The sequence below is a fragment of the Microtetraspora sp. AC03309 genome (genome assembly GCF_020826795.1).
Lineage (GTDB): Bacteria > Actinomycetota > Actinomycetes > Streptosporangiales > Streptosporangiaceae > Microtetraspora > Microtetraspora glauca.
In genome coordinates this window covers 56,674-167,756 of record NZ_JADDIL010000004.1, presented here as the reverse complement: position 1 = coordinate 167,756, position 111,083 = coordinate 56,674, and the positions used below count along the sequence as shown (strand labels likewise).

The following is a 111,083-nucleotide window of genomic DNA, read 5'->3' as shown; positions in this document are numbered from 1 at the left end:
CCCACGAAGCGGGCGCCGGTGACGGGGGTCGCCGCGATGACATACGCCAGAGCCGCGATCAGCCAGAGTGTCCCGGTCGATGACGTGATGGCGTGGGCGAAGCGGCGCGGCCACCCGTCCTCCAGGCGCGCCCACACGGCGATCACCGCGAGCATCATGCCGGGGACGAAGAACGTCCAGGAGCGCGGCAGCCAGAGATTCATCCAGGGCCGATACTCCGGATAGAACTCGAAGATCGTGTAGATGTACGAAACCGCCCCGAGGGCGGCGAGTCCGATCAGGAGTCGCTTCGCGCGACGGCCGACATCCGCGACGCCACCCCTTGTCGCGTACGCCCGGAGCAACGCGGCCATGATCGGCAGGGTGAGGTAGAACGCGACCTCGACCGACAGGCTCCACATCTGGCCGAGCCCTCGTGGCCCGAGACCGAACCACCAGTGGTCGATGTCGTAGTTGTGGAGGAGCAGCAGCATCTCGGTCCAGGTCCACGCGTCCGTGCGATGGGCGTCCGCCCACAGCAGCAGGGCGACCGTGACGACCAGCCAGTACGCGGGCATGATGCGGAAGAACCGCTTCCACAGATAGGTCTGCGTGTCGGGCTCACGCCGTTCGTCGAGCACGGACTGGACCCACGGCCGGTACAGCAGCAGCCCGGACAGCGTGAAGAAGATCGGGACGCCCACCTCGCCCCGGGCGAGCAGCCCACCGAAGAATCCGCTGCGCAGGGCGACGCCGGTTTCGATCGAGACGTGGAACAGCAGGACGCCGAAGGCCGCGACGGCGCGGATGCCGTCGAGTGACGTCTGATGCCCCGCGATGGAGGGCAAGCCCACGTCCGCCGGCCCTTCCGACCCCGCCGACGCGGCTCCCGGTCCTCCCGACGCGGCTCCCGACCCCGCCAGGGAAGGGCGGCCGAGGACCGAACGAGGGAAGGAGCGCGGCCCGTCGCTAGAACCTGTTTCGGTCACTTTTCCGCATCCCTCGTGACGTGGATCACTCTGCGCACTAACATATCGCGAAATAGAACCGGTTTTCAGAACAAAACGGCAGACGATACCCCCGCCCCCCAGGAGGAGCGATGCGCCGCTTAGTTGGTGTGGTTCTGTTGGCAGTCGGCGCGTTTTTCATCGTTCTCGCACCACTGATCAAGTTCCAGGCGGCGGGCAAGCTGATCCAGGCCCCGGCCGACCAATGGGGGATCACCACCCTCACGGCGGAGAACGCGCAGTACTTCAGCAAGCAGGACCTGAAGGTGCTCACCGGGACGCTCGACATCACCGTCACCACACGCGGCGACGTCAAGGAGGCGAAGGACGACCACGTCGTCTGGGACCAGGTCACCGCGGTCAACGACGTCACCAACCAGAGACCGCTCATCTCCTTGACGCAGTTCCGCAGCGCGTTCAACAAGTACGACGGCGTCGGCGTGAACTGCTGCGGCGCGAACGTCGACACGGAGCCCGTGCAGCTCGAAGGACAGATCTACCTCTTCCCCTTCGGCGTCGAGAAGAAGACGTACAAGGTCTTCAACTCCACGACCCACGCGGCGTACGACGCGACGTTCGCGGGCGAGGACACGATCAACGGCCTGCCGGTCTACAAGTTCGTGCAGAAGGTGCCGCCGACGGTCATCGAGACGCTCAGCGCCCCCGCGGCGGTGCTCGGCATGACCGAGACCGGTGACGTCCAGGTCGACCGCGTGTACGACGGCGTGAACACGTACTGGGTGGAACCCGCGACCGGGGCTCCGGTCAAGCAGGAGCAGCAGCGCCACGAGGTGCTCAAGACCAAGGACGGCGTCGAGCGGAAGCCCGCGTTCATCGCCACCGCGGTCATGACCCCGAAGTCCGTCAGCGATCTGGTCGGCACGGTCAGGGACAACCTGAGCCAGATCACCCTCATCAGAACCACGATTCCGCTGGTCTCGCTGATCGTGGGCATCGCCCTCGTCCTCGGCGGGGTCCTGCTACTGCGCGTCCCCTCGTCCCGCGACGCCTGATGAGCCGCAAGAGCGCTCCAGTTCGCCCGCCGGTGGTTCCGCCACCGGCGGGCGTTCGCGTGGGGAGGTCTCTCGCCGTCGGCCTGGTACGGGCCTGCCGTCCCCGGCAGTGGCTGAAGAACGTGCTGACGTTCGCGGCTCCGGCCGCGGCCGGGGTGCTCACGACCTGGCCGGGTGTCCGCGACTCGCTCATCGCGTTCGCCGCGTTCTGCCTGGCGGCCAGCGCCACGTACCTCTTCAACGACGCCGCCGACGCGGAGGCGGACCGCAACCATCCCCGCAAGCGGTTCCGGCCGATCGCGGCCGGCATCGTCCCGGTCCCGGTGGCCCGGATCACCGGCGTGCTGCTGCTGGTCGCCGGTCTCGCCGTCGGCCTGGCCGGGGGATGGCGGCTCGGCCTGGTCGTCGCGGGGTATCTCGCGCTGACCTTCTCCTACACGATCTGGCTCAAGCACCAGCCGGTGGTCGACCTCGTCGCGGTGGCGGGCTGCCACGTCGTCAGGGCGTACGCGGGCGCGGTGGCCGTGGCCGTGCCGGTCACGAGCTGGTTCCTGGTCGTGATCACGCTCGGGTCGCTCCTGCTGGTCGCGGGCAAGCGGGAGGCCGAGCTGCGGGCCCAGGAGCGGAAGGGGGTGAAACTTACAAACGCCGCGAACAGCCGGAACGCCGGGAAGTCCCGCGGCACCCGCTCGACGCTCAGCGTGTACACGACGTCCTATCTGTCCGGTGTCCGCTCGATGACCTCGGGCGCGATGATCGTGACGTACTGCCTGTGGGCGTTGCAGGAGCACAAGGGAACGGCGCTCGGCTTCTACGCGCTGAGCATCGTCCCGTTCGTCCTCGTCGTCCTGAGGCATGCCCTACTTGTGGATCGCGGCATAGGGGAGGAACCTGAGGAACTGGCCCTCCGGGATCGGCCGTTGCAGCTGTTCCTCGTCCTGCTGCTCCTCCTGCTCGCCATCGGGATCTACCTGACATGACGCTTCTGACCGGTTGGGGACGCACCGCCCCGACCTCCGCCGCGCTCGCGCGCCCCGGCTCGGCCGACGAGGTCGCGGCGCTGCTGAAGGAGACCGCGGCACCCGGGACCGGGCGTGGCCTCATCGCACGCGGCCTCGGCAGGGCGTACGGCGACGCGGCGCAGAACGCGGGCGGAACGGTGCTGGACTGCACCGCCCTCCCGGCGTCCTGGACCCTGGATCCGGAGGCGGGCGAGGTCACCGCCTCGGCGGGGACGAGCCTGCACGACCTGATGACCGCCCTGGTGCCGCGCGGCTGGTTCGTGCCGGTCACGCCGGGGACCAGGTACGTCACGGTGGGCGGGGCCATCGCGGCCGACGTCCACGGCAAGAACCATCACGTCGACTCGTCGTTCGGCGCGCACCTGCGCTCCTTGACACTGGTCACGGCCGACGGCGGAGCCCGGGTGCTCGGGCCGGACGACGACCTGTTCTGGGCGACCGTGGGCGGCATGGGCCTGACCGGCGTGATCGTCGAGGCGACCTTCTCGTGCGTCCCCATCGAGACGTCCCGGATGCGGGTGGACGTCGAGCGGACCCGCGACCTGGACGAGACGCTCGACGTGATGACCACGACCGACGACCGCTACCGCTACACCGTGGCCTGGATCGACCTGATGGCGCGCGGGAGCCGTACCGGCCGGAGCGTGCTCACGCGCGGCGACCACGCGACGCGCGGCGAGGTCAGGGGCGACCCGCTCGCCTTCGCCCCGCGTCCGCGCCTGGTCGCGCCGCCCTGGGTGCCGGACGGCCTGCTCAACCGGGCCACGGTCGGCGCCTTCAACGCCGTCTGGTACGGCAAGGCGCCCAACGCCAGGCGGGGCCTCATCCAGGGGATCACCCCCTTCTTCCACCCGTTGGACGGCGTCGGCGAGTGGAACCGGATGTACGGCTCACGCGGCCTGGTCCAGTACCAGTTCGTGGTGCCGTTCGGTGCCGAGGACACCCTGCGGCGGGTGGTCTCCACGTTGTCCGAGCGGCGGGTCGTGTCGTTCCTGACCGTGCTCAAGCGCTTCGGCGCGGGCACCCCCGGGATGTTGTCGTTCCCGATGCCGGGGTGGACGCTGGCACTCGACATCCCGACGGGCCAGCGCGGGCTGGCCGGGCTGCTGCGCGGGTTCGACGAGTGGGTCGTCGCGGCGGGCGGGCGGCTCTACCTGGCGAAGGACTCACGGATGCCGGCCTCCGTGATGGCCGCGAGCTATCCGAGGCTGGACGAGTGGCGCGCGATCAGGGACGCCGCCGACCCCGACGGCCTGTTCCGCTCCGACCTGGCCAGGAGGCTGTGCCTGTGAGCCGGGACGAGCCGTGACGACCAGGACGACCAGGACGTACGAGGAGTGGTGGGCGTGAGGAACGCTCTGGGTTCGGTGGACACGGTGCTGCTGCTGGGCGGCCGGAGCGAGATCGGCCTGGCGATCGTGACGCGCCTGGTTCGCGACGGCGCGAGCCGGGTGATGCTGGCGGCGCGCGGCGGCACGGTCCCCGAGGAGGAACTGGAGCGGTTGCGCGCGCTCGGCGCCGAGGTGCACGTGACCGACTTCGACGCGGCGCGCCCCGAGACTCACGGGGATCTGGTCGAGGAGGCCGCGGCCACGCTGGGGGACCTCGACGTGGTGATCCCGGCGTTCGGCGTACTGGGCAGCCAGGCGGCCTACGACAAGGATCCGGAGGCCGCCGCGCGGGACGTGGCGGTCAACTTCGGCGGCCACGTCTCGGTCGGCCTGGCGGCGGCGCGCCGGCTGCGCGAGCAGGGTCACGGCACGCTGGTGGTCCTGTCGTCGGTCGCCGGGGTGCGGGTCCGCCGGGCCAACTTCGTGTACGGCTCGGCCAAGGCGGGGCTGGACGGGTTCGCCCAGGGGCTGGGAGACGCCCTGCACGGCTCGGGGGCGCGGGTCCTGGTCGTCCGGCCGGGGTTCGTGATCGGCCGGATGACCGAGGGCATGACCCCCGCTCCGATGTCGGTGACCGTCGACGTCGTCGCCGACGCCGTGATGGAGGCGCTCAGGTCGCGGGCCCAGGTGGTGTGGGTGCCGGCGAAGCTGCGGCCGGCCTTCACGGTCATGCGGCTGCTCCCGCGCGCGATCTGGCGGCGCATGCCCCGGTGACGTCGGAGTAGAACGTGTTCTATTATGCTCCGCGCGCCTGGTTACCGATCAGTAGCAGGGCGCTTCCCGTCACTCTCCGAAGCTTCTTACTAGAACACGTTGCAGTCTCGGTGGGGCGGACATACAGTCGAGGCCATGCGGACACGTGTCACCGACATGTTCGGGATCGAGTTCCCGATCTTCGCCTTCAGCCATTGCCGTGATGTCGTCGCCGCGGTCAGCCGCGCCGGTGGCATGGGCGTCCTCGGCGCCCTGAACTTCACCCCGGAAGAGCTCGAACTGGAGCTCAAGTGGATCGATGAGCACGTCGGCGGCCGGCCGTACGGCGTGGACGTGGTCATGCCCGCCTCCTACGAGGGGTCGGACCTCGGCGTCGACTCTCCGACCGAGCTGGTGGCCAGGCTCCAGGGGATGATCCCGGCCGCGCACCGCCAGTTCGTCGAGGATCTGCTGGCCGGCCACGGTGTGCCGCCGCTCGAAGGCGGCGAACCCACCAAGGTGCTGCTCGGCTGGACCGACGCGACCGCGCGGCCGCAGGTCGAGGTGGCGCTGCGGCATCCGATCGCGCTGCTCGCCAACGCCCTCGGCCCGCCCCCGGCCGACGTGGTGGAGCTGGCGCACTCCCACGGGGTCAAGGTGGCGGCGCTCGCCTCCACCCCGCGCCACGCCGTGAAGCAGGTCGAGGTGGGCGTGGACGTGGTCGTCGCCCAGGGCACCGAGGCGGGCGGGCACACCGGGGACATCTCCACGATGGTGCTCATCCCGCAGGTGGTCGACGCGGTCGACGTGCCGGTTCTCGCCGCGGGCGGCATCGGGGACGGCCGCCAGATGGCGGCGGGGATGGCCCTCGGCGCCGACGGCGTGTGGACCGGGTCCATCTGGCTCACCGTCGAGGAGGCCGACACCCCGGAGATGGCCCGCCGCCGGATCCTGACCGCCACCTCACGCGACACGGTCAGGTCGCGGAGCTGGACGGGCAAGCCCGCCCGGCTGCTCAAGAACGAGTGGACCGACGCGTGGGAGTCGGAGGAGTCGCCCGGCACCCTGCCGATGCCGCTCCAGTTCATGCTGGTCTCCGAGGCGTTGCGCCGGATCGGCAGATCGGACGCGGGTGAGCTCGCCACGTTCCCCGCCGGCCAGATCATCGGCACGATGAACCAGGTCAAGCCCGCCAAGCAGGTCGTGTTCGACATGGTCGAGGGATACGTCGAGGCCATGGAACGCCTCGGCCGCATCACCGACGACGGCCACGACTGAACCCGGAGAAAACGGGCCACCGGCTTCCGATCAAACGTTATCGCCGTGTGCTCATCCCATCGTGGTGATCTGCGGTAGAACGTGACTTCCAGCATGATTTCGGCCCGCCGCGGCCCAGTATCGCTGCGGCGGTGTGCCGACCTCACAGGGGAGCGGAGCCGGTGGAACCGAGACCTCGAACCGCCGGGGGCGGGGATACCGAGGCGAAGAGCTTCGAGATCGAGCTGCCCTCCTGGGTGAGCGTGGCCTTCCTCCGGCGGTGGACGTTGCCGCTCGCCGCGCTCGTGCTCGTCGCGCTGCAGGTGTTCTGGAAGGGGTCGTTGTTCGCGCGCGGCTACTTCTGGGGGGACGACTTCGCCTTCGTCGCCAGGGCCGCCGAGCGGGACTTCGGGTGGGACTACCTCACCGCGCCGTGGGGGCCGAAGCTTCTGCCCGTCGGGTTCGCGCTCGCGTGGGTCGTCACCAGGATCGACGCCTTCGGATGGGATCTGGCGAGCGGCGCGCTGCTGGCGATGCAGGCCGCGGCCTCGCTCGCGATGTACCGGCTGCTCCGGGTGTTGTTCGGGGCCCGGCCGCTGATCCTGGTGCCGCTCGGGCTCTACCTCTTCACGCCGCTGACCCTGCCCGGCCTGCTGTGGTGGGCCGCGGGCTTGGAGGCCGTGCCGTTGCAGCTCGCGATCTGCCTGGCCCTCACCGCGCACGTGCACTACCTGCGCACCCGGCGGATCCGCCACGTCGTGGCCGTGGCCGGCTGGTTCCTCTTCGGGCTGGCGTCGTTCTTCCTCAAGGCCGCGATCGGCGTCCCGCTGCTGCTGTTCCTGCTCACCAGTGCGTATTCCGCGACCGGTTCGTGGTGGCGGGGCGGGTGGGCCGCGCTGCGCGGCGCCCTTCCCGTGTGGGGCGCGCTCGTCGTGGTCGCGGTGCCGTCCGCGGCGCTCTACCTGGCCAGGGCCGACACCAGCGACCAGCCGGTGACCCTGCCCGCGTTCGGCGCCGGCACCCGGTTCGCCGGGAGACTCCTGGGCGAGACCTTCCCCACGACGGCGCTCGGCGGCCCCGGCACCTGGTTCGGCGGTCTCGTCGCGCCCTCCTGGACGGTCATCGCGCTCGCCTGGGCCGTGCTCGTGCTGTACGCGCTGGCGACGGCGGCCCTGCGGGCGCGGGCGCTTCGCGCGTGGACGATCCTCGTCGTCTACCTGGTGCTCGCCGACCTCGTCCCGGTGCTGCTCGGGCGCGGACTCTTCGAGACGCAGGCGCTGGAACCCCGCTATCTGGCCGACGCCGCCGTCGTGCTCGCCCTCTGCGTCGGCCTGACCCTCCTGCCGGTGGAGGAGGAGGCCCGGCCCTACCGGGCGCGGCCGCCGCGCGGCCTGGCCGTACCGCTGATCTCGGCCGTGCTGGTCTGCGCGTTCCTCGCCGCGTCGTACGTCTCGGCGGACGGGTACGTCACGCAGTTCGAGGCCCAGCGGGCGCGGGCGCGGGCCTACATGGAGGCGGTACGGACGACGCTCGCGAAGGCTCCGGCGACGGCCGACGTGTATCCGCAGCCGCTCCCGGGAGACGTGCTGATCTACGGGTTCGGCGAGGGCAACCTCAGTTCGCATGTACTCAGCCCGCTCGCCCCGGAGCCGCTGCGTAGCCGGATGCGTGATCCGCGTCCCGCCGCCGCCCCCGTGGTCCTCGCCGAGGACGGCCGGAGCCTGGTGCCACTGCGGATCCTCGGCGGCTACGCCGTACCGGAACCGGGGAAGGGGAAGGGGATGGCGTGCTTCCCGCAGGTGGGTGACACCGTGACGCTCCCCGTACGGTCAGACGGGGAGTACGCCGTGGGCGGGTTCACCTACGTCGCCGACGGGGCCGGCGCGGCCACCGTACGGCTGGGCGAGGCGCGGGTGGCGGTCGACCTGAGGAAAGGGGAGGGGGCGGCGGCCTACTTCCCCATCAAGGGAACCGGCGCCGCGATGAGCCTCACCCTGGCGGACGCGGACGTGAAGCTGTGCGTGACCGGGGTGGTGCTCGGGACGCCCGTCCCCAGCACCACCCCGTGACGTCCCGCGAGCTCTGTCAGCGGGCCACCGCGTAGAAGGTCTCGGCGATGTTCCCGTAGCCGTGGCCCTTCGGCAGCCAGTCGCCGGGCACGTTGGCGATCCAGCTGCGCGCGACCAGCTCCCACACGTTGCGCGGCCAGCCGAACGGGGTGTCCTCGGTCCAGTTCTTGGCCTGCCAGTCGGCGTTGACCTTGGCCATCGTGAAGCCCCAGGCGCCGTAGTTGACCTTCATGGTGCCGTTGAGCGTGTCGTTGAGCAGTACGGACTGCTTGGCCTGGCTCTTGCCGTCGTCGCCGAGCAGCCAGGCGGCCACGCCCGGGTTGTACCAGTCCATGCCCATCAGCCGGGTGGAGCGGTGCGCCGCCAGCTTCAGGCCGCCGGTGACCTGCGGCATGTAGAGGGCGGCGGAGGCGGTGCCCTTGAGCATGCATCCGGTGTCCGCGCCGCCGTCGGCCGTGATGCAGCCGTACACGTCCTGCGCGCCGATGCTGACGGTGACGTACCTGACCTTGGACCCGTTCTTGCGCAGGAAGTTCTTCGCCGCGGCGAGCTGCGACTTCGCGCCGTCGTACGAGCAGACGCCGCCCTGGACGAAGGACTTCGTGGTCTCGCCGAGGCAGCCGAGCTTGACGAGCTGGAGCGTGGGTTCGTCGGCCTTGAGCTTCGCGTACAGCTGGTCGGCGTAGCCCTCGTCGGTCGGGATGTTCGCGTTCCCCTGCCCGAACGGCTGCGCTCCCACCGCGAGGGAGTCGCCGAGGGCGAGGTAGTAGGTCACGTCGTCGGCTCGGGCCGCCTGGGCCGCCTGGGCCGAGGTCGCCGGGACGAGGGCCAGTAAGGCGGCGCCGGCGGCGGTCATGATCGCGCTACGCGGGGGCATCGGAGGTCCTCCAGGGGGGTTAACCAAGTTACTGCTTGGTATAGGTGGGAGGGATCGTAACGCGCCTCCGATTTCGCGAACAGTCCCAATTCACAGCAGTGCCGGGATTTCTGTCAGCTTTTGTCATTTACCCCGGTAAATCGGCGGGCGCTTCTCCCGGAAGGCGCGCGAGCCCTCCTTGGCGTCGTCGGAACCGATCACCGGCCAGCCGATGGCGTCCGACACCTCCAGCGCCTCGGCCTCGCCCATCCCCAGCGTCTCGCGGTAGGCGCGCAGGATGGCCTGTACGGCGAGCGGCCCGCAGGCGGCGACCTCGGCGGCCAGCTCGCGCGCGCTCGAAAGGGCCTGACCGTCCGGGACGACCCGGTTGACCAGGCCCATCGCCAGCGCCTCGGCCGCCGTGACCGCCCGGCCGGTGAGCAGGACGTCCATCGCGAAGGCGTACGGGATCTGGCGCGGGAGCCGTATGGCGCTGCCGCCCATGGGGAACAACGCGCGCCTGGCCTCGAAGAGGCCGAGGGTGGCGCTCTCGCCGACGACGCGCAGGTCGGTCCCGACGAGGAGTTCGGTGCCGCCCGCCACCGCGTATCCCTCGACAGCGCTGATGATCGGCTTGGTCGGCAGGGACGCGGTGTCCCGGAGCAGGCCCTTCCAGTGGTAGTTCTCGATCTCCGCGGCCCGCCGCCGGACCTGTTCGTCGCCGGAGGGGGAGCCCATCGCCTTGAGGTCGGCTCCGGCGCAGAAGGTGCCGCTCGCCCCGGTCAGGATGCCGACCCGGACCTCCGGCTCGGCGGAGATGTACGTCCACGCGTCGGCCAGGCCGACCAGCATGTCCGTGGAGAGCGCGTTCTTGGCCTCGGGGCGGTCCATCGTGACGATCACGACGGCGCCGTCCCTCTCGACCCGGCAGTGCGGTGTGCTGATCGGCAGAAGATCCACGGACACCTCGCTTGAGTCAAGCGCTTGGTTACGAGAACCGATCCTAGATCGGCCACTCCCGCTCTCGCCAGATGGGCAAATCAAGCGCTTGATCGGCGTCGGTGGCCGGGTTAGTCTGCCCGCAACGTACTAGAACCGATTCTCGTTTGTGAATCACCGGCCGACGGGTGGCCGCGCCACGACGGGCGGCCTCGGGGTACGAATCGGGCGCACGGAACGCACCGGACAGGGAGCATGGACATGGGCTCGCTTGGTTTCTGGAGGATCGCGCAGGCCGACCCGGACTGGATCGCCGCGGTGGACCCCGACGGCACGGAACACCGGGCGGGAGACCTGCTCGCACGGGCGAACCGCCTGGTCCACGGGCTCCGCGAGCTGGGTCTCCAGCCGGGTGACGGCATCTGCGGCCTGGTGCCCAACGGCGCGGACGGCCTGGTGCTCTATCTCGCCGCGTTGCAGGCCGGGTGGTACTACACCCCGGTCAACTGGCACCTGACCGGCCTCGAGATCGGCTACATCGTCGCCGACAGCGAGGCCAAGGCGTTCTTCGTGCACGAGCGGTACGCGGCCGAGGGCGCCAGGGGAGCCGAGGAGTCGGGCATCGCGCCGGAGCGGTGCTTCGCGTTCGGCCGGGTCGAGGGGTTCCGCCCCGCCTCCGACCTGACCGACGGCCACCCGGACACCCTCCCCGAGAACCGCACGGCCGGCGCGACCATGCACTACACCTCCGGCACGACGGGCCGGCCCAAGGGAGTGCGACGGCCGCTCAACGGCCTGGACCCGGACGACTCCGGCGAGTTGATGACGTTCCTCCTCGGGTTCTTCGGGATCACGCCGGGGCGGCCCAACGCGCACCTGGTCACCTCGCCGAGCTACCACACCGCGGTCACCCAGTTCGGCGGCACGGCCCTGCACATGGGCCACACCCTCGTCTACATGGACAGGTGGGACCCCGAGGAGACCCTGCGGCTGTGCGAGAAGCACCGGGTGACCAACTCCCACATGGTCCCGACGCACTTCAAGCGGCTGCTGTCACTGCCCGAGGAGACGCGCCGGAAGTACGACCTGTCCTCGCTGCGCTGGATGATCCACGCCGCCGCGCCCTGCCCGGTGCCGGTCAAGCTCCAGATGCTCGAGTGGTGGGGCGACGTGATCTACGAGTACTACGCGGCCACCGAGGGCGGCGGCACGATCGCGACCCCCGAGGACTGGAAGAAGCACCCAGGCACGGTGGGCAACGCCTGGCCGATCAGCGAGATCCTCGTCGTCGACGACAACCTCGACGAGGTCCCGACCGGCACCCCCGGAACGATCTACATCAAGATGGCCGGCGTCCGCTTCGAGTACAAGGGCGACCCCGGCAAGACCGAGGAGGGCCGGCTGCGTGACTACTTCACCGTCGGCGACATCGGTTATCTCGACGCGGACGGCTTCCTGTTCCTCTGCGACCGCAAGGCCGACCTGATCATCTCAGGCGGTGCCAACATCTACCCCGCCGAGATCGAGAACGAGCTTCTCGTCCACCCCAAGGTCGCCGACGCGGCCGTCTTCGGCATCCCGGACGACGAATGGGGCGAGCAGATCAAGGCCGTCGTCGAGCCCGCGCCCGGCGAGATCCCCGGACCCGAGCTGGCCGCCGAGATCCTCGACTCGCTCAAGGGCCGCCTGGCGAAGATGAAGTGGCCGAAGAGCATCGACTTCATCGCCGAGATGCCGCGCGAGCCGAACGGCAAGCTGCTCAAACGCAAACTCCGCGACCCCTACTGGAAGGGCAGGGACCGTGCCATCTGACGCGCCGACCGACGTACCGACCGACGCGCGGGCCGTACCGGAGCCGCTTGAGGCGCGGCACGTCCTGGAGTTCCCCGGCGGCTACACCCGGAGCACCGGACCGGTCATCGGCCGCTTCCTCACCGAACTGCGCGACCGGCGCATCGTCGGAGTCCGTACGGCGGCGGAGCGGGTGCTGGTGCCTCCCCTGGAGTACGACCCGGCCACCGGCGAGTCCGTGACCGGCGAGTACGTCGAGGTCGGCCCGGCTGGAACCGTCGAGACGTGGGCCTGGGTGAGCGCGCCGCGTCCGGGCCACCCGCTCGACCGCCCGTTCGCCTGGGCGACGATCAGGCTGGACGGCGCGGACACCTCACTCGTCCACGTGGTCGACGCGGGCGGTTCCAGGGCGATGCGGCCCGGACTGCGGGTCCGGCCCCGGTGGCGGACCGAGACCTCCGGCCACATCACCGACATCGAGTGCTTCGTCCCCGAGGCCACCATGATCACCGCTCCGGTGCGCGCGGAGTACCGCGTACGGCCGGGCCGGGCGCTCACCCGCTTCCTTGAGGGCATCCGCGACGGGGTGTTCGTCGGCGGGTACTGCGCCGGGTGTGACCAGGTCTACGTGCCCTATCGGATCTCCTGCCCGGCGTGCGGCTCGGTCATCGAGGAGGAGCGCGAGGTCGCCGACACCGGGACCGTCGAGACCTTCGCGATCAACAATCTGCCCGATCCGCGCGCTCCCGAGGTGCCGTTCGTCTCCGCGTACATCCTGCTCGACGGCGCCGACATCCCGATGATCGCCCTGGTCGGCGGCATCCCCGCGCACGAGGTGCGGCAGGGCATGCGGGTGAGGGCCGTCTGGGTGCCGCCCGAGGAACGGACGATGTCCATGACGAACATCAGGTGGTTCGCCCCCACCGGCGAGCCCGACGCCGATCTCTCCGCGGGCCGGCCGGGAGGTGGGGACTGATGCGCGAGGTCGCGATCGTGGCGTTCGCCCAGACCGTGCACACCGGCCACGACACCGGCCTGACCGAGGCCGAGATGCTGCACCCGGTGATCGAGGAGGTCCGGCGGACGACCGGGCTCACGACGTTCGGTTTCACCTGCTCCGGCTCGTGCGACTACCTGGCCGGGGCGCCGTTCTCGTTCGTCTCCGCGCTCGACGCGCTCGGCGCCTGGCCGCCGATCAGCGAGAGCCACGTCGAGATGGACGGCGCGTTCGCGTTGTACGAGGCGTGGGTGCGGTTGCAGCACGGCGACATCGACTCGGCCCTCGTCTACGGCTTCGGTAAGTCGTCGACGGGCGACCTGCGGCAGATCATGACGCTCCAGCTCGACCCGTACTATCTCGCGCCGCTCGGCCTCGACCAGGTCTCGTACGCCGCGCTGCAGGCCGCCGCGCTCGGGGGTGACCGGGGCGCGCTGGACGAGATCGTACGGCGCAGCCGCGCCGACGGCCGGGCCAATCCCCACGCCCTCGACCTGCCCGACCCGTCAGGGGACGGGTACGAGGACGATCCGCTCCGGCCGTACGACATCGCGCCGATCACGGACGGCGCGGCGGCGGTCGTACTGGCGGCGGGCGACCTGGCCAGGGAACTGGCCGAGAACCCGGCGTACATCGGCGGCATCGCGCACCGGATCGAACCGCACTATCTCGGCATGCGGGACCTGGCCAGGTCGCCGTCGGCGGCCGACGCCGCGCGCGCGGCGGGCGTCGGCAAGGGGCCGGTCGACGTGGCCGAGCTGCACGTCCAGTTCAGCCATGAGGAGCTCATCCTGCGCGAGGCACTCGAACTTCCGGAGGGCACGGTGATCAACCCGTCGGGCGGGCCGCTCGCCGCCAACCCGGTCATGGCGACCGGGCTCATCCGCGTCGGCGAGGCCGCGCGGCGGATCCTCGACGGCCGGGCGCGCCGCGCCGTGGCCCACGCCAGCTCGGGGCCCTGCCTCCAACACAACCTCGTCACGGTGCTGGAGTCGGCTGCCGAGTCCCCGGAAGGAGCGGACCGTGGGTAACCGCTGCGCCGTCATCGGCGTCGGCCAGACGCGCTACACCACCAAGCGCAGGGACGTCTCGATCGCGGGCCTGGTCCGCGAGGCGGCGATCCGCGCGCTCGACGACGCCGGGCTGACCTTCGCGGACATCGACGCGGTCGTCATCGGCAAGGCCCCGGACCTGTTCGAGGGCGTCATGATGCCGGAGGCGTACCTCGCGGACGCCCTCGGCGCGGCGGGCAAGCCGATGATGCGGGTGCACACGGCGGGCTCCGTCGGCGGCTCGACCGCCCTCGTGGGCGCGTCCCTGGTTCAGGGCGGCGTGCACGACCGCGTGCTGGTGGTCGCGTTCGAGAAGCAGTCGGAGTCCAACGCCACCTGGGCGCTCTCCACGCACCTGCCGTTCGGAGCCTCGCTCGTCGTCGGCGCGGGCGGCTACTTCGCCCCGCACATCCGCGAGTACATGCGCAGGTCGGGGGCGCCCGACCACATCGGGGCGCTCGTCGCGGTCAAGGACCGGCGGAACGCGCTGAAGAACCCCTACGCCCACCTGCGGATCCCCGGGATCGACCGGGCGATGGTGGAGTCGACGCCGATGCTCTGGGAGCCGATCCGCTATCTGGAGACCTGCCCCTCGTCCGACGGCGCCTGCGCGATCGTGTTGTCGTCCGAGAAGGCGGTCACCGGGACGCCCGCGTGGATCCACGGCACGGCCATGCGGTCCGAGCCGCTCATGCGCGCCGGGCGGGACACCGTCAGCCCCCGGGCGGGCAAGGACTGCGCCGCCGACGTCTACCGGCAGGCCGGGATCTCCGACCCGCGCAGGGACATCGACGTCGCCGAGGTCTACGTCCCGTTCTCCTGGTATGAGCCGATGTGGCTGGAGAACCTCGGCTTCGCGCCCGAGAACGAGGGCTGGAAGCTCACCGAGGCGGGATGCACGGCACTTGACGGCGACATCCCGTGGAACGCCTCCGGCGGCGTGCTCAGCTCCAACCCCATCGGCGCGTCCGGCCTGATCAGGTTCGCGGAGGCCGCGCTGCAGGTGCGCGGTATGGCGGGGGAGCACCAGGTCGACGGCGCCGCCACCGCCCTCGGCCACGCGTACGGCGGAGGCGCCCAGTTCTTCGCCATGTGGATCGTCGGAAGCGAGAAGCCCTAAACAGCAGGGAGAGGTCCCAGGATGGAGTTCAACCACGCCGATCTGTTCGAGGGGCTCGCCGACGCGATAGGGGACCGCGTGGCCGTCGTCTGCGGCGACGAGCGGGTGACCTACGCGGAACTGGACGAACGGGCCAACCGGCTGGCCCACCACCTCGCCGCCCATGGCGTCGGGCCCGGCCACCACGTCGGGCTCCATCTCTACAACGGGGTGGAGTACGTCGCCGGGCTGCTGGCGGCACTGAAGATCCGCGCGGTGCCGGTGAACGTCAACTACCGGTACGTCGAGGCGGAACTGCTCTATCTCTACCGCGACTCCGACATCGTCGCGCTCCTCTTCGACGTCGAGTTCGACGACCGGGTCGCGGCCGTCGCGCCGAAGGCTCCCGACCTGCGCCACCTCGTCGCGGTCGGCGGCGCGTCCCGCGTGCCCGGCGCGGTGCCGTACGGCACGGCCCTTGCCGGCAGCCCGGCCACCCGGGGCTTCTCCGCGCGCTCCGGCGACGATCTCTACATCATCTACACCGGCGGCACGACCGGCATGCCCAAGGGCGTCATGTGGCGGGTCGAGGACCTCTTCATGGCGTTCGGCGCCGGCAACCCGTACGGCGACCCGGTGGAGAATCCCGAGGCGGTGATCGAGCAGGCCAGGAACTCCGGCCCGCTGGTCATGATGGCGGCGGCGCCGCTGATGCACGGCGCGGCCCAGATGGCGACGTTCATCGCCTGGTGGTTCGGCGGGACGATCGTCTACACCCCGAAGTTCGACGCGGCCGACGTCCTGCGGGCGATCGAGCGGAACGGGGTCTTCACGATCAACATCACCGGCGACGCGATGGCCCGGCCGCTCGCCGAGGAGATCGCGGCGGGCTCCTACGATCTGTCCTCGCTCGGTGTGGTCAGCTCCACCGGCGCGATCCTGACCGGAGCGGTCCGCGACCGGCTCCAGGAGACGCTCCCGAACACGATGATCCTGGACAACTTCGGCTCGACCGAGTCGGGGTACACCGCGTCGGGGGTGTCCGGCTCCTCACCCGAGTCCGGCATGAAATACCAGCCCAACACGAACTCGACGATGGCCGTGCTCGACCACACGCTCAGACCGGTCAAGCCGGGCTCCGGAGAGATGGGCACGGTGGCCAAGAGCGGGCGGATCGCCACCGCGTACTACAAGGATCCGGAGAAATCCGCCCAGACGTTCGTCACCGACGAGGACGGCACCCGCTGGCTGCTGACCGGCGACCTCGCCCTGGTGGAGGAGGACGGGACCATCCGCGTCTTCGGCCGGGGCTCGCAGTGCATCAACACCGGAGGGGAGAAGGTCTTCCCCGAGGAGGTCGAGGCGGTGCTCAAGGGTCACCCCGCCGTGTTCGACGCCGTGGTCACCGGGATCCCCGACGACCGGTGGGGGTTCCGGGTGGCCGCCGTCGTCCAGCCGTACGAGGGGACCTCGCCCACGTTCGAGGAGCTCGACGCCCACTGCAGGGAGCGGCTGTCCGGGTTCAAGGTGCCCCGGACATACGCCTTCGTGGACGAGATGGTCCGCTCCCCGGCGGGCAAGGCCGACTATCGGTGGGCGAGGGAGACGGCCCGGGCCGCCGGGGCCTGAACCACGGGTCGGAGCTATTTGGCGCTTTCGCCGGTCAGGGCGGCGACGGCGCCGAGTCCCAGGTAGACGACGCCGCTGCCGATGTCCAGCCGACGCGCGGCCCGGGCGGAACGCCGCAGCCGCCCGGCGAGCGCCGACGCGAGCAGCGCGTACGTGCCGTCGCTGGCCATCCCGAGCACGATCCAGACCACGCCGAACAGCACGATCTGCGGCGCGATCGGGCCGCGCGAAGGGTCGGCGAACTGCGGCAGGAACGCCAGGAAGAAGATCGCCGTCTTGGGGTTGAGCACGTTGACCACGAACCCCTCGGTGAAGAGCCGGGTCCGGGACGCCTGCAGCGGCTCCGGGGCATCGCCCTCCGGCGCCCGGCTCATCAGCTTTCGCACGCCGAGCCACACCAGGTAGGCCGCGCCGACGTACTTCACGATCGTGAACGCGGTCGCCGAGGCCGCGAGCAGCGCGCTGATGCCAAGCGTGGCAGCGACCATGTGGATCGCCGAGCCCGCGTGCACGCCGAGCACCGAGACCAGCCCGGCGGACCTGCCCTGGGCGACGCTGCGCGTCACGATGTAGACCACGGCGGGGCCGGGCACGATGAGAATCGCCATCGTGGCCGCCGCGAAGAGTGCGAGTGTGCTGATCTCTGGCATGGAGCGGAGCATAGACGACGCCCCGATCTTGGCGATATCGGGTTTTCGGCCCTGTCCACCGCCCTGTCCACCGCCCTGTGGCCGTGGCCGCGGCGATGGCGACGATCTGCAGGTCATACGCCATCGGCATCGCCGATCACATCATCCAGGCGGCCGATGCCGCGGGGGCTCGCCTCGCGTCAAAGCGGCCAGGAGGGCGGCGGTGGCGGGCGGGTCGGGCGGCTCGCCGTACGTCGCGGCGAACACCCGCCGGACGGACCCGGGCAGTTCGACGGCCCGGATCTCGGGGGAGCGATGCGCGGACAGCGCCAGCGTGGGGAGGACGGCGACGCCGAGCCCCGCGGCCACCATCGCCTGCACCGCGACGTAGTCGTCGGTCGTGAACGAGACGCGCGGCTCGAATCCCGCGCGCGAGCAGAGGTCGAGCAGGTGGGACCGGCAGCGGTCGCACCCGGCGATCCACCGCGACGCCGCGTGCGCGCCGACGCTGCCCGCGTCGTCCGCGCCGCCGATGCCCGCCGGGGTGACGAGGCAGGTCGGGTCGTCGAAGAGATGCGTGAGCCGGATGTCGTCGTCCTCGGGGCCGGTCTCCTCGTAGCGGAAGATCACGGCGACGTCCACGTCGCCCGCGCGGAGCATGCGCAGCGCCTCCGGCGGCTCCGCCTCGGCCAGCCGCAGGTCCAGCCCCGGATGGTCGTCCGCGAGACGTACGGCCGCCGCAGGGACGAAGGTGCCGAGAGCGGAGGGGAAGGCGGCCAGCCGCACTCGGCCGGCGCGCAGCCCGACATGGGCGGTGAGCTCCGCAGCAGCCGACTCCATCCGGCCGAGGATCTCCGCCGCGCGTTCGGCCAGCAGGCGACCGGCCTCGGTCAGCCGGATGCCGCGCCCCACCCGCTGGACCAGTTTCGCCCCGGTCTCGGCCTCCAGTCGGGCGAGGTGGTGGCTCACCGAGGGCTGCGAATAGTGCAGCTCGCGCGCCGCCGCGGTGACGGAGCCCCGCGCCGCGACCGCGACCAGCACCCGGAGCCGTACGGGATCGAGCATCGTCACCCCCTCGCGGACCCAATGGAAATATCAAGCGTATCTATATAAAAACGCGAAAATCTCTGTTGGACTGATGAATGCCGGTCCCGCGACCCTGGAGCACATGACAGATCTTCGCGACGTCCTGCACGCCCGGACGCTCCTGGCCCCGCACCTGCCCGAGACGCCGATGTGGTCCTACCCCGTGCTGAACGCGGTCGCCGGCGTCGAGGTGCACGTCAAGCACGAGAACGTCCAGCCGACGGGCGCGTTCAAGGTCCGCGGTGGCATCACGCTGCTGGCCCGGATGGAAGATCGATCGACGGGTGTGCTCACGTACTCCACCGGGAACCACGCCCAGTCCGTGGCGTACGCCGCGCGGCTGTTCGGTGTCCCCTGTTCCATCGTGATGCCGGAGAACCCCAACCCGGCCAAGGTCGCGGCGGTGGAGGCCCTCGGCGCGACCGTCGAGATCGCCGGAGCGACCATGGTGGAGGCGGCGGGGCACGCGCGGGAGAGTGCCGCGCGGCAGGGAGCGCGGCTGATCAGCCCGGCGGACGAGCTGGACATCATCGCCGGGGTCGGCACGCTCTACCTGGAGATCCTCGCCGGACGGCCCGACCTCGACGCGATCTTCGTCCCGGTCGGATCGGGCACCGGCGCGGCGGCGGCCTGCGTGGTCGCGCGGGCCGTCGCGCCCGGCTGCCGGGTGATCGCGGTCCAGTCGGCGCAGGCGCCCGCGGCGCACGACTCGTGGCGTCTCGGCGAGCCGGTCCAGCGGCCGGTGAAGACGACGGTCGACGGGCTGGCCACGGGGTCGGCCTTCGCCCTGACCCAGGACATCATGCGCGCGGACCTCTCGGACTTCACGCTGGTCGGCGACGACGAGATCCACGCGGCGCAGCGCCTGCTGCTCACGCACGCCCACACCCTGTCCGAAGGGGCGGGCGCCGCCGCGCTGGCCGGTCTGCTCGCCCGCCGCGACGAGTTCGCCGGGCGGAAGGTCGCCGTCGTCTGCACCGGGGCCAACGCGGGCCCCGCCGAGCTCGCCCGCCTGCTGCCGAGCTAACCGAGGTCGTCGCGGGTGGCCTCCTCGACCTCGCGGAGGCTCTGCCGGGTGAACTCCAGCTCGGAGGTCAGCTCGTCGAGCGCCGCCGTGCCGCCGTCCGCCGCCGAGGTCGCGGTCATCGCCGACACCTCGACCACCCGGGCGACCAAGCCCTCCAGGCTGATCGTCCCGGACTCCAGGCGGGCGATCACCCGGCCCCGGGCCGCCGTCAGCCGGTCGAACACCTCCTGCTGGGCGTTCAGCGCGGCGATCGACCGGTCGAGCTCACCCGCGACGTCCGGCCCGGCCGACCGGCGGGACGCGGTGAGCCGTGCCCGCTCCTTGTGCAGGAAGCCCGGGTCGAACCGGGTCAGCGCCGAGCCGGTGATCGACGCCTGACCGGCCAGCCGCCGGAGCGTCGCGACGGTGTCGTTCACCTGCGGGGTCATCGCGGCGATCCGGTCGAGCAGGATCTGGCCGCGCATCGAGGCGGTCAGGTCCGCGAAGGAGCGGGCCGCCCGCTCGGCCCGCTGCAGCCACCCGGCCTCCACGCTGCCCTTGGTGACCGGCGGCGGCTCCGGTTCGCTACGGCGCGTTCCGCCCGGGGTGGCCACCCAGGCGGAGGCGAACGACTTGGCCAGCCAGACTGCGACGCCGACCGCCCCGGCGGCGACGGGATTCACGTTCACGGCCCAGGCCACGCCGCCCGCGGTGGCGCCGAGAAGGAGCCCCCAGGGGTCGCGGAGCTCGTCGGTGAATCGGGACACGGAGGGCTCCTGGCTCAGAAGTTGGAGATCACAGCGGTGAAGACCTCGTCGATGCTCCCGGCCTTGCGGGAGTCGTAGGCCGCCGCGTCGGTGGTCTGGGAGATCGTCTTGAGCGTGTCGAGGTCGGCGTCCGCGCCGTAGGCGATCGTGAACACCCGGACCGTCTCCTGCCCCGACTCCTTGCGCAGGTCGGAGAGCAGCGTGTCCAGGGAGATCGAGTTGTTGTCCTCGTTCTTGCCGTCCGTCAGGAAGACCACGGCGTTGATCGCGTCACGGCTCTTGTGCGCCAGCACGTGCCGGTACGACGCGAGCGTGGTGTCGTACAGCCCGGTCCCGCCGTTCGGGATGAGGCCGTTCAACTTGCTCACCAGGGCCTTGCGGTTGTTCTTGCCCATGGGGACGAGTTCGAGGTGGTCCTTGTTGCCGTCCTGCTTGAGGGAGAACATCCACAGGCCGACCCGGTCGTTCGGGCCGAACTGGGGCAGCGCGTTGATCGCGGCCTCACGGGCGAGGTCGAGCTTGGACTTGCCGGTGCCGGCGACGTCCGCGCCCATCGAGCCCGAGGTGTCCATGACGACGAGCACGTTGGCCGGCTTGCGCAGCTCGGCCCAGCTCTTGAGGGTCCTGTCGAGCACGTTCGGGATGGGAACGCTGAGCGTGGTGCCCGGCTCCTTCGGGTTCAGCCCGTTCGCCGTAGTGATCAGCTCGCCCGCCTTGCCGTCGGCGGAGCGGAACGCGTACGAGGCGAACTCCTTCTGCTGCTCCTCGTTGTGGAGATATTTCAGGAAATCGAGCGCGGCGGCGCGCTTGGCGTCATCCGCCCAGGACAGCACGGCGTACGGGTTGTCCGAGAAGAGCGTGCCCTCCTTCGGATAGATCGCGACCAGCGGCACCTTGGGCTTGGCGTGCTTGCCGAGCGTCTTCGGGTCGCCGCTCGGGTTGCCCTGGTTGTAGTCCCAGACCGACTTCTCCTCGACGGTCACGGCCGAGATGTACGACATCGCCGCGCCCTGGTCGTCGGCGTGCTGCAGGTTGGCGAGGAAGGTCAGCGTGGTGTCGCCGTAGTGCACGATCGACCGTTCGACGCCCTGGACGAACGCCAGCGTCTTGGGGTCGGTGATGTTCTGCTCCGACAGGTCGCCGGAGAGGCCGGTGGCCGCGAAGTACGCGCCGACCGTGGCGTTCAGCCCCGCCGTCGAGAAGTTGGGGTTGGTCTTGCCGAGCCGGAACTGCCCCCACTCGGGGTGGCCGTACTTCGCCCAGCCCTTGGGGTCGTTGGCGAGTTCGAGGACGTCCGACCAGCCGAGTTTCTTGGACGGCCAGCCGAGCGCCTGCGCCATCGGCTTCGGCATGGCGATGACGAGGGGGGTCGTGGCGATCGACGGGGTGTCGGCGCCGACGACCTGGCCCTTGTCCGTCCCCTCGGTGCGCTGCCGCAGGAGGGTGATCCATCCGGTGCCCGCCGGGGACCAGACGTCCGGCTTCGGGCCGTCCAGCTTGGTGTTCCACCCGCGTGCCAGGGCCTGCATCGCGCCGCCCGACGGCTTGGAGGTGACCACCACGTCGACGCAGCGGCCGTCGACCTCGCGGCCGTTGTAGCCGTTCGCCATCTTCCTGAGCAGCTCGGCCTTCTCGCTGGACGCCGCGATCGTCAGCGTCGTGCCGCCGTCGTCGCAGGCCAGCTTCTGGGCCGTGCCGTCCCCGCCGGACGTGCCGCCTCCGCCACCCGGGGCGGTGCCCCCGCCGAAGAACAGCTTCAACCCGACGATCAGCGCGCCGGCGAGGATGATCGCGACGATGAACGGAGCGAAGCTGCGACGGCTCCTCTGTTGCTGGGGCTGGTACACGCGTCCTCCGTGGGGGAAGGCGGGGCACGACCTCGAATCAGGTTGTTGAGATCGTATTTATCCTGACGAACGGCGAACCACGTTAGTTGCAGATCGTCTCGGAGGGCTAACCCGCTTCGACCGATTTGGTCACTCGGCCGTGGATCAGCTCGACGAGCGTGGCGTGGACCTCCTCCAGCGGACGGTCGGGACGCAGCACCCGCCGCTCGATCGAGACCGTCAACGCCATGCCGAACAGCGCGGTGGCGGCGGTCCCGGTGTCGAAGTCCTCGCGCAGTTCCCCGGCCTCCACCGCGTCCGCGAGGATCCGCTCGTACACGCCGAGCGCGTCCTCCCGGAGCCGGGTGACGGCGTCCTGCCAGGCCGTGCGCCACATCTCCCCGAACAGCACCCGGGCGAACGGGCCGTACTCGTCGAAGAAGCGCAGCTGGGCCAGCACGACCGCGTCGAGCCGGGCCAGCGGGGCGGCGTCGGAGGGAACCTCGGCCGCCTCGGCCAGCGACATGGTGAGCCGCTGGATGCCGTGGTCGAGCAGGGCGGAGAACAGCGCGTCCTTGCTGCCGAAGTTGTAGAACACCGTGCCCTTGGCGACGCCCGCCCGCTCGGCGATCGCGTCGACCGTCGTCCCGGCGAACCCCTGCTCGGCGATCAGCTCGACAGCGGCGCGGAAGAGCCGGTTCCTGGTGTCCTCGCGGGTCACGGCTTTTCCCGCCGGGTCACAGCGCCAGCTCCGGCTTGAGCCTGCGCACGGTCCAGATACGGCCCCTGCGCACGGCGACCATGGTCAGCGCGAGGCCGGCGACGACGAAGATGGACAGCACGCCGCAAGCCTGCCACACGACGGCGGGATCGCCGCCGCTGATCAGCCGCCGCATCCCCGCGACCACCCAGCTCATCGGCAACCACGGAGAGATGGTCTGGAAGAACCCGGGAGACGTCTCGATCGGATAGGTGCCGGCGGCCGAGGTCAGCTGCAACATCAGCAGCGCGAGCACCAGCACGCGGGCCGGCGGCCCGGCGAGCGCGTTGACCGCCTGCACGATCGCGAGGAACGCCGCCACCGTGAGCAGCAGGAACGCGGCGACACCGGCCCAGTTCCGCGCCTCCAGGCCCAGGCCGAACCGCAGCACGCCGAGCAGCACCGCGACCTGCAGCGTGCCCATCGCCACGCCGGGCAGCCATCCCGCCAGCGCCGTACGCCAGGCCGGGGCGGAGCCCGCGAGCAGGCGCGGGTTGAGCGGCCGCAGCACCATGTACGTCACCATCGCGCCCACCCACAGCGCGAGCGGCACGAAGAACGGCGCGAAACCGGTGCCGTAGTTGGGCACCTCGTTGTCCACCTCGGTGTCGAGCCGGACCGGCTCGCTCATCATGTCCGTACGGCTGTCGCGCCCCGCGGCGTCGTAGGAGGGGATCCGCGCCGCCCCGTCGCCCAGCTTGGCGGCGAGTTCGCCCGAGCCGTCGGCGAGCTCACCCAGCCCCGAATCGAGCTTCCCCGCGCCGCCGCGCAGCTCGCCGATGCCGTCGCCGAGCCTTCCCGCGCCGGACGCGAGCGTGCCGAGGCCCGCGGTGAGCCGGTCGGCGCCGCTGTCGAGCGTGCGCAGACCGGCGGACAGGGTCGTCGCGCCGTTCCCGAGCTCGCCGATCCCGCTCGCGAGCGAGGTGGCGCCCTTCAGCGCCTTTCCGGTGCCGTCGTGCAGGTCGGAGGCGCCCTTGGTGAGCCGCTTCAGCCCGCCGTCCAGCGTGTTGAAGTCGTCACGCGCCTTGTCCAGCCTGCTTCCCAGCGCGGGGGCGGCCTCGGCGAGCGCGCGGGCGTCGTCGGCGAGGGCGCGCGCCTTGCGGGCGAGGTCGTCCACCGCGCCGGACTGGGCCGCGACCCGGTCCTGCAGGCGGCCGGCCGTACCGGCCAGTTCGCCCGCGGAGCCGGACGCCCGGCTGACGAGGGAGCGCAGCTCGGGGTCGGCGTCGGGGTGGCCGTCCAGCCACCGCTCGACCGCACGCAGGTCGCGCTGTGCCTCCCCGGCCTGGCTCCGTACCGAGTCGGGCAGGTCGCCGAGAGCTTTCGCGATCGTGTCGGCGCCCTCGGCCACGGCCAGCGCCGCCGACCGGATGGCCGGGCCGTTCTCGGTCAGGATCGGCACGTACGTGTCCGCCGCGCGGTTGATCGTGGGGGACAGCGCGTGCACGCTCTCGTACGCTTGCCGGTTGCCCTCGGCGAGCTTCGCGGCGCCCTTGTCGAGGCTGGACAGGCCCGCGCGCAGATCGGCCGCGCCCTTACCCGCCGTGGCCAGGCCGCTCGTCAGCCGGGTCGAGCCCTTGTACGCGTCGCCGAGCCCGCGGGCGAGCGTCCCCGACCCGTCCTGGAGCGTGGTCGCGCCGGTGGAGAGCTTGCGCACGGCGCTCTGCGCGCTGCCGAGGCCCTTGTTGAGCGTGGCCGCGCCTTCCCGCGCGGTCGCGGATCCGTCGTGGAGCCGGCCCGCGCCGTCGGCCGCCTTGGCGGTGGCGTCGTGCAGATCGGCGAAGGACAGGAAGACCTGGTCGAGGTAGCCCTTCACCGCGCTGCGGTCGGCGGCCGCCTTGACCTCGTCGAACACCGCGTCGGAGATCGTCCGCATGATGTAGCTGCGGCCGGTGTCCACCCGTACGCCGAGCCAGGCGGGACGGGGCTCGGCGTCGCCGGAGGGCGAGGTGAGGTTGGCGCTGAAGTCGCGCGGGATCGTCAGCGACAGGTAGTAGGTGCCGTCCCGCATGCCCTGGTCGGCCTCGGCGGCGTCGGTCCTGTGCCAGGAGAAGACCTCGCGGTCCTGGAGTTCCTCGGCCAGGTCCCGGCCCGCGCTGACGGTCGTGCCGTCCACCGTCGCCGGCCGGTCCTCGACCACCAGGGCGACGGGGATGTTCTTCAGGTTGCCCTGCGGGTCCCAGAACGACCACAGGTAGAGACCGGCGTACAGCAGGGGCAGCATGACGACGCCCACCAGGGCGGCCCGGGTCAGCCGGGACCGGGTGAACCGCCGGAGCTCCAGGCGGCCGAGGTGCAGGGGAAGCGGCTTCACGGGAGGTCCTTCACGGGAGTTCTGTGACGGCGTCGGCGTAGCGCCCGGCGAGGGCCGGGCCGGTGCAGGAGGCGACGACGGTGAGGCCGTCGTCGGAAAGGTCGCGCAGGGTGCGCCAGAGTTCGTGCCCGCGCGCCTCGGGCAGACCGAGGTCGACGTCGTCGACCAGGAGCAGTCCCGGCCGGTCGAGGAGCGCGAGTGCGATCCCGAGGCGGACCGCCTGATCGCGGGTGAGGCGCCGGGCGAGGGTGCGCTCGCCTTCGGGCAGGCCGGTGACGTCGAGCCCCGCCCGCGCGAGCGCGGCACCGGCGGTGCGCGCGTACCGCCTGCGCCACGGCAGCCCCCAGGGGCCCAGCCGTTCGTGCAGGTGATCCCGTACGGACAGTGCGCCGTCGAGCTCGTTCACGCCGGAGGTGAGGCCGAGCGCGGTGGCCCGCTGGACGCGGCGGATCCCGCTCTGGCCGCCGACGACGAGCGTGCCGGACGTGGGTCGCATCCGGCCGGCGAGGGTCAGCAGGAGGCTGGTCCGCCCGCTGCCCGCCGCCCCGGCGACGGCGGTGAGGCCGCCCGGCCCGGCGGTGAGGGAGACGCTCGAGTAGACGGGGCCGTGCTCGCCCTTCAGCGAGAGGTCCTTCGCCACGACCCGGACCCCTGTGAACGCCACGCCACGCCTCCTCCTTGAACTGACCAGTCAGTACAAATCTAGACTCATGCGAGGGCGAGGCGAAATGTGATTTCGGTGACTCCTGAGGTCAGGCGGGGTCACGCCCGGAAACGCGAATGCCGGACGCGCGACCTCTCGGAAGAGGCCGCACGTCCGGCGCGCGGATCAGGCGCCGTAGTTCGCGAGGAACAGGGCCTCGGCGGTGATGACCTTGCGCAACTCGTCGAGGTTCACCCGCTCGTTGGGGGCGTGGATCGACGAGTCGCCGTCCTCGGCGCCGTAGAGCAGGATCTCGGCCTCGGGGAACAACCCGGAGAGCTTCGCGACCAGCGGGATCGAGCCGCCCTGACCGACGTCGCGCGGCGCCCGGCCGAAGGCCCGCTCCATGGCCTGGTCGATCGCCGCCCGTGCCCGGCCGCCCGAACCGGCCATGAAGCCCGACCCGGTGACGAAGTCACCGAACGTCACCTGGGCGCCCCACGGCGCGACCTTCTGCAGGAAGCCCGTCACGTCGTCGAGCGCGGTCTTCGCGTCGCCCGCCGGAGGGATCCTGATCGTGACGCGGGCGCGGGCCACCGCCTGCACGGCGTTGATGGCGCCCGACACGGTCGGCACGTCGAGCCCGGTCACGGTGATCGCGTACGACGACCAGAGGCGGTCGGCCACTGACCCGGAGCCGACGAGCGAGACGCCGTCGAGCACACCCGCGGTGGCCCGGAAGTCGTCATCCGTCTCCTCGGAGCCGCCCTCGAAGGTGCCCTGCGGCAGGCCCGGCACCCGTACGTCGCCGCGATCGTCGTGCAGGGCGGACAGCATCCGCATGAGGGCGCCGAGCGCGTCCGGGGCGGCGCCGCCGAACGCGCCGCTGTGCAGGGACTCGCGGAGCGTCCGCACCTCTACGGTGAAGGCGGCCATCCCGCGCAGCGTGGTCGTCAGGGCCGGCTCGCCCATGCGCGGGTTGCCGCAGTCGGCGACCACGATCGCGTCCGCGCGCACGAGGTCGGGGTTGGCCTCGACGAAGTCCTCCAGGCGTTCCCCGGCGTACTCCTCCTGGCCCTCGACGATGACCTTGACGCCGACGGGGAACTCGCCGCCGAAGGCGCGCAGCGCCGCCACGTGCGCGATCACGCCGCTCTTGTCGTCGGCCGCGCCCCTGCCGTACATCGCGCCGTCGATCATCGTCGGCTCGAACGGCGATGTACGCCACTGGGCGGCGTCGCCGGGCGGCTGCACGTCATAGTGGGCGTACAGCAGCACGGTGGGAGCCCCCTCGGGGGCGGGCGCCTCCGCGAACACGGCCGGGAAGCTGCCCTCGACCGGGATCTGGCGCACGTTCGGCAGCCCGGCGCCGCGCAGCAACTCCTCGGTCATCGCCGCGGCGGCGAGCACCGGCTCGTCGGGGTGGCCGGGGAAAGCCACCGACGGGATGGCGACGAGGCGCTTGAGATCCTCCACCGCCTGTGGCATGCCGGCCTCGACGGCGCTCTCGATCTCTTCGGGTGTCATGCGTTTCCCCTCTCCGACCCCTTTGTCTGATGCGCCTCATTGGATCACACCGCTGACGTGCGCCAGCGGCCGGCGAAGCCGGGCTTGTCCAAGAATCGCCTAACGGATTTCGTTGTGGTTACATGTCGATATCACGGATTCCGAGGTTCATGCACATTGAAGCCACGCAATCGCTTGGCTTTTGCGACTTCGACGTGCAGACTGAAGCAAGCACCAGATCACCCTAGGAAGGTTGCGATGACGGACCCCGACGTTCTCAAGGCCGCACAGGACAACCTGTGGATGCATTTCACCCGGCACAGCGCCTACCAGGGCGCCGAAGTGCCGATGATCGTCAAGGGCGAGGGTGCGTACGTCTACGACATCCACGGCAAGCGCTATCTCGACGGTCTGGCCGGACTGTTCGTCGTCCAGGTCGGGCACGGCAGGGAGGAGCTCGCCGAGGCCGCCGCGAAGCAGGCGCGTGACCTGGCGTTCTTCCCGCTCTGGTCGTACGCCCACCCGAAGGCGGCGGAGCTGGCGCAGCGGCTCGCCGGGATGACCCCCGGAGACCTCAACCGCGTCTTCTTCACCACCGGCGGCGGCGAGGCCGTGGAGTCGGCGTGGAAGCTCGCCAAGCAGTACTTCAAGATCCAGGGCAAGCCGCTGAAGACCAAGGTCGTCAGCCGTGCCATCGCCTACCACGGCACGCCGCAGGGCGCGCTGTCCATCACCGGCATCCCGGCGCTGAAGCAGGTCTTCGAGCCGCTGGTGCCCGGCGCCATCAAGGTGCCCAACACCAACATCTACCGCGCCGACGAGATCACCGGTTTCGCCGGGTCGGACAAGGACCCCGAGGCGTTCGGCCGGTGGGCCGCCGAGGAGGTCGGCCGGGCCATCGAGATGGAGGGCCCGGACACCGTCGCCGCCGTCTTCGTCGAGCCGGTCCAGAACGCCGGCGGCTGCTTCCCGCCGCCGCCCGGATACTTCCGGCGCCTGCGCGAGATCTGCGACCAGTACGACGTGCTCCTCGTCTCCGACGAGGTCATCTGCGCCTTCGGGCGCCTCGGCACGATGTTCGGCGGCCAGAAGTTCGACTACGTGCCGGACATCATCACCTGCGCCAAGGGACTGACCAGCGGTTACGCCCCCATCGGCGCGATGATCGCCTCCGAGCGGCTGTTCGAGCCGTTCAAGAACGGCACCGAGACGTTCGCCCACGGCTACACCTTCGGCGGCCACCCGGTCGCCTCGGCGGTCGCCCTGGCCAACCTCGACATCTTCGAGCGCGAGGACCTTCTCGGTCACGTCACCGCCAACGAGCCGGTGTTCCGCGGCACGCTGGAGAAGTTGCTCGACCTGCCGATCGTCGGCGACGTCCGCGGCTCCGGCTACTTCTACGGGATCGAGCTCGTCAAGGACAAGTCGACCAAGGAGACCTTCAACGAGGACGAGTCGGAGCGGCTGCTTCGCGGCTTCCTCTCCAAGGCTCTCTACGACGCGGGCCTCTACTGCCGCGCCGACGACCGCGGCGACCCGGTGGTCCAGCTCGCGCCGCCACTGATCTGTGGCCCCAAGGAGTTCGACGAGATCGAGGGGATCCTCCGCTCGGTGCTCACCGAGGCTTGGGCCCGGCTATGAAACCGTGACCCCATGAAGGGAACCCAGAGCATGAAAATCGGAGTGCCGGCCGAGGTCAAGAACCACGAGTACCGCGTCGCCGCGACCCCGGCGGGAGTTCACGAACTCGTCCGCCACGGTCACGACGTCCACGTACAGCGTGGTGCCGGCCTCGGCTCGCACATCACCGACGAGGAGTACCTCGCCGCCGGAGCCAAGATCGTGGACACCGCCGACGCCGTCTGGGGCGAGTCGGAGATGATCCTCAAGGTCAAGGAGCCGATCGCGGAGGAGTATCACCGCCTGCGCGAGGACCAGGTGCTCTTCACCTATCTCCACCTGGCCGCCTCCCGGCCCTGCACCGACGCGCTGCTCTCGTCGAAGACGACGGCCATCGCGTACGAGACGGTGCAGGTCGGGAACGGCCTCCCGCTGCTCGCTCCGATGTCGGAGGTGGCGGGCCGGCTCGCCCCGCAGGTCGGCGCGTACAACCTGATGCGGTTCAACGGCGGGAGGGGCATCCTTCCCGGCGGCGTCCCCGGCGTCTCCCCGGCGAAGGTGGTCGTCATCGGCGGCGGCGTCTCCGGCCTCAACGCCGCGCAGATCGCCGTCGGCATGGGGGCCGACGTCACCATCCTCGACATCAGCATCGACCGGCTGCGTTTCATCGACGCGATCTACCAGGGCCGGCTGAAGACCGTCGTGTCCAGCGCGTACGCGATCGAGCGGGCCGTGCTCGACGCCGACCTGGTCATCGGCGCGGTCCTCATCCCGGGTGCCAAGGCGCCGACGCTGGTGTCCAACGAGCTGGTCTCCCGGATGAAGCCGGGATCCGTGCTCGTCGACATCGCGATCGACCAGGGAGGCTGCTTCGAGGACTCCCGCCCGACCACCCACGCCGAGCCGACGTTCCAGGTACACGATTCGATCTTCTACTGCGTGGCCAACATGCCGGGTTCGGTGGCGAACACCTCGACGTACGCCCTGACCAACGCCACGCTTCCGTACGCGGTGAAGCTGGCCGACCTGGGCTGGCGCGAGGCGCTCCGCGGTGACGCCGCGCTCCGGCTGGGGCTCAACACCCACGCGGGCCGGATCACCAGCGAGCCGGTGGCGGTGGCGCACGACCTGCCGTTCACCCCGGTCGAGGAGTTCGTCGCCGCCTGATCCCGTTCACGACACAGTTCATGACACGGTCATGGCGCGGTGCCACGGGGGTGGCGCCGCGCCGCGGTTGACGCTGACGGCTCACGGAACCGTGAAGCGGATGAACCCGGCGTACATCCCCATGCCGCACGCGTAGCGGAGGTCGCCCGGCGGCCGGGACGCCAGCCGTACGACGCCCTGGCCGGTCACGGGCAGCACGACGTCGTCGCCGTCCACCGAGACGGTACGGGTGCACCCGTGGTTGTCCCGGGTACGGAAGACGATCTCCAGCGGTCGACCGGCCCGGGCCGTGGCGATTCCGGGCCGGAACCCGCGTTCTGTCGCCCAGACCGTGATCTGCTGGACGCCGCCGGGCCCGGCCGACGCGGCGGTGTTGGCCCGGGTGCCGGCCCCCGCGGCGAGGCCGAACGCGGTACCCCCGAGTTCGGGCAGCCAACCACCGAGGCGGAGTCCCGACGACACCGTGACGAGCCCGGCGATGAGCGCGACCACTCCGGTGAGGGCCGCCAGCCGGGTCGAGGAGAGACGGCGCAGCAGCAGCCCGAGCACCGCGAAGGCCGGAGCGGTCCCGAGGACGAATCCGGCCATCGCCGCCGCGCCCGCGAGCGCCGACCCGGTGGAGACGGCCGCGACCTCCATGCTGATCGTCACGCCGCAGGGGACGAGAACCGTGGCCGCGCCCAGCGACAGGCCGCGCCGTACCGGTGACCGGACGACAGGACGCGGGTCCGGACGCCCCGGCGAGCAGCCCGGCGCCTCGCGGTGCCGGATGAGCCCGATGGCGAAGACCATCACCATGAGCCCGGCCCCGACGAGCAGTGCCGCCCGCACGGGCGCTCCGAGTCGTACGGCCGAGCCCGCCATGCCGAGCAGCGCACCGGCGAGCGTGTGGGAGGCCAGCCGCCCGGAGAGGAACGCCCCCACCGCGATGGCGTCCGTCGCCGTCGGCCTCCCGCTCCCGTGACCGGCCGCCGGGGAAGGGGAATGCGAGGGATCGGGTCCCACCGGCTCCGGTTCCGGGCGCGTGGCCGATCGTGAGGGTCTGGTCAGGCCGACGAGCAGGCCCCCCTGAACCGCCGTGCACGAGGCGGTGCCCGCCGCGAGGCCCGCGGCGAACCCGCCGACGAAGAGGGCGGCCGGACCCACGTTCAGGTGACGAGAGCCAGATCGTCCAGCGTGCCGTTCTTCGCGGCCTCGACGATGGAGCCGAACTGGTCGAGGCTCATTTCCACCCGTTGCCCGAAATCATCGGTGATGACCACTTGACGGTCCGGCGGAGCGGACGAGTCGACGAAGAGCTCAGGGCAGCCGCAGCTGCAGTTGCCGCAGAAACGCGCGATGGATCTCACAGCGTCCTCCTTGAGGCGTGTCTACTCGCGCAACCTAACGTGGTGATCCGAGGACGACCAGTAACAGTTCGGTGGCTCCGTCAGGACATCACCCGGCCTCCCGCGACGTCGATGGTCAACCCGGTGAGCCAGGACGAGGCGTCCGACGCGAGGAACAACGTCGCGTCGGCGACGTCCTCCGGCGTGCCGAGGCGGCGCAGCGGGTGCAGCGCGGCGACCTGCTCCTGCGCCTCGGGCGACATGTGCCGGGCCGTCCTCTCCGTCCGTACGGCCGAGGGCGACACGCAGTTGACGCGGACGCCGTACGGTCCGGTCTCGGCGGCGACGTGCCTGGTCAGCATGACGATCCCGGCCTTCGCGGCGGCGTACGGCGCGGGAGCCTGGCTGGCCTGGCGGCCCGCCGTCGAGGCCATCGTGATGATCGAGCCGGACCGGCGCTCCTTCATCCCGGGCAGGAAGCTCTTGAGCACCAGGAAGGTGGCCGTCAGGTTGCCGTCGACGCTGGAGTGCCATTCCTCCTCGGTCAGCCGCTCGATCGGCCCCGGTGGAGCGATGCCGCCACCCGCGAAGACCGCAAGGATCTCCACGGGTCCCAGCGTGCTCTCCGTGTGGCCGCGCATGGCCTCGACGGCGGCGAAATCGGTGGAGTCCGCGGCGAACCCGTCGGCCGTGCCGCCCGCCGCCGCGATCCCCTTCACCGTCGCGTCGATGGCCGCGCTGTCCCGCCCGTTGACGAGTACCTTCGCTCCGCTCATCGCCAGCGCGTACGCGGTCGCCGCGCCGATGCCGCGCGATCCTCCGGTGACGACGGCCACCTTGCCCTGCAGGTCGGGATAGATCCGGTTCATGACGGCCCCCTTGGCCTTCGATCGGTACGAGTGGACGGCTCCCAGCCTGTCTTCTCCGATCGGTTCGGACGTCCCCGGAGCGGATCATCCCCGTCTACCGTTCCGGTGGTGTTCCGCCCGCCCGCCCGTACTCCGCCCGTTGTACGCCTTGTCGCACAGGGTTACCGATGCCGAAGGAGCACGATGAGTCGCCTGGCGGCCTTCCTCGACGAGGCTGACATGGAACCCGCAAAAGGCCGGCCCGGCGTGTTCGTCATCGCCGCGGCGGTTGTCGAGATCGAGCAGTCCATACTGCTGCGATCCTTCCTGCGGTCGCCGGTCAGGCCGGAGGACGCCGAGCCGAGGCACGATTTCGCCCGATTGCACGTGGCACGTATCAAGGACAAGCGTCGCACGAGGGAGATCATTTCCACCCTCGCGGTGTTGCGGGGCGTGACCTTCGTCGTTGGTTACGCCGTCGGCTACCGCGATGGCCGAGGGAAAGACGAACTGGTCGCAGTGGTACGAGCCGCACACCGCCTTGATCGATGTTCCGTTCCTGGGGCGGAAGGGCGAATAAACGCGCCGAGCCGGGGTCCCGGCTGCGCGGGGGTTCCCGGCTCCACGACTTCCGGCTTCCTATGGAAGCCGGCTTCGACACAAACGTTACGGATCGCGGTGGGGATGTCAACCGAAAGTGAGGGACTGAGGTGGGCGTAGCCGTGTGGAAGCGGCGCTCATCGCCTATGAAGCGGGACTGACCTATCCGTCCTGGTGTCGCTGAGCAGGACGCGCAGGGCGGTCAGCCCCCGCGCCCACCCGGCCAGCGAGGTCACGGGCGCGGACACGGCCAGCATGAACAGGGGTGCCGCGATCACGCCCAGCAGGATTCCGGCGAGGACGTCGTGCGGGAAGTGCACGCCGACGAAGACGCGGGAGAACGCCCCGAGTACGGCGAGTACCGTCACGTACGGCAGGGTGCGGCGCCAGGCGACGACCAGGGCGGCGGCGGCCGCGGCGACGAGCGTCGAGTGGTTGCTCGGCAGGGACCAGTCCCCGAGCGGCGGGCACTGGGCGATCGTGACGACGTCGTGCACGATCCGGCAGGGCCGATCCTCCCGGATGAAGGTCTTGATCACCTCGCTGGCGACGTAGGCCACCACCATCGCGACGGGCGCGAGCAGCGCCAGGGCCATCGTGCGGTCGTCCCGCCTCCTGGCCCGCCACCACGCGCCCAGGAAAAGCACGGCGAAGACGAAGAGCACTCCGTCCGTCCCGACCTCGGCCAGTTTCTGGAACCAGTGCGGGGTGCTCCCGGCGAACTCGACGATGTCCCGGTACCACTCCGCGCTGATGTCGGGAATGTCATCGAACTGGTTGTCCATCTGCCGTTCTCCGTACTGTCACTGATCGTTAACCGATTAGAGGACAGTACGGCCATTCGGCAGTAAATGCGGTCATCCGAAGTCGTGGATCCGGGTTGACCTTGTCAATGTCCGCCGATGTCCGCCGATGTCCGCCGATGTCGGACGCGGCCGGACGCCGCCGGATGTCAGAGCCAGCCCGGCCGGACCAGCCCGGACTCGTATGCGATCACGACGAGCTGGGCGCGGTCGCGGGCGCGGAGCTTCATCATCGCGCGGCTGACATGGGTCTTGGCGGTCGCCGGCGACATGAACAGCGTGCCCGCGATCTCGTCGTTGGTCATGCCCGTGCCGACCAGGCCGAGGACCTCGCGTTCCCGGTCGGTCAGCACGTCCAGCTCCCGCGCCGCCCCGGGGGACTTCGCCCTGGCGGCGTACTCGCCGATGAGGCGGCGGGTCACGCTCGGCGACAGCAGCGCGTCTCCGGACGCGACCACCCGGACCGCCTGGATGAGCTCCGCGGGTTCGGTGTCCTTGACCAGGAAGCCGCTCGCGCCGTTCCGCAGGGCCTCGAAGACGTACTCGTCCAGCTCGAACGTCGTCAGCATGATGATCCTCGTGGCGTCGAGCGAGGCGTCGGCGCCGATCGTCTTCGTGGCGGTCAGGCCGTCCGTGCCGGGCATGCGGATGTCCATCAGCACCACGTCGGGGTGGAGTTCCCGCGCCAGCCGTACGGCCTCCGCGCCGTCGCCGGCCTCGCCCACCACGGTCATGCCGTCCTGGGCGTCGAGCAGGGCGCGGAACCCCGCCCGGACCAGCGCCTGGTCGTCGGCCAGCACGATTGTGATCACTTGGGCTCCTCGTCGGACGGTGCGGGCAGGGGAAGCGTCGCGGCGACGCGGAAACCGCCCTCGGCCCGCGGTCCGGCCGACAACGACCCGCCCAGCGCGGCGGCCCGCTCGCGCATGCCGGGGATGCCGTTGCCGCCGCCGAGACCGGGTACGGCCCTCGCCGCGCCCGCGCCGTCGTCCTCGACGAGGACGGCCAGTTCGCGGCGGTCGTACGAGATGCGGAGGGCCACCCGGGAGCCGGGGGCGTGGCGGGTGATGTTGGTGAGGGACTCCTGGACGATCCGGTATCCGGCCCGGTTGACGCCGGGCGGCACGGCCCTGACGTCGCCGTCGATCGTGACGTTCACTCGCAGGCCGCTGCGCTCGACCAACTCGTCCAGCCGGTCCATCCCGGCGGTGGGGGAGCGCGGCGCGTCGTCCCGCAGGACGCTGAGCACGCCGCGCATCTCCGTCAGCACGTCCTTGGACGCCTGTTTGATCGTGGCGAGGGCCGTGCGCGCCTGCTCGGGATGGTCGTCGATCAGGTGCAGGGCGGTGGACGCCTGGACGTGGATCAGCGAGATGTTGTGCGCGAGGACGTCGTGCAGTTCCTGGGCCATGCTGAGCCGCTCCTCGCTGGCCTGGCGCCTGGACTCCTCGGCGGCCACCCGTTCCCGCTCGATCAATCGCCCGCGCCTGGCCCGGTAGAACTCCGCGACGGTGAGGGTGAGCAGCAGGAACGCCGCGACGGCCGTGTGGTGGAACCAGCCCTGCGGCTCGGGGATGAGCCAGGTGGCGTACGCGACGAAGAACAGGAACGTGGCGCCCCCGGCGAGCCACGCGGCCAGGCGGTGTCCGGAGACGATCGCAGAGAAGAGCACGACCGCCGGGCTGATGAACACCGGGCCGTAGGCGAAGTCCAGCAGCAGGTACACCCAGGTGGCGGCCAGCGTGGCCAGTAGGGCGTCGACCGGGAACCGGCGGCGCACGGCGAGGGCGAGCGGCCCCACGAGCAGCAGCGCGTAGCCGCGCCAGTCCAGCGGCACCCGGCCGAGTCTCTCGACCGAGACCTGGCCGTATTCCGCGCCGCGCGATCCGAGCGTCTGGGCGACCGCCACGGTCAGCGGCAGGACGCACTGAGCCAGGTGGTGCCATCGGGAGCGGTTGCGCACATCAGCACGCTAGCCAGTACGGCCGACCACTTCATCCGCCCGGCGCCGGAGCGTGGACTACACCGCCGGGAGTAGTCGCGGCCTCCAGGTATGTTGAGGATTCAACCATTTTGTGCATGCGGTAAGGAGCATTATGTCCAGGCCGATTCTCCAGATCATCGTGGCGAGCACCCGTCCCGGCCGGGTCGGCCTGCCGGTGGCCGAGTGGTTCCGTGACCGCGCCGTCGCCCAGGGTGTCTTCGACGTCGAGGTCGTGGACCTCGCCGAGGTCGACCTGCCGTTCATGAACGAGCCGCACCACCCGCGGCTCCGGCAGTACGTCCACCAGCACACCAAGGAGTGGAGCGCGACGGTCGAGCGGGCCGACGCGTTCGTGCTCGTCACCCCCGAGTACAACCACAGCTTCAACGCGGTGCTGAAGAACGCGCTGGACTACCTGCACGGCGAGTGGCAGTACAAGCCGGTCGGCTTCGTCAGCTACGGCGGCGTGTCCGCGGGCACCCGGGCCGTGCAGATGCTCAAGCAGATCGTCTCCGGGCTGAAGATGCTGCCCGTCGTCGAGGCGGTCGCCATCCCGTTCGTTCGGGAGTTCGTCGACGAGGAGGGGCGCGTGCGGCCCAACGACGTCATGAACCAGTCGGCCGACGCGATGCTCGCCGAGATCGCCCGGCTCGCCCCGGCGTTCCACAGCCTGCGGGCGCCCTCGGCTCCCTGAGTCGAGCCCGCCGTCCGCGGTCGGCCGTTGGCCGGATGCGGACAACGCCATGGCCGTTCCTGACTCGCTCAGTCATGCTGGAGTGATCTGTGGAGGTCGCTCATGCGCATCAAGGGACACCAGGGCGCACTCGCGCCGCTCGCGCTCATCCTCGTCACCGGTCTCGTCTCCCCGCCCGCACACGCTCTGCCGGAGCTGGGCCCCACGGTCGGCCGGCAGGTCGGCCGGCAGGTCGGCCGCGAGCCGGGCAAGGTCCCTGTCGCGGAAGGGTACGGCGGCGCGGTGGCGACCGTCGACCTGGACGCGAGCAGGGCGGCACTGAAGATCCTCAGGCAGGGCGGCAACGCGATGGACGCGGCCGTGGCGGCGGCCGCCACTCTCGGCGTGACCGAGCCGTACTCCGCGGGGCTCGCGGGCGGCGGCTTCATCGTCTACTACGACGCCCGGCGCAAGGGCGTGTTCACGATCGACGGCAGGGAGACCGCGCCGCGGGCGATGACCGCGACCTCCTTCGAGGGCATCCCGTTCGCGGAGGCGGTGACGAGCGGGCTCTCCGCGGGCGTGCCCGGCAGCGTCGCGCAGTGGGACCTCGCGCTGCGCCGGTTCGGCACGCTCCCGCTCAGCCAGGCCCTGCGGCCCGCGATCGAGGTCGCGGAGCGGGGCTTCGTCGTCGACCAGACGTTCCGCGACCAGACGGCGGACAACGCGGACCGGTTCAAGGACTTCACCTCCACCTCCCGGCTGTACCTGCCCGGAGGGCAGCCGCCCGCCGTCGGCTCCACGTTCCGCAATCCCGACCTCGCCGCCACCTACCGCGAGTTGGGCAGGCGCGGCCCGTCCTGGTTGTACGGCGGGGCGCTCGGCGCGGAGGTCGTCGCCACGGTGAAGCGCCCGCCGGTCACGACCGGCTCGTCCCGCGTGGTCAGGCCCGGGTTGATGGAGCTCTCCGACCTGCGCGCCTACCGGGCACTCGAACGCCCGCCGACGCACGTCAGCGTCAAGGGCCTCGACGTGTACGGCATGGCGCCCCCGTCCTCGGGCGGGTCGACCGTCGGCGAGGCGCTCGGCATCCTCGCGGCGCTCGGTGAGGACGGCGAGACCACCGGACTGCACAGGTATCTGGAGGCGTCACGGCTGGCCTTCGCCGACAGGAACAGGTTCGTGGGCGATCCCGCGTACGTGGACGTGCCGCTGGAGGGGCTGCTGTCGGAGGGGTTCGCCAAGGAGCGGGCGTGCCTCGTCGGCCCGGTCGCCATGCCGAACCCGGCGGCGCCCGGCTCACCCGACGGGACGTACGAGCCCTGCTCGGCGGCGTCCCCCGCCGCCGGCTCCGGCGCCTCCGGTGACCTGCGGGACAAGGGCGTCACGGAGCAGGCGGTTCAGGAGGAGAAACCCGAGGGGCCGGAGACGACGCACCTCGTGGTGACCGACAGGTGGGGCGACGTCGTCGCGTACAACATCACGATCGAGCAGACCGGAGGCAACGGCATCGTCGTGCCCGGTCGCGGGTTCCTGCTGAACAACCAACTGACCGACTTCACGTTCGGCCCGGCTCCCGGGGATCCGAACCTGCCCGCGCCCGGCAAGCGGCCGCGCTCGTCGATGGCTCCCACGATCGTGCTGAAGGACGGCAGGCCGTTGCTCGCGGTCGGCTCCCCTGGAGGCGCGACGATCATCACGACCGTGCTGCAGATCCTGGTCAACCGGTTCGACCGCGGGATGGCCCTGCCGGAGGCGCTCGCCGCGCCCCGGGCCTCACAGCGGAACGCGGCCGCCACGCAGGCGGAGCCCGCCTTCATCGACCGGTACGGCACGGCGCTCGCCGCGCTCGGGCACGCGTTCACGTCCACGCCCGAGATCGGCGCCGCCACCGGGCTGGAGTTCCTCGGCCGCGGCAGGGTCCAGGCCGTCGCTGAACCGGTCCGCAGAGGCGGCGGCAGCGCCCTGGTCGTGTCCCCCTGATCGCCGGTACTCGCCGGCCGAGCGCAGCCGACGCAGTGTCCAGCCGTGTCCGTCCGGGTCGAGCGGGCCGGTCGCGACCGTGAACAGCTCGGCCGCGCGCCGGTAGGACAGGCGGCCCCGTCCGGTCACCGGGCAGCGGTCGCGGACCGGCGTGCCGGGAGAGGCCCGCCTGCGGGCAAGGAACACCGGGCCCTCGCTCCTGCCGACCAGGAGCAGGGCGAGCAACCGGGCCGCGCCCGCCCCCCAGCGGACGCCGCGGTCCGCGCGTACCCGCCTCCGGAGGAGGTCGAGGTCGTCGACGTTGAGCGCGAGCAGGCGCTCGATGGGTGCGGTGGTCTCGTAGATCATGCGCCAGCACGCCTGCTCGCGCAGGCCGGCAGGGAGGCCGAAGACCGCGGCGACCTGTTCGGGGGACAGGCCGAGAGGAGCCGCCCGAGGGGTCGCGGGCGGGCGCAGCCGGGCGAGCGGGTCGCGGCTGATCCAGCCGCGCGTCCGCCACCAGGTGACCGCGCCGCGCAGGATCGACAGCTCGCGGCTCACCGTACGCGGATCGGCGACGGTGGCGCGCCAGGCGAGGGCGTCGGCGAGCCGGTCCGCGGCGTCCGGGGCGTCGAACAGCGCGAGCGGCACGATCGGAGCGGTGGCGCCGCGCCGCGCCCGGCCCGGCGGAGCGGCCCGCCGTACGAGCGGCCACGTCCAGCTCGCCAGGGCGATGCGGTAGACGCGGCGGGACGCCTCGGTGAGCCGCAGGGTCGCCAGATAGTGGTCGACCGCTACGGCGTACTCGACCGGCGCCAGGGGTGTCGTCATGTCGTGTTCACACCTACCGCAGTAAAAAACAGGGCCGCGCGATGCCGTTCTCTCGGAAAATACCAGGTCGGAACGGGTCTGCCGGCACGGGCAGAACATGCAGTAAAGAGACTCAGCCTTCTTGCGTCAGGCGATTGCAGGAGTGGCCGGCGGCGGCGCAGCCTTGGTGGCCATGGTGATGACATGGAAACGGCGGCGGCTTGCCGCTCTGGCCGATCGTGACCTCCGGCTGTTCTTCGCCGGAGCCGCGGTGTCGATGCTGGGCTCGGCGACGGCGTCGGTGGCGACGCCCTTCGCCCTGCTCGACAGCGGCGGAGACGAGGCGGAGCTCGGCTACGTGATGGCCGCCCGGATCATCCCCATGGTGGTGTTCCTGCTGGTCGGCGGAGTTGTCGCGGACCGCATCGGGCCGCGGCGCGTGATGGTGGCCTCCGAGATCCTGCGCTGCGCCACGCAGGCCGCTCTCGCGGGTGCGCTGCTCCTCGGCCGCCCCGGCGTCTGGACGTTCGTCGTACTGGTCGCGCTGTGGGGCGTGGGCGAGGCGTTCTCCAACCCGGCCCAGGCGTCCCTCATCCCGCGGATCGCCCGGGGTGACATGCTGCGCGACGCCAACGCGCTGGCTGGTCTCGCCCAGTCGACGTCGACGGTCGCCGGGCCCGCCCTCGCCGGTGTCGCCGTCGCGACGCTGGGCTCGGGCGTGGTCATCGCGTTCGACGCGGTCACGTACGCGGTGGGAGCCGTCTGCCTCGCGTTGTTGCGGGTCGAGGACCGGTCCGCCGCGCCGGTCGCCGGGGCGGAGGCCACGCCCATGTGGGCGGCGCTGCGCCAGGGCTGGGCGCGGTTCCGCTCCCACACCTGGCTGTGGGTGACGACCGCGCAGTTCACGTTGTTCAACCTGCTCGTGTGGGCGCCGTTCCTCGTGCTCGGCCCGGTGGTCGCGCACCAGCGCCCCGGGGGCGCGCGGGAGTGGGGGCTGGTGATGACCCTGTACGGCGCGGGCGCCGTGGTGGGAGGACTGGCCTCCATGGGAGGCCGGACGCCCCGCCGCCCGCTGGTGGTCGCGACGGTCGCCTCGGTCGGCTGGGCGTTGCCCTCTGCCGCCCTGGCGGCCGGCCTGCCCACGACGCCGGTCGCGGGCGCGGCGCTCGTGGCGGGTGTCGGATCCGCCGTCTGCGCGGTGCTCTACGCGACCACCAACCAGCGGCATCTGCCGCCCGAGGTCCTCGCCCGCGTCACCTCCATCACCACGCTGGGCGCGTTCGCCCTCGGCCCGCTCGGCCTGGCCGCCGCGGGGCCGGTCGCGTCGGCCGTCGGGGTCGCCGCCGTCCTGGGCTTCGGCGCCGTGTGGCAGGTCGCCACCTCGGCGTTCGTGCTCGCCGTGCCCGCCGTACGACGGCTGGAGTCGCACGGCTCCCGCGAGGAGGACCTGACCGCGGCGCGGACCTGATCGTTAGGACGCGCCGGGCGTGCCGGGCGAGGCGGGCGCGTCGGGCGTGTACGGCGGGAGGCCGAGGTGGACGGAGATCACGCGGAGCAGGGCGTCGTGCATGCGCGTCCTGGTCAGGCCGGCCACCTGGGTCGCCACCGCGATCTCCAGGCCGTCGATCTGGGTGAGGATCAGGTCCACGGTCTCGTCGATGTCGGACGACAGCCGGAACGCGCCGCTGGCGAGGCCCTCCTCGATCGCGGCCTTCATCGGGGCCCGCCAGCCGTCGTACTGGATGCCGAAGAGGCGCCGGAGCTCCTTGTCCCTGGCCGACGCGGCGGCGATCTCCATGAAGGTCAGGCAGCGGTTCCGGAAGCCGCGCGGCTGGGTGATGTACTCCACCAGCCCGCGGATGCGGTCCCACGGCTCGGCGTGGCGGGAGGCGATCTCCTCCAGCCCCTGGACGATCTTTCCGGTGTGGTGGGAGAAGGCGGCCAGCATCAGGCCGTCACGGGTCTCGTAGTAGTGCTGCAGGGTCCCGATGGACACCCCGGCGTGCTTGGCGACGTCGCGGAGCCGTACGCGTTCGTAGCCCATCTCGGAGACCAGCTCGATGACGGAGGCGAGGATCCGGCCCCGTTGACCGTCGGTCCGTAACTGCCGTGCGGCGTCCACCCGTTGCCCCTTCTTCGCCGGCCGTGGGCGGCGGGCGACCGTGGCGCGTCTGTCGCGCTGGACGGAACTATAACTGCGGATCTCGGCTGAAAGGAACTTCAGAATGCCTATTGACAAGCAGGTGAGAGCCCTCTTCTAATAATGCGGTACTAACGGACAGGCCGTTTGAGCAGCAGTTGAGCGGTCCGGTGAGCGACAGATCTGGAGGGGGTCGATGGGCAAGACGATCATCTGTCCCTGTCATGACGTGACCGTCGAGGACGTCCGCGCGATGCACGCGGCCGGCTACACCCATCCCGAGACCCTCAAGCGGGCGACGGCCGCCTTCATGGGCCCCTGCCAGGGCAAGCACTGCGCCGGCGTGGTGATGGCGCTGCTGCGCGAGCTGACCGGCGAGGGCGGCGAGAACGGCGAGCACGGCGCGCCCGTGACCCGCCGTCCCACCGCCCGCCCGCCGCTGCGGCCCGTCGCGCTCGGCCTGCTCGCCGCCGCGGCCGAGACCGCGGGACCGGCGGCCGAGACGCGGGCGGGGGGTGCCTGAGCGATGGCGATCCCCGGAGCCGCCCGGACCCCGCTGCGCCGCTCGTACGACGCCGTCATCATCGGAGCGGGCGTGCAGGGCCTGGCCCTCGCCTACGAGTTGGCCAAGCTCGGTGTCCGCGACGTCGCCGTGCTCGACCGGAGCTACCCCGGCGGGGGCGGCAGCGGGCGCAACGGCGAGATGATCCGCTCGGCGTTCGGCTCCCGCGAATGGAGCGGGCTGTTCGACGAGTCGCTGCGCCGCTGGCGCACGCTGTCCGCCGAACTCGACTTCAACGTGCTGTTCTCCGGCAGCGGCTACCTCGTGCTGGCCTCCACACCCGAGCAGGTCGAGCGCTGCCGGGCCGACGTCGTACGGCAGGCCGAGCTGGGCCTGCGCTCGGAGTTCGTCACCGCTGAGGAGGCGCGGAAGATCGCCCCCGAGGTCAACCCCGACCTGGCGCTCGGCGGCGTCTACCAGGACCACGCCGGGTTCGCCCACCACGACGCCGTCGTCTGGGGCTACGCCAGGGCCGCCGCGCGGCTCGGCGTGGAGCTGCACACCGGGGTGACCGTCACCGGCGTCGACGTCGCCGGAGGAGCGGTCCGCGGCGTACGCACCGACAAGGGGACCGTCTCCGCGCCGATCGTGGTGAACGCCGCGGGCGGGGCCGCCCGGCGGATCGCCGACATGGCGGGGGTCGACCTCCCCACGCGCACCTGCCGCCTGGAGATGATCGTCACCGAGTCCGTCGCGCCGTTCCTGCGGCCCGCGCTCGCCACCCTGGACCTGCTCGGCTACTGCCACCAGACCGCGAGGGGCGAGTTCGTCGGCGGCACCGAGCTGCCCGTGCCCGACGTCAGCGACAGCCTCAACGGCACCTACGACCTGCTCCTGGACATGGCCGCCAAGTTCGTACGGCTGCTGCCCCGGCTGGCCGGCGTCCGGCTGCTCCGGCACTGGGCCGGGCTGGTCGACCAGAGCGAGGACCTGTCCCCGGTGATCGGGCCGGTCCCCGAGGTCAGCGGCTTCTACCTCACCTGCGGGTGGGTCTACGGCTTCATGGGCGCCCCGGCCACCGGCGCGCTGCTCGCCCGGGGCATCCACGACGGCGTCATGCCCGAACTGATCCGTCCCTTCTCTGTCACCAGGCTGCACGAGGGCCGGTTCATCGAGGAAGGCGCCCTCGTGGTCGCCGCGGAGGAAGGGAACGCCGCGTGAACCTGCGGATCACCGGCCACCCGGCCGCGCCGTACGCGCGGGCCCGCCGTGTCGGCTTCACCTTCGAGGGTCGCACGCTCCACGGATACGAGGGCGAGCCCGTGGCGACCGCCCTGCACGCCGCCGGGGTGCGGGTGCTGTCGCGCAGCTTCAAGTACCACCGCCCCAGGGGCATCGGGCTGACCTGCGGCGCGCCGTCGTGCCCCAACTGCCAGCTCACCATCGACGGGCAGTACGGCGTGCCGGGGTGCGCGACGCCGCTGCGCGGCGGCGAGACCGTGCGGCGCGAACGTTCCTGGCCCAGCGCGGACCGTGACCTGTTCGGCCTGATCGACCGGTTCTCCGCGTTCGTCCCCGCGGGCTTCCAGTTCCGCCTGTTCCGCCGCTCGCCCCGCCTCGCCCACCTGGCCGAGCGCGTCATGGGCCTGGTCGCGGGCGGCGCGCGCGAGGTCACGCCCGACGCGATCGCGCGTGCCGCGCGGCCCGGCCTGGGCCACCGGCGGACCGCGCTGGCCGTCGTCGGCGGAGGGGCGGCCGGGCTGGCCGCCGCGCTCGCGGCCGCGGACGCCGGGATGGAGGTCGTCCTGGTGGACCAGGGCGAGGAGCCGGGCGGGACGCTGCGCGCGGAGACGGGCCCGGTCAGGACGCCGGACGGCGGCCAGACGCCGGGGTTCGCGCTCGTCGCCGGGCTGGCGGCCAGAGCGGCGGCCCACCCGTCGATCGAGGTGCTCGCCGGATCCACCGCACTCGGCTGGTACGAGGGCGGCGTGCTGCCGGTGCACACCCCGGCCGGGGTACTGACGCTGCGGCCGGAACGGCTCCTGGTCGCGACCGGCGACTACGACCAGCCACTGCTCTTCCCCGGCAACGACCGTCCCGGCGTCATGCTGGCCGGCGCGGTCCAGCGCCTGATCAACGTCGATCACGTACGGCCCGGCCACCGTGCCGTCGTGGTGACCGCCGACCCCCACGGCTACGCGGTGGCCGCACAGCTCCGCGCGGTCGGCGTCGAGATCGTCGCCCTGGTCGACGCCCGAGGCGAGGCGGAGGCGGGGGCGGACGCCGCGGCGTCCTTCCCGTCGGGAGTCGCGGCCTCGGGGGTGCCGCACCTGACGGGACACACCGTGCGGGAGGCCCTCGGCCGCCGCAGGGTGACCGGCCTGGTGGTCCAGCACCGTCACGGGGCGCGTATCGTGCGGCTGAGCTGCGACGTCGTCGTGGTCTCCGCGGGACGGCGCCCCGCCGAGGAGTTGCTCCTCCAGCGGCTCTACCACGGGGACATCACACTCGACGCCGGGTTCGGCGGTGCCTCCGGGGACGGCGGGCTGCCCGGCGGCGTGGCCGTGGCCGGCGGCGCCGCCGGGGTCACCGACCCCGCCGCCGCGCTGGACATGGGCGCCGAGGAAGGCGCCCGCCTGGCCCGGTGGTCGCCGTGACCCGGCACTCCAGGGTGGTCCGAGTCCTCTCCTCGGATCGGCCCGAAATTTCGAAATACCCCCTCTCGCCCGGCCAGGCTGGGCGGCCATCTCCTTCAGGAGGAACCAGTGAGTGACACCGGCGCGCACGGGAAGCTCTCCCGCCGGACCCTGCTCGTCCGTGGCGGCCAGGGGCTCGGCCTGCTCGCGGCTTCCGGCGTTCTCAGCGCCTGCGGCGGCGGCTTCTCCTCGTCCTCGGGCGGCGGCGGTGGCGGCACCACCCTCACCATCGCCAGCTACGGCGGCGACTACCAGAAGTTCCAGGCCAAGGCGCTGTGGGGGCCGTACGCCACGAAGAACGGCATCACCATCAAGGAGGACGGCCCCTCGGACAACGCCAAGATCAAGGCGCAGGCCGAGTCGGGCAACCCGTCCTGGGACATCGTGGTCGTCGGCAACGACTTCGGCGGCGACGCCGACGCCAAGTGGCTGGAGCCCATCGACTACTCCGTCATCGACAAGGCGTCGATCATCGAGGGGTACGCGCAGACCTACCGCATCTGCGCCGACGTCGAGGGCACCGTCCTCGCCTACCGCTCGGACAAGACCGGTGCCACCGCGCCCAAGCCGTGGGTGGACTTCTTCGACGTCAAGAAGTACCCGGGCAAGCGCACCGCGTGGAAGTCGGTCGGCGGCGGCATCTTCGAGATGGCCCTGCTGGCCGACGGTGTCGCCCCCGCCGACCTCTACCCGATCGACGTGGACCGGGCTCTGAAGAAGCTCGCCACGATCAAGGACCAGCTCATCTGGTGGGAGACCGGCGCGCAGGCCCAGCAGTACCTGGAGAGCGGTGAGGCGGTCATGGGCATGGTCTGGATCGCCCGCGCCCTGCAGTCCGCGGCCAACGCCCCCATCACGATCGCCTGGGACTCGTGGTTGTCGCAGGAGGCCTACTGGGTCGTCCCCAAGGGCACCAAGAACAAGGCCGAGGCGATGAAGCTCATCGCGCACATGACCTCCGCCGAGCCCACCGCCGAGCTGACCAAGTACCTGCCGTACGGCCCGGTCAACGTCGGCGCGCAGGACAAGATCGACCCCTCGGCCAAGGACAACCTGCCCACGACCCACCTCGACACCCAGATCAAGGTGAACGACGTGTGGTGGGGCGAGAACCGGGACGCCGTCAACGACAGGTTCCAGCAGTGGCTGCTCTCCTGAGCCCCGTCGCCCCAGGCGGGCAGGCCCGGACGGCGCCCGCGCCGTCCGGGCGGTCGGGGTGGCCGGCCAGGCACTGGCCGTTCCTGCTCATCGTCCCCGCGCTGCTGGTCCTCCTCGCGGTGTTCGTCTATCCGGTGGCGCAGACGTTCGTCAGCGCGTTCACCACGCCGAACCCGGGGATGGAGAACTTCAGCTGGTTCTTCGGCTCGTCGGCCAACGTCGCCGTGCTGACCCGGACGTTCTCGACCGCGCTGTGGTCGACGCTCATCTGCCTCGCCCTGGCCTACCCCTACGCGTACCTGATGACCGTGGCGTCGCCGCGGGCGCGCGCGGCGCTGCTGCTGATCGTCATGCTGCCGTTCTGGACCAGCCTGATGGTGCGCACCTTCGCCTGGCTCGTGCTGCTGCAGGACACCGGGGTGATCAACAGTTTCCTCGGGCTGTTCGGGGTGGGGCCGTTCGGCCTCGTCCGCAGCCAGGTGGGCGTGCTCGTCGGCATGGTGCAGATCCTCATGCCGTTCATGGTGCTGCCGCTGTACTCGGTGATGAGCGGCATCGACCGGCGGCTCCTCACCGCGGCCCAGAGCCTCGGCGCCCGCCCGATCGTGGCGCTGGCGCGGATCTTCGTGCCGCTGTCCCTGCCCGGGGTCGCGGCCGGATCGACGATAGTGTTCATCACCTCGCTCGGCTTCTACGTCACCCCGGCGCTGCTCGGGTCGCCCAGCGAGGCGCTGATCTCGCAGTTCATGTACACGCAGGTCAGCGGCATGTTGATGTGGGGCAGGGGCGGCGCCATGGCGGTCGTGCTCTTCGCGACCACGCTGTTGCTGATGGGGCTGCTCGGCCTGGCCACGCGGGTCGGCCGCCGGACTCGGGCGGGTGCCCGATGAGCGCCCGCCTCGCCCGCGTCGCGCTGTGGGCCACCGGTGTGCTGGTCGCCGCCTGGCTGGTGGCGCCCACGCTCGTGGTGATCCCGCTCAGCTTCACCGACAAGGTGTCGCTGACCTTCCCGCCGACCGGCTGGTCCACCCGGTGGTACGCCAACTTCTTCAGCGACGCCGCATGGATGATGGCGCTGGCGAACTCGCTGCTGGTCGGTGTGCTGGTGGCGGTCGTGGCGACCGTCCTCGGCACCGCCGCCGCCTTCGGACTCAGCCGCTGGGCGAGCAGGCGCGGCGCCGCGGTCGCGAACGTGCTCCTGCTGGCCCCGATGATCATCCCCGGGATCATCGTCGCGATCGGCGTCTACGCGGTCTTCCTGAAGTTCCAGCTCGCCGGGTCCCTCGCCGGGTTCGTCGCCGCGCACACCGTGCTCGCGCTGCCGTTCGTGGTCACCTCGGTGTCGGCCGCCCTCGGGACGTTCGACGTACGCCTGGAGACCGCGGCGGCCAGCCTCGGCGCCGGCCGCCTGGCGACGTTCCGCCAGGTCACGCTGCCGCTGATCATGCCCGGCGTCGTCTCGGGCGCGCTGTTCGCCTTCGTGACGTCGTTCGACGAGGTCGTGGTGTCGCTGTTCATCCAGAGCCCGACCCTCGTCACCCTGCCCGTGCAGATGTATTCGAGCGTGACCCGCGAGACCGACCCGACGCTCGCCGCCGCGGCGACCATGATCCTGGTGCTCACCACGGTCCTGGTCACCGGTGGACTCGCCCTGTCCGCAAGGAGGAACCGTGCCCGTTGACCGGCCCGAAGGCGGAACCGCGCCGACAGCCAAGGGAGCCCGCATCGACCTGCGCGGGATGACCAAGCGCTTCGGAGCCTCGGTCGCCGTCGACGACTGCACCCTGACCGTCGAACCGGGAGAGTTCATGACCTTCCTCGGCCCGTCGGGCTCGGGGAAGACCACGACGCTGAACATGATCGCCGGATTCACCGACATCTCGGCCGGTGACCTGGCGATCGACGACCTTCCGGTGGGCGGCACCCCCGCGCACAAGCGGGACATCGGCGTCGTCTTCCAGCACTACGCGCTGTTCCCGCACATGACGGTCGCGCAGAACATCGCCTTCCCGCTGCGCCAGCGCAAGATCCCCAAGGCCGAGCGGCAGCGCATGGTCGCCGCCGCCCTGGAGACCGTGCAGCTTCCCGACCACGCCGCCCGCTACCCGGGCGAGCTCTCCGGCGGGCAGCAGCAGCGGGTCGCCCTGGCTCGGGCGATCGTGTTCAGCCCGCGCGTCCTGCTCATGGACGAGCCGCTCGGCGCGCTCGACCGCAAGCTCCGCGAGTTCCTCCAGCTGGAGATCAAGCGCATCCACCGCGAGGTCGGGTCCACGTTCGTCTTCGTGACGCACGACCAGGAGGAGGCGCTCATCCTCTCCGACCGGATCGCGGTGTTCAACAACGCCAAGATCGAGCAGGTCGGCACCGCCCACGAGCTCTACGAGCGGCCCGCCACGCTGTTCGTGGCCCGCTTCCTCGGCGAGTCCACCATCCTTCGCGGTACGGCACGCCCCGACGGCGCCGGATCGACCCTCGCCGGCGACGGCTTCGCCGTACGGACGGCCGGGCGGGTCGAAGGCGGCGCAGGCGGCGCGGCCGCCCTGGTCGTACGGCCGGAGCGGTTGCGCCTCACCACTGACGACCCGGCAGGAATCCCGTCCGGGACCAACGCCGTCCCCGTCACGGTCGTGGAGGAGATCTACCTGGGGGCGGCCCGCAAGCTGGAGGTCATCCTGCCCGGCGGCGCTCGCGGCCTCGTACGCGAGCAGGCCGGCGCGCTCAGCGACCTGCGGGTGGGCGACCGGGCCACCCTGTGCTGGCATCCGGACGACGGCGTCCTGCTGCCCGACGACCCGACCATTGAAAGGATCTTCACGTGACCGTCAACGGCGGAGTGTCGTTCTGGTACCGAGAGATCGGGCTCCCCACCCGGCGCCCACCGCTGGAGCGTTCCATCACCGCCGACGTCTGCATCGTGGGCGCCGGATACACAGGGCTGTGGGCCGCTTACTACCTGAAGAAGGCCGACCCCGGACTCGACATCGTCGTGCTGGAGCGGAAGTTCGCCGGGTTCGGCGGGTCCGGGCGCAACGGCGGCTGGCTGACCGCGGCGCTGGCCGGATCCCCGCGCAGGTTCGCCAAGACCCACGGCCGTGACGGCGTGTACGCCCTCCAGCAGGCCATGAACGACACCGTGGACGAGGTCGTCCAGGTCGCCAGGACCGAGGGCATCGACGCCGACATCGTCAAGGGCGGCATCCTGCGGGTGGCCCACGCCCCGTCGCACCTCCCGAGGCTGGTCTCGGGTGTGCGGACCGCCCGCTCGTGGGGCGACGACGACCTGGAACTGCTCGACGCCGCGCGGACCACGGCCAGGATCCGGGTCGACGGCGCGCTCGGCGCCTCGTTCAGCCCCCACTGCGCCCGGGTCCAGCCGGCCAAGCTCGTGCAGGGCCTGGCACAGGTCGTCGAGGACCTCGGGGTGCGCATCTACGAGTCCACCCCGGTCACCGACATCGTGCCGCACGAGGCGCGCACGCCGTACGGCACCGTCCGGGCGAAGTTCGTGCTGCGGGCGACGGAGGGGTTCACCGCCGGGCTCAGCGGTGAGCGCCGCACCTGGCTGCCGATGAACTCCTCGCTGATCGTCACCGAGCGGCTGCCCGAGCGGGTCTGGGACGAGATCGGCTGGGAGGGTCGCGAGCTGCTCGGCGACATGTCGCACGCCTACATCTACGCCCAGCGGACCGCGGACGACCGCATCGCGATCGGCGGGCGCGGCGTGCCGTACCGGTTCGGCTCCAGGACGGACGACGACGGGCGCACGCACGCCGCCACGGTGCGCGCGCTCCGCGACGCCCTGGTCAGGCTGTTCCCGGCGGTGCGCGACGCGGCGGTCGACCACGCCTGGTGCGGCGTGCTCGGCGTGCCCCGCGACTGGTGTTCCACCGCCGTGCTCGACCAGCGGACCGGTCTCGGCTGGGCCGGCGGGTACGTGGGACACGGCGTGGCGACCACGAACCTCGCCGGCCGTACCCTGCGCGACCTGGTGCTCGGCGCCGACACCGAACTCACCCGGCTGCCCTGGGTCGGCAGGAAGGTGCGCAAGTGGGAGCCGGAGCCGCTGCGCTGGATCGGCGTGCGGGGCATGTACGCGGCCTACCGCGCCGCCGACCGGGCCGAGATCGTGGAGGGGCGCCCCACCACGTCGCCCATCGCCAAGGTCGCCGACATGGTCGCCCGCCGTCACTGACCCGTGGTCATCCGACCGGGCGGCTTCATCGACAAGGAGAAGAGCATTGCAGAGCATCGTCGTGCCGGACGCGATCACGGCCGACCTGGGACCGTACGCGCCGAAGCCGACCTCGATCGCCGGGGAGCAGCGGGAGGCGTCGCTCAAGGCGTGGACCTCCGCCGACGGTAAGACCAGCGCCGGGGTGTGGGAGTGCACCCCCGGCACCTTCACCGCCGTGCGCGACGGCTACCACGAGGTGTGCCAGATCCTTTCCGGGCGGGCGACCATCGTCGGCGCGGACGGCACGACCCAGGAGGTCGGCCCCGGCAGCACCCTGGTCATGCCCGAGGGATGGCGGGGGGAGTGGCACGTCCACGAGACCGTGCGCAAGACCTACGTGACCACACGCCTCTGATCCGGCACCGCTCCGTGTGCGCGGTCGTGGTTCAGCGGAGCAGTTCGTAGGCGCTCGGCCGCATCCTGCGGGTGCGGGTCCAGTACTCGAAGGTGAAACCAGGCCAGATGGCGCGGTTCCTGCCGTGCTCGTCGAGGTACCAGCTCGTGCACCCGCCGTCGGTCCACACCAGGCGGTCCAGCCGCCGCTGGAGGCGGTCGTTGTAGGCACGCTGGACCTCGGGCCGTACGTCCAACGCCTTCGCACCGGTTCTGGACAGCAGCCGCAGGCAGTCCATGACGTACCGGACCTGGGACTCGATCATGAATACGACCGAGTTGTGGCCCAGGCCGGTGTTGGGGCCGAGCAGGAAGAACAGGTTCGGGAAGCCGGAGGCGGTGATGCCGAGATAGGCCTCGACGCCGTCCTGCCAGGCGTCCTGGATCTTCCGGCCGCTCCTGCCGATGATCCGCTGCTCGCTCAGCGCGTCGGTGACCTTGAAGCCGGTGCCGTAGACGATCACATCGACCTCGTGCTCGCGGCCCGTGGCGTCGATGATCGAACGGTCCCGGATCTCCGTGATCGCGTCCGTGACGAGTTCGACGTTGTCCCTGGTGAGAGCGGGATAGTAGTCGTCGGACAGCAGGATGCGCTTGCAGCCGATCGTGTAGTCGGGGGTCAGCCTGGCACGGAGCCCGGGATCGGCGACCTGCCGGGCGAGATGCCGTTCGGCCATCCGCCGATGGACCTTCATCAGCCGGGGGTCGATCGTGAAGCCCAGCGCGCGCGACTCCAGCAGCCAGTAGATCGAGTTGCGGGCCATCCTGGCCGCGCCCGGCAGTCGCAGCACCTTCTTCGCGCGGTCGGAGACGGCGAAGTCGGGTTTCGGCTGGATCCACGGTGGGGTGCGCTGGAACAGGCGCAGTTCGGCGGCCTGCTCCGCCACCTGGGGGACGAACTGGATCGCGGACGCGCCCGTCCCGATCACCGCCACCCGTTTGCCGGTCAGGTCGACGGAGTGGTCCCACTGGGCCGAGTGGAAGGCCGGGCCCCCGAATTTTCCGGGAATGTTGGGAAATGACGGCACATGCAGCGCTCCGATTCCGGAGACGACGGCGTTGGCCGTGATCGGCTCTCCCGTACTCGTGGACACCCGCCACAGGTTCCGGTCGTCGTCGTACTCCAGTCCGGTGACCTCCACGCCGAACCGGAAATGCGGCGTCACGCCGTACTTGTCGGCGCACGCCCGCATATACGCCCAGATCTCCTCCTGCGGGGAGAACATCCGCGACCATCCGGGGTTGAGCTCGAACGAGAACGAGTACATGGGCGAGGGGACGTCGCAGGCGCATCCGGGATAGGTGTTGTCGCGCCAGGTTCCGCCGAGGTCGGCCGCCTTCTCCAGGATCACGAAGTCGTGGTAGCCCGCTTCCTTGAGCTTGATCGCCATGCACAGCCCCGCGAAGCCCGCCCCGATGATCGCGATCCCCATGCGGCCTCCTCACCCTGCCGGAAACCTGCCGGCACATAGCCGACGCATTATTGGAACAATTGTCTAATTTAATGGTGGGATGCCACCTGGTCCAGAGGGTCGCGGGCAGCCCGGTTCAGGCGGTCGTGGCCACATCGCACCTATGTCGCACCTATGTCGCACCGATAGGGACATCTCCGGTCTGACGGATATCTTTACGGGCCTGGGGATCGAAATTAATCTTTCGCTGGAGTTGTCGCGTTCCGCCGACCGTGCTGGAGTCCATCGCCCTCATGGCCCACCCCTGATCCGCCGGCCGATCCTCGGCCGTCCTCCGAGCACAAGGCGGGCGATGCCGCGGGTGCGTCCGGTGGTAAGCCGATCTGGACCGCCCCGCCGGGGGCTACGGGGGCGGGCGAGGGATATTCGGGCATCGATCCGGCGCGGATGGACGCTTTCGAGCGGGCTCTGGGGCGGGCGGAGAACACGCTGGGGCGCAACGAGCCGGTGATCCGCCGGGTACTGCAGCAACTCGACCTGGACACGTCGGGGTTGGGCGTGCTGCGCGAGGCACGGAGCTGCATCGAGACGAGCCGTCCCGACCTGCGGCGGCGCAGCGAGGCCATCACGTCGGAACGCTCCGATTGGGGCGTGTCCACCGGCCCTTTCGCGCTCGCCGCCTTCGACGAGGCCAGGGCGATCACGAGCAGGTACGGCCTGCCGTGACGGGCCGAACCTCGCGTCCCTGTATGTAGCGCGTTCATTCGGAGGCGTGCACCAGCAGGTACCCGGGCACTGCGGGCCAGGGCATGGGGAAACCGCCGACGGGCGTGGTCGTCGGCGGCGGGTATTGGCGATGTCCGCCGGGCAGAACGTTCAGCCGGCGCGCGGGATCAGATCAGAGATCAGGCGATCAGGAGATACGTGACGACGGCGACCGCGACCAGTGCCACGACCCCCACGACGATCCAGATCGGCAGTCGGGACGGCTGCTCGTTGGCGGCTTCGACTTCCTGCTCGCGGGCGAACGCACGGAACGCCTGCGTGTTCCCGGCCGGGTCAATCTGCGGTTCGGACATGAGGGGCACTCTATCGAGAGGCTTTGCAGTCGCGGCGCCGTTTTGTCGGATTTCGCGATGAGCGTGGACGGGCCGGAGGGAGCGGCGGCGCACCGGCTGACCGCACGTGCCGGACCGGTACGGGTGCCGGATAGCGTGTTAGCCATGCTCCGTACCCTGTTCTCTCCTCGGCTGGTGGCCCTTCACCTGCTGGCAGTCGGAGTGCTGGTCTCCTTCTTCTTCCTCGGGCGCTGGCAGCTCGGTGAGTTCGAGGAGTCCGGCATGCCCAAGGCGGTCGCCGACCCGGCGCCGGTCGCCGTCACCGAGCTCGCCGCGCTCGGCGGGCACACGGAATCGGACGTGGCGGGGCGCCAGGTCACGGCGCAGGGCACCTTCGACGCGCAGGGCCAGCTCCTTGTCGCCGACCGCGAGGCCGACGTCTCGGCGCCGGGCGGGCGGGTCGCGAGCGGGCGGGGCTTCTGGATCCTCACGCCGATGCGGCTGACGGACGGGACGATCATCCCCATCGTGAGGGGCTGGGTTCCCTCGGCGAGCGATCCCGCGCTGGCCGTACCCACGGGGACGGTGACGGTGACCGGGCGGCTGCGGCCGGCCGAGCAGACGGACGCCGTGCAACGGACGGGAGCGTTGCCCGCCGGCCAGGTCGCGACCGTGTCCACCAGTGAGCTGATCAACCTGTGGACGGACGGCAAGCTGCGCAGCGGGTTCGTCGTGGCCACCGCCCAGGACACGCCGTCGGGCGCCACGTCGGTCGCGGTGCCCGCCCCGACCGTCGGAAGCGGGCTCACCTGGCGCAACCTGGCCTACGCCGCCCAGTGGTGGATCTTCGCGATCTTCGCGGTGTTCATGTGGTTCCACTTCGTCCGTGACGCCGTACGCGAATCGCGCGGGGAGCGGCCCGCCAGTGGATCAGCGGGATCAGCGGGTGGTACGAGGGGTGGACCGGCGGAAGGACCGGCCCCCATCGCGGATATCGTGTGACAACAGGTTTCCCAGCAGAGGTAATGATCGTCGTGGAATCAGCGCTCAAGCCGTACCGTGTCATGGCCTACATCGTCGGCGTGATGCTGCTCCTGCTCTGTGTCGCCATGGTGGTGAAGTACGGATTCGACAACGGCTCCCTCGTCGCCGTCGTGGGGCCGGTCCACGGCTTCCTGTACATGATCTACCTGCTGGCCGCGCTCAACCTGGGACTCAAGACGCGCTGGCCGGTGAAGTACCTGCTGCTGGTGCTGATCGCGGGCACCATCCCGTTCCTGTCGTTCGTCGTCGAGAAGAACGTCACCGAGCGGGTGAACCGCCAGATCAAGGCGGCTGCCGCCACGGCCTGACCGAGAACGACGGCGCCCGTGACCTCGACGGTCACGGGCGCCACTGCGTCGATGCCAGTCGGTCGCTACCAGGTGGTGTGCGGCCTCAGCGGAGTTCAGCGCCCGATCTGGCGGCCTCTGATCCGGCGCAGCCGCTTCCGCTGGGACTCGTCGAGCATGAAGTAGGCGACGACCGGTGCGCCGAGGACTCCGAGCACGACGAGCCAGGCGATCAGGCCCGGCAGCAGCCAGAGCGAGAGCACGGAAACCGCAGCCGCGCCGATGTAGTACTTCCCGAGTGGAGACATTGTCCGGGCCTTTCCGTCCAGAGTGTCGCCAGTGACAACGTCCACGGGCGCGGCCGAGTTCCTGGCGGTGCCCGCCGGGCTACTCGCCGCCGGTCTTCTTGCCCATCGCCTTGCGGATCACGTCCCGCGCCCGATCCATGATCGCCACGGGCGGTCCGAGCAGCAGGTTCGCCGCACCCGACTCGACCCCGGCGTGCGGGTGGGTGGGCGCCAGCGCCTCCGCCGCCTTGACCCCGACGGCCAGTGCGCGCCGCTCGGCCTGGCTCGTCGACGCCCTCAGCTCGGCGAACTCGTAGCGTTCCTCGGCCGCGGCGTGCGCGAACACCGAGGCCCGCAGGATCTCCAACCGGCGGGAGAACTCGGTGGTGGAGGTGTCCATGCCGTCCATCTGGGACAGCAACTCCTTGGCCTCGCGCTCCTCGTGCAGCCGGCTGTCGATGATCGTGTCGCCGTTGACGAGCTTGTGCCGGGCGAAGGGGTGCACGATCTCCTCTTCGGCCGTCTCATGTACGGCCAGCAGGCGCAGCAGCCGGCTGAAGGCTTCCGTGCGGGCGTCGCCCTGGCTCCTGTCGACCTCGTCGAACAGATCCCTGATGAGGCTGTGCTGCCGCAATAGCAGGTCGATGACGTCGTTCTCACGCATCGTCTCCGGCGTTGTCTGGCGGTCCATAGCTCCTCCTTCCGGGTTCTGTCTGGCCTACCCTTACCTACCAGCCGAAACCCATTCAGGAGAGATCATTGCGGCCCATCCACCGCTCGTGCGCGCCGTACAGGCGCTGCCACAGCTTCTCCCTCTCCGGAGCGGTCACGTCGTCGAGCGTGAGACCGAAAACGTCGGCCAGCGCCCCGAAGTAGTCCTCCGGCCGGTCGAGCGTCGTCGAGGACTCGGGCCCCGCGCCGATCCGCTTCAGGACCAGCCCGGTCAGCTTGTCGAGGCCGGTGACGTCGCGCCGCTGGATCGCCGCCACCTGGACGAAGCCGGACTCCGGGGACGTGGACAGGTATTCGTGCTTCGCGGCGAACGCGTCCATCCCGGTCGGTTCCGGCCGGAAGTCCATACCGGCGAAGCCGCCGCGGGGGTCGTGATCGAACCGCCAGCCGCCCGGCTCCGCCTCCGACCGGCGCAGGCCGTACCGGAACGGGCCCTGCGCGTAGGCGCCCTCCATCAGTGGGAGCGGCTCGTGGATCGCGTCGCCGAGCCCGGCGTCCACGAACCACCGCCCGTCCGGATTGCCGTCGGACGGCAGCCCGGAGACCATGAGCACGAGGTGGTTGCCGTCGGCGCCCGGCGGGTTGTCCGGCGAGTTCTGCACGCCGCCGAAGTGCCGCGTGACCTGGTATCCCAGCTCCTTGAGCAGCACGGAGAAGGCGCCGTTGAGGTGGAAGCAGTAACCGCCCCGGCCTGAGGCGATCCGCCGGACCGACTCGGCAGGATCCACCGTCGTCGGGCGGTCCAGCCAGATCTCCAGGTTCTCGTACGCCACCCGCTCGACGTGGGCGCTCTGCAGCCGGAAGAGGGCCTCGACGCTGGGTGGCCCCTCGCTCAACCCCAGCCGCCGGAGATATCGGTCAATCACCAGCTCAAGGTACTACGGGGGTACTGCACCGGATCTGCACATGTGAACACGATCTCTCTGCACACGGCGGTTCTAGGCTGCCGACATGGCTTCTCCACAACATCGGCGGGTCCTCGTGGTCGAGGACGACGAGACGATCGCGACAGCCGTACGGAACCGGCTGGTCGCCGAGGGTTTCGACGTGCGCGTCGTCCACGACGGTGAGGCCGCCCTGATCGCGTACGCCAAGGCCGAGCCGGACGTGGTGGTCCTCGACCGCCTGCTCCCCGGCGTGGACGGCCTCGAGGTGTGCCGTCGCATCCAGGCGGCGCGGCCGGTCCCCGTCCTCATGCTGACCGCGCTCGGCGAGGAGACCGACGTCCTGGTCGGCCTCGGCGTCGGCGCGGACGACTACATCGCCAAGCCGTTCAGCATGCGGGAGCTGGTCGCGCGGATCCACGCGCTGCTCCGCCGGGTGGAGCGGGCCGCGGCTCTCGCGCACGAGGACGCGGTGATCCGGGTGGGCGAGGTGGAGATCAACACGGCAGAGCGGCGGGTGTTCGTGCGCGGGACCGAGGCGCAGCTCACCAGGACCGAGTTCGACCTGCTCAGAAGGCTCGCGGAACGCCCCGGCCAGGTATTCGAGCGGGAGCGGCTTCTGTCGGACATCTGGGGCTTCTCGGAGGCCGCCGCCACGCGGACCGTGGACAGCCATGTCCGGGCCCTGCGCCGCAAACTCGGCTCCCAGGTGGTCCGCACGGTCCACGGCGTCGGGTACGCGCTGGTCCGATCATGAGGCCCCTCGACTTCCTCGGCCGGATCAAGGTCAAGCTCGGCATCGTGATCGTGCTCGCCGTGGTCGCGGCCTTCGTGGTGAACGAGGTCGGCATCAACTCCGGGTTGACGCGGAACATCCGGATCGCCATCGCGGTCGTGCTCGCGCTGATCATGGTCCAGTTGCTCGCCCGGGGGATGACCAAGCCGCTCCGCGAGATGGCCGCCGCCGCGCAGACGATCGCCAAGGGCCGGTACGGCATGCGCGTCTCGGCCACGTCCAGGGACGAGGTGGGCGAGCTCGCCCGGGCGTTCAACGCGATGGCCGCGGACCTGGGCGAGGTGGACCGGCAACGGCGTGAGCTCGTCGCCAACGTGAGCCACGAACTGCGCACCCCGATCACCGGACTGCAGGCCGTACTGGAGAACGTCGTGGACGGCGTGTCGACGCCCGACGTCGACACGCTGGGCACCGCTCTGGCCCAGACGCAGCGGCTGGGCCGCCTGGTCGCCCAGCTTCTCGACCTGTCGCGGCTCGACTCCGGCGCCCGGTTGATCGAGGCCGAGACGCTCGACATGGTGTCGATGTGCCGCCAGGCCGCGGGCGAGGCCGCGCTGGCTCGTGACGACGTCACGGTCGAGAGCAGGGTGCGGCCGGGTACGGCGCTGGTCGCCGACCCCGGCCTCCTGGCCCAGGTGCTGGCCAACCTGCTCGACAACGCCGTACGGCACAGCCCGCCCGGCGGGACGGTACGGCTGTCGGCGCGGGTGTCGGGGGCCGACGTCGAGATCGCGGTCGTCGACGGCGGCCCCGGCATCCCGCCGTCCGAGCGCGCGCGGGTCTTCGAGCGCTTCTCCCGGCTGGACGCGGGCCGGGCCGCCGACGCGGGCGGCGCGGGGCTCGGGCTGGCCATCGCCAAGGAGATCGTCGAACTGCACGGCGGCCTGATCCGCATCGCCGACCGCCCCGGCTGCCACATGGTCATCCACCTGCCCGGCCGCGCGGTCGTACGGAAAGCGGCCGGAGCGTCCGCGCCGGAGCCGTCCGGGGCGGTGCGTTCGGACCTTCCGCCGCGGACGCCGTCGGTGGTTCCTCCCGTCAGGGCGGCGGCGGATTCGACGCCGGAACCCGAAGGAGCGTCGGAAGCGACGCCGGCTGCGCCTTCTGCGCCCACGCCCGTGCCCGTGCCCGCCGAAACCGCGCCCGCCGCATCGTCTGAGCGAGTCTCACCCTCGGCAGAGGCGGGGGAGCCGGTAGTGCCGTCACCGGGGATGGCCGCCGCTTCAGCGGCTTCGGAGCCGGAGCCGCCGATTCCGTCGCCGGCGCCCTCGCCTTCGGACTCCTCGGAGCCGGTTCCTTCCGATCCGGTTCCTTCGGTAGCCGCATCGTCAGGGCCGGTTTCGCCGGTACCGGATCCCGCGGCGCCACCGCCCGTGCCCTCGGCCCCCCAGGGGCCGCCCGCTCCGCCCGCGTACGTGCCTCCGTCGTTGTTCCCCCGGCCCGACCTGCCGGAGGCCCCGCGATGGATGTTGCCGGCGGCGGCGATGGGCGGTCTGGTCGCCGCGATCGCCATGCCGTACGCGTCGGTGGGGTTGGGGGTCGCGCTGACGGCGGCGGCCATGGGCGTCGCCGCGCTGATCGTGCTGCTGTCGGTCGGGTGGCGGCGGATCACCCCCTGGACGGTGGGGCTGGCCCTCCTCGCCTACGCTCTCGTGTCGGTGGCGATCTTCCGGGACGCCGACTGGCTGGTGACGCCGTTGCTGCTGGCGGCGTTCGGAATCGCCGCTCTCGGAGTGTCCGGCGCCGGTACGGGCTGGCTCGGAGTGATCAGGGGCGGCTTGTCCGTCGTCCTCGCCCTGCCGCCTCTGCCCTGGTTCATCTCCGCGCCGACGAAACGGTTGTTCAAAGGCAGGTGGCTGCTCCCCGCCCTGGGGAGCGCCGGCATCACGGTGGTGCTTCTCGGGGTGTTCGGGCTGCTGTTCAGCTCGGCCGACGCGGTCTTCTCGGCCTTCGCGCGGGACCTGCTCCAGGCACCCGGATGGACGGCGGAGCTGCCGTACCGGACGTTCCTCTTCGGGGTGTTCGGCCTGCTCGTGGTCGCGTCCGTCCTGGTCGGCCTGCGGCCCGTCGTCGAGCCCGAGCCGCCCAACCTGCGGGCCCCGGTCAGCCGCATGGTGTGGGTGGTCCCGCTGGCCGGGCTCGACCTGCTGTTCGCGTCGTTCGTCACGGTGCAGATCACCGTGCTGTTCGGAGGGAGCCGCCGGGTTCTCTCGACGGCCGGGCTGACCTATGCCGAGTACGCGCGGTCGGGCTTCTTCGAGCTGGTCACGGTGAGCGTCTTCGTGCTGGGCGTCGTCGGTGCCGCCGTCGTCCTCCTCCAGCTCAGGGGGGCGGCCGACCGCTGGCTCCTCGCGGGGCTGCTCGGACCTCTGTGCGCGTTCACGCTGGTCATCCTCGCCTCGGCACTGCACCGCCTGGACCTGTACACCGGGGCGTACGGCCTGTCCCGGCTGCGTGGCATCGTCGAGGCCACGCTCTGGTGGCTGGCCGCGGTGTTCGTTCTCGTTCTCGTGGCGGGCGCGGTACGGCTGGCGCGCCGCGGGACGACGTGGTTCTCCCGGACGCTGGTGCTGGTCACGGGTCTTTCGCTGCTGGCCTTCGCCGTGTGGAACCCGGAGGCGCGGGTGGCCGAGACCCAGCTTTCCGTACGCGGGGTGAACCGGCTGGACCACGACTATCTGGCCGGGCTCAGCGCCGAGGCCGTACCCGCCCTGGACCGGCTGCCCGAGCCGGTCAGAAGTTGCGTGCTGCGAGACGTGGTCGTCGCGAACGGCCTGGAACGGCCCGACCCCTGGAACGGCTGGAACCTGGCCAGGGAACGCGCCCGTGACGTGCTCCGTCGCCACCCGGTCCAGAAGGACGCCGAGTGTCCGGGTCCCCCGTCCCGATTCCGGGGATAGCTGCTTCCCGTCGCAGGTGCCGATATCGGCGATAACGGCTGGTTTCTTGGGAAAGTGATTGAATCGGGCGTGTGAATCTTGACGTGGTGGTCCGGGGCGGCTGGGTGGTCGACGGCACAGGGGCGCCCCCGTTCCGGGCCGACGTCGGCATCGTGGACGGGCGCGTCGCGATCCTGGGAGATCTCGGGCCGGCCGCGCGGGACGAGGTGCCGGGGACGCCCGGCGAGATCGGTGCCGCCACGGTCATCGACGCGTCGGGCAGGTACGTGCTTCCCGGCCTGATCGACTGCCATGCCCACGGCGACGCGGCCGTGTTCGAGCCGGAGATCCAGCTCGCGGCGCTACGCCAGGGAGTGACCACGTTCGTGCTCGGCCAGGACGGTCTGTCGTTCGCGCCGACCACGACCCGGGCCGGATTCGACTACGCCAGCCGCTACTTCGCGGCGGTCAACGGCGAGCTTCCCGGCATCGACGGGCCGACGGGCGTCTCCGAGCTGCTCGCGGCCTACGACCGCGCCACCGCGTTGAACACCGCCTACCTCCTGCCGCACGGCACCATCCGGTTCGACGTCATGGGAGCGGCGGAACGGCGTGCCGACGCGGGCGAGCTGCGCGTCATGAGGGAACGCGTCGAGCGGGGACTGTCCGAGGGCGCCGTGGGCCTGTCGTCGGGCCTGGAGTACGCCCCGGGACGGTACGCCGACGCGGCCGAGCTGGCGTGTCTCTGCGAACCGCTGGGCGGACTGCCGTACGTGACCCACATGAGGGGGTACGGCGCGGCGGCGGTGACGGGCATGGCCGAGGCGACTGAGATCGGCGTCCGCTCGGGTGCCCCCGTGCACATCTCGCACTATCACGGACCTGCGCGGACGCTGCTCCCGCTGCTCGACGACGCCCGGCGGCGGGACGTCGACCTGAGCTTCGACACCTACCCCTACCTTCGGGGCAGCACGATCCTCGCGATGGTGTTGCTTCCGCCGTGGGTGCCCGCGGCCGACCCGGACCGGGCGATCTCCGTACTCCGTGCCGAGCCCGAGCGGCTGGCGCGGGAGTGGGAGGGATTCGCCGGGCTGTGGGAGCGGATCACGCTGTCCCACGCGCCGGGGTTCGAGTGGGCGGAGGGCCTGACCCTGCCCGACGCCGCCACGCGGCACGGCACGGATCCCGCCGAGTTCTGCCGTACGCTCCTGATCGAGACGCGGCTGGAAGCGGGATGCGTGGCGGCCCGGCCCGACGAGGGACCGGAAGGCGAGGAGTCGGTCCGCGCGATCCTGCGCGATCCCGGCCACACCGGGGGCTCCGACGGCATCTACGTGGGCGGTCATCCGCATCCCCGGGGGTTCGGCGCGTTCGCCCGCTATCTGGGCAGGCACGTCAGGGAACTGGGCGATCTCACCTGGGAGCAGGCCGCCGTCCATCTCGCGTCGCACCCCGCCCGCCGCTTCCGCCTGCCGGAGCGCGGCCTCCTGCGCCGCGGCCAGGTCGCGGACCTGATCGTCGTCGACCCGCTGCGGGTGGCCGACACCGCCACGTACGAGAACCCGCGTTCCCTCGCGGTCGGGATCGACGACGTGCTGGTCTCCGGTGTCCCGGTGCTCGCGGGAGGCGAGCCGACCGGGGCCACCCCGGGCCGGGCACTGCGACCCTCCTGACGGGGGTCTCGGTCCAGTACGATCCACCCAGGTGGTCTATACCGGGGCAAGGGGGGCGGCGGCGTGCACATCGCGGATGGCCTCGGTGTTCCCGGCGCCGCGCCCGAAGCCGCTCAGGACGTGCTGATCGACTGGAGCACGCGCGGGTTCCTGCACACCGGGGAACCGGTCAGCGGGCGCGATTTCGTCGCGGCGCGGCACTCCCTTTTCGACGGGAGCTTCACCTGGCCGCTGCTGGTCGTGAAGCGGTCCGCGCTCGACCACAACATCGCCACGCTCGCCGCGTTCACCCGGAGTCACGGGCTCGCGTTCGCCCCGCACGGCAAGACCACCATGGCGCCCGCGATCTTCAAGGCCCAGCTCGACGCCGGCGCGTGGGGGCTGAGCGCGGCGACGCCAGGGCAGGCGCTGGTCTACCGCGGCCTCGGCGTGCCCCGAGTGCTCCTGGCGAACGAGATCGTCGACTCCGCCGCGCTGCGCCGGCTGGCGTACGAGGTGGAGCGGGGGCTGGAGTTCCTCTGCTACGCCGACTCCGTGGAGGGGGTGCGGATCCTCTCCGACGCGGCCGGCGCCGTGCCGTTCCGGGTCCTCGTCGAGCTGGGACACATGGACGGGCGCACCGGTTGCCGGAGCCTCACCGAGCTGCTGGAGGTCGCCGAGGCCGTACGGAGATCTCCGGGTGTGGAGCTGGCGGGCGTGGCGTGCTACGAGGGCACCCGGTCGGGGCCGGCCGAGGTGCGGGACACGCTCCGCGAACTCCGTGCGGCGGCCGAGGCCGTCTCCCCGTACGTCGACGGGCGGCTCGTCGTCTCGGCGGGCGGGAGCGCCTGGTTCGACCTGGTCGCCGAGGAGCTGGCGCCCCTGGCCCATCCGCGTGCGGAGCCGGGCCGGCCGCGGTCCGCGGGCGCGCTCGTGCTCCTGCGGAGCGGCGCCTACGTGGCCCACGACGACGGCTTCTACCGCGAGGTCACGCCGTACAACCGGATCGAGGGCGAGTTGCTCCCCGCACTCGAGGCGTGGGCGCAGGTGCTGTCGGTGCCCGAGCCCGGTCTCGCGCTGGTCGGGATGGGCAAGCGCGACGTCCCGTACGACATCGACCTGCCGATGGTGCGGACGGTCGGCGGCCGGACACCCGGGTGGCTGGACCGGGCCAGGGTCGTCAAGGTCCAGGACCAGCACACCTACCTGCGCTTCCCGCCGGGGGAGGAGGGGGTGCGGCCGGGCGACCTGGTGTCGTTCGGCGTGTCCCATCCCTGCACCGCGTTCGACAAGTGGCGGGTGATTCCGGTGGTTGATGATGACTATGTCGTGATTGATTTGATCAAAACATATTTCTAGGGACTTCCAGGAGTTGTGAGACATGAAGCGGGAGATCCGTACATCTGAGGGCGCACCGCCGGTCGGGGCGTACTCGCAGGGGCTCGTCGTCGGTGATTTCCTCTACACCTCCGGTATGGGCCCCCTCGACCCGGAGACCGGAGAGGTCGTGGGCGCGGACGTGGCCGCCCAGACGCACCGGACCATGCGCAACCTCGGAGCCGTGCTCGCGGCGGAGGGGCTGACCTTCGACGACGTCGTCAAGGCCACCGTCCATCTGCAGAACCTCAAGGAGGATTTCGCCGCGTACAACGAGGTCTACAAGTCGTATTTCAACCCGCCCTATCCGGTGCGTACGACGGTCGGCTCCGACCTGAAGGACATCCTGGTCGAGATCGACTTCGTGGCGTACAAGGGCCGCTGACGTGGACAGCTCGCTTTACGTCTTCGTCGAGGACCTGCGCGGCGAGGGGATGGACAAGGTCCTCGACCGGGTCTCCGGATACGGCGCGAAAGGGGTGACGATCGCCGCCGCCTACCACCGGGCCCGGGACGTCACCCCGCACGGCGCCTCCCGGGTGACGCTCAGACGCGACGGTGTGCACTTCCCGCCGCCCGAGGACATCTTCGCCGGGCTGCGGCTGGTCCCCCCGGTGCAGGAGGGCGCGGACGAACGGCCGCTCGCCGAGTTGCGCCGCGCCTGCACCGAGCGCGGGTTGAAGATGCACGCCTGGACGGTCTTCCTGCACAACACGACGCTCGGGCTGGCCTTCCCCGACGTCACCGTGCAGAACTGCTTCGGCGATCGAGGATCCCCCGCCGATCTCTGTCCGGCGCACCCCGACGTCCGCGCGTACGCGGTGGCGCTCGGCCGCGCCGCCGCCCGGCAGGGAGTGGACAGCGTGGTCGCGGAGGCGCTGCACTTCGGCACGTTCGGCCACGGTTATCACCATGAGCGGTGCTTCGTGGCGCTCGGGCCGATGGACGCGTTCCTGTTCGGTCTGTGCTTCTGCGACCAGTGCATGCGCCGCGCCACGGACCTCGGAGTGAACGCCGAGGTCGCCCGTGAGGAGTGCGCCCGCATCGTCGGAGGTGTCCTGGACGGCGACCCGCCCGCCCAGGGCGAGGTGACGCGCGCCGCGCTGACCGCCTACGCCGGTCCGGAGGTCGTCGCGTACGCACGGGCGCGCTCGGAGACCGTGACGTCCCTCGTCGCCGAGGTGTCGGAGGCGGTGAGCGCGGAAGGAGCGCGGCTGACCTTCATGGACGCGACCGGCGCCTGCAAGGGGTATGCCGACGGCCTCCCGCCCGCGGGTCTCGCCGCCCACGACGCCTGGCAGCTCGGGGTGGACCTGGTCGCGCTCGGGGACATCGTGCCGTCGTTCGCGGTTCTCGCGTACGCCAGGGACGCCGCCCGGGTGGCCGACGACGTCGCCGCCTACCAGCGGTCGGTGGGCAAGGACCGGGAACTGCGCGCCGTACTGCGGCCGGGTTCGCCCGACACCGACTCCGAGGATCGGCTCGCGGCCAAGGTCCGCGCCGCCAGGGCCGCGGGTGCCGAGGCGGTCGACTTCTACGCGTACGGCCTGGCGCCCTTCGACGTCCTCGGACGCATCCCGGGGGCGCTCGCGTAGCCCGGCCCCGGTCGCCTCAGGGAGAGCGCGCCCAGATCCAGCCGGAGCCGTCCTCGTCGTAGCCGGGGTTACCACCCACGGCGAACACACGATCGCCGCCGGGCACCCGGGCGAGGGCCGTCGCGATGGGGTCGGCCCCCGGTTTGGGTGAAATCCCCTCGTCCGTCCAGCCGCCGTCGCGCGCGTAGTGCAGGATCGACACCGGATGGACGGCGGCGGCCCAGAAACCGCCCCGCCCGTCGGCGGTGACGGCGCTGAACGCGGCCGGGATGGTCCTGCCGGCGTGGTCCGGGTGGGCGGGGACGTCCAGGGCGGTCCAGCGGTCGCCGTCGAAGCGCAGCGCCACGGGTTCCGCCGCCCCCGTCCCGGTCGTGACCGTCCCGACCGCCCAGACCTCGTTCGGGGACACCGCGTCCACGTCCCGCAGCGAAAGGGGCGGCGTGCCGTCGCCCGGCCAGGGCGGGCCCGGCACGCCCAGCGCCGGGAACCCGGGGTCGCCCATGGTCAACGCGGTCCAGGCGCGGCCGTCCCAGTGCAGGACGGCGGCCTGGGTGATCGCCCACACGTCGTCGGGCGAGGTCGCGCTGATCCCGTAGATCGTCGAGACGCCCGCGGGCAGCTCGGACTCGGACCAGCGGCCGCCGGACCACCTGCCCACGAAGGCGCGCCGCGGCTCGGACGTGGTCGAGCCGGCCACCCACACGTCGTCGGGTCCTGACGCGGTGGCCGAACTCACCCAGCGCCCGTCCTGCCCGCCCATGCTCGTCCAGCCGGTGCCGTTCCACCGCCACGCGTGCGCGGTGTGGTCGAACACCCACACCTCGCCCGGGGACGTGGCGACCACCGCGGCGGCGGGCTTCGCGCCCTCCGGCGCTCGCACGTCGCGCCACCGGCCGCCGCTCCAGCGCATGATGGACGGGTCCACCTCGATGTGGTAGCCGACCGCCCAGGCGTCGTGCGCGGTGGTCGCCACGACGTCGACCAGGGAACCGCCCGAGCCGCTGTTGCCGACCACACTCCAGCGGGGGCTCACGGCGGTGGCCGTCGGCCGCGCCCGGGTGGCGGTCGCGGTCGGCCGCGACCAGGCGTCGGCCGTACCGTGCGGCGTGTTCCGGTGTCCCGTCGGCTCCGCCGGTTGGAGCGAGGCGCATCCCGCCAGCGCGACCATGATCACTGCCAGCGGAAGCCGTTTCAGCATCCGGCGAGTATAGAGGCGCGGCCCCCCGGTTCGGGGGCATTCGCCCTAGTACGGGGGGCCTGGTGCGGGCGGACCGCGACCTAAGCCGACTCGCGGACGACCAGTTCGGTGGGGAGGATCACCGGGTCGGCCGGGCCGCCCTCGAACAGGCCGAGCAGGAGTTTGACCATCGCCGCCGCCTGTTCGGTGAACGGGTGCCTGATCGTGGTGAGCGGGGGCTCGGTGAACTTGGCCGCCTCGATGTCGTCGAAGCCGACCACGGCCACGTCGTCGGGAACCCGTCTGCCCGCCTGCCGCAGCGACTGCAGCGCGCCGACGGCCATCAGGTCGTTGGCCACGAAGACGGCGTCGAGGTCCGGGTCGTCCCGCAGGAGCTGGCGCATGGCCACCGCGCCTGACTCGCGGGTGAAGTCGCCGACGGCGACGATCGAGCGGCGGTCGGATTCGCGCAGCATGTTGCGGTATCCGGCCAGCCGGTCCTGGCCGCCGATCATGTCCTGCGGCCCGGCGATCGTCGCGATGCGGCGCCGTCCCCTGTCCAGCAGGTGCCGTACGGCCTTCTCGGCGCCGCCCACGTTGTCGTTGTCCACGTACGGCAGGGGCACGGGAACGGCGGGCCTGCCGTACGAGACGATCGGCACGGACATGCGGGTGATCGCGGCGGGGAGCGGGTCGGCGCCGTGCATCGAGATCAGCATGACGCCGTCCACGTGGCCGCCGGCGATGTAGCGTTCGATCCTCGCGTGGCTCTTGGGCGAGCCCGCCAGCATCAGCACCACCTGCCGGTCGGCGGCCTCCAGCTCCAGGCTGGCCGACCTGATGACCGTGGAGAACATCGGGTCCTCCGAGAAGACCCTGGTCGGCGGCTCGGACACGACGAGGGCGATCGAGTCGGTCCGCTGCGTGACCAGGCTGCGCGCGGCCGAGTTGGGCACGTATCCCAGCTCGTCGACCGCGCGCATCACGGCCTCTCTGATCTGCGGCGTCACCGTCGCCTGGCCGTTCACGACCCGGGAGACGGTCGCGCGCGACACCCCCGCACGCGCGGCGACCGCCTCCAGCGTGGGTCGTTTCATTCGTCCCCCTGAGAACCGTAGGAGAGCCCGTTGCGGCTGATGACCTCGCGATACCAGAGCGCGCTCTCCTTGGGAATGCGCCGCTGGGTCGCGAAGTCGACGTACACGATGCCGAACCTCTTGTGGTAGCCGTAGGCCCACTCGAAGTTGTCCAGCAGTGACCATACGAGATAACCCCGCAGGTCCGCACCGGCGGATATCGCCGCGTGCGCGGCACGCAGGTGCGCGTCCAGATAGCCGACCCGCTCGGCGTCGGCGACCCGCCCGTCCCGGACGACGTCGTCGAAGGCGGCGCCGTTCTCGGTGACCAGCAGGCCCACCTCGGGATAGTCGCGCGACAGCCGCAGCAGGAGCGACTCCAGACCGGCCGGGTCGATGGGCCAGTCCATCGCGGTCGTCGGCCCGGCCGGCGGATCGAACCGGATGCCCTCGCTGCCGGGGAACGCCGGGTTCGCCGGCTCTCCGGGGGCGGAGGAGACGAAGGACGGGTTGTAGTAGTTGATCCCGAGAAGTTCCACCGGCTGGTGGATGATCTCCAGGTCGCCGTCGCGGATGTGGCCGAGTCCGCCGTGCCTCTCGGCGATGTCCAGCACGTCGCGCGGGTAGTGCCCGCGCAGCGCGGGGTCGAGGAACTGCCGGTTGAGCAGCCCGTCCACCCTGGTCACGGCCGCCACGGCATCGTCCGGGCCGATCACCGGCGCCAGGTTGAGGGTCAGCGCGATCTCGGCCGCGCCGGCCGTACGGAGTGCCGAGGCGGCCAGCCCGTGCCCGAGCAGCAGGTGGTGCGCGGCACGGAACGCGGCGGCCGGATCCTCCCGTCCCGGCGCGTGCACGCCCGAGCAGTAGCCGAGGAAGGCCGCCACCCACGGCTCGTTCAGCGTCGTCCAGGTCCGGATCCGGTCACCGAGCCGATCGTGTACGGCTGCCGCGTAGTCGGCGAACCGGTACGCGACGTCCCTGGACGTCCAGCCGCCGGCGTCCTCGAGCGCCTGGGGCAGGTCCCAGTGGTAGAGCGTCGGGTAGGGCACGATGCCGTGCGCGAGGAGCTCGTCCGTGAGCCGGTCGTAGAAGTCCAGCCCCCGCGCGTTGACCGGGCCGGAACCGGTGGGGCACACCCGCGGCCAGGCGACGGAGAACCGGTAGGCCGCCAGGCCGAGCCCGGCCATGAGCCGGACGTCCTCCTCGTAGCGGTGGTAGTGGTCGCAGGCGACGTCCCCGGTGTGGCCGTCGGCCACCTTGCCCGGCACGCGGGAGAAGCAGTCCCAGATGGAGGGCCCCCTGCCGTCCTCGGCGGCGGCCCCTTCGATCTGGTACGCGGCGGTCGCGGCACCCCAGACGAAGCCGTCGGGGAAGGCCAGCCGTCGCCCGTGGCGTCCGTCCGGCTCGACGTCCCCGTCCTGCCCCCGGGACGCGGTGGTCGTGGCGCTCATCCTTTGACAGCTCCCTGCATGATTCCTCCGATGATCTGCTTGCCGAGAAGGACGAAGACGAGTACGAGCGGCAGCGTCGCCACCGCCGTCCCGGTCAGCCCGAGCGTGAAGTCGCGGACGTACCCGCTGGCGAGTTGGGACAGCGCGACCTGAACCGTCGGGTCGTCCGGGGTGAGGACGACCAGCGGCCAGAAGTAGTCGTTCCAGGCCGTCATGAAGGTCAGCATCCCGAGCACGGCCGCGGCGGGCCGCGCCGCCGGGACGACGACGTGCCGGAACAGCCGCCACGTGCCGCAGCCGTCGATCCGCCCGGCTTCGAGCAACTCGGTGGGGAGCGCCCGGCTGAGGTACTGCGTCATGAAGAACACGCCGAACGCGTTGACCAGCGCGGGCACGATCACGGCGTACAGCTTCCCGGTCCACTCCAGCTTGATCATCAGCATGTAGAGCGGGATGATGCCAAGCTGCGTCGGGACCATCATGGTCACCACGGTCAGCAGCAGCAGCGCGTTCCGCCCCCGGAAGCGCAGCTTGGCGAACGCGAAGCCGGCCAGCGTGGAGAAGAACGTCACCGAGACGGTGATCGTGCCCGCCACCACGAACGAGTTGACCAGCGCCAGCGCGAACGGCGTGGTGTCGAAGACCCGCGACACGTTCGCGAGGAAGTTGCCGCCCGGCAGCAGCGGAGGCGGCATCTCGGCCATCGCCGCGTTGTCGTGCGAGGCGACGATCACGCTCCAGTAGACGGGGAAGGCGGAGAAGAACGCCACCGCCAGCAGGGTGAGATAGGTGAGCGGGTTCCTGCGAAACCAGCCGCTAGACATCGAGTCCTCCGCGCATCCTGCGTACCACCAGGTAGTTGAATCCGACGACGACCACGACGAGCAGGAACATCACCCACGCGGCGGCCGAGGCGTAGCCGAACTCGAAGCTCCGGAAGCCCTTCTCGTACAGGTAGAGCGCGAGGGTCTGGAACTGCCTGTCGGTGCCGCCCGTGGTGGACGCGCCGTTGCTCACCTGGGCGCCGAACAGCAGCGGCTCGGCGATGATCTGCATGGAGCCGATCGTGGTGACGATGACCGTGAAGATGATGGTCGGGCGGATCATCGGGATCGTGATGCCCCAGAGCTGCCTGGCCGCCGAGGCGCCGTCGATGGTCGCCGCCTCGTATATCTCCCGTGGTACGGCCTGCATCGCGGCCAGGTAGATGAGCGCGTTGTACCCGGTCCACCGCCACATGATCATGGTGGCGATGGCGACGTGGGAGGACGCCACGTGCGCCTGCCAGTACACCCGGTCGATGCCGACGAGGTCCAGGAACGCGTTGACCAGGCCGAAGTCACGGCCGAAGAGCTGGCTGAAGATCACCACGACCGCGACGACGCTGGTGACGTTCGGCAGCAGCAGCGTGATGCGGAACAGCGTCTGCGCCCGGAGCGGCCGGTTCAGCAGGTGGGCCAGCACCAGCGCCAGCACCAGCTGGGGCGCCGCCGACAGGACGCCGATCGACAGCGTGTTGAACGCCGCGTTCCAGAAGTAGCCGTCGGCGAACAGCTCCCGGTAGTTGTCCAGGCCGATGAACGGGTTGGCGCTGCTCAGCAGGTTCCAGTCGTGCAGCGAGACCCACGCCGTGTAGATCAGCGGGAAGAGGCCGAACGCGGCGAAGAGCAGGAAGAACGGCGCGACGTAGGCGTAGGGGGAGACCTTCCGGTCCAGCCGATGGCGCCACGGCGAGGTCGCCGCTCCCGCACGGCTCCTGTCCGGCCGCGGTCGCGGCGGTGTCTCGGGGGTCGGCGCCCGATGGGCGACGGGCATCGGGACTCCTTTCGTTCCGGTTGTTCCGGACGTTCCGGTCGTTCGGTGGGCCCCAAGGGCCGGGGCCCACCCGGGCGCCTGGCTACTTGATGTTCTCGACGTCCTTGAGGACCTGGGCCCACGCCTGCTCGGGGGTCTGCTGCCCCTGCTCGACCCGGCCGAGGCCGTTGCCGATCGCCGTGCGCACGTCGCCCTCCTTGGGGCCGAGGTGCTGCGGCTTGAGGTTCTTGGCGGCGTCGGAGTAGATCTTGCCGACGGGGGCGCCGTTGAAGAAGTCCTTGGTGAAGTTCTGGATGTCCGGCTGGTCGTACAGCGCCGGGATCGAGGGGAAGTTGCCGATCGCCTTGAAGACCGCGGCCTGGCTGTCGGCCGAGGTCAGGAAGTCGACCAGCTCCGCCGCCTCCTTGGGGTGCTTGCTCTGCTTGGGCACCGTGAGGTGCGTGCCGCCGGCGTTGCCCGCGCCGCCGGGGACGGTGGCGATGTCCCACTTGCCGGCCGCGTTCTTGGCCTGGTCCTGGATGTACGCCGTCATCCAGGCCGGGCAGATGATCGTGGCGAAGGAGCCCTTGGCGAACCCGGTGTTCCACTCGGGCGTCCACGCGCCGATCTTGGCGGACAGGTCGTCCTGGATCATCCGGACCGACAGGTCCCAGGCCTTCTTCACGTCCGGGTTGCTGGCGACGACGACGTTGTCCTGCGCGTCGTACACGCCGACCGGGGCCTGCGCGATCATCGCGCGCATGATCTCGCCGGGGCTGTCGAAGAACTTCGTGCCCTTGCCGGCGGCGGCGCCGAACTTCTTGCCGATCTCGATGTACTGGTCCCAGGTGGGCCACAGCGCCGACACCTCGTCGCGCTTGGTCGGCAGGCCGGCCTTCTTGAACAGGTCGGTGCGGTAGCACATGGCCAGGCCGCCGACGTCGGTGCCGAGGCCCACCACGGCGCCGTTCGCTCCGACGCCCTGCTGCCACTTCCATTCGAGGTAGTCGCCCTGGCGCTTGTCGAGCCCGTACTGCTTGAGGTCCTGGAACCGGTCGGGCTGCGCGGTGAACTGGCTGATGAACCCGACCTCGATGCCCTCGACGTCGGCGGCGCCCGCGCCGGTGGCGAGGTGCGCGGCGAGGTTGGTGTGGTGGTCGGCGTAGGCCGCCTGGCGCTCCTCGATCTCGATGTTCGGGTGCGTCTTCCTGAACTCCTCGTACAGCGGCTTGAAACCGAAGTCGCCGAACAGGCCGACGGTCAGCTTGATCTTCTCGGCCGGCGCGGCCGAGTCTCCGCTCGCGGGGGAGGAGCCGCCGCCTCCACCGCACGCGGTGAGGGTCAGCAGCGTGGCGGCGACCATGGGGGCGAGCAGCCGGGTGATCCGGCGGCCCGTGCGGGGGATGCCCATGAACCCTCCTCGGGTCCTGAATCAATGATCATGAAGAGAGCGCTCTCCGACAAGATTCAGTCTCACGTTTCGCAGCGTCAAGGGTTGGATCAGTAACGATCCCCGTTATCTGTTCACGTCCCCGAAATGCGTGAGAGCGCTCCCACGGCACGAATCGCCAGGTGGGAGAAGGTATGGAGTGTCGCGCCGCGCTCCCTCCGCGCCCCAGGCCTTTCGTCCCGTGCGCGCCCGGTGCCGTACGCGCCCGCTGGACAGGCGGGGCGCCCTACGGTCCCCGTACTCTCGACCACCCCATGGAAGAGAGCGCTCTCATGATCTTCGAGAAACATTCTCTTTTCGTTGACATGCGGTTGACACGGATCTAGCGTCAGCGGCGCTGAGAGCGCTTCCAGCCCGATTCCGCCTGAACCCCCCACTTCGCGGAGGTCGCTCCATGAGATCGATGATGTCGGCGAGAGCCTGCCTGGTCCTCCTGACCGCACTCGCGCTGACCGCCCCGGCCCTCCCCGCCCACGCGGCGACGGTGACCGTCGGAGCGGGCAGCTACACCACCGACCTGCCCGCCGGGGCGAGCGGTCCGGCCAACTCGGACGGCGCTCCCGTCACACCCAAGGTGACCGGGAACGTCACCGGCAAGGTCCCCACGAACGACTGGTGGTCGTCCCTCGCCTTCCAGCGGTACGCCGGAAACCCCTACTCCGAGAACATGTACGGCCATCCGCTCGCCTTCCACGCGGTCGCCGGAGGGCTGGAGGTGAGCTACCCGACCACACCGCTGATCAGCGGGGACGGACGGATGTACGAGTACCCGCACGCTCGTGATCTCACGATCGGCGTCACCGGGCTGAACTCGCCCGACACCAAGGTGGACGGGTGGTCCGACTGGACCGTCACGCCGTACTGGTCGGACGGCACGCGCACGCTCAGGGCCACGATCGGGCACGGCATGCCGTACGTCTACGCCACCCCGAGCGGCGGGAACGCGCAGGTCACCTTCGTCGCCACGCCGAACGTCTGGTCCGACCGGGGCAACATCCTCGGCGTCACCGTCAACGGCCACCACTACGGCGTTTTCGCCCCGTCGGGGACGGACTGGACGATCAGTGGCACGGTCGCGACCGACGCGCTCGGCGGCAAGAACTACTTCTCCGTCGCCGCGCTGCCGGACACCTCCGCCTCGACGCTCGACCTGTTCGCGAAGTACGCCTTCAGCTTCGTCACCGGGACCAGGGTGTCCTGGGCGTACGACGAGGCGAGCGCCCGGCTCACCACCACCTACACCGCGACCACGACGGCCAAGGAGGGCGCCCAGACCGGCACGCTCCTCGCTCTCTACCGGCACCAGTGGCTGGCCACGAGCGACACGCTGACCCCGTACACGTACGTCTCGCCGCGCGGCACGATGAAGCTGCGCGAGGGCACGTCGTTCACCACGAAGCAGACCTTCCACGGCGTGCTGCCCTCGCTGCCCGACCTCGGCGCGTATGACCGGACGACGCTCGGCGGCTACGTCAGGCAGGAGGCGAACGCCTCCGATCCGTGGAAGGCGGCGACCGACACCTACTGGACCGGCAAGGCTCTCGGCCGCCTGGCCCAGCTCGTGCCGATCGCGGAGCAACTCGGCGACACCGCGTCCAGGGACAAGCTGCTCGGCCTCCTCAAGGCGAAGCTGGAGAGCTGGTTCACCGCGGGCGGTGAGCAGTTCCGCTACGACGCGACCTGGGGCCTGCTCACCGGGTACCCCGCGTCGTACGGCAGCGACACCGAGGTGAACGACCACCACTTCCACTACGGCTACTACCTGATGGCCGCCGCCACGGTGGCGCGGTACGACTCCGCGTGGGCGGCGAGCTGGGGGCCGATGGCCAAGCTGCTCGCCTCCGACGCCAACAACGGGGACAGGTCGGACACCCGGTTCCCGTTCCTGCGCAACTTCGACGCGTACGCAGGGAACGGCTGGGCCTCCGGGCACCAGGGGTTCGCGGCCGGCAACAACGAGGAGTCCTCCTCGGAAGGGATGAACTTCGCGAACGGCGTCATCCTGCTGGGCGCGGCCACCGGTGACACCGCCCTGCGCGACCTCGGCATCTACCTGTACACGACCCAGACGTCGGCCATCGCGCAGTACTGGTTCGACAAGGACAACGTGGTCTTCCCCACCGGGTTCGGCCACGACACGGTCGGCATGATCTGGGGCAGCGGCGCCGCGTACTCCACCTGGTGGACGGCCAACCCCGAGGAGATCCACGGCATCAACATGCTGCCGATCACGGGTGGCTCGCTCTATCACGGCCTCTACCAGGCCGACGTGCGGCAGAACCTCGCCGAGATGGAGGCGAACAACCCGGGACCGGCGGTCGAGTGGAAGGACGTCGTCTGGGAGTTCCGCGCCCTCGCCGACCCGGCCGCGGCCAAGGCCAACTGGGACGGCGGCTACACGACGCTGACGCCGGAGTCGGGCGAGTCCCTGGCGCACACCTATCACTGGATCTACAACCTGGCCAGGCTGGGAACGGTCGACACCGCCGTGACCGCGAACATCCCGACCGCCGCCGTCTTCGTGAACGGCTCGACGCGGACGTACGTGGCGCACAACTTCGGCACGGCCGGCCGTACGGTCACCTTCTCGGACGGCGCGACGCTCAATGTCCCGGCCCGTTCGACGGCGACCAGCGCGGGCGGGACCTCACCGTCGCCCTCACCCTCCCCGTCCCCGTCGCCCTCCCCGTCCCCGTCGGCTTCCCCCACGGGCGGCGGCGTCGACGCGCGGGGCAGGATCGAGGCCGAGGCGTACCAGGAGCAGTCCGGCACGTCGCTGGAGACCACGACCGACACCGACGGCGGCCAGAACGTGGCCTACATCGGCAACGGGGACTGGCTGAGGTACGACAACGTCCAGTTCGGCGGCACGGCGGCCACCCAGTTCAAGGCGAGGGTCGCCTCCGGCGCGGCGGGCGGCGTCAGCGGGCTCGTCGAGGTCCGGCTGGACAGCCGGACCGGCACGCCCGTCGGCAGCTTCGCGGTCGGATCGACGGGCGGCTGGCAGAGCTGGCAGACGGTCCCCGCGAACATCTCCGGTGTGACCGGAACGCACACCGTCTACCTCACGTTCAGCAGCGGGCAGCCCGCCGACTTCGTCAACCTCAACTGGTTCACGTTCTCGACGACCTGACCGCGGCCGGGCGGTCGCCGGAGGACGCCTCCGGCGACCGCCCGTACCTCCGATCACGACGGTGAGGGCGTCGGCGCCGGGGATCCGCCGCCGCCGTGCCCGGCCGGCCACTGCGGACGGGTGAGGTCGACCAGCAGGGCGGCGGTCGAGTTGTTCTCCTTGCCGGGGCTGATCACCCACACCGTGTCACCGGCCTTGACCTCGTCGAGGCCCCTGCGGCCCGCGCAGACCCGGGTGGAGGCGTCGATCCTGTAGGTGCGGGCGAAGCCGTCGGTGCTCTTGAGCGCGACGGAGTCCCTGTTGATCGAGGTCACCTTCCCGGTCTGCGTGGTGACGGTCTGGTAGCCGCCGCCGCGCTTCGGGATGACCAGCTCACCGTGGACGGCGCCGAGCGGCCCCTCCATCATGTGGCCGCCCGGCCCCCGGCCCTCGGTCGGGGACTCGGCGGGTGCTCCGGTCGGCGACGGGCTCGGCTGGGTGAGGTTGCCCGGGACGCTCGCCTGGGCGCCCGGGGCAGCCAGGCCCGTACCCGTGACGAACAGCAGCGCGGTGGCTCCGAAGAGGAGCCCGCGGCGGATCCCGCGCCGCGACGGCGCCTCGCGCGGGAGCTGGGATGGGCTGAACTCGCGATCGATCATCGGGATTCCGGGGCGAACACCCCTCCCGCGTGAGGTGGGGAAGGTCGCCCCTCCCTCCTTTCGGGTTTCCGCTGCGTTCAGGCTCGGTGGGATGGACGACATGGAGTGGGATGGACGACGTGGCATGGATGGGCCCTCGCCCGCGATCAGTCGCCGCGGCGGGAGCCTGGCTCCGCTGCTACCCCGCCGAGCACGACACTGACCGCGTCGCCGGTAAAGCTCTCGTCGAGCGGCAACCCGCGGAACACCACGCGCAGCCAGACGGCTCCGGCCAGCAGATCCATGATCATCATCGGATCCGGCTCGTCGCCGATCTCCCCACGGGCCCGGGCGCGCTCGAAGATGGGCAGCTCCCGGGCGTACCTGTCGGCGAAGAAGCCCTGAATCGCGGCGGCCAACTCGGGGTTGCCCGCGGCGGCTCCGAGCGCGGCGACGGCGATGTCGGACGCGGGGGGAGTGGTGAGCAGCCGCGCGGTCGCCTCGACCACGGCGTGGAGGTCGCCGCGCAGTGAGCCGGTGTCGGGCGCCTCGAAGTCGAGCGCCCGCGCCTCGACCAGTGCCGCGCCGAGCAGGGCGGCCTTCGACGGCCACCACCGGTAGATGGTCGTCTTGTTGACCCCGGACCGCTCGGCCACGCCCTCGACCGTCAGGCCCTCATAGCCCTTCTCCGCGAGCAGGTCCAGGGTCGCGTTGAGGATGTCGTGTTTCCTGCGCGGTGCCATGGGGTCACCTTATCGCCATTCGCAACGCACCGTTGCGTTGTGATTTGATGCGTATGCAACGCAACGTCGCGTTGCGTTTCTGGTGTTCTGACACAGGAGGATGGTCATGGCGGATCTTCCCGTCGTCCTCGTCCACGGGATCCGGGTCACCGGTTCGATGTGGTCGCCCGTGAGATCGCTGCTGCGCAGCCCGTCGGCCGCGCCCGACCTGCCGGGACACGGCTCCCTGAGCGGCGTGCCGTACGACATGGACGCGGCGTGCGACGTCGTGGCGGAGTGCATCGCCGGGCTCGGCGGGCGGGCGCTCGTGGCCGGGCTGTCCCTCGGCGGCTATGTCGGCATCGCCACCGCCGCCCGCCATCCGTCGATGGTGGCCGGCCTGGTCGCCATCGGCTGTACGGCCCGTCCGGGCGGCTCCTTCGCCCGCGTCTACCGGCTCGCCGGGCGGCTCGCCGCCAGGTATCCCGCGCCGGCGAACCGGATCAGCGCGTCCGGCTTCCGGCGCGCCCTGCCGGGGCCCGCCGGGGAGGCCGTCGTGGCGGGCGGCCTGTTCTGCGAGGTCGTCCCCTCGGTGGTCGAGGCGGTGACGTCCGAGGACCCCGTCGTGTCCCTGGCGCGCTATCCGGGCCGGGTGTGGCTGGTCAACGGGGCCCGCGATCCCTTCCGGGTGAACGAGATCGACTTCCTGCGGGCCTGCCGGAACGGCAGCCTCACCCGGATCTCCGGGCGGGGCCACCTGACCGTGCTCGCCGCCCCCGACCGGATGGCCGGGTTCCTCGACCAGGCCGCGGACGCCGTACGGGATCGGGTGGCGTGAACCGGCGAAGAAGGCCCGCCTACACGGGCTTCCACTCGTGGCGCTGGAGGAACGCCCGGTCGCCCGTGGCGTACTCAAGGAAGGCGCGGCGCACCTCGGCGAGATCGGTGGTCACGGTCCCGCGGATCTTCCCGCCCTCCTTGAACTCCAGCTCGTATCCGGGAGAGACCTGGATGAAATGCTGGCCGAAACAGACGAGCGCGACGAACGGATTCTCCGGCGAGAGCGTGCCCAGCACGTCGGCGATCAGTCTCAGGTCGGGGTCCGTCACGACCATCCCGTCACCCGTGTGCATCTCCAACTGGGGATGGACGCCGCGCGGTTCGAGGTTGTGGACGAGGCCGCGCTGCGGGTCGTAGCAGACCAGGCCGTGCTCCCGGGCGAGCCGGAAGACCGCGTTCGAGATCTCGTCTATCCGCTCCGGGGCGATGTCGTCGATCCGTACGCCGGGGAAGAGTTCGGCGAAAGCCTCGGCGAAGTCCTCATCCGGCTCCGGTGGACCGTCGAGAAACAGGTCCCGAGCCCGGTCGCGTGGGATAGGTCCGGATTCGCGCCATACCGCCAGCTTCATACTTACGACGATAGGGCGCTTCCGTCGGCGAGGTCGCGGACGACGTCGATCAGCTCGGCCGGGTCGAACGGCTTGGTGAGATAGGCGTCGACCCCGATGCCCAGCCCCCGCCGCCTGTCGTCCTCCTGCGCCCGCGCCGTGATGAGCACGACCTTGATGTGGCTGGTGCTCCTGTCGGTGCGCAACCGGGTCGCGGTCTCCCAGCCGTCCAGGCGCGGCATCATCACGTCCAGCGTGATGATGTCGGGATCGACCTCGTGGACGCGGTCGAGGCAGTCCTGCCCGTCGTGCGCGGTCTCCACCTCGAACCCCTCCAGGGTCAGGTTGACCGCGATGAGCTGCCTGATGACCTCGTCGTCGTCCACGACGAGTACTCGGCCCAGAACGTCGTTCACGGGCGCCAAGCTAACTCCTCCCCGGGGGTTCACGCGCGACTTTCGCCGGATCGTCGCAAAGACGGCGCATATCGTTGTGCGCGAGGAGTCCCCCGGAACTGGTAGCCTTAACTCTCGTTGAGCCCCCTTAGCTCAGGGGATAGAGCACCGGCCTCCGGAGCCGGGAGCGCAAGTTCGAATCTTGCAGGGGGCACTCAACTTGACCAGCGGATCTATCCGCTGACCAGGGCGAATGGCGTAGGAACGGGCGGGTCTCCAGTCTCATGGAGGCCCGCCCGTTCTCGTTGTCGCTCGCTGGTTGTGGACCAGCTCTCATGGGTCAACGCACCTCTATCTGGCGGTTGTTCTCCGGCTGAACCGATATGAGGGGATTTGCGTTTCTGGGGCATGAGATTACGAATGATCCTGCTCGTGGCGGTGCTGTCCATGGCCGCGGCCTGTGGAAGAACGGAATCGGACACAACGGCGACCCCGGCTGACGACGGGCCGGCGAAGCCGGTCGCCTTGTGGGGCGCCGAAGACGGATTCGTGACCCCGACCACGAACGTGCTGCGTCCGCCGAGGGTGGTGCTGTACAGCGACGGCCTGGTGATCGCCGACGCGAGCAAGCAGCTGAGGCTCACCGATGCCGAGGCGAGCGAGACGGTCGCGTCGTTGGAGAACTACCTGACCGGGCAACCGCCGACCGCGGAGCCGAAGCCGGGCGCGCCCGCGGTGACAGACGTGCCGACCACCGTCCTCGGAGTACGGGGGAAGGACGGAAAGTTGCTGGAGGTCCGGGCCCCGGCCCTGGACCAGGTCGCGGACTTCTACCCGAAGGAGCTCTCGGACGCGAAGAAGCTGATGGAAGGCCTGGCGGCCAGGGCCGCTGCGGAGGGCACCGACTACGTCGCCACCCGCGTCCGAGTAGTCGCCGAAGGGGCCGCGTCGGCGGAGGGCAAGCCGGCGCCGTGGCCCGCAGGGGTCCCGGAGCCTTCGGGCTCGGTGGACCCGGTTTGGCAGAAGGACCTCGAGGGGGCGGCGGTGAGTGCGATCACCGAGGCGGTTCCCGCTGGGCAGGAGTACGGCCGGTCGCTTTTCACGACCAGTTCGGGGGTGCTCTTCGTGCTCTCCTGGCGGTACCTGCTGCCTGACGAATAGCACGGCCTGAGGCACGGGGGCGTACGGCTTGACAAATCGCCGGGCGTGAGGCGCAGTGTGCCATCCTCGAATGGAGCTGTGGGAGCGTTCTGGGGCGCTGGACCCCCTCGGCGATCTTCTGCGTGAGAGTGCCCACAGCGGTTGCGTGGCGGTGGTGGCCGACGAGGCCAGGTCGGCAAGTCGGTGTTCGTGGCCGAGTTCGCCCGGCGACGCGGGTCGGCGGAATGTGTGCTCTGGGATGGATACGACGGGTTGATCACCCCACGGCGCTCGGTCCGGTGGGTGCCGAGCACCTGCTCGTGGCGCTCTTGCGGCCCTGCCCAGCGCCGTCACGCGACGCGGGTCGTTGTCGCCGTTGTCGCCGTTGTCGCCGCTGTCGCCGGACTTGTGGCGAGGAGTGGCATGCGACTCGAGATCACCCTCCGGCTGCCGCCCGGTGGACCGGGTTCGGGTTTCGAGACGTAGTGTTCGAGACCGCTGTTGTCCGCGTCCTGACTGGGGGATGTTGGTCGGCGACTTCGACTTCGCGGTGAACGAGCAGTGTGCCCAGTACCACGAGTGCTCCTCGCTGACTCTGTTCATCAAGGCGGGCAAGCCCCTTTTGCACGCCGAGTACTCCCTGGCGCCCAGCACGTTCTGCCCGGAATCGAAGCGACTCGGCCTGAGCTCCGTCAGAAAGACCCGCGACCTCATCGCCAAACGCGAAACCTGCCCCGTCTGACCCTGAGCGGGCGTCAGCGGTGACCGAGGACGAACGTGTCCCGCCCGCCGTTTCCGTCGCCGCATCGCCCGTATCGCTCGACCGCCGGACGGGGATCCGGCGGTCGAGCGAAGGAGCGATCGGCGATGTCGGTGCCAACGGCCTGGCCGACCCACCCATCCGGGCGACTTCAACGGGATGGCCGACGGTTGCGGTCGCCGCCGTCAGGCGCCGCTGATCGCCTTGTCGGAGCGGAGGGTCTCGGTGCGGGTCTGGAGCATCGTACGCAGGGACGCGGCCTCCGACTCGATCTTGGCGGTGTCGGCCCCGGCGTTGAGCTTGTAGGAGTTGACGATGCCGTCGAGGAGCGTGGTGGCGGTTCCGCCGGCGAGGAGCTTCTGGTAGAGGGCACGGTACTGCTCCTCGTAGACCGCCTTGAACGCGGCGGTCTTCAGGAACCGCTCCTTCAGCGTGTGTCCCATGCGGGGACCACCCCCGCCGCCATCCGGACCGCCTCCACCGGGACCACCCGGACCGGCTTGGTCGGCGTTCGCCGGCGGTTGGAAGCCCTCGGGCGGTTGGAAGCCCTGCGGCGGTTGTCCCTGCTGCCCGCCCTGTCCACCTGGTTGCTGCCCGCCGGGGCGCATGCCGCCACCGCCGAAGCCCATCCCCAACGTGTCGTTCACACCCGCGGTGGCGTCGCCGCTGAAGGCCAGGTTGAGGTCCCAGGAGATCACGCGGAACTTCTTCGTGTCCAGGTCGTACCACATGTAGTAGTTGCGGCCCGGGCCGCTCATGTCGTCGAAGTTCAGCATGATGTTCTGCAGCGCCAGGTAGCGGCCGAACGACTCGACGTCCAGCCGCTCGGCCAGCCCGGAGGCGAACTCCTCGTCGGAGGACCCCTCCACCCACTTGATCAGGTCGATGAGCGGCTGGAGGTCACGCTCGCCGCGCTTGTTGACCTGCTTGAAGTCGGTGGTGTACTCCGTCTGGTCCTCGCCCTTGTAGGCGAAGGTGCTGCTGGCCAGCGACTTGTACAGCACGCCGTCGCCCAGGGCCTCGGCGTACCCCTCGTCGAGGTACTCCACGAGGAGGCGCGGCGTGGACGCGCGACCGTTGACCGTGAAGGAACTGTAGGCGGAGCGCTGCGTGGGCTCGTCCGCCGCGTCGACCAGCGCGATGGCCAGCGCCTCGTTGAGCAGCGTCGCCGACTGCATGGCCGCGGGCCGTACGGCCACCTGGCTGTGGCCCTGGTAGCGACGCCCCTCCACGAACTCGTCGAAGCTGATCAGCCACGGCAGGTTCTCCGGCTCCTCGGCTTTCAGCGTGCCGCCGAACATGCCGAACATGCCGCCTCCGGGACGCTGCCCGGTCGTCTCGCCGGCCTGGCTCGGGCTCATAGACGGTGACGGAGACGAGGAGGGAGACGAGGACGGAGATGAGGAGGGAGACGGCTGCCCTGCCTGCGCGCCCGGCGCCGGTCCGTTCGCGGGCGGCTGGAAACCGTCCGGGAGTTTCGCGCCGTCCGGGAGCCTGCCGCCGCCGGGGCCGCCGCGGCGGTCCATGCGGGACTTGCCCTTCCAGGTCATCCCCGACAGCGTGGAGTTGCCCTTGAGCCGGATGCCGACGCTGGGGATCGTGGTCCCGTCGATGGTCACGTCCGCCTCGACGTACTTCTTCTCCCCGTCCGTGAAGTACTCGCTCAGCATGTCCCGGTACGCCTCGTCCCTGAAGGTGATCTTCACCTCATGCGCGACCGAGGTGTCGAACAGCTCTTTGGTCCCGGTCAGGTTCTGCGTCACGGTCTCGGCCGATGAAGTCCGAACGGTCGTCACGTACGGGCGGATCGTCCCGCTGCCGAAGACGCCCGCGCAGACCGCGAGGAAGGCCGCGCAGGTCGCGACCAGCTTCCAGTTGTGCCGGAGCCTGACCGGGATCCGGTGCTTGAGATGCGCCACGGCGGCCTACAGGTCGGTCTGGTCGTATCCGGTCAGCACGGTGACCGACTGGCCGTGGTTGCGCTCGCGCAGGGCGGCGATCACGTCGGATGGCTCGCTGCCCTTCTTGATCTTGACCGTGTACATCAGCTCCGTCAGCGCGCCCGCCCTGATCGACTCCATGCTGACCAGCTCGAACTCGTCGGTGTGCCGGACCAGCACGTCCTGGATGGCGGGGGTGTAGTCCTCGTCGGAGGGCACCTGCACCTTGACGACCTGGCGCCGGACGTTCAGCGCGAACCAGTTGAACCGGTGCATGACCATGACGATCAGTGAGATCGCCACCGCCGCCACGATGGCCAGCAGGTAGAAACGAGTGCCGACGGCCATGCCGATGGCCATGACCAGGAAGATGAACCCGACGTCGCGGGTCTCCTTGATCGCGTTGCGGAAGCGCACCACCGACAGTGCGCCGACCAGGGCGAAGGCGCGGGCGATGTTCGAGCCGACCACCAGCATGATCAGAGAGATCAGCATGCCGAGGATGACCAGCGTCTGCACGTACGACTGGCTGTAGGAGACGTTGCGGTGCGTCGCCCGGTAGACCCAGCCGATCATCGCGCTGAGCGCGAACGACAGCGCCATGGCGATCGCGATGTCGGCCACGCTGAACGTGCCGGACAGGTCTTGGAAGGTGAAGTCCATGGGGGGTCAGGCCTCCGAGAGAACGGTCGATCGGTCGAGGTCGAGGTCGTGGTCGGGAACGTGGAAGATCGAGCGCGGCGCCAGCCCGTAGGCCTCCACGCTCTGGCAGTACTTGGAGACCCGCACCACCTGCAGGTTGCGCCTGGCGGTCAGGTCCGTGAGCCAGTACGGCACCCGCTCGTTGGCCTTGACCTCCACGATGGTCCTGCCGGCGGGGATGATGAGCCGGTTCTCGGTGTCCGCGCCGAGGTGGAAGTCCCGGTCGCGGCCGCGGATCCGCTGGTCGAAGGTGACGCGCAGGCCCACGTCGGCGTCCCGGCCGACGTACGCGTGGCGCCGGTAGCCCGTCATCGCGGTCGGCCGCAGGTCGAGCCGGAGGATCAGGTCCAGCACCTCTTCGAGGAACGCCCGCTGCGAGGGATCGTGTGCGACCATCTCGCGCCGGTCGCACAGCCGCAGCGCGTCCCGGTACGGCAGGCGAACCCGGCGTTTCTGGGTGACGCGGTTGATCCGCTGCTTGATCTCCACGAACACCGGCGTGTCCGCGTTCATGGTGAGGCGGTCGCCGTAGTGCCGCACCCGCAGCTTCCTGCGGAACTTCAGCCCCTCGATCTTCTCCCAGTAGAACCGCAGATGTCTGGTGTCGTAGTAGACGCTCCAGATGTCGTAGCCGGTGTCGCCGCTGTGGCTGTCGCGGTCGAGCCTCCCCTCGATCTCCTGCCGTAGCTCGGCCGCCGCCGCCGTGTCGACGAGGTACTTGATCTCGTACCGGTTGAAGGCGTGCAGCGTGCTCGGCGCGCGCAGTCGGTGGCCCGCGTCGTCGTCCCCGTCGCCGGTGGATCTCGCCTGTTCACCGCTCTGAACTGCGGGGACGGCACGCTTGCGGAATCTTTGCAGCATGTCCCTCCTTCCGGGTCAGAGCACATCTGACAGGACAAAGCTGGGAATAGTGTGTGAACGGCCTCGAAACGGAGAGTGAACGATGCCGCCTTCCGGCCGCCCCCCGAGGGGTCCTCAGTCCGCGTCCCGGGGAATGTGCAGCGGCAGCAGGACGCGGAAGGCGGTTCCGCGCCCGGCGGCGCTGGTCACCTCGATCCGGCCGCCGTGCGCCTCGACGAGCGCCGCGGCGATGGCCAGACCCAGGCCGGTGCCGCCCTGGTGGCGCGAGCGGCTCGCGTCGGTCCGGTAGAACCGGTCGAACACGTACGGCAGGTGCTCGGGGGCGATGCCCGACCCGTCGTCGCGCACCTCGACCAGCGCCGCCTCGGCATGGGCGGCGGGACCGGAACCGGCGTACACGGCGCCGTCAGGGGGAGGCCCGGCGGCGGCCCGGCGGCCGACCTCGACCCGCATCGGCGTGTCGCTCGTCGTGTGCGTCACGGCGTTGCCGACGAGATTGGTGATGATCTGGTGCAGGCGGCGCTCGTCGCCGAGTACGAAGACCGGGTCGTCGCAGACGGCCAGGTGGATCGGCCGCTCGCGGTCGCGCGCCTGGGCGGCGTGGACCACGTCCCCCGCCAGCACGTGCAGGTCCACCGCGGTCTGGTCCAGAGAGGGCTCCTGGTCGAGACGGGCGAGCAGCAGCATGTCCTCCACCAGCACGCTCATCCGGGCCGCCTCGCCCTCGATGCGGCGGATGACGCGCTCCGCGGCGGGGTCGCGCGGCGCGTGCCCGTGGTGATACAGCTCGGCGAACCCGCGGATGGAGGTGAGCGGGGTGCGCAACTCGTGCGAGGCGTCCGCGACGAAGTGGCGCAGCCGCCGCTCGGAGCGCTCGCGCTCGCGCAGCGCGCGGGCCAGGCGCTCCAGCATGACGTTGAGCGCCCCGCCCAGCCGCCCGATCTCGGTGCGGGGATCGGCGTCGCCGACCCTGCGGTCGATCTCCCCGGCCGCGATCGCCTGTGCCGTGCCCTCCATCCGGGTGAGCGGGCGCAGCCCCAGCCGCACCACCACGAGCGCGACCGCGCCGAGCAGCGACAGCACGAGCGCGCCCGCCGCCACCTCGATGACCAGCATCTGGTGCACCGTGGACGCGTTGGACTCCAGGGACATCGACACCGCCATCCGCTCGGCGTACGGCGTGCGCACCACCAGGACGCGCCATCCGCCCGACCCGGTCGTGCCGGGCACGGTGATCGGGCCGTCCGGCACCCTGGTGATCGCCTCGGTGGGGATCGCGGGACGTTCGGGAGATCCGCTCGGCACCTCCCGGAGCAGGGTCCCCGACGAGTCGTAGAAGGCGACCTGGAAGCGCGTCGGCAGCTCCATGTCCGCGGCCGACGCGGGTGCCATGGGTGGTCCGGCATCCGCCAGGCTCGGGGGCGGGCCGGTCGGCGGGTGCGTGCCGAAGGTGGCGGCGACATCGGCGAGCTGGGAGTCCACCCGTGACAGCAGCGACCGGTCCAGCAGCAGCACGCCGGCCGCGGCGAAGACCGTGAGACCCGCCGCGCACAGGCCGAGCAGGGCCGCCAGCAGCCGGTGCCGCAACGGCCACGGACGTCCCACCGCTCTCATGACGGGCCCGACAGGCGGTAGCCCACGCCGCGCAGGGTGTGGATCAGGGGTGGTCCGTCCACGTCGATCTTGCGCCGCAGGTAGCTGATGTAGGACTCGACGATCCGGCTGTCGCCGTCGAACTTGTACTCCCACACCCGGTCGAGGATCTGCGCCTTGCTGACCACGCATTCGGCGTTGATCATCAGATAGCGCAGCAGGCTGAACTCGGTCGGGGACAGGTGGATCGCCCGTCCGGCGCGGCGCACGGTGTGGGTCTCCGCGTCCAACTCCAGGTCCGCGTACCGCAGCACCCCGTCATGAGCCCGTTCCTCGGGCGGCCGGGTCCGGCGCAGGATGGCGCGGATCCGCAGGACGACCTCGTCCAGGCTGAACGGCTTCGTGACGTAGTCGTCTCCGCCCGCGGTGAGACCGGCGATCCGGTCGGCCACCGCGTCCTTGGCGGTCAGGAAGAGCACGAGCGGGCCGTCGGCGTTCTCGCGCAGCCTGCGGGCGATCGCGTACCCGTCGAGGTCGGGCAGCATCACGTCGAGCACGATGATGTCGGGCCGCTCACGCGCCACCGTCTCAAGCGCGCGCCGCCCGTTCGACGCGGTCCGTACGACGAAGCCGTTGAGCTGGAGCGCCTCCGACAACAACTCGCGGATGTTCGGCTCGTCATCGACGACCAACACCTTCGGGGGGACAGCTTCATTCACAGCCTTGTCCTACGCGTGCCATGTGAGAGCGGACTGAGAGGCTACCGGCCGCCGGCCGCTGGTCACTCCGGCGTCCGCCGGGCCGGAGTAGGGTCGCGAGACGTGACGAACGAGTTGGAGCGGCTGGCGGTACGGCTGCGCGAGTTCGCCCGCGCCCGCGACTGGGAGCAGTTTCACACCCCGAAGAACCTCGCGATGGCGCTCGCGGGCGAGGTGGGCGAGCTGGTGGCGGAGTTCCAATGGCTGACGGCGGCCGAGTCTGCGGACCTGGAGCCGCGGACCCTCGCTCGGGTGCGCTCGGAGCTCGGTGACGTGACCGCCTACCTCGTCCGCCTGGCCGACGTCATCGGCGTCGACCTGGTGGAGGCGGCGCACACCAAGCTGGACGAGAGCGATCGCCGCTACGATCCCGACCTCTATCGCGGCTCGGCCAGGAAGGCTCCTCCGGCGGCCCCGTGACGGTTCACGACCGTACGGCGCACAGGAGGCGGTCGTTCCCGCGCTGCCAAAGCGTGCCGATCTCGCCGAATCCCGCGTCGCGGAGGGCGTTCACGTGCTGGGACAGGAGGTCGGACTCCGACCCCTCGTGCGCGACGGCCGCCGCGCTGCGGCGCCGGGCCTCGCCCGCCTCGGCGAGCGCCGGGTCGGAGAGCACGGCATCCCACCACTGGCGCCAGTCCTCTGGGCGTTCGTCGCCGAAGACCCGGAGCTCCTCGTTCTGGTGGACGGCGCGTTCGAGCCTGGCCAGGGTCGGGGTCGTCTCGTCGGAGTTGAGGTGGTCGCCGTTGAGGAAGAGGCCGCCCGGGCGCAGGACGCCCGCCAGCTCCGCGTACATCGCCCTGAGGTGCTCCTCGGGCAGCCAGTGCAGTGCGGTGGTGCTGACGGCGGCGTCGGCCGGGCGGTCGAGGCCGAGCTGTTCGCTCCAGCCGGGGGTGCGCAGGTCGGCGGAGACGAAGCGCAGCCCGGTGGTCTGGCCGTACCCCGCCTCGGCCAGCGACAGCAGCAGGGGGTCGGTGTCCACCGCGACGACCGTGGCCCACGGAAGACGGCGCAGCAGGCGGGCCGACAACGAGCCGGGGCCGCAGCCGAGATCGATCACGAGGGGGTCGGGCCGGTCCACTCCCGCCTCGACCGCGTCGATCAGCGCCCTGAACCGCTCCTCACGGCCGGGGAGGTAGCCCTCCTGCTGGCGGTCCCAGCGGTCGATCCACTTCCTGGCGGTGTCGAACGTGAGCATGGCTCCTCCTTGTGACTGCCATATATGCTTTTGCCAGTCACAAAATAAATCCCGAAGGTGTAACTGGTCAAGTGAATTTCAACAGTCACACAGACGCGGTGGTGGCGGTCGCCGTCACCCTGGTCAACACGCTGACCGCCGGGGAGTCGCGCGGCCGGCCGTACGCGCCGCCTTCGGGCGAGGAGCGCACCGCCGCCGTCAGCCTGGCCGTCGCCCCCGGCGCCTCCCGGTCGTACGAGGTGAGCGCGGAGCAGGCGGCCGAGCTGGCCGGTGTCGCGGAAGCGCTGCGGACGGTCTTCGAGTCGGTGGCGGCCGGTGACATCGACGCGGCGGCTCACCACACCAACCGGCTCCTGGCCGAGACCGACGCGCGCCCGCATCTCGACCGGCACGACGGGGAGCCGTGGCACGTGCACTTCCACGGGCGCGGCGGCACGCTGGCCGGTGACTGGGCGGCGAGCTGCGCCACCGGCCTCGCCGTCGTCCTCGGGAGCGAGCTGTGCGACCGGCTGGGGGTGTGCACGGCCCCGCACTGCGATCGCGTCTACGTCGACACCTCGCGCAACGGGACGCGCCGGTTCTGCTCGACCCCGTGCCAGAACCGGGTCAAGACCGCCGCCTTCCGCGCCCGCAGCGCCTGAGGCCCCTGGGCGGTCACCCCTGGCCGGTCACCCCTGGGCGGTCACGCCGTTCTCGAACGTGCGGATGACGGTGGAGGCCACGCCGTGGCGGGGCAGCAGGCCCTTCGCCGCGGCCTCCCATCCGGTGTAGGTGACCGCGTACAGCATCTGCTGGATCCACTCGGCGCTGACCTGCGGGTCGAAGACGCCCTCGGCCTGGCCGCGCTCGATGAGGCTGATCGCGGTCGGCACGGACAGGTCCGGCTCGAAGCAGGAGCTGAACTCCTCCAGCACGCGCGGATCGCCGAAGAGGAACGCGAGCCGGTCGCCGACGTCCACCATGGCCGTGATCAGGCGGCGCATGGCCTCAAGAGGAGGTCCCTGGTCGATCGCCGCGGCCGCCACGGACTGCTCGACCACATGGAAGGAGTCGACGACGGTCGCGTTGAGCAGTTCCTGCCGGTCGGGGAAGTAGCGGTGCAGCGTGCTCCGGCCCACCTGCGCGGCCTCCGCGATGTCGGCCAGCGTGGCGGCCCGGTCGCGGGCGAGGACCGAGGCGGCCGCGCCCAGAATGGCCCGGCGGGTGCGGCCCCGCGTTCCGGACTCGCGAGCCTCCGGCTTCCGCGGGTCGGGTTCGGGCCCCTCGGAGACAGGCTGACGCGTCGCGCTCACGGCCAAAGGCTACAGCGCTTTCCATAACGAGACTGCGGCGCTTGTTTTTGGGACATTCATGTCTCACAATGAGGCGCATGGATTCCTTCGCAGTCGTCGCCGAGGGCGTGCGCAAGCGTTATGGCGACACCCACGCCCTCGACGGGTTCGACCTGACCGTTCCGGAGGGGACGGTGTGCGGCCTGCTCGGTCCGAACGGCGCGGGCAAGACCACCGCGGTACGCGTCCTGACCACGCTGCTGCAGGCGGACGCGGGACGTGCCGTCGTCGCCGGCTTCGACGTGACCGCAGAACCGGCCCAGGTGCGCTACCGCATCGGTCTCGCCGGGCAGCGACCGGCCGTGGACGAGATCCTCACCGGCAGGGAGAACCTGGAGATGTGGGGGCGCCTCTACCACCTGGACGCGGCCACCGCCCGCCGCCGGGCGGGGGAACTGCTGGACCGGTTCGGTCTCGCCGACGACGCGGGGAAACGGGTCAAGCACTACTCGGGCGGCATGCGGCGCCGCCTGGACCTGGCCGCGGCCTTCGTCCTCGCCCCGCGCGTGTTGTTCCTCGACGAGCCCACCACGGGGCTCGACCCGCGCAACCGCAACGAGGTGTGGCGGGCGGTGCGCGACCTGGCGGCGGCGGGCAGCACGGTGCTGATGACCACGCAGTACCTGTTCGAGGCCGACCAACTCGCCCAGCAGATCGCCGTGATCGACTCGGGACGCGTGATCGCGGGCGGTTCCCCGGACCGGCTCAAGTCGATGATCGGCGGTGACCAGATCGATCTGGTCGTCCGCGACGCCGCCGACCTCGCCGAAGCCGCCCGCGTCCTGGCCGCGGCGGCGGGCGCAGAACCGGCCGCGGATCCCGACGCCCGCCGCCTGACCGTTCCCGTACACGACCGGATCGGCGCGCTGACCGAGGTCGTACGCGAGCTGCGAGAGCGCGGCATCGCGGTCGAGGACGTCGCGCTGCGCCGCCCGACGTTGGACGAGGTGTTCCTCAGCCTGACCGGGGAGCCCGGGAGGAAGGCGGCGGCATGACCACGCTCATCGCTCCCGTGATCCCCCGCTCCCGGCTCCAGCGGCTGCGCTGGACGTTCGCGGACGGCTGCGTGATCGCCCGCGGTTACTTCGTCCACCTGGTCCGCAACCCGGCCGCGATCCTCAACCTGCTGCTGTTCCCGATCGTGATGGTGCTGCTGTTCGGCTTCGTCCTCGGCAGCGCCATGAACGTCGCCGGGGGAGGCGACTACCGGGAGTTCCTGATGCCCGGGATGTTCGCCCAGACGATGACGCTCGGCGTGATGACCACCATGATCATCGTCACTGGCGACGCCGCCCGAGGGATCACCGACCGCTTCCGCTCGATGCCGATTTCGCGGTCCGGGGTGGTGCTCGGCCGGGCCGTCGCCGACATGGTCAACTCCGTACTGGAGCTGGCCGTGCTGCTCGGATGCGGACTCGCGGTCGGCTGGGGCTGGCACCGGGGGATCGGGAACGCCCTGACCGCCGTGGGGTTGCTGCTGCTCCTGCGCTTCGCGCTCATCTGGGTCGGCATCTATCTCGGGCTGATGCTCACCCCGGAGTCGGCGAGCGCGGCGTGGATGCCACTGATGCCGCTCACCATGCTCGCCAACACCTTCGTCTCACCGGCGCTGATGCCGGGCTGGATGGGGACGATCTCCGAATGGAACCCGCTGTCGGCCACGGTCGCCGCCTGCCGCGAGCTGTTCGGCAACCCCGGCTGGGGTGGCGACTCCTGGGCCGCCGAGCACGCGCTGCCGCTGGCGATCGGCTGGCCGGTGTTGCTGACGCTGGTCTTCCTGCCGCTGTCCGCGCGCCGCTACCAGCGGCTCGACCGCTGAACGATCCGGCCGGCGCCCCGGTCCACCAGGGCGTGGACGGTCCAGCCCAGCGCGGCTCCCACGGCATACCAGAACAGGTCGGGCGGGTTGAAGGAGGTGCCGAGCACCAGACGGGCGAGCACGCTGCGCGCCGCGAGCTCGGCGGGGATGCCGGTGAGCTGGAAGAGCTCCACCGCCCAGCTCGCGGCGAGCGCCGCCGCGGCCGCCGCCGCGGGGCGCGTCCGGGGCGCGACGACAAGGACCAGCGCGTACAGCAGGAGCGTGTAGAGCGCGTCCCCGCCGTACTTGGTCACCGGACCGTCCCCCACGGCCCGGATCCCGAGCCCGGCGGCGACGGTGAGCAGGGCGGCGAGGACCGCGATCACGCGCCGGCGCGCCGGCGCTCGCTCGTCTCGCGGGCCTCGCTCGTGCGTCTCTGGCGGGTTCAATCGCGGCACCTCGGCGGTCTCCAGTTTCCGTTTCCCGGCCTCCCAGGGTCCCAGACGCGCCGGGGGTCGCAGTCCCGGGTTCAGGTACGGCTCAGCTCGGCCAGACGCCGCAGCGAGAGGCGGAGCACGGCGGCGCTGACGGGTTTGGCCGCCAGCCAGCCGAGCCGCCCGACCAGACCGAGAGGGATGTCCAGGTCCTCCTGCCACACGATCGTGCTGCCGCCTCCCGCCCTCGGCAGCACGTGGAAGACGCCGGTTCCCCGGACGAGCCACCCGGTGTGCCGCACCTCGACGGTGTGCGGCGGGTTCCACCGGGTGATCTCCATCGTGTCGAGGAAGCCCAGCGGCCCGACCCCGGTGAACGCGGCCAGGCCGCTGCCGGCGCTGTGGCCGTCCCCGGCGGTGACCCGCGCGCGGGTCAGGAACATCCACTCCTCGTGCCTCGGCCAGTCGGTCAGGACGGCGAACACCCGCTCCGGGCTCGCGTCGGAGTGCACCGTCACAGAGAGATGAGACTTGTCCACGCTCTCTGTTCTGCCCGCTTCCGGGGCCGCTCAGATCACCCCGCGTGGCGGCGCGCCTCGGCCGGGCCGTCGGCCTCCAGCGCGGACCTCGCCGCGTGCTCGCACTCCGCCATGGTGCGGGCGGCCAGGGCCTCCCGTACGGCGGGCACGCTCAGGGCGGACATGGACAGGCTCGTGACGCCGAGCCCGGCCAGTACGGGGGCCAGCAGCGGATCCGCCGCGGCCTCACCGCAGACGCCGACGGGCTTGCCCGCCCGCCTGCCCGCGTCGGCGCACTCGGCGACCAGCCGCAGCAGCGCGGGCTGCCACGGGTCGAGCAGGTCGGCGAGCTCACCGTGCTGGCGGTCCACCGCGCAGGTGTACTGGCTCAGGTCGTTGGTGCCGACGCTGAGGAAGTCGAGCTCGGCCAGGAGCCGGGACGCCCGCAGCGCGGCGGCGGGCACCTCCACCATCGCGCCGACGTCGGCGATGCCCCGGGACCGGGCCCGGCGGGCGAAGTCCGCAGCCTCCGCCACGGTGGTGACCATGGGGGCCATCACCCACGGCCGTACCCCGGCCGCCCGCGCGGCGGCGGCGATGGCGTCGAGCTGCGTGTCGAGCACCTCCGGCCGGGCCCGGGCCACACGAAGCCCGCGCACGCCGAGCGCGGGGTTGGTCTCCTCGGGCAGGCCGAGGAACGGCAGCGGCTTGTCGGTGCCCGCGTCGAGGGTGCGCACCACCACGCGGTCGCCGGGAAGCGCCCGGAAGACCGCCTCGTACGCGGCGACCTGCTCGTCCATCTCCGGGGCCGTGCGCCGGTCGAGGAAGAGGAACTCGGTGCGGAACAGCCCGACTCCCTCGGCGGAGACCTCCGTGCCCAGATCGGCCGCCGAGCCGATGTTGAGCAGCAGCTTCACCGGGTGCCCGTCGGCGGTGCGGCCGGGCCCGGTGCTCGTCCGGAGCCGGTCCCGCTGCTCGGCCGCTCGCCGCATGATCCCGGCCGCCTCCTCCTCGCCGATGCCGGTGCGGACCTCGCCGAGCGCGCCGTCGACGGCGACCAGGGTCCCGTCGCGGAGCTCCCGCACGCCACGGCAGGCGACCACGGCGGGCACGCCGCGCGCGCGGGCGAGGATGGCCGTGTGGCTGGTGGGCCCACCCTTCTCCGTGACCACCGCGAGCACCGTCGCCGGGTCGAGCGCGACGGTGTCGGCGGGCGAGAGGTCCTCGGCCACGAGGACGAACGGATGGCCGGGGTCGGGGAGCGCGGACATCGGCAGGTTCCGCGCGGCGGCGACGGCGCGGTTCCTGATGTCGTCCAGGTCGGCCGCGCGCTCGGCGAAGTAGCCGCCCGCGGCGACGAGCGCCTCGCGGTGGCGCGCGCAGGCGGCCGTGATGGCGTCCAGCGCGTGCATGCCGTTCCGGACGTTCTCCTCCACGGACTCCTGGAGGAGAGGATCGGCGGCGATGAAGGACTGCGCTTCGAGAATCGCCCTGGCCTCGGGTTCGGCGGCCTTCTCCGCCAGCGCGGAGAGGCTGAGGGAGGCGGTCAGCAGCGCCCGTACGGCGGTGTCGGCCTCCACCGCGGGGCTCGCGGCGGTCCAGGGGCCGTCGGACAGGCGGGAGGCGTCCTCCATCCGGCACACCGGGCCCGCCGCCAGGCCGGGGCTGACCCCGAGCCCGCGCAGCGTCCCGATCAACGGCGTCCGGCCCTCCGGAGCCTCATTCATCGGCGTCGAGGTCGCGGGCGAGCAGCTCGGCGAGGGAGTCGAGCGCGGTGTCCGCGTCCGGGCCGTCCGCGTCGAGGGTGACCTCTGTGCCGTGGACGGCGCCCAGCGCCAGCACGGCGAGGATGCTGTTCGCCGGAACCGGCTTCCCGTCGCCGACCCGGATGCGCACCGGCGTTCCCTGCCGGGCCGCCGCCTCGACGAAGATCTTGGCCGGCCTGGCGTGCAGGCCGGTACGTGAGGCGATGACGACTGTCCTCTCCGGCATCGTCGTGGACCTTTCTGTACGGAGGTTCGGGGGGAGGGGGGAGGGGGTCAGGGCTCGACGGTGACCTTGATGGCGGCACCGCGGCTGACGATGTCGATGCCGTCGAGGACGCCGGAGAGCGGGAGCCGGTGGGTGATCAGGTCGGCCACGGGGACCGATCCTTCGGCGATCAACCGCAGCGCCCGCGCGTTGTGGGCCGGGCTCGACCCGTTCGCGCCGACGATCGTCAGCTCCCTGTAGTGCACGAGGTTGGAGTCGCAGCGGATGATCGGGTCGTCCTTGGGCAGGCCGCCGAAGAAGCTGATCCGTCCCTGCCGCGCCGCGATCCGCAGCGCCTGCTCCTGGGCGGCTCCGGAGGCCGCGGCGGTGATGACGACGTCGGCACCCCGGCCCTCGGTCAGCTTGAGCACCTCCTCGGCGATGTCCTCGCCGTGCACGGCGGCGTCCGGCCGGACCAGGTCGGCGGCGAGAGCGAGCCGGTCGGCGTTGATGTCGGCGAGGAACACCCGGGCGGCACCCCGCGCGCGGGCCAGCCGTACGTGCAGGCAGCCGATCGGGCCTGAGCCGATGACGAGCACGTCGTCCCCGTCGCCGACCCGGGCCAGCTCCTGCCCGTTGAGCACGCAGGCGAGCGGTTCCGCCACCGACGCCTCGGCGAAGCTCACGCCGTCGGGGACGCGGTTGAGACCGTCGACGGCCAGGACCTTGGCCGGGACGACCATGTACTCGGCGAAGCCGCCGTCGTAGTGGTAGCCCATCGACTCCTGGTTCGGACAGACCGTCATCCGGCCGCGGCGGCACTCCCCGCACGTCCCGCAGGGGATGGCGGCGATCACCTGGACGCGGTCGCCGGGCGCCCAGCCGGGGACGTCGGTCTCGGTGACCTCCCCGGCGATCTCGTGGCCCATGACCCTGGGCGGCCTGATGTGGTGGTGCCCGTGTCTGAGGATCTTCGCGTCCGTGCCGCAGGTGGAGCAGGCGCGTACCCGGATCTTGACCTCTCCGCGTCCGGCGACGGGCTCGGGCGCGTCCTCGATGCGGATGTCGCCGGGCGCGTGGAATCGGGCGACCTTCACGTGGTCTCCTCTTCGGTGGGTTGTCCGTCGGATCGCAACAGGTGAACGACCTCCTCGACCCGGGTCGCCTCCCGCAGGGCGTGGACGCGGTCCGGATCGAGCAGGATCTGCGCCAGCTCGGAGAGCAGCTGTACGTGGCCGTCGCCCCGGGCGGCGATGCCGACGCAGACGACGACCCGCTCGCCGCCCCAGTCGACGCCGCCGGGGAAGCGCAGGACGCAGACGGCGTCGTGGTGGACGGCGTCCTTGGCGGCGAGCGTGCCGTGCGGGATGGCCACCCCCTCGCCGACGTAGGTGGAGATCGAACGCTCGCGCTCGATCATCGTCTCGACGTACGGCTCCTCGACCGCGCCGACGGCGACGAGGGCCCGCCCGCACTGGCGGATCGCGTCCTCGCGGTCCGCCGCGGAGGCGTCGAGCAGTACGGCGCGCGGGTCGAGGGGAAGCGGCGCCGGGTCAGCCATGCACCGTCCCGCCGTTCTTGATGGTGGTGACGAGCTTCGTGACCGCCGGGTCCCCGATGAAGATCGTGAAGGGGATGAGGACGGTGCCCGGCGCGGTCTTCCTGGCCCGGTCGGCGAGCCCCGAGTGGCAGACCACCACGTCGGCGTCGGCGGGGATCGAGTTGACCGGAGTGTGCTCGACCTCGATCCCGAGGCCCTTGAGCTGCTTGCGGAGCTGGCTGGCCAGCATCACGCTGCTGCCCATCCCCGCGTCGCAGGCCACGATGATCTTGCGGATGTCCGTGCTCTCGATGTCGGCCATGTCGGGTCACGCCTCCTGGGGTGCGGGTGTGGTCTCGGGTTCGGCGGAGGTTTCGAGGGCCTCGTCGCCCGCCTTCCTGCCGAAGCCGAGCAGTACGGCGGCGACGGCGAAGGACGCGGCGGTGGCGACGACGATGCCGGCGAGCACGCCGAACCAGCCGCCCTTGGGCGTCACCGCGAGGTACGCGAAGATGCTGCCGGGCGACGGCGTCGCGACCAGTCCGGCGCCGGTGACCATGAAGGTGAAGATCCCGGCCGCCCCACCGGCGATCACCGCGAGGATCAGCCGCGGCTTCATCAGCACGTACGGGAAGTAGATCTCGTGGATGCCGCCGAGGAAGTGGATGATCATGGCGGCGGGGGTGGACGGCCGCAGCGAGCGCGGGCCGAAGAACAGGTAGGCGAGGAGCAGACCGAGGCCGGGACCCGGGTTCGACTCCAGCATGAACAGGATCGACTTGCCGTGCTTGACCGCTTCCGCGACGCCGAGCGGCCCGAGGACGCCGTGGTTGATGGCGTTGTTGAGGAACAGCACCTTGGCGGGCTCGATCAGCACCGAGGCGAGCGGCAGCAGGCTGTTGCCGATGAGCCACTCGACGACATCGCCCGCGGCGTCGGTGACCACGCGGACGATCGGGCCGATGCCCCACATGCCGAGCAGGGCCATACCCGCGCCCGCGATGCCGGCGGTGAAGTTGTCCACCAGCATCTCGAAACCGGCCCGGGTGCGCTGCTGGACGAAGCCGTCCACCAGCTTGATGACGAAGGCGGCCAGCGGGCCGATGATCATCGCGCCGAGGAACATCGGGATGTCCGCGCCGACGACGACGCCCATGGTGGCCACCGCGCCGACGACCGCGCCGCGCTGGCCGTGGACCATGCGTCCGCCGGTGTAGCCGATGAGCACCGGCAGCAGGGCCTTGATGATGGGGTCGACGAGCTTGGCGAAGTCCTCGTTCGGCAGCCAGCCGGTGGGGATGAAGAGCGCGGTGATCAGGCCCCACGCGATGAACGCGCCGATGTTCGGCATGATCATGCCGGCGAGGTGGCCGCCGACGCGTTGGATGGTGGCCTTCACTCCCGTTCCGTAGACCGCGGGGGTGTATTCGGTCATGGGTGGTGCTCCTTCCAATGGGGGGTGAAGTGCTCCGCTTCAGTCCGTGGACCGCAGCGGTCGTCTCGGGTCCGGCGGGCCGACGCGCACCAGGTCGCGCCGGATGTCCCCGGGCGCGGGCATACGACTGCCGGGCATGCCGACGGCGGCTGTCCCCCAGGCCAGCGCCTCGACCAGGGCGCGCTCGCCCCTCGCCCCCGCTGCGAGGAAACCGGCCAGCATGGCGTCGCCCGCGCCGACCGTGCTCCTGGGTTCGGCCACGGGGCACTCGCCGTGCCAGATCCGGCCGTCCTGCAGGAGGACCGCCCCATCCGGCCCGACACTGGCCAGAACCGTGCCCGCGCCCATCGCGCGCAGCTTCTCCGCCGCCTCGATCACGTCGCCGAGGCAGCCGATCGTCGTCCCCGTCGCCTCGGCCAGCTCCTCCCGGTTCGGCTTGACCAGCGCGGGGCCCGCCGCCGCGGCGGCCGGCAGCGCCGGGCCGCTGGTGTCGACGGCCACGTTGATCCCCGCCTCGGCGAACCGGCGGCACAACCCGGCGTAGACGTCGAAGGGCACCCCCGGGGGCAGACTGCCGGACGCGACCACCCAGTCCGCCGTGTGCGCGGCCCCGAGGACCGCCTCCGCCACGGTCTCCAGTTCGACGGCGGACAGCGGGGTGCCCGGCTCGTTCACCTTCGTGCTGGTGCCGTCGGGCTCGGCCAGCGTGACGTTGGACCGGGTCGCCCCCGCGATCGGGACCGCGATCATGTCGATGCCCTCCTGCGAGAGGAGGTCCACGAGGTGGCGCCCCTCGTGGCCGCCGTACGGGACGACCGCGCAGGACCTGATCCGGTTGGCGAGCAGCGCGCGCGAGACGTTGACGCCCTTGCCGCCGGGGTCCAGCCGCGCCGTCGCCGCGCGGATGACGGCGCCCCGGTCCAGCGCCGCGATCTCGATCGTGCGGTCCAGGCTCGGGTTGAGCGTCAGCGTCAGGATCATGCGCGGACCACCTCGGGGCCCGACGCGGCGACGTCGGCGGCGACCGCCGGGTCCAGCCCGTCGTCGCTGATCACCATGTCGATCTCGGAGAGCGTGGCGAACCGGGTGAGGTAGACGCCGGAGAACTTGGTGTGGTCGGCCAGCACGACGCTGCGCTCCGCCGCGCCGATCATCGCCCGCTTGATCGCGGCCTCGGCCGGGTCGGGCGTCGTCAGCCCCTTGGCGACCGAGCAGCCGTTCGCGCCCATGAACGCCACGTCCACGTGGAGGTCGGCGAGCGGGCGCAGCGCCCAGTCGTCGACGGTGGCGAGGGTGCGGCCGCGCACCCGGCCGCCCAGCATGATCACGCTGAGGTTCGCCCGGGTCGCGAGCGACGTCGCGAGGGGCGGCGAGTTGACGATGACGGTGAGCTCGCGGTCGGCGGGAAGCGCCCGCGCCAGGCGGCCCGTCGTGGAGCCCGCGTCGATGATGATCGCGCCGTCCTCGGGCAGCTCGGCGAGAGCGGCCTTGGCGATGCGCTCCTTCTCCTCGGTCATCACCTCGTCCCTGGCGGCGAGCGCGGGTTCGAAACCCAGGCGCTCGACCGGGATGGCGCCGCCGTGCACCCGTCGCAGCACGCCGGCCCGCTCCAGGACGGTCAGGTCGCGGCGGATGGTCTCCGTGGTGACGGCGAACTCCTCCGCCAGCGTCAGCACGTCCACCCGGCCGATGGCCCGCGCGCGGCGCAGGATCTCCTGCTGCCGCTCCTCGGCGTACATGATGTTGATTCACCGCCGTTTCAATGTTGTTTCGTCTGTATTTATACCCACATATTGTGGATGTCAATGGGGTGCAACACGGCGGTGCGCCTCGCGGCGTGTCGCGGGATGACTGGCGAAAACCGGATGAACGTCGCATCCCCTCGCTAGACTTGCCGGTCATGATCACGTCCGGCGTGCCCCCCGCGCAGCCCCCGGTGCCACCTTCCGGGCCGCTTCCCGGGCCGCTTCCCGGGCCGCTTCCCGCGCGGCTCTCCGGCCGGGCCAGGTCGGTACGGCTGGCCGCCACGGGCCTGTGCGTGGCGCTGCTCGTCGTCGGCACGTTCTGGGGGGACGACGACGCCTTCCCCTTCGGCCCGTTCCGGATGTACTCCACCAGCACGCCGCCCAACGGGAACATCCACGTGATGGTCCTGAAGGCGCGCCTGCCCGACGGAAACTGGCGCGAGGTCCCGTTGGAGTCCGTGGTGGTGGGCGTGAACCGCGCCGAGGTCGAGGGGCAGGTCCCGCGCTTCCAGTCCCAGCCCGCGCTGGTCGGCCGGCTGGTCGAGGCCCACGACCGGCTCCGGCCGAACGAGCCCCGCTGGACCGGCGCCCGCCTGATCATGAGGTATCTCAAGCTGCGCGACCGCAGGTTCGTCGGCACCGAGGAGAAGGTGGTGGCCGAGTGGCTGCGCTAGCCCGCTGGTTCTTCGGCCCGGTGCCCCTGGCGCGGGTGGCGGTCTTCCGGATCGCCGCGTACCTGTTCATCCCGCTCGACCTGCTGGTGCTCCGCCCGCTCGGCTCGCACCACGCGTCGGCGACCGCGCTCTACAAGCCGCTCATCGTCGCCGACCTGCTGCACCTGCCGCGCCCGACCCCCGAGCTCATCGTGGTGGTCACCTGGACGCTGATTCCACTCGCGCTCGCCGCCGCCGCCCTCGCCCCCACCGGCAGGTGGCAGCGGCTCCTCGGCGCGGCGATCTTCCTGCTCTACTTCGAGCAGCTGATCATCAGTTTCTCGTTCGGGAAGGTCGACCACGACCGCATCGCGTACGTCGTGGCCCTCGCCGTGCTGCCCACTGTGGCGGGGGCTCGGCTGCGGGAGCGCGGCTCGGCCGAGTCGGCCGGCTGGGCGCTGCGCTGCGTGCAGATCGCCGTCGTGGCGACGTACTTCCTCTCGGCCTTCGCCAAACTGCGCTTCGGCGGCGTCGAATGGGTGAACAGCGCGACCCTCGTCCGCGCGGTGATGCGCCGCGGCACCGGGTTCGGCCGCCTGCTGCTCGACTATCCGTGGCTGCTGCACTGGTCCCAGTGGGGGATCATGCTGATGGAGCTGGGCTCACCCGTGGTCCTGTTCCTGCGCGGCCGGTGGCAGCGCGTCGCGGTCGGCGCCCTCGCCGGGTTCCACGTCGTCGTCTACGCCACCATCTCGATCATGTTCTGGCCGCACGTGCTGTGCCTGCTGCTCGCCTTCCTGCCGACGGAGCGCCTCGTCTCAGCCGCCGCGCCGGTCGGCGGGCAGGACGCACATGGGGGTGCCGCCGGGGAGGCGGTGCCTGTTGCCGGCAATCAGCCGGTAGACGCCGTGGGCCAGCCAGCGGAAGGGCGGGACGCGCAGGATCGCCCCCAGGGGTGACCAGGGCAGCCCCGCCGCGAGCAGGATCTTGGCGACGGCCTGCGCCCCGCCGTACACGCGGCCCCGGGTGTCCACCCAGAGCAGCTCGTACTCCGCGCGTTCCGGGGTCGTGCCCAGCGCCGCGAGATCGGTGAACTGCCAGGCCCTGATGCCGGCGGGCACGTCCATCCGCCGCTCGATGAAGCCCGCGGCGGTGGTGCAGAAACCGCAGTCCCCGTCATAGATGATTAACGATCTCTCCACGGTTCCCCATCATGCCTCAGCGCGACCGAGGGGGGAGGGGGTGGGCCCCTTTCCCGGTGGTTCACAGTGGAGGGAGGGCAAGCGTGCCGAGTGGACCCCGGAGGGACCATGACGACGACTGCGATCGCCGACTACGCGATGTTGTCCGACCGGCATTCGGCGGCGCTGGTGGCCAAGGACGGCACGATCGAGTGGTTGTGCATGCCCCGGTTCGACAGTCCCTCCATCTTCGCCGCGATGCTGGACGACGACGCGGGATCGTGGTCGATCCGCCCGTCGGGGCCGTACACCGTCTCCAGGCGTTACATGGACGCCACGCTGGTGCTGCAGACGATGTTCGAGACCGGGACGGGCACGCTGGTCCTCACCGACGCGCTGGCGACGGGGGCGGACGCGGACCCGCACCGGCTCGGCGCGTCCGCGCCACACCTGGTGCTCCGTTCGGCCACGTGCGTACGCGGGTCCGTCGAGGTGGACCTCCGCTACCGGCCGAGACCGGAGTACGGGCTGGTCACGCCGTTGATGTCCGTGCTGGACGGGGGCATCAGGTCGCGTGGCGGGTGCGGTCAGACCATCCTGTCCAGCCCGGTGGACCTCGTGATCACGAGGGAGGAGGCCACGGCGACGGTCGCCCTCGTGGCCGGTGAGGTGCTGCGGTTCGCCCTGCGCTGGGCCGCGCTGGACGAGCCGGAGCCCCAGGTGTGCGGCGCGGAGGAGATCGCCGCCGCGCTGGAGGCGACCCTGACCTCGTGGCGGTCCTGGTCGAAGGCGCACCAGAGATACGAGGGGCCCTACCTCGGCCTGGTACGCCACTCCGGGCGGATCCTGCAGGGCCTGAGCTACCAGCCCACCGGCGCGATCGTCGCGGCGGCCACCACGTCGTTGCCGGAGGAGCCGGGCGGGAAGCGCAACTGGGACTACCGGTACGCCTGGATCCGGGACGCGAGCTTCACCATGGACGCGTTGTGGGTCGCCGCCTGCCCCGACGAGGCGAGCGAGTTCTTCTCGTTCATGACGACGGCGGCCGCGGCGTACGAGCCCGGCCGGGCCCTCCAGATCATGTTCGGCATCGGCGGCGAGCGCGACCTCACCGAGCGAGAGCTGCCGCACCTGCGCGGCTGGCGGAACAGCTGGCCGGTGCGCACGGGCAACGCCGCGTGGCGCCAGCCCCAGATCGACGTCTACGGCGCGTTGCTCGGCGCGGCGTACCGGCTGGCCGACCAGCTTTCCTGGGGCGATTCGGACGAGCGCGGCTTCCTGGTCGCGCTGGCCGACGCCGCCGCCCACCAGTGGAGCCGCCCCGATCACGGCATCTGGGAGATCCGCGGCGCTCCCCGCCACTACGTGTACTCCAAGGTCATGTGCTGGGTGGCGGTGGACCGGGCGATCGCGCTCGCGGACCGGCTGGACGCGGCAGGTCACCTGCCGCGCTGGCGTCGGGCGAGGGACGATATCCGCCGGGCCGTCCTCGCCGACGGGTGGAGCGAGGAGGCGGGCGCCTTCACCCAGGCGTTCCATTCGCCGGACCTGGACGCGTCCGTGCTGATGATGCCGATCGTCGGGTTCCTGCCCGCGGACGACCCCCGGATGCTGGCGACCATCGACGCGGTCGCCAAGCGGCTCACCGGAGAGAACGGCCTCGTCTACCGCTATCGCAACGAGGACGGCCTGGAGGGCGGCGAGGGCACGTTCGTGCTCTGCACGTTCTGGCTGGCCCAGGCGCTCGCGCTGGCCGGACGCGTCGCGCAGGCGCGCGAGGTGTTCGAGACCGCGATCTCCTACGTCAACGACGTCGGCCTGCTGGCCGAGGAGATCGAGCCGGGCACCGGCGAGCAGCTCGGCAACTTCCCGCAGGCGTTCAGCCACATCGGCCTCATCAACGCCGCCTGGGCCATCGACGGAGCGTTGGCCGAGGAGCAGATCCTGTGCTGAGGAGCGGTCCTCTCTCGCCGTCCGGGTGGTCAGGCGAGGCACCGCAGGGCCATCGCGATCTCGGTGTCCAGCGGATGGTCCGCGGGCAGCCGCCCGACCGTCGCCTCGACGAACTCGGCGTACGGCAGGCGCGCGGTGGCCCCGTCGACCCGCACCTCGACGTGGTCGTCCGACGGCTCGGCCCGTACGGCCGCGCCCTGCTCGCGGAGCGTGAAGAGGCCGAACCGGACCCGCCACAGCGTGCGCGCCCCGGCCTCCTCCGCGGAGACCGGGGCGCCCACGTCGTCGCCGTGCGTGGCGTACTCGGAGCCGTAGTGGAAGGTCTGCAGGTCCACGGGGTACGGCCCGGCGGAGGTGGTGAGCGTCGCGTCGCGGCCGAGCGCCCGCATCCGCGCGCGCGTCTCGGCGTTCTGGCCGCGCCACTCCTCGAGCACGTCGCCGACCGGCCGGTCACGGCGCTGCCGGACGCACCAGTCGTTGAAGCTGTTGTAGCCCCCGCCGACGCCTTCCCGTTCCAGCATGGCGAAGAGCCCGTCGAGGTCCCCGTCCAGGCAGGCGTGGTTGTACAGCTCCTCCCCGGCGAGGTGGCCGAGGACGTCTCGAACGGACCAGCCCGCGCACCGGGACGGCCTGCGCCAGCCCTCGTCGTCGAGCGAAGAGAAGAAACGGTCCAGCCGAGCCGCCTCGGCGTCGAAGATGTCGAAAGGATCGAGGTCCTTCAGGAGTTCGGAATCGGTCATGTGACTCGACTACCCGAGGGCACCGGGCGGATATCACCGAGGCGCGCCCCCGTCGCCCGCGTCCCCGGCGGAAGGTCGTGTACGACCGATGGGTTTTCCGGGCGGGGCCGACTGGGAGTGCGCCCTCGGTGATCGGATCCGTCAGCGGGTGTGGGTGTTGCCGACGAACCGCTGCGTGTGACGCTTCGCGGCCGTCATGCCGGTCGACATGTTCGCGAGGCCCAGCAGCAGGATGATCGCGCCGACCACCACGTTGCTGACGATGACTCGGGTGATGTTGTTCGGGCCGCTGATCACCCACGGAGCGATGATCGTCCACACTCCGATGACGGGGGCGACCCAGGCGAGGCCGTACGTCCTGCCATACGCGGAGCTGTAGCCCAGCGCCAGCAGAGCGACCAGGATCCCGGTGATCAGGTTGTTGACCGTGATCCCGCTGAGACCCTGGAATCCGCAGATCCACGGCGAGATCGCCAGGTATATGCCGGCGACCAGCGTGAGCCCGTCCGTCAGCTGGGCCGTGGGATTCGCGGCTGCTGCCTCGTATCGGGCACGCATCTGCATGATGTCAGGATGCTGCCCGATGTCCGTGCTGTGCGACATGTTGCGCACCCCCTCCGGGGATGAGACGAACACCTACCGTTCTAAGTCCGCTACTTCCCCTGAATTCCGATTTATGCATTTAAGTCCGAGTGGACTTCCCGAGGGTTTCGGGGGCGGGTCACGATGCCGAGGGATCCGCCGCCGGATCCCTCGTCACCCCGGCGGACGGGGACGAGCGGGTCCCGGGCATGGCCCCACCGGGAGCCGTTCAATTCTTGACTCGGTCAATTAATCTGCCTACGGTACGGCGCATGCCACGCAGCGCTCCTCCGGCCCGGGCGCCGATCGGCAGCCCGGCGGCGGCCACGACGTCCCGTACGTCGTCGGCCGGATCGCCGGGCTGGTCGACGAGCTGCTCGGCGGGTCCGAGGACTACCGCGCGCGCACCCACTGCCTCGGGGTGTCTCTGTCCGGTGACGTCGACCGGATCTCGGGCCTGGTCCGCTTCGCGCCGGTCCTCGGCTGGCGGGACGTCGACCCGGCCGGACTTCTCGCGGACGCCACCGGCCTCGCCGTCACGCTGGAGAACGACGTCAAGGCGCTGACCGTCGCCGAGCACTGGTTCGGCGAGGGCGTGGGCGCCTCCTCGTTCGCGCTCGTCACGATGGGCTCGGGCATCGGCTGCGGCCTCGTCCTGGACGGTCGCCTGGTCACCGGGGCGTACGGCGTGGCGGGGGAGATCGCCGGACGGGCCGTCGGGCTCGCGCTCGCCGCCGTCGTGAACCTGGTGGGCCCCGAGCGGATCGTGGTGTCGGGGGACCGTTCGAGGAATGGGCGCGCGGCGCGGCCGCCGTGGCCCTGCGCAGCCTGTTCCCCGCCGGGCGTGGCCAATTCGATTCTTCGGTAAGTTAATTCGGCCGGTCGGTTTCACCTAGTTTCAGGCGACGCCGAGGCGGTCCGCCCCCGCCTCCGTGGTGTCCGGAGTGCGGCCGGAGGCCGGGACCGGCGAGGCGACCTGCGTGAATATCCACTCGTCCTGATGGGGCGCGAGATTTCAGGCGATTTTCGAGGATTGGCCCGAAACAATCTTGAGGTTATCAATTCACATACATGAGGAATGTGCCGTATCTTTACTGTGGGAGCGCTCCCACGGTGAAGGAGGCGCACGTGGTTCTTCCCTTCGTGATGGCGCCGCTGAATGCGGCGTCGATGCGCACGGCAGAGTGCCTGCTGCCCGCGGCGGGCCCCAGCGTGGGCGACGCCCGGGCGCTGGTCCGGCGCGAGCTCCGCTCCTGGGGCGCGGACCCGATGATCGACGACTGCGCGCTCATCGTCAGCGAGCTGGTCACCAACGTCGTACGGCACGGCGGCAGCGCCTTCACGCTCCGCCTCGCCGGACACGGCACCCTGGTCTGCGGCGAGATCTTCGATCCCGGCGAGGGCGTGCCCCGGCCCCGGGTCTCCGGGCCGGACGCGACCGACGGGCGGGGGTTGTTCATCGTCGGGCAACTCGCCGACGACTGGGGCGTCACGCCGGGCCGCTACGGCAAGACCGTCTGGTTCGTCATCGGAGCCGCCCTCCAGGACCGACGCCGGGCCCGGCCGTTCCCGAGCCATCCCCGGCAGGCCCGGCCCCGGGCCACCACCGCACCGGCGGAGGTCAGGGTCGCCGTGGGGTGACCTCGGACCGCTCCCGGGCCGCGTGCCGGGCCAGCGCCTCCGCCGCGATCTCCGCCGGCGTCCGGCGCGAGGTGTCCGCGGTCAGGTCGGACACCTCCAGGAAGTAGGCCAGCCGCCGCCCGCGCTGCTCGGCCAGCATCTCCACCAGGTCCGGCAGGAAACGCGGCCGGTGCGTCCCCGAACGCATCCGCTCCGCCAGCACCTCGGGCGGGCCGTCCAGGAACACCACGAAGGCCGCCGCCAGCGCCTTCCTCGACTCCGCGTTCTCGACGGTGCTCGCCGCCGCCGCGATCACCGGGAGACGGTCGTCCGCGAGAGCCTCCCGCAGCAGCGCCGCCTCACGGGCGTGCAACTCCGGCGCGCCGAACTCCGCCGCCAGCTCGGCCGCGGTCCTGCCGTACCGCTCGCGGAGGTCCTCGTCGCTGTCGCGTACCGGCCGGCCGAGCGCCTCGGACAACAGCCGGGCCACCGTGCTCTTGCCGGCTCCCATGAGCCCCACCACGACGATCGGTATGTCGGTCACGTGAACCTTCCTTCCGCGCGCGGCGATGTTTGAGATCTGTCGGGGGGTTAGGAGTCGACGGTGAGGAGCGACATGCCGCGACCGTCACCGGCGGCACCGTTCTCATCATGATCGCCGCCGGAGACGGACGCCAGGGGCACGTCCCCGGAAAGGAAAAGGAGAGCCGCACGCATGCCAGGTCGCGAGGAACTGCCGTCCACCCTGGAGCGCTCGCCCAAGGGCGCGCAGGAAACGTGGATCAAGGCCCACGACTCCGCCGTCAAGACATACGGCGAGGGCCAGCGGGCCCACCGGACCGCGTACTCCGCGCTCAAGCACTCCTACGAGAAGGTGGGCGACCACTGGGAGAAGAAGGCGAAGCGGGGGCCGTCCGACGCGCAGGCGAGGAAGAGCACGCCCAAGCCGGGAAAGACCGCCGAGGGAGTGGACACGACCGCGTCCAAGTACCACCTCTACGAGACGGCCGCCCGCCTCGACGTCAGGGGCAGGTCGAAGATGTCGAAGGGTGAGCTGGTCGACGCGATCGAGAAGGCCAACCGCCGCGCGACCGCGCGAGCGCGGGAACGCTGACCGGACTTCCCGGCACCGGCCACCCCGGCGGTGGACACCCGGAGGCGTCAGCCTCGCGATTTCGGCCCGAGACCGAGCCGCCGCTGGCGGCGTATCGCGAGGTAGATGTCGAAGATCACGATGATCGCGACGAATCCGGCCGCGGCGAGTACCCACCAGACCCGGGTCAGCGCGCCGGTGAGGGCGACACCGAAGCACAGCACCAGGATGAACGCGCCGATCAGAATGTGGATGACGTCCCGCGGTGTCGCGGGCACGCGGGGGATCCCCTTGGGGGACTCCTGCTCCGGCGTCACGCGGGGTTCCTTGGGAAAGCTACGGGGTTCCTCGGACATGCGGCCCACCTACCCTCTGATCCGGTTCACTATCGCCCTCGCGTTGACGGCCACCACCAGCACGTCACCGAGCCGCGCCGCCTCGTCCAGGCAGGCCACGTGCCCCCGGTGCGGCACGTCGAAGCTGCCGTTATGGTCCGCCTCCTGAGCCATCCGCTCGGTGCGTCCCCGCAGCCAGGAGTCGAGCATCACGTCTCCGACGACCACGGCCGTCAGATCACCGAATCGGGCGACGATGTCTTCGGTCATGAGAAGCGGCTACCCGCCGGAGCGGAGTGAAAACTGTGCGAAATCGGGATAAAGCGCGCGAAATGGATTGGGTTTGGGCGGATGTCGCCCGGGTAGCCGCGTCCAGGTGTCCCAGCCTGTGCCGGAAGCAGACGCGCCCGACGTCGAGATCCCATGACGAACCTCCTCGTCGACGGCGTCGACCAGATCGCGGTGCTCCGGGCCAATGCCCTGGGCGACTTCCTGCTCGCCCTGCCCGCACTGGAGGCGCTGAAGCGGGCCTATCCCGCCGCGCGGCTGACCCTGCTCGGACGCGATTGGCACGCGCGGTTCCTCCGGGGCCGTCCCGGACCGGTGGACGACGTCGTCGCGCTGCCCCCCATCTCCGGGGTCTCGGCGCCGCCCGGAACCGGGCCCGCGCCGGATCGCCTGTACGACGAGCTGAACGGGCGGTTCGACCTCGCGCTGCAGATGCACGGGGGAGGCCGCGACTCCAACCCGTTCCTCCGGCGGCTCGGCGCCCGACTCACGGCCGGACTGCGCACGCCGGACGCCGAGCCGCTCGACCGGTGGGTGCCGTACATCCCCTACCAGCACGAGACGCTGCGCTATCTGGAGGTGGCCCGGCTGGTCGGCGCCGACGGCCACGCCCTGGAACCCCGGGTGGCGGTCACCCGGACGGACTGGGCCGAACTGAGCCGGGTGGCCGGCTCGCTGCCGCGCGGTGTGATCGCCGTCCATCCGGGGGCGAACGACGAACGCCGGCGGTGGCCGCCCGAGCGGTTCGCCACCGTCGCCGACCGGCTCGGCCGTCCCGTCGTCGTGACCGGGACGGAACCGGAACGCGACCTGGTCGAACGGGTCGTGCGGGCGATGCGGCGGCCGGCCACGCCGATGATCGGCGAGCTGTCGATCGGCGGGCTCGCCGCCCTCTACGCGGCCTGTGACCTGCTGGTATCCAACGACACCGGGCCGCGCCACCTGGCCGCCGCCACCGGTACGCCCACCGTCGGGATCTTCTGGTGCCGCAACCTGGTCACCACCGGGCCGCTCTCCCGCAGCCACCACCGGCCGCTGATCTCGTGGACCGTCGCCTGCCCGATCTGCGGCACCGGGGTGATCGGCCCGTACGGCGAGACGTGCGCGCACCGCGCGTCGTGGGTGGGCGACGTCACCGTCGACGAGGTGCTCGACCAGGCCGTGGACCTGCTGGGGTGGCGTTGAGACGGGGGATACGACCGGCCTGGCCCCGCTGATGACTAAACCCCAAGTTTCACCACAGATCGGATGGGCAGGCGGATAGTCCTATCGGAGGGGGAATCCATGGACGCGCCGCACTATGTCGCGGCCCGCGTACAGCGGGCGCTGGCGGAGGACGAGCGGACCGTCGAACTGGGAATCCGGGTCGACGTGCGGGGGAGCCAGATCTTCCTCCGCGGCCGGGTCAGCGCTCCGGAGCGGCGCCTCCTGATCGAGGACGTCGCCCGTGAGGCCGCGCCGGGTCTCTCGGTGCACAACGAGATCACGCTGGTGGAGGTCCGTGAACCCGGAGAGGAGGAACATCTGTGACGCAGACGCGAATCGCGGCCGTGGCGGACATCCACATGGGGGAGGACCTGCGCGGGCACTTCCGGCCGAAGCTCCACGGCATCGAACATCGGGCCGACGTCCTGCTGGTGGGCGGCGACCTGACGAGGCACGGCACCGTGGCCGAGGGGCGGGTGGTCGCCGACGAGCTCCGCGGTCTGCCGATCCCCGTGATCGCGGTGCTCGGCAACCACGACTACCACTCGGACGCGGAGCAGGCGATCACCTCGATCATGCGCGACGCGGGGGTGACCGTACTCGACGACGAGGCGACCGTGATGTCCCTGAACGGCGCCACGCTCGGCGTGGTCGGCGGCAAGGGCTTCGGCGGGGGTTTCGCCGGGAAGTGCGCGAGCGAGTTCGGCGAGCCGGAGACCAAGGCGTTCGTCCGGCACACCAGGCAGATCGCCGACCGCTGGCGGCAGGCGCTCCACGGCCTGGACACCGATCACCGGATCGTGCTGAGCCACTACTCGCCGGTCAAGGACACCCTCATGGGGGAGCCCACGGAGATCTATCCGTTCCTCGGCAGCTATCTGCTCGCCGAGGCGGCCGACGAGGAGGGCGCCGACCTGATCGTGCACGGTCACGCGCATCTCGGGACGGAGAAGGGGCTCACTCCCGGCGGGATCCAGGTGCGGAACGTCGCCGTTCCCGTCATCGGCAGCGCGTACACGGTGTACAGCATGAACGCCGCCTGACCCGCGTTCTCCCGTGGTCAGCCCGCCGTCCGCGGATTTCCACGCGGTTTTCCAGTGGGCACGGGGCGGCGGCCGGAGTCCCCGGCCGCCGTCGTCCCGCACTCGATCAGCCGCTCGATCGGCTATGGGTGGAAGATGCTGACGCCGCCGGGGCCCACAAGGAACCCGATGACGATGAGGACGATCCCCCAGAGGATGTCCCGCCGGGCGAGAATCACGTAGATTCCCGAAATAACCAGTACAACGGCGATGAGCCAGAGCAGAGTAGCCATGAAAATCCACTGCCCGAGCAATTCGCTGGTTAACTCCCGGTCTTCGCCGAATTTGTGTCGCGATTAGCGCGGGGCGGCGTTTGACCAGCCCCGTTCGGGCAGGTGGCGGCTATGACCATGTTCGGATATTTCCTCTCAAGTGAGGAACACGACCCGAAAGAACTCGTACGGCAGGCGAAGCTCGCCGAACAGGCCGGATTCGAAGGACTGTGGATCTCCGACCATTACCACCCCTGGTTGGACGTGCAGGGGCAGAGTTCCTTCGTCTGGTCGGTCATCGGCGCGCTTTCCGAGGTCACGTCGCTCCCGGTGACGACCGCTGTGACGTGCCCGATCATCCGCATCCATCCGGCGATCATCGCCCAGGCCGCCGCGACCGCCCAGGTCATGCTCGACGGCAGGTTCCGGTTCGGAGTCGGTACGGGCGAGGCGCTCAACGAGCACATCCTCGGGGACCAGTGGCCGCCCGCCTCGGAACGGCGGCGGATGCTGGGGGAGGCGATCGAGATCATCCGGAGGCTGTGGCGCGGCGGACTGGTGAGCTTCCACGGCGAGTTCTACGAGGTGGACACCGCGCGCCTCTACACGCTGCCGGAGCGTCCGCCGCCGATCTACATCTCCGGGCTGGGGCCGAAGTCCGCCGAGCTCGCCGGCCGGATCGGCGACGGGTACATCTCCACGGAGCCCACCCCGGAGCTGATCGAGGTGTTCCACCGGGCCGGCGGCCAGGGCAAGCCGACGGCGGCCGGGATCAAGGTGTGCTGGTCGCGGGACGAGACCCGGGCCCGCCGCAACGTCCACCGGCTGTGGCCCACGAACGGCATCCCCGGCGAGGCGTCCCAGTTGTTGCCGTTGCCCCGCCACTTCGAGCAACTTTCCCAGCTCGTGACGGAGGAATCGGTCGCGGACCGGATCGCCTGCGGCCCCTCACCCGAGGCGCACATCGCGGCGATCCGCCAGTACGTCGGGGCGGGGTACGACGAGGTCTACATCCAGCAGGTCGGGCCCGAGCAGGACGGGTTCTTCTCCTTCTACGCCGAGGAGGTCCTGCCCCGCTGCCGGACCGCGCAGGCCGTACGGTGACGGGGGAATCCGCCGCGCGGCGGGGAGACCGTGACGGCCGTCATCGTCGCCCCCGCGAGGCGGGTCAGGCGCGGCGCGAAGACCATTCCCGCCGCGTACGCGCCGGCCACCCACTGCGAGAGGCAGAACGGGCAGCTCACCAGCTCGCCGACGGCGTGCCGCAGTCCGGTTCCCCTGACCTCCTCCTCCAGCTCGGACGGGCCGGAGACTCCGACATACTTTGTAAAGGGCGCGCGGAGGGGGCTCAGGACGGTGTCCTTGGCGAGCGTCCGCGACATGCGATGGGTGAACAGGCCCATCAACGCCAGGTCCAGCGGGCCGATCCTCTCGGGCGCCCCGCGGCCGGTCAGCTTCGCCACGACCGTCAGCGCGCCCACGGCACCGCCGTACACCGCGAGGATCCGGCCGTACGACGCCAGCGGACGATCGGCCCCGCCTTCGTACTCCTGTGCGGTTTCTTTAAGCGTTTCGGTCATTGAGGGCGCCTACCCGGGATTGTTTGTACCGAACTCTCAGGGGCAGACGAGGTGGGTGGGCAGTCATACTCACGCCGTCACGGACGCCATTCTCGACACCCTCAAGCGCGCCGGCGCGGGCCTGCGCGACGCCGGGGTGCGCTTCGCGCTGGCCGGCGGCTGCGCCGGGTACGCCAGGGGAGCGGCGCCCTCGCTGCACGACGTCGACTTCGCGCTCGTCGAGGAGGACGTCGTGCTGGCGCTCAAGACCCTGGAGGACATCGGGTTCCGCACCGTCAAGCCGCCGGAGGACTGGCTGGTCAAGGCGTACGACGAGAGTGGTGTGCTGGTCGATCTGATCTTCTCGCTGGCCAACAGGCCGGTCACCGAGGAGATGATCGCCCGAGCTGATCTGATCAACGTCGCGGCGCTCAACCTGAAGGTCCTTGAGGCGACCGACCTGGTGATCTCCTGGATCATGCCGATGTCGGAGCACAGTTGCGACTACGGAGCGATGCTGCCCATGGTCCGGGCCATGCGCGAGCAGGTCGACTGGAACCGGGTGGCCGCCGTGGTGGCGCCGTCGCCGTACGCGTCGACGTTCGTGACGTTGCTCGAGCGGCTGGACGTCATCCGCCCGGTGACGCCCCCGCTGACCGGAGACCCCTGGCCGTAGTCCAGGATTTCACGGCACCCTGGTCAGGAGACGAGGGCCGCGCCTTCGGTGGCACGGCCCTCGTCTCGCGTCTTCACCTGGGGATCAGGTGGGGGTGGGGATCATGGCGCGTAGGGGAAGCGCCCGTAGTAGTCGCCGATCCTGTCGCGGTACGCCGACTCCTTGAACGCCGACTCGTCGAACTCGGGGGCGTTCTTGATCTCCTGCTTGGTCCTGCTGACGAAGACCTTCTTCTCCTGCGGGTCGATCAGCGTGACCACGCCGGCCGGCAGCAGGACCTGCTTGCCGAAGATCCACGGGCCGGTGTCGACGACGACATAACTCTCGCCGACCTCGTAGGTGGCGTCGTCCACGGATCCGATCCTTCCGTCCGTGGCCTCCACGTCGTAACCCGCGACGTCGAGGTCCTGTCCGGTGCCGTCCAGGCTGTCCCGGTACGACCAGAGATCCGGTGTCATATGTTCGTCTCCCTTCGTTGCGGGCCCACCTACCCGAGGAGACGGCCCGAAACGTTCATGTCCGAGTTCGCCGGATCACGGCAGCCGGTATGGCCCGGCCGAGGTGCACGAAGTACCTCAAACCTTCGCTAGGCTTATGGAGTCGGGCGCCGCTAGCTCAGTTGGTTAGAGCAGCTGACTCTTAATCAGCGGGTCCGGGGTTCGAGTCCCTGGCGGCGCACGTGCAAGAAAGCCCAGGTCGGCACATCCGACCTGGGCTTTCTTCA

The 111,083-nt window shown here is 71.0% G+C and carries 114 protein-coding genes and 2 tRNA genes (1 of these 116 running past the window's edge); 56 read left to right on the top strand and 60 right to left on the bottom strand.

What is annotated here, in order from left to right; genetic code table 11:
- Positions 1-833: the 5' portion of an acyltransferase gene (locus tag IMZ11_RS03890; RefSeq protein WP_228637521.1), read on the bottom strand. 388 nt of this gene lie to the left of the window's left edge; only the first 833 of its 1,221 coding nucleotides appear in the window; it begins with the start codon at positions 831-833; its stop codon lies off the left edge, out of view.
- Positions 834-1,078: 245 nt separating this feature from the next.
- On the opposite strand from IMZ11_RS03890, the gene IMZ11_RS03885 reads away from it, so the two are divergent.
- The 6 genes from IMZ11_RS03885 (at position 1,079) to IMZ11_RS03860 (ending at position 8,431) form a co-directional block, all read left to right on the top strand.
- Entirely contained in the window at positions 1,079-1,999 is a 921-nt protein-coding gene (locus IMZ11_RS03885; RefSeq protein ID WP_228637520.1) for a DUF3068 domain-containing protein, read from the top strand.
- Positions 1,999-2,979: a decaprenyl-phosphate phosphoribosyltransferase gene (locus IMZ11_RS03880; protein WP_228637519.1), complete on the top strand. Its 981-nt coding sequence runs from the start codon at positions 1,999-2,001 to the stop codon at positions 2,977-2,979. Before IMZ11_RS03885 ends, IMZ11_RS03880 begins: the two co-directional genes overlap by 1 nt.
- Positions 2,976-4,313: an FAD-binding oxidoreductase gene (locus IMZ11_RS03875; RefSeq protein WP_228637518.1), complete on the top strand. Its 1,338-nt coding sequence runs from the start codon at positions 2,976-2,978 to the stop codon at positions 4,311-4,313. The genes IMZ11_RS03880 and IMZ11_RS03875 overlap by 4 nt, the downstream gene beginning before the upstream one ends.
- A gap of 54 nt (positions 4,314-4,367) precedes the next feature.
- On the top strand, positions 4,368-5,126 hold the full coding sequence (locus IMZ11_RS03870; RefSeq protein ID WP_228637517.1) for a decaprenylphospho-beta-D-erythro-pentofuranosid-2-ulose 2-reductase: 759 nt from the start codon (positions 4,368-4,370) through the stop codon (positions 5,124-5,126).
- A gap of 135 nt (positions 5,127-5,261) precedes the next feature.
- Positions 5,262-6,383, top strand: coding sequence for a nitronate monooxygenase family protein (locus IMZ11_RS03865; protein WP_228637516.1), 1,122 nt, complete (start codon positions 5,262-5,264; stop codon positions 6,381-6,383).
- A 161-nt stretch (positions 6,384-6,544) separates the two neighbouring features.
- The gene (locus IMZ11_RS03860; protein WP_228637515.1) at positions 6,545-8,431 is read left to right on the top strand and encodes a hypothetical protein; all 1,887 of its coding nucleotides are present in this window, start codon (positions 6,545-6,547) and stop codon (positions 8,429-8,431) included.
- Between the two features lie 16 nt (positions 8,432-8,447).
- Here the strand turns inward: IMZ11_RS03860 and IMZ11_RS03855 are convergent, their stop codons facing one another.
- Together IMZ11_RS03855 and IMZ11_RS03850 are read right to left on the bottom strand one after the other, a co-directional pair.
- The gene (locus tag IMZ11_RS03855) at positions 8,448-9,308 is read right to left on the bottom strand and encodes an SGNH/GDSL hydrolase family protein (RefSeq protein ID WP_228637514.1); all 861 of its coding nucleotides are present in this window, start codon (positions 9,306-9,308) and stop codon (positions 8,448-8,450) included.
- A gap of 123 nt (positions 9,309-9,431) precedes the next feature.
- Positions 9,432-10,247 (bottom strand): crotonase/enoyl-CoA hydratase family protein, encoded by an 816-nt coding sequence (locus IMZ11_RS03850; protein ID WP_228637513.1) that lies wholly within the window; start codon positions 10,245-10,247, stop codon positions 9,432-9,434.
- 240 nt (positions 10,248-10,487) lie between these two features.
- Between IMZ11_RS03850 and IMZ11_RS03845 the strand changes: the two genes are divergently transcribed.
- From IMZ11_RS03845 to IMZ11_RS03825, 5 genes are read left to right on the top strand one after another with little or no spacing between them, the layout of a single operon-like run.
- Complete coding sequence (locus IMZ11_RS03845; RefSeq protein ID WP_228637512.1) at positions 10,488-12,038, top strand: acyl-CoA synthetase; 1,551 nt, start codon at positions 10,488-10,490, stop codon at positions 12,036-12,038.
- Positions 12,028-12,993: a Zn-ribbon domain-containing OB-fold protein gene (locus IMZ11_RS03840; protein ID WP_228637511.1), complete on the top strand. Its 966-nt coding sequence runs from the start codon at positions 12,028-12,030 to the stop codon at positions 12,991-12,993. The genes IMZ11_RS03845 and IMZ11_RS03840 overlap by 11 nt, the downstream gene beginning before the upstream one ends.
- On the top strand, positions 12,993-14,045 hold the full coding sequence (locus IMZ11_RS03835) for a lipid-transfer protein (protein ID WP_228637510.1): 1,053 nt from the start codon (positions 12,993-12,995) through the stop codon (positions 14,043-14,045). Before IMZ11_RS03840 ends, IMZ11_RS03835 begins: the two co-directional genes overlap by 1 nt.
- On the top strand, positions 14,038-15,186 hold the full coding sequence (locus IMZ11_RS03830; RefSeq protein WP_061253504.1) for a thiolase domain-containing protein: 1,149 nt from the start codon (positions 14,038-14,040) through the stop codon (positions 15,184-15,186). Before IMZ11_RS03835 ends, IMZ11_RS03830 begins: the two co-directional genes overlap by 8 nt.
- Before the next feature lie 21 nt (positions 15,187-15,207).
- Positions 15,208-16,794, top strand: coding sequence for an acyl-CoA synthetase (locus tag IMZ11_RS03825; protein WP_228637509.1), 1,587 nt, complete (start codon positions 15,208-15,210; stop codon positions 16,792-16,794).
- A 14-nt stretch (positions 16,795-16,808) separates the two neighbouring features.
- On the opposite strand, the gene IMZ11_RS03820 is transcribed toward IMZ11_RS03825, so the two are convergent.
- Together IMZ11_RS03820 and IMZ11_RS03815 are read right to left on the bottom strand one after the other, a co-directional pair.
- Complete coding sequence (locus IMZ11_RS03820; RefSeq protein ID WP_228637508.1) at positions 16,809-17,444, bottom strand: LysE family translocator; 636 nt, start codon at positions 17,442-17,444, stop codon at positions 16,809-16,811.
- A 141-nt stretch (positions 17,445-17,585) separates the two neighbouring features.
- Positions 17,586-18,488, bottom strand: coding sequence for a LysR family transcriptional regulator (locus IMZ11_RS03815; protein ID WP_228637507.1), 903 nt, complete (start codon positions 18,486-18,488; stop codon positions 17,586-17,588).
- A gap of 103 nt (positions 18,489-18,591) precedes the next feature.
- Here IMZ11_RS03815 and IMZ11_RS03810 point away from each other — a divergent pair, with 103 nt between their 5' ends.
- Positions 18,592-19,536, top strand: a complete 945-nt coding sequence (locus IMZ11_RS03810) for a threonine/serine dehydratase (RefSeq protein ID WP_228637506.1) — start codon at positions 18,592-18,594, stop codon at positions 19,534-19,536.
- On the opposite strand, the gene IMZ11_RS03805 is transcribed toward IMZ11_RS03810, so the two are convergent.
- From IMZ11_RS03805 to IMZ11_RS03780, 6 genes are all read right to left on the bottom strand, one after another.
- Positions 19,533-20,282 (bottom strand): hypothetical protein, encoded by a 750-nt coding sequence (locus IMZ11_RS03805; RefSeq protein ID WP_061253507.1) that lies wholly within the window; start codon positions 20,280-20,282, stop codon positions 19,533-19,535. The two genes, IMZ11_RS03810 and IMZ11_RS03805, sit on opposite strands and share 4 nt — an antisense overlap.
- Positions 20,283-20,296: 14 nt before the next feature.
- Positions 20,297-22,129 carry a substrate-binding and VWA domain-containing protein gene (locus IMZ11_RS03800; protein ID WP_228637505.1) on the bottom strand — a complete coding sequence of 611 codons (1,833 nt, stop codon included), beginning with the start codon at positions 22,127-22,129 and terminating at the stop codon, positions 20,297-20,299.
- Between the two features lie 106 nt (positions 22,130-22,235).
- Positions 22,236-22,829 (bottom strand): TetR/AcrR family transcriptional regulator, encoded by a 594-nt coding sequence (locus tag IMZ11_RS03795; protein ID WP_228637504.1) that lies wholly within the window; start codon positions 22,827-22,829, stop codon positions 22,236-22,238.
- Positions 22,830-22,845: 16 nt separating this feature from the next.
- Positions 22,846-25,182, bottom strand: coding sequence for a YhgE/Pip domain-containing protein (locus IMZ11_RS03790; protein WP_228637503.1), 2,337 nt, complete (start codon positions 25,180-25,182; stop codon positions 22,846-22,848).
- A gap of 10 nt (positions 25,183-25,192) precedes the next feature.
- Positions 25,193-25,846, bottom strand: a complete 654-nt coding sequence (locus tag IMZ11_RS03785) for an ATP-binding cassette domain-containing protein (protein WP_228637502.1) — start codon at positions 25,844-25,846, stop codon at positions 25,193-25,195.
- Between the two features lie 165 nt (positions 25,847-26,011).
- Entirely contained in the window at positions 26,012-27,352 is a 1,341-nt protein-coding gene (locus tag IMZ11_RS03780; RefSeq protein WP_228637501.1) for a M20/M25/M40 family metallo-hydrolase, read from the bottom strand.
- 237 nt (positions 27,353-27,589) lie between these two features.
- Here IMZ11_RS03780 and IMZ11_RS03775 point away from each other — a divergent pair, with 237 nt between their 5' ends.
- Both IMZ11_RS03775 and ald read left to right on the top strand, forming a co-directional pair.
- Positions 27,590-28,972, top strand: coding sequence for an aspartate aminotransferase family protein (locus tag IMZ11_RS03775; RefSeq protein WP_228637500.1), 1,383 nt, complete (start codon positions 27,590-27,592; stop codon positions 28,970-28,972).
- A gap of 30 nt (positions 28,973-29,002) precedes the next feature.
- Positions 29,003-30,118 carry an alanine dehydrogenase gene (gene ald, locus IMZ11_RS03770; RefSeq protein WP_061253514.1) on the top strand — a complete coding sequence of 372 codons (1,116 nt, stop codon included), beginning with the start codon at positions 29,003-29,005 and terminating at the stop codon, positions 30,116-30,118.
- A gap of 81 nt (positions 30,119-30,199) precedes the next feature.
- On the opposite strand, the gene IMZ11_RS03765 is transcribed toward ald, so the two are convergent.
- The 3 genes from IMZ11_RS03765 to IMZ11_RS03755 form a co-directional block, all read right to left on the bottom strand.
- Positions 30,200-31,264 carry a sulfite exporter TauE/SafE family protein gene (locus IMZ11_RS03765; protein WP_228637499.1) on the bottom strand — a complete coding sequence of 355 codons (1,065 nt, stop codon included), beginning with the start codon at positions 31,262-31,264 and terminating at the stop codon, positions 30,200-30,202.
- A 2-nt stretch (positions 31,265-31,266) separates the two neighbouring features.
- Positions 31,267-31,467 carry a hypothetical protein gene (locus IMZ11_RS03760; protein ID WP_061253516.1) on the bottom strand — a complete coding sequence of 67 codons (201 nt, stop codon included), beginning with the start codon at positions 31,465-31,467 and terminating at the stop codon, positions 31,267-31,269.
- Between the two features lie 80 nt (positions 31,468-31,547).
- Entirely contained in the window at positions 31,548-32,315 is a 768-nt protein-coding gene (locus tag IMZ11_RS03755; RefSeq protein ID WP_061253517.1) for an SDR family NAD(P)-dependent oxidoreductase, read from the bottom strand.
- 183 nt (positions 32,316-32,498) lie between these two features.
- Between IMZ11_RS03755 and IMZ11_RS03750 the strand changes: the two genes are divergently transcribed.
- Positions 32,499-33,014: a hypothetical protein gene (locus tag IMZ11_RS03750; RefSeq protein WP_228637498.1), complete on the top strand. Its 516-nt coding sequence runs from the start codon at positions 32,499-32,501 to the stop codon at positions 33,012-33,014.
- 17 nt (positions 33,015-33,031) lie between these two features.
- Here IMZ11_RS03750 and IMZ11_RS03745 read toward each other — a convergent pair whose 3' ends face one another.
- From IMZ11_RS03745 to IMZ11_RS03735, 3 genes are all read right to left on the bottom strand, one after another.
- Positions 33,032-33,679, bottom strand: a complete 648-nt coding sequence (locus IMZ11_RS03745) for a phosphatase PAP2 family protein (RefSeq protein ID WP_228637497.1) — start codon at positions 33,677-33,679, stop codon at positions 33,032-33,034.
- Positions 33,680-33,846: 167 nt separating this feature from the next.
- Entirely contained in the window at positions 33,847-34,509 is a 663-nt protein-coding gene (locus tag IMZ11_RS03740) for a response regulator transcription factor (RefSeq protein ID WP_228637496.1), read from the bottom strand.
- Positions 34,506-35,660: a histidine kinase gene (locus IMZ11_RS03735; protein ID WP_228637495.1), complete on the bottom strand. Its 1,155-nt coding sequence runs from the start codon at positions 35,658-35,660 to the stop codon at positions 34,506-34,508. Before IMZ11_RS03735 ends, IMZ11_RS03740 begins: the two co-directional genes overlap by 4 nt.
- Before the next feature lie 133 nt (positions 35,661-35,793).
- On the opposite strand from IMZ11_RS03735, the gene IMZ11_RS03730 reads away from it, so the two are divergent.
- From IMZ11_RS03730 to IMZ11_RS03720, 3 genes are all read left to right on the top strand, one after another.
- Positions 35,794-36,375, top strand: coding sequence for an NADPH-dependent FMN reductase (locus IMZ11_RS03730; RefSeq protein WP_061253521.1), 582 nt, complete (start codon positions 35,794-35,796; stop codon positions 36,373-36,375).
- Positions 36,376-36,477: 102 nt separating this feature from the next.
- Positions 36,478-38,337, top strand: coding sequence for a gamma-glutamyltransferase family protein (locus IMZ11_RS03725; protein WP_228637494.1), 1,860 nt, complete (start codon positions 36,478-36,480; stop codon positions 38,335-38,337).
- 982 nt (positions 38,338-39,319) lie between these two features.
- Positions 39,320-40,594, top strand: coding sequence for an MFS transporter (locus IMZ11_RS03720; protein ID WP_228637493.1), 1,275 nt, complete (start codon positions 39,320-39,322; stop codon positions 40,592-40,594).
- Positions 40,595-40,597: 3 nt separating this feature from the next.
- Here the strand turns inward: IMZ11_RS03720 and IMZ11_RS03715 are convergent, their stop codons facing one another.
- Positions 40,598-41,248, bottom strand: coding sequence for a TetR/AcrR family transcriptional regulator (locus tag IMZ11_RS03715; protein ID WP_228637492.1), 651 nt, complete (start codon positions 41,246-41,248; stop codon positions 40,598-40,600).
- Positions 41,249-41,462: 214 nt separating this feature from the next.
- Here IMZ11_RS03715 and IMZ11_RS03710 point away from each other — a divergent pair, with 214 nt between their 5' ends.
- The 9 genes from IMZ11_RS03710 to IMZ11_RS03670 all read left to right on the top strand — a co-directional run bounded on the left by IMZ11_RS03710 (position 41,463) and on the right by IMZ11_RS03670 (position 50,211).
- Complete coding sequence (locus IMZ11_RS03710; protein WP_228637491.1) at positions 41,463-41,789, top strand: (2Fe-2S)-binding protein; 327 nt, start codon at positions 41,463-41,465, stop codon at positions 41,787-41,789.
- Positions 41,790-41,792: 3 nt separating this feature from the next.
- Positions 41,793-42,989 (top strand): FAD-binding oxidoreductase, encoded by a 1,197-nt coding sequence (locus tag IMZ11_RS03705; protein WP_228637490.1) that lies wholly within the window; start codon positions 41,793-41,795, stop codon positions 42,987-42,989.
- Complete coding sequence (locus tag IMZ11_RS03700) at positions 42,986-44,425, top strand: 2Fe-2S iron-sulfur cluster-binding protein (RefSeq protein ID WP_228637489.1); 1,440 nt, start codon at positions 42,986-42,988, stop codon at positions 44,423-44,425. The genes IMZ11_RS03705 and IMZ11_RS03700 overlap by 4 nt, the downstream gene beginning before the upstream one ends.
- A 108-nt stretch (positions 44,426-44,533) precedes the next feature.
- Complete coding sequence (locus IMZ11_RS03695) at positions 44,534-45,622, top strand: ABC transporter substrate-binding protein (RefSeq protein ID WP_228637488.1); 1,089 nt, start codon at positions 44,534-44,536, stop codon at positions 45,620-45,622.
- Entirely contained in the window at positions 45,607-46,512 is a 906-nt protein-coding gene (locus IMZ11_RS46065; RefSeq protein ID WP_228637487.1) for an ABC transporter permease, read from the top strand. The genes IMZ11_RS03695 and IMZ11_RS46065 overlap by 16 nt, the downstream gene beginning before the upstream one ends.
- On the top strand, positions 46,509-47,303 hold the full coding sequence (locus IMZ11_RS03685) for an ABC transporter permease (RefSeq protein WP_228637486.1): 795 nt from the start codon (positions 46,509-46,511) through the stop codon (positions 47,301-47,303). Before IMZ11_RS46065 ends, IMZ11_RS03685 begins: the two co-directional genes overlap by 4 nt.
- Complete coding sequence (locus IMZ11_RS03680; protein ID WP_228637485.1) at positions 47,293-48,441, top strand: ABC transporter ATP-binding protein; 1,149 nt, start codon at positions 47,293-47,295, stop codon at positions 48,439-48,441. Before IMZ11_RS03685 ends, IMZ11_RS03680 begins: the two co-directional genes overlap by 11 nt.
- On the top strand, positions 48,438-49,814 hold the full coding sequence (locus tag IMZ11_RS03675) for an FAD-binding oxidoreductase (protein ID WP_228637484.1): 1,377 nt from the start codon (positions 48,438-48,440) through the stop codon (positions 49,812-49,814). Before IMZ11_RS03680 ends, IMZ11_RS03675 begins: the two co-directional genes overlap by 4 nt.
- A 46-nt stretch (positions 49,815-49,860) precedes the next feature.
- Positions 49,861-50,211 (top strand): cupin domain-containing protein, encoded by a 351-nt coding sequence (locus tag IMZ11_RS03670; RefSeq protein ID WP_228637483.1) that lies wholly within the window; start codon positions 49,861-49,863, stop codon positions 50,209-50,211.
- 31 nt (positions 50,212-50,242) lie between these two features.
- Here IMZ11_RS03670 and IMZ11_RS03665 read toward each other — a convergent pair whose 3' ends face one another.
- Positions 50,243-51,682, bottom strand: coding sequence for an NAD(P)/FAD-dependent oxidoreductase (locus IMZ11_RS03665; RefSeq protein WP_228637482.1), 1,440 nt, complete (start codon positions 51,680-51,682; stop codon positions 50,243-50,245).
- A 426-nt stretch (positions 51,683-52,108) separates the two neighbouring features.
- Here IMZ11_RS03665 and IMZ11_RS03660 point away from each other — a divergent pair, with 426 nt between their 5' ends.
- Positions 52,109-52,387, top strand: a complete 279-nt coding sequence (locus tag IMZ11_RS03660) for a hypothetical protein (RefSeq protein ID WP_228637481.1) — start codon at positions 52,109-52,111, stop codon at positions 52,385-52,387.
- A gap of 179 nt (positions 52,388-52,566) precedes the next feature.
- Here the strand turns inward: IMZ11_RS03660 and IMZ11_RS03655 are convergent, their stop codons facing one another.
- A complete protein-coding gene (locus IMZ11_RS03655) occupies positions 52,567-52,740 on the bottom strand; it encodes a hypothetical protein (protein WP_228637480.1) in 174 nt (57 codons plus the stop codon).
- Between the two features lie 144 nt (positions 52,741-52,884).
- Here IMZ11_RS03655 and IMZ11_RS03650 point away from each other — a divergent pair, with 144 nt between their 5' ends.
- Together IMZ11_RS03650 and IMZ11_RS03645 are read left to right on the top strand one after the other, a co-directional pair.
- Positions 52,885-53,721, top strand: coding sequence for an SURF1 family protein (locus IMZ11_RS03650; protein WP_228637479.1), 837 nt, complete (start codon positions 52,885-52,887; stop codon positions 53,719-53,721).
- 32 nt (positions 53,722-53,753) lie between these two features.
- Positions 53,754-54,071 carry a DUF3817 domain-containing protein gene (locus IMZ11_RS03645; RefSeq protein WP_228637478.1) on the top strand — a complete coding sequence of 106 codons (318 nt, stop codon included), beginning with the start codon at positions 53,754-53,756 and terminating at the stop codon, positions 54,069-54,071.
- Between the two features lie 95 nt (positions 54,072-54,166).
- Here the strand turns inward: IMZ11_RS03645 and IMZ11_RS03640 are convergent, their stop codons facing one another.
- The 3 genes from IMZ11_RS03640 to IMZ11_RS03630 all read right to left on the bottom strand — a co-directional run bounded on the left by IMZ11_RS03640 (position 54,167) and on the right by IMZ11_RS03630 (position 55,935).
- On the bottom strand, positions 54,167-54,358 hold the full coding sequence (locus IMZ11_RS03640) for a hypothetical protein (protein WP_228637477.1): 192 nt from the start codon (positions 54,356-54,358) through the stop codon (positions 54,167-54,169).
- A 79-nt stretch (positions 54,359-54,437) separates the two neighbouring features.
- Positions 54,438-55,028, bottom strand: a complete 591-nt coding sequence (locus IMZ11_RS03635; RefSeq protein WP_228637476.1) for a hemerythrin domain-containing protein — start codon at positions 55,026-55,028, stop codon at positions 54,438-54,440.
- 55 nt (positions 55,029-55,083) lie between these two features.
- Positions 55,084-55,935 (bottom strand): arylamine N-acetyltransferase, encoded by an 852-nt coding sequence (locus IMZ11_RS03630; protein WP_228637475.1) that lies wholly within the window; start codon positions 55,933-55,935, stop codon positions 55,084-55,086.
- 85 nt (positions 55,936-56,020) lie between these two features.
- Here IMZ11_RS03630 and IMZ11_RS03625 point away from each other — a divergent pair, with 85 nt between their 5' ends.
- The 6 genes from IMZ11_RS03625 to IMZ11_RS03600 all read left to right on the top strand — a co-directional run bounded on the left by IMZ11_RS03625 (position 56,021) and on the right by IMZ11_RS03600 (position 64,252).
- A complete protein-coding gene (locus IMZ11_RS03625) occupies positions 56,021-56,710 on the top strand; it encodes a response regulator transcription factor (RefSeq protein WP_228637474.1) in 690 nt (229 codons plus the stop codon).
- Positions 56,707-59,649: a DUF4153 domain-containing protein gene (locus IMZ11_RS03620; protein ID WP_228637473.1), complete on the top strand. Its 2,943-nt coding sequence runs from the start codon at positions 56,707-56,709 to the stop codon at positions 59,647-59,649. Before IMZ11_RS03625 ends, IMZ11_RS03620 begins: the two co-directional genes overlap by 4 nt.
- Positions 59,650-59,720: 71 nt before the next feature.
- Complete coding sequence (locus IMZ11_RS03615) at positions 59,721-61,301, top strand: amidohydrolase family protein (RefSeq protein WP_228637472.1); 1,581 nt, start codon at positions 59,721-59,723, stop codon at positions 61,299-61,301.
- Between the two features lie 69 nt (positions 61,302-61,370).
- Positions 61,371-62,639, top strand: coding sequence for an alanine racemase (locus tag IMZ11_RS03610; protein WP_228637527.1), 1,269 nt, complete (start codon positions 61,371-61,373; stop codon positions 62,637-62,639).
- Positions 62,640-62,661: 22 nt separating this feature from the next.
- A complete protein-coding gene (locus tag IMZ11_RS03605; protein ID WP_228637471.1) occupies positions 62,662-63,042 on the top strand; it encodes a RidA family protein in 381 nt (126 codons plus the stop codon).
- A 1-nt stretch (position 63,043) separates the two neighbouring features.
- On the top strand, positions 63,044-64,252 hold the full coding sequence (locus IMZ11_RS03600; protein ID WP_228637470.1) for a hypothetical protein: 1,209 nt from the start codon (positions 63,044-63,046) through the stop codon (positions 64,250-64,252).
- A 16-nt stretch (positions 64,253-64,268) separates the two neighbouring features.
- Here the strand turns inward: IMZ11_RS03600 and IMZ11_RS03595 are convergent, their stop codons facing one another.
- From IMZ11_RS03595 to IMZ11_RS03570, 6 genes are all read right to left on the bottom strand, one after another.
- Positions 64,269-65,450: a hypothetical protein gene (locus tag IMZ11_RS03595; RefSeq protein ID WP_228637469.1), complete on the bottom strand. Its 1,182-nt coding sequence runs from the start codon at positions 65,448-65,450 to the stop codon at positions 64,269-64,271.
- An 80-nt stretch (positions 65,451-65,530) separates the two neighbouring features.
- Positions 65,531-66,526 (bottom strand): LacI family DNA-binding transcriptional regulator, encoded by a 996-nt coding sequence (locus IMZ11_RS03590; RefSeq protein ID WP_228637468.1) that lies wholly within the window; start codon positions 66,524-66,526, stop codon positions 65,531-65,533.
- Positions 66,523-67,956 carry a GH1 family beta-glucosidase gene (locus IMZ11_RS03585; RefSeq protein WP_228637467.1) on the bottom strand — a complete coding sequence of 478 codons (1,434 nt, stop codon included), beginning with the start codon at positions 67,954-67,956 and terminating at the stop codon, positions 66,523-66,525. Before IMZ11_RS03585 ends, IMZ11_RS03590 begins: the two co-directional genes overlap by 4 nt.
- Positions 67,953-68,780 (bottom strand): carbohydrate ABC transporter permease, encoded by an 828-nt coding sequence (locus IMZ11_RS03580; protein ID WP_228637466.1) that lies wholly within the window; start codon positions 68,778-68,780, stop codon positions 67,953-67,955. The genes IMZ11_RS03585 and IMZ11_RS03580 overlap by 4 nt, the downstream gene beginning before the upstream one ends.
- Positions 68,773-69,771: a carbohydrate ABC transporter permease gene (locus tag IMZ11_RS03575; RefSeq protein ID WP_228637465.1), complete on the bottom strand. Its 999-nt coding sequence runs from the start codon at positions 69,769-69,771 to the stop codon at positions 68,773-68,775. Before IMZ11_RS03575 ends, IMZ11_RS03580 begins: the two co-directional genes overlap by 8 nt.
- A gap of 82 nt (positions 69,772-69,853) precedes the next feature.
- Complete coding sequence (locus IMZ11_RS03570; RefSeq protein WP_228637464.1) at positions 69,854-71,161, bottom strand: ABC transporter substrate-binding protein; 1,308 nt, start codon at positions 71,159-71,161, stop codon at positions 69,854-69,856.
- 433 nt (positions 71,162-71,594) lie between these two features.
- On the opposite strand from IMZ11_RS03570, the gene IMZ11_RS03565 reads away from it, so the two are divergent.
- Positions 71,595-74,333 (top strand): glycosyl hydrolase, encoded by a 2,739-nt coding sequence (locus IMZ11_RS03565; RefSeq protein ID WP_228637463.1) that lies wholly within the window; start codon positions 71,595-71,597, stop codon positions 74,331-74,333.
- A 53-nt stretch (positions 74,334-74,386) separates the two neighbouring features.
- On the opposite strand, the gene IMZ11_RS03560 is transcribed toward IMZ11_RS03565, so the two are convergent.
- On the bottom strand, positions 74,387-74,971 hold the full coding sequence (locus IMZ11_RS03560) for a hypothetical protein (protein WP_228637462.1): 585 nt from the start codon (positions 74,969-74,971) through the stop codon (positions 74,387-74,389).
- Positions 74,972-75,117: 146 nt separating this feature from the next.
- Positions 75,118-75,693, bottom strand: a complete 576-nt coding sequence (locus tag IMZ11_RS03555; protein WP_228637461.1) for a TetR/AcrR family transcriptional regulator — start codon at positions 75,691-75,693, stop codon at positions 75,118-75,120.
- Between the two features lie 106 nt (positions 75,694-75,799).
- Between IMZ11_RS03555 and IMZ11_RS03550 the strand changes: the two genes are divergently transcribed.
- Positions 75,800-76,510 carry an alpha/beta fold hydrolase gene (locus IMZ11_RS03550; RefSeq protein ID WP_228637460.1) on the top strand — a complete coding sequence of 237 codons (711 nt, stop codon included), beginning with the start codon at positions 75,800-75,802 and terminating at the stop codon, positions 76,508-76,510.
- 19 nt (positions 76,511-76,529) lie between these two features.
- Here IMZ11_RS03550 and IMZ11_RS03545 read toward each other — a convergent pair whose 3' ends face one another.
- Together IMZ11_RS03545 and IMZ11_RS03540 are read right to left on the bottom strand one after the other, a co-directional pair.
- Entirely contained in the window at positions 76,530-77,081 is a 552-nt protein-coding gene (locus IMZ11_RS03545; protein WP_228637459.1) for a hypothetical protein, read from the bottom strand.
- A gap of 2 nt (positions 77,082-77,083) precedes the next feature.
- The gene (locus tag IMZ11_RS03540) at positions 77,084-77,476 is read right to left on the bottom strand and encodes a response regulator transcription factor (RefSeq protein ID WP_228637458.1); all 393 of its coding nucleotides are present in this window, start codon (positions 77,474-77,476) and stop codon (positions 77,084-77,086) included.
- A 121-nt stretch (positions 77,477-77,597) separates the two neighbouring features.
- Between IMZ11_RS03540 and IMZ11_RS03535 the strand changes: the two genes are divergently transcribed.
- The 3 genes from IMZ11_RS03535 to IMZ11_RS03525 all read left to right on the top strand — a co-directional run bounded on the left by IMZ11_RS03535 (position 77,598) and on the right by IMZ11_RS03525 (position 79,337).
- A tRNA-Arg gene (locus IMZ11_RS03535) sits at positions 77,598-77,669 on the top strand.
- Positions 77,670-77,875: 206 nt separating this feature from the next.
- On the top strand, positions 77,876-78,616 hold the full coding sequence (locus IMZ11_RS03530; RefSeq protein WP_228637457.1) for a hypothetical protein: 741 nt from the start codon (positions 77,876-77,878) through the stop codon (positions 78,614-78,616).
- Positions 78,617-79,118: 502 nt separating this feature from the next.
- Positions 79,119-79,337 (top strand): endo alpha-1,4 polygalactosaminidase, encoded by a 219-nt coding sequence (locus tag IMZ11_RS03525; RefSeq protein WP_228637456.1) that lies wholly within the window; start codon positions 79,119-79,121, stop codon positions 79,335-79,337.
- A gap of 203 nt (positions 79,338-79,540) precedes the next feature.
- Here the strand turns inward: IMZ11_RS03525 and IMZ11_RS46060 are convergent, their stop codons facing one another.
- The 5 genes from IMZ11_RS46060 to IMZ11_RS03500 form a co-directional block, all read right to left on the bottom strand.
- Positions 79,541-81,274, bottom strand: coding sequence for a CotH kinase family protein (locus tag IMZ11_RS46060; protein WP_228637455.1), 1,734 nt, complete (start codon positions 81,272-81,274; stop codon positions 79,541-79,543).
- A gap of 6 nt (positions 81,275-81,280) precedes the next feature.
- Positions 81,281-81,958, bottom strand: coding sequence for a DUF4956 domain-containing protein (locus tag IMZ11_RS03515; RefSeq protein WP_228637454.1), 678 nt, complete (start codon positions 81,956-81,958; stop codon positions 81,281-81,283).
- Positions 81,959-81,964: 6 nt separating this feature from the next.
- The gene (locus IMZ11_RS03510; protein ID WP_228637453.1) at positions 81,965-82,858 is read right to left on the bottom strand and encodes a polyphosphate polymerase domain-containing protein; all 894 of its coding nucleotides are present in this window, start codon (positions 82,856-82,858) and stop codon (positions 81,965-81,967) included.
- Positions 82,859-82,972: 114 nt separating this feature from the next.
- Complete coding sequence (locus IMZ11_RS03505; protein ID WP_228637452.1) at positions 82,973-84,463, bottom strand: HAMP domain-containing sensor histidine kinase; 1,491 nt, start codon at positions 84,461-84,463, stop codon at positions 82,973-82,975.
- 5 nt (positions 84,464-84,468) lie between these two features.
- Positions 84,469-85,170: a response regulator transcription factor gene (locus IMZ11_RS03500; RefSeq protein ID WP_228637451.1), complete on the bottom strand. Its 702-nt coding sequence runs from the start codon at positions 85,168-85,170 to the stop codon at positions 84,469-84,471.
- Positions 85,171-85,272: 102 nt separating this feature from the next.
- Here IMZ11_RS03500 and IMZ11_RS03495 point away from each other — a divergent pair, with 102 nt between their 5' ends.
- Entirely contained in the window at positions 85,273-85,629 is a 357-nt protein-coding gene (locus IMZ11_RS03495; RefSeq protein WP_228637450.1) for a nucleotide pyrophosphohydrolase, read from the top strand.
- A gap of 4 nt (positions 85,630-85,633) precedes the next feature.
- Here IMZ11_RS03495 and IMZ11_RS03490 read toward each other — a convergent pair whose 3' ends face one another.
- Positions 85,634-86,407, bottom strand: a complete 774-nt coding sequence (locus IMZ11_RS03490) for a trans-aconitate 2-methyltransferase (protein ID WP_228637449.1) — start codon at positions 86,405-86,407, stop codon at positions 85,634-85,636.
- 71 nt (positions 86,408-86,478) lie between these two features.
- Between IMZ11_RS03490 and IMZ11_RS03485 the strand changes: the two genes are divergently transcribed.
- Positions 86,479-87,048: a CGNR zinc finger domain-containing protein gene (locus tag IMZ11_RS03485; RefSeq protein WP_228637448.1), complete on the top strand. Its 570-nt coding sequence runs from the start codon at positions 86,479-86,481 to the stop codon at positions 87,046-87,048.
- A 27-nt stretch (positions 87,049-87,075) separates the two neighbouring features.
- Here IMZ11_RS03485 and IMZ11_RS03480 read toward each other — a convergent pair whose 3' ends face one another.
- Positions 87,076-87,699 (bottom strand): TetR/AcrR family transcriptional regulator, encoded by a 624-nt coding sequence (locus tag IMZ11_RS03480; RefSeq protein ID WP_228637447.1) that lies wholly within the window; start codon positions 87,697-87,699, stop codon positions 87,076-87,078.
- A gap of 77 nt (positions 87,700-87,776) precedes the next feature.
- On the opposite strand from IMZ11_RS03480, the gene IMZ11_RS03475 reads away from it, so the two are divergent.
- Positions 87,777-88,733 carry an ATP-binding cassette domain-containing protein gene (locus tag IMZ11_RS03475; RefSeq protein ID WP_228637446.1) on the top strand — a complete coding sequence of 319 codons (957 nt, stop codon included), beginning with the start codon at positions 87,777-87,779 and terminating at the stop codon, positions 88,731-88,733.
- Positions 88,730-89,557 (top strand): ABC transporter permease, encoded by an 828-nt coding sequence (locus IMZ11_RS03470; RefSeq protein WP_228637445.1) that lies wholly within the window; start codon positions 88,730-88,732, stop codon positions 89,555-89,557. The genes IMZ11_RS03475 and IMZ11_RS03470 overlap by 4 nt, the downstream gene beginning before the upstream one ends.
- On the opposite strand, the gene IMZ11_RS03465 is transcribed toward IMZ11_RS03470, so the two are convergent.
- From IMZ11_RS03465 to IMZ11_RS03420, 10 genes are all read right to left on the bottom strand, one after another.
- The gene (locus IMZ11_RS03465) at positions 89,536-89,985 is read right to left on the bottom strand and encodes a DUF2809 domain-containing protein (RefSeq protein WP_228637444.1); all 450 of its coding nucleotides are present in this window, start codon (positions 89,983-89,985) and stop codon (positions 89,536-89,538) included. The genes IMZ11_RS03470 and IMZ11_RS03465 overlap by 22 nt on opposite strands.
- Positions 89,986-90,065: 80 nt before the next feature.
- Entirely contained in the window at positions 90,066-90,488 is a 423-nt protein-coding gene (locus IMZ11_RS03460) for an SRPBCC family protein (RefSeq protein ID WP_308066737.1), read from the bottom strand.
- Between the two features lie 56 nt (positions 90,489-90,544).
- Positions 90,545-92,215, bottom strand: a complete 1,671-nt coding sequence (gene ptsP / locus IMZ11_RS03455) for a phosphoenolpyruvate--protein phosphotransferase (protein ID WP_228637443.1) — start codon at positions 92,213-92,215, stop codon at positions 90,545-90,547.
- Positions 92,208-92,480 (bottom strand): HPr family phosphocarrier protein, encoded by a 273-nt coding sequence (locus IMZ11_RS03450; protein ID WP_061253570.1) that lies wholly within the window; start codon positions 92,478-92,480, stop codon positions 92,208-92,210. Before IMZ11_RS03450 ends, ptsP begins: the two co-directional genes overlap by 8 nt.
- 47 nt (positions 92,481-92,527) lie before the next feature.
- Positions 92,528-93,556, bottom strand: coding sequence for a zinc-dependent dehydrogenase (locus tag IMZ11_RS03445; RefSeq protein ID WP_228637442.1), 1,029 nt, complete (start codon positions 93,554-93,556; stop codon positions 92,528-92,530).
- Positions 93,553-94,020, bottom strand: a complete 468-nt coding sequence (locus tag IMZ11_RS03440) for a PTS sugar transporter subunit IIA (RefSeq protein ID WP_228637441.1) — start codon at positions 94,018-94,020, stop codon at positions 93,553-93,555. Before IMZ11_RS03440 ends, IMZ11_RS03445 begins: the two co-directional genes overlap by 4 nt.
- Positions 94,013-94,321 carry a PTS lactose transporter subunit IIB gene (locus IMZ11_RS03435; RefSeq protein ID WP_228637440.1) on the bottom strand — a complete coding sequence of 103 codons (309 nt, stop codon included), beginning with the start codon at positions 94,319-94,321 and terminating at the stop codon, positions 94,013-94,015. Before IMZ11_RS03435 ends, IMZ11_RS03440 begins: the two co-directional genes overlap by 8 nt.
- A gap of 6 nt (positions 94,322-94,327) precedes the next feature.
- On the bottom strand, positions 94,328-95,434 hold the full coding sequence (gene mtlA, locus IMZ11_RS03430; RefSeq protein ID WP_228637439.1) for a PTS mannitol transporter subunit IICB: 1,107 nt from the start codon (positions 95,432-95,434) through the stop codon (positions 94,328-94,330).
- A gap of 39 nt (positions 95,435-95,473) precedes the next feature.
- The gene (gene pfkB / locus IMZ11_RS03425; protein WP_228637438.1) at positions 95,474-96,415 is read right to left on the bottom strand and encodes a 1-phosphofructokinase; all 942 of its coding nucleotides are present in this window, start codon (positions 96,413-96,415) and stop codon (positions 95,474-95,476) included.
- Complete coding sequence (locus tag IMZ11_RS03420) at positions 96,412-97,173, bottom strand: DeoR/GlpR family DNA-binding transcription regulator (protein WP_061253575.1); 762 nt, start codon at positions 97,171-97,173, stop codon at positions 96,412-96,414. The genes pfkB and IMZ11_RS03420 overlap by 4 nt, the downstream gene beginning before the upstream one ends.
- A 161-nt stretch (positions 97,174-97,334) precedes the next feature.
- Between IMZ11_RS03420 and IMZ11_RS03415 the strand changes: the two genes are divergently transcribed.
- Positions 97,335-97,853, top strand: a complete 519-nt coding sequence (locus IMZ11_RS03415) for a hypothetical protein (protein WP_228637437.1) — start codon at positions 97,335-97,337, stop codon at positions 97,851-97,853.
- 797 nt (positions 97,854-98,650) lie between these two features.
- Here IMZ11_RS03415 and IMZ11_RS03410 read toward each other — a convergent pair.
- A complete protein-coding gene (locus IMZ11_RS03410) occupies positions 98,651-99,034 on the bottom strand; it encodes a thiol-disulfide oxidoreductase DCC family protein (protein ID WP_228637436.1) in 384 nt (127 codons plus the stop codon).
- A 108-nt stretch (positions 99,035-99,142) separates the two neighbouring features.
- Between IMZ11_RS03410 and IMZ11_RS03405 the strand changes: the two genes are divergently transcribed.
- Complete coding sequence (locus IMZ11_RS03405) at positions 99,143-100,966, top strand: glycoside hydrolase family 15 protein (RefSeq protein ID WP_228637435.1); 1,824 nt, start codon at positions 99,143-99,145, stop codon at positions 100,964-100,966.
- 29 nt (positions 100,967-100,995) lie between these two features.
- Here IMZ11_RS03405 and IMZ11_RS03400 read toward each other — a convergent pair whose 3' ends face one another.
- The 3 genes from IMZ11_RS03400 to IMZ11_RS03390 all read right to left on the bottom strand — a co-directional run bounded on the left by IMZ11_RS03400 (position 100,996) and on the right by IMZ11_RS03390 (position 102,700).
- Positions 100,996-101,706 carry a maleylpyruvate isomerase family mycothiol-dependent enzyme gene (locus IMZ11_RS03400; RefSeq protein ID WP_228637434.1) on the bottom strand — a complete coding sequence of 237 codons (711 nt, stop codon included), beginning with the start codon at positions 101,704-101,706 and terminating at the stop codon, positions 100,996-100,998.
- A gap of 141 nt (positions 101,707-101,847) precedes the next feature.
- Positions 101,848-102,309, bottom strand: coding sequence for an SPW repeat protein (locus IMZ11_RS03395; protein ID WP_228637433.1), 462 nt, complete (start codon positions 102,307-102,309; stop codon positions 101,848-101,850).
- A gap of 208 nt (positions 102,310-102,517) precedes the next feature.
- A complete protein-coding gene (locus tag IMZ11_RS03390; RefSeq protein WP_228637432.1) occupies positions 102,518-102,700 on the bottom strand; it encodes a hypothetical protein in 183 nt (60 codons plus the stop codon).
- Positions 102,701-102,709: 9 nt separating this feature from the next.
- Between IMZ11_RS03390 and IMZ11_RS03385 the strand changes: the two genes are divergently transcribed.
- Together IMZ11_RS03385 and IMZ11_RS03380 are read left to right on the top strand one after the other, a co-directional pair.
- Positions 102,710-103,156 (top strand): ROK family protein, encoded by a 447-nt coding sequence (locus IMZ11_RS03385; RefSeq protein WP_308066736.1) that lies wholly within the window; start codon positions 102,710-102,712, stop codon positions 103,154-103,156.
- 260 nt (positions 103,157-103,416) lie between these two features.
- Positions 103,417-103,929, top strand: coding sequence for an ATP-binding protein (locus IMZ11_RS03380; protein WP_228637431.1), 513 nt, complete (start codon positions 103,417-103,419; stop codon positions 103,927-103,929).
- On the opposite strand, the gene IMZ11_RS03375 is transcribed toward IMZ11_RS03380, so the two are convergent.
- Positions 103,910-104,452 (bottom strand): shikimate kinase, encoded by a 543-nt coding sequence (locus tag IMZ11_RS03375; RefSeq protein ID WP_308066735.1) that lies wholly within the window; start codon positions 104,450-104,452, stop codon positions 103,910-103,912. The two genes, IMZ11_RS03380 and IMZ11_RS03375, sit on opposite strands and share 20 nt — an antisense overlap.
- A gap of 171 nt (positions 104,453-104,623) precedes the next feature.
- Between IMZ11_RS03375 and IMZ11_RS03370 the strand changes: the two genes are divergently transcribed.
- Positions 104,624-105,022: a ChaB family protein gene (locus IMZ11_RS03370; RefSeq protein WP_228637430.1), complete on the top strand. Its 399-nt coding sequence runs from the start codon at positions 104,624-104,626 to the stop codon at positions 105,020-105,022.
- Between the two features lie 47 nt (positions 105,023-105,069).
- Here the strand turns inward: IMZ11_RS03370 and IMZ11_RS03365 are convergent, their stop codons facing one another.
- Together IMZ11_RS03365 and IMZ11_RS03360 are read right to left on the bottom strand one after the other, a co-directional pair.
- Positions 105,070-105,357, bottom strand: coding sequence for a hypothetical protein (locus IMZ11_RS03365; RefSeq protein ID WP_228637429.1), 288 nt, complete (start codon positions 105,355-105,357; stop codon positions 105,070-105,072).
- Between the two features lie 9 nt (positions 105,358-105,366).
- Positions 105,367-105,606, bottom strand: a complete 240-nt coding sequence (locus tag IMZ11_RS03360; protein ID WP_228637428.1) for an adenylyltransferase/cytidyltransferase family protein — start codon at positions 105,604-105,606, stop codon at positions 105,367-105,369.
- Between the two features lie 153 nt (positions 105,607-105,759).
- Here IMZ11_RS03360 and IMZ11_RS03355 point away from each other — a divergent pair, with 153 nt between their 5' ends.
- The 3 genes from IMZ11_RS03355 to IMZ11_RS03345 all read left to right on the top strand — a co-directional run bounded on the left by IMZ11_RS03355 (position 105,760) and on the right by IMZ11_RS03345 (position 107,873).
- Positions 105,760-106,809, top strand: a complete 1,050-nt coding sequence (locus tag IMZ11_RS03355) for a glycosyltransferase family 9 protein (protein WP_228637427.1) — start codon at positions 105,760-105,762, stop codon at positions 106,807-106,809.
- A gap of 99 nt (positions 106,810-106,908) precedes the next feature.
- Complete coding sequence (locus tag IMZ11_RS03350; protein ID WP_061253587.1) at positions 106,909-107,154, top strand: BON domain-containing protein; 246 nt, start codon at positions 106,909-106,911, stop codon at positions 107,152-107,154.
- Complete coding sequence (locus IMZ11_RS03345) at positions 107,151-107,873, top strand: metallophosphoesterase (RefSeq protein ID WP_228637426.1); 723 nt, start codon at positions 107,151-107,153, stop codon at positions 107,871-107,873. Before IMZ11_RS03350 ends, IMZ11_RS03345 begins: the two co-directional genes overlap by 4 nt.
- A gap of 122 nt (positions 107,874-107,995) precedes the next feature.
- Here the strand turns inward: IMZ11_RS03345 and IMZ11_RS03340 are convergent, their stop codons facing one another.
- Entirely contained in the window at positions 107,996-108,145 is a 150-nt protein-coding gene (locus IMZ11_RS03340) for a GPGG-motif small membrane protein (protein WP_228637425.1), read from the bottom strand.
- 111 nt (positions 108,146-108,256) lie between these two features.
- On the opposite strand from IMZ11_RS03340, the gene IMZ11_RS03335 reads away from it, so the two are divergent.
- On the top strand, positions 108,257-109,228 hold the full coding sequence (locus tag IMZ11_RS03335) for a TIGR03557 family F420-dependent LLM class oxidoreductase (RefSeq protein WP_228637424.1): 972 nt from the start codon (positions 108,257-108,259) through the stop codon (positions 109,226-109,228).
- Here the strand turns inward: IMZ11_RS03335 and IMZ11_RS03330 are convergent.
- Complete coding sequence (locus IMZ11_RS03330; protein WP_228637423.1) at positions 109,177-109,704, bottom strand: DUF1360 domain-containing protein; 528 nt, start codon at positions 109,702-109,704, stop codon at positions 109,177-109,179. The genes IMZ11_RS03335 and IMZ11_RS03330 overlap by 52 nt on opposite strands.
- Positions 109,705-109,759: 55 nt before the next feature.
- Here IMZ11_RS03330 and IMZ11_RS03325 point away from each other — a divergent pair, with 55 nt between their 5' ends.
- On the top strand, positions 109,760-110,359 hold the full coding sequence (locus IMZ11_RS03325; protein ID WP_228637422.1) for a nucleotidyltransferase: 600 nt from the start codon (positions 109,760-109,762) through the stop codon (positions 110,357-110,359).
- 101 nt (positions 110,360-110,460) lie between these two features.
- Here the strand turns inward: IMZ11_RS03325 and IMZ11_RS03320 are convergent, their stop codons facing one another.
- On the bottom strand, positions 110,461-110,817 hold the full coding sequence (locus IMZ11_RS03320) for a PRC-barrel domain containing protein (RefSeq protein WP_228637421.1): 357 nt from the start codon (positions 110,815-110,817) through the stop codon (positions 110,461-110,463).
- 146 nt (positions 110,818-110,963) lie between these two features.
- Here IMZ11_RS03320 and IMZ11_RS03315 point away from each other — a divergent pair.
- A tRNA-Lys gene (locus tag IMZ11_RS03315) sits at positions 110,964-111,037 on the top strand.
- The last annotated feature ends 46 nt before the right edge of the window (positions 111,038-111,083 follow it).

Excerpts from the sequence above, each read along its gene's own strand:
- IMZ11_RS03885 (WP_228637520.1), top strand. The coding sequence starts at position 1,079 with ATGCGCCGCTTAGTTGGTGTGGTTCTGTTGGCAGTCGGCGCGTTTTTC.
- IMZ11_RS03880 (WP_228637519.1), top strand. The coding sequence starts at position 1,999 with ATGAGCCGCAAGAGCGCTCCAGTTCGCCCGCCGGTGGTTCCGCCACCG.
- IMZ11_RS03875 (WP_228637518.1), top strand. The coding sequence starts at position 2,976 with ATGACGCTTCTGACCGGTTGGGGACGCACCGCCCCGACCTCCGCCGCG.
- IMZ11_RS03865 (WP_228637516.1), top strand. The coding sequence starts at position 5,262 with ATGCGGACACGTGTCACCGACATGTTCGGGATCGAGTTCCCGATCTTC.
- IMZ11_RS03855 (WP_228637514.1), bottom strand. The coding sequence starts at position 9,308 with ATGCCCCCGCGTAGCGCGATCATGACCGCCGCCGGCGCCGCCTTACTG.
- IMZ11_RS03845 (WP_228637512.1), top strand. The coding sequence starts at position 10,488 with ATGGGCTCGCTTGGTTTCTGGAGGATCGCGCAGGCCGACCCGGACTGG.
- IMZ11_RS03835 (WP_228637510.1), top strand. The coding sequence starts at position 12,993 with ATGCGCGAGGTCGCGATCGTGGCGTTCGCCCAGACCGTGCACACCGGC.
- IMZ11_RS03825 (WP_228637509.1), top strand. The coding sequence starts at position 15,208 with ATGGAGTTCAACCACGCCGATCTGTTCGAGGGGCTCGCCGACGCGATA.
- IMZ11_RS03820 (WP_228637508.1), bottom strand. The coding sequence starts at position 17,444 with ATGCCAGAGATCAGCACACTCGCACTCTTCGCGGCGGCCACGATGGCG.
- IMZ11_RS03815 (WP_228637507.1), bottom strand. The coding sequence starts at position 18,488 with ATGCTCGATCCCGTACGGCTCCGGGTGCTGGTCGCGGTCGCGGCGCGG.
- IMZ11_RS03810 (WP_228637506.1), top strand. The coding sequence starts at position 18,592 with ATGACAGATCTTCGCGACGTCCTGCACGCCCGGACGCTCCTGGCCCCG.
- IMZ11_RS03780 (WP_228637501.1), bottom strand. The coding sequence starts at position 27,352 with ATGACACCCGAAGAGATCGAGAGCGCCGTCGAGGCCGGCATGCCACAG.
- IMZ11_RS03775 (WP_228637500.1), top strand. The coding sequence starts at position 27,590 with ATGACGGACCCCGACGTTCTCAAGGCCGCACAGGACAACCTGTGGATG.
- ald (WP_061253514.1), top strand. The coding sequence starts at position 29,003 with ATGAAAATCGGAGTGCCGGCCGAGGTCAAGAACCACGAGTACCGCGTC.
- IMZ11_RS03755 (WP_061253517.1), bottom strand. The coding sequence starts at position 32,315 with ATGAACCGGATCTATCCCGACCTGCAGGGCAAGGTGGCCGTCGTCACC.
- IMZ11_RS03750 (WP_228637498.1), top strand. The coding sequence starts at position 32,499 with ATGAGTCGCCTGGCGGCCTTCCTCGACGAGGCTGACATGGAACCCGCA.
- IMZ11_RS03745 (WP_228637497.1), bottom strand. The coding sequence starts at position 33,679 with ATGGACAACCAGTTCGATGACATTCCCGACATCAGCGCGGAGTGGTAC.
- IMZ11_RS03730 (WP_061253521.1), top strand. The coding sequence starts at position 35,794 with ATGTCCAGGCCGATTCTCCAGATCATCGTGGCGAGCACCCGTCCCGGC.
- IMZ11_RS03725 (WP_228637494.1), top strand. The coding sequence starts at position 36,478 with ATGCGCATCAAGGGACACCAGGGCGCACTCGCGCCGCTCGCGCTCATC.
- IMZ11_RS03720 (WP_228637493.1), top strand. The coding sequence starts at position 39,320 with ATGGTGATGACATGGAAACGGCGGCGGCTTGCCGCTCTGGCCGATCGT.
- IMZ11_RS03710 (WP_228637491.1), top strand. The coding sequence starts at position 41,463 with ATGGGCAAGACGATCATCTGTCCCTGTCATGACGTGACCGTCGAGGAC.
- IMZ11_RS03705 (WP_228637490.1), top strand. The coding sequence starts at position 41,793 with ATGGCGATCCCCGGAGCCGCCCGGACCCCGCTGCGCCGCTCGTACGAC.
- IMZ11_RS03685 (WP_228637486.1), top strand. The coding sequence starts at position 46,509 with ATGAGCGCCCGCCTCGCCCGCGTCGCGCTGTGGGCCACCGGTGTGCTG.
- IMZ11_RS03665 (WP_228637482.1), bottom strand. The coding sequence starts at position 51,682 with ATGGGGATCGCGATCATCGGGGCGGGCTTCGCGGGGCTGTGCATGGCG.
- IMZ11_RS03660 (WP_228637481.1), top strand. The coding sequence starts at position 52,109 with ATGGACGCTTTCGAGCGGGCTCTGGGGCGGGCGGAGAACACGCTGGGG.
- IMZ11_RS03655 (WP_228637480.1), bottom strand. The coding sequence starts at position 52,740 with ATGTCCGAACCGCAGATTGACCCGGCCGGGAACACGCAGGCGTTCCGT.
- IMZ11_RS03650 (WP_228637479.1), top strand. The coding sequence starts at position 52,885 with ATGCTCCGTACCCTGTTCTCTCCTCGGCTGGTGGCCCTTCACCTGCTG.
- IMZ11_RS03640 (WP_228637477.1), bottom strand. The coding sequence starts at position 54,358 with ATGTCTCCACTCGGGAAGTACTACATCGGCGCGGCTGCGGTTTCCGTG.
- IMZ11_RS03635 (WP_228637476.1), bottom strand. The coding sequence starts at position 55,028 with ATGGACCGCCAGACAACGCCGGAGACGATGCGTGAGAACGACGTCATC.
- IMZ11_RS03625 (WP_228637474.1), top strand. The coding sequence starts at position 56,021 with ATGGCTTCTCCACAACATCGGCGGGTCCTCGTGGTCGAGGACGACGAG.
- IMZ11_RS03620 (WP_228637473.1), top strand. The coding sequence starts at position 56,707 with ATGAGGCCCCTCGACTTCCTCGGCCGGATCAAGGTCAAGCTCGGCATC.
- IMZ11_RS03605 (WP_228637471.1), top strand. The coding sequence starts at position 62,662 with ATGAAGCGGGAGATCCGTACATCTGAGGGCGCACCGCCGGTCGGGGCG.
- IMZ11_RS03595 (WP_228637469.1), bottom strand. The coding sequence starts at position 65,450 with ATGCTGAAACGGCTTCCGCTGGCAGTGATCATGGTCGCGCTGGCGGGA.
- IMZ11_RS03590 (WP_228637468.1), bottom strand. The coding sequence starts at position 66,526 with ATGAAACGACCCACGCTGGAGGCGGTCGCCGCGCGTGCGGGGGTGTCG.
- IMZ11_RS03585 (WP_228637467.1), bottom strand. The coding sequence starts at position 67,956 with ATGAGCGCCACGACCACCGCGTCCCGGGGGCAGGACGGGGACGTCGAG.
- IMZ11_RS03580 (WP_228637466.1), bottom strand. The coding sequence starts at position 68,780 with ATGTCTAGCGGCTGGTTTCGCAGGAACCCGCTCACCTATCTCACCCTG.
- IMZ11_RS03575 (WP_228637465.1), bottom strand. The coding sequence starts at position 69,771 with ATGCCCGTCGCCCATCGGGCGCCGACCCCCGAGACACCGCCGCGACCG.
- IMZ11_RS03570 (WP_228637464.1), bottom strand. The coding sequence starts at position 71,161 with ATGGGCATCCCCCGCACGGGCCGCCGGATCACCCGGCTGCTCGCCCCC.
- IMZ11_RS03565 (WP_228637463.1), top strand. The coding sequence starts at position 71,595 with ATGAGATCGATGATGTCGGCGAGAGCCTGCCTGGTCCTCCTGACCGCA.
- IMZ11_RS03560 (WP_228637462.1), bottom strand. The coding sequence starts at position 74,971 with ATGATCGATCGCGAGTTCAGCCCATCCCAGCTCCCGCGCGAGGCGCCG.
- IMZ11_RS03555 (WP_228637461.1), bottom strand. The coding sequence starts at position 75,693 with ATGGCACCGCGCAGGAAACACGACATCCTCAACGCGACCCTGGACCTG.
- IMZ11_RS03550 (WP_228637460.1), top strand. The coding sequence starts at position 75,800 with ATGGCGGATCTTCCCGTCGTCCTCGTCCACGGGATCCGGGTCACCGGT.
- IMZ11_RS03545 (WP_228637459.1), bottom strand. The coding sequence starts at position 77,081 with ATGAAGCTGGCGGTATGGCGCGAATCCGGACCTATCCCACGCGACCGG.
- IMZ11_RS03530 (WP_228637457.1), top strand. The coding sequence starts at position 77,876 with ATGATCCTGCTCGTGGCGGTGCTGTCCATGGCCGCGGCCTGTGGAAGA.
- IMZ11_RS03525 (WP_228637456.1), top strand. The coding sequence starts at position 79,119 with ATGTTGGTCGGCGACTTCGACTTCGCGGTGAACGAGCAGTGTGCCCAG.
- IMZ11_RS03515 (WP_228637454.1), bottom strand. The coding sequence starts at position 81,958 with ATGGACTTCACCTTCCAAGACCTGTCCGGCACGTTCAGCGTGGCCGAC.
- IMZ11_RS03510 (WP_228637453.1), bottom strand. The coding sequence starts at position 82,858 with ATGCTGCAAAGATTCCGCAAGCGTGCCGTCCCCGCAGTTCAGAGCGGT.
- IMZ11_RS03490 (WP_228637449.1), bottom strand. The coding sequence starts at position 86,407 with ATGCTCACGTTCGACACCGCCAGGAAGTGGATCGACCGCTGGGACCGC.
- IMZ11_RS03475 (WP_228637446.1), top strand. The coding sequence starts at position 87,777 with ATGGATTCCTTCGCAGTCGTCGCCGAGGGCGTGCGCAAGCGTTATGGC.
- IMZ11_RS03470 (WP_228637445.1), top strand. The coding sequence starts at position 88,730 with ATGACCACGCTCATCGCTCCCGTGATCCCCCGCTCCCGGCTCCAGCGG.
- ptsP (WP_228637443.1), bottom strand. The coding sequence starts at position 92,215 with ATGAATGAGGCTCCGGAGGGCCGGACGCCGTTGATCGGGACGCTGCGC.
- IMZ11_RS03450 (WP_061253570.1), bottom strand. The coding sequence starts at position 92,480 with ATGCCGGAGAGGACAGTCGTCATCGCCTCACGTACCGGCCTGCACGCC.
- IMZ11_RS03440 (WP_228637441.1), bottom strand. The coding sequence starts at position 94,020 with ATGGCTGACCCGGCGCCGCTTCCCCTCGACCCGCGCGCCGTACTGCTC.
- IMZ11_RS03435 (WP_228637440.1), bottom strand. The coding sequence starts at position 94,321 with ATGGCCGACATCGAGAGCACGGACATCCGCAAGATCATCGTGGCCTGC.
- mtlA (WP_228637439.1), bottom strand. The coding sequence starts at position 95,434 with ATGACCGAATACACCCCCGCGGTCTACGGAACGGGAGTGAAGGCCACC.
- pfkB (WP_228637438.1), bottom strand. The coding sequence starts at position 96,415 with ATGATCCTGACGCTGACGCTCAACCCGAGCCTGGACCGCACGATCGAG.
- IMZ11_RS03420 (WP_061253575.1), bottom strand. The coding sequence starts at position 97,173 with ATGTACGCCGAGGAGCGGCAGCAGGAGATCCTGCGCCGCGCGCGGGCC.
- IMZ11_RS03415 (WP_228637437.1), top strand. The coding sequence starts at position 97,335 with ATGATCACGTCCGGCGTGCCCCCCGCGCAGCCCCCGGTGCCACCTTCC.
- IMZ11_RS03405 (WP_228637435.1), top strand. The coding sequence starts at position 99,143 with ATGACGACGACTGCGATCGCCGACTACGCGATGTTGTCCGACCGGCAT.
- IMZ11_RS03400 (WP_228637434.1), bottom strand. The coding sequence starts at position 101,706 with ATGACCGATTCCGAACTCCTGAAGGACCTCGATCCTTTCGACATCTTC.
- IMZ11_RS03395 (WP_228637433.1), bottom strand. The coding sequence starts at position 102,309 with ATGTCGCACAGCACGGACATCGGGCAGCATCCTGACATCATGCAGATG.
- IMZ11_RS03370 (WP_228637430.1), top strand. The coding sequence starts at position 104,624 with ATGCCAGGTCGCGAGGAACTGCCGTCCACCCTGGAGCGCTCGCCCAAG.
- IMZ11_RS03365 (WP_228637429.1), bottom strand. The coding sequence starts at position 105,357 with ATGTCCGAGGAACCCCGTAGCTTTCCCAAGGAACCCCGCGTGACGCCG.
- IMZ11_RS03360 (WP_228637428.1), bottom strand. The coding sequence starts at position 105,606 with ATGACCGAAGACATCGTCGCCCGATTCGGTGATCTGACGGCCGTGGTC.
- IMZ11_RS03355 (WP_228637427.1), top strand. The coding sequence starts at position 105,760 with ATGACGAACCTCCTCGTCGACGGCGTCGACCAGATCGCGGTGCTCCGG.
- IMZ11_RS03350 (WP_061253587.1), top strand. The coding sequence starts at position 106,909 with ATGGACGCGCCGCACTATGTCGCGGCCCGCGTACAGCGGGCGCTGGCG.
- IMZ11_RS03340 (WP_228637425.1), bottom strand. The coding sequence starts at position 108,145 with ATGGCTACTCTGCTCTGGCTCATCGCCGTTGTACTGGTTATTTCGGGA.
- IMZ11_RS03335 (WP_228637424.1), top strand. The coding sequence starts at position 108,257 with ATGACCATGTTCGGATATTTCCTCTCAAGTGAGGAACACGACCCGAAA.
- IMZ11_RS03330 (WP_228637423.1), bottom strand. The coding sequence starts at position 109,704 with ATGACCGAAACGCTTAAAGAAACCGCACAGGAGTACGAAGGCGGGGCC.
- IMZ11_RS03320 (WP_228637421.1), bottom strand. The coding sequence starts at position 110,817 with ATGACACCGGATCTCTGGTCGTACCGGGACAGCCTGGACGGCACCGGA.